At 37.2% G+C, this 96,247-nt stretch carries 86 protein-coding genes and 1 pseudogene; 42 read left to right on the top strand and 45 right to left on the bottom strand.

Annotation, left to right across the window (positions count from 1 at the left end):
* Window positions 1-265 precede the first annotated feature (265 nt).
* Entirely contained in the window at window positions 266-1,504 is a 1,239-nt protein-coding gene (locus tag H6G44_RS09120) for an FG-GAP repeat domain-containing protein (RefSeq protein ID WP_190385176.1), read from the bottom strand.
* A 435-nt stretch (window positions 1,505-1,939) separates the two neighbouring features.
* Here H6G44_RS09120 and H6G44_RS09115 point away from each other — a divergent pair, with 435 nt between their 5' ends.
* Window positions 1,940-3,247 (top strand): aminopeptidase P N-terminal domain-containing protein, encoded by a 1,308-nt coding sequence (locus H6G44_RS09115; RefSeq protein ID WP_190385177.1) that lies wholly within the window; start codon window positions 1,940-1,942, stop codon window positions 3,245-3,247.
* Between the two features lie 393 nt (window positions 3,248-3,640).
* Here H6G44_RS09115 and H6G44_RS09110 read toward each other — a convergent pair whose 3' ends face one another.
* Window positions 3,641-4,387: a rubrerythrin family protein gene (locus H6G44_RS09110; protein ID WP_190385178.1), complete on the bottom strand. Its 747-nt coding sequence runs from the start codon at window positions 4,385-4,387 to the stop codon at window positions 3,641-3,643.
* A gap of 67 nt (window positions 4,388-4,454) precedes the next feature.
* Here H6G44_RS09110 and H6G44_RS09105 point away from each other — a divergent pair, with 67 nt between their 5' ends.
* The gene (locus H6G44_RS09105; protein ID WP_190385179.1) at window positions 4,455-5,840 is read left to right on the top strand and encodes an aldehyde dehydrogenase; all 1,386 of its coding nucleotides are present in this window, start codon (window positions 4,455-4,457) and stop codon (window positions 5,838-5,840) included.
* A gap of 116 nt (window positions 5,841-5,956) precedes the next feature.
* Here H6G44_RS09105 and H6G44_RS09100 read toward each other — a convergent pair whose 3' ends face one another.
* Together H6G44_RS09100 and H6G44_RS09095 are read right to left on the bottom strand one after the other, a co-directional pair.
* Window positions 5,957-7,684, bottom strand: coding sequence for a bifunctional serine/threonine-protein kinase/formylglycine-generating enzyme family protein (locus tag H6G44_RS09100; RefSeq protein ID WP_190385180.1), 1,728 nt, complete (start codon window positions 7,682-7,684; stop codon window positions 5,957-5,959).
* 62 nt (window positions 7,685-7,746) lie between these two features.
* Window positions 7,747-8,523: an ABC transporter permease gene (locus H6G44_RS09095; protein ID WP_190385181.1), complete on the bottom strand. Its 777-nt coding sequence runs from the start codon at window positions 8,521-8,523 to the stop codon at window positions 7,747-7,749.
* A 117-nt stretch (window positions 8,524-8,640) separates the two neighbouring features.
* Between H6G44_RS09095 and H6G44_RS09090 the strand changes: the two genes are divergently transcribed.
* On the top strand, window positions 8,641-9,789 hold the full coding sequence (locus H6G44_RS09090; RefSeq protein ID WP_190385182.1) for a DegT/DnrJ/EryC1/StrS family aminotransferase: 1,149 nt from the start codon (window positions 8,641-8,643) through the stop codon (window positions 9,787-9,789).
* Between the two features lie 87 nt (window positions 9,790-9,876).
* On the opposite strand, the gene H6G44_RS09085 is transcribed toward H6G44_RS09090, so the two are convergent.
* Window positions 9,877-10,620, bottom strand: coding sequence for a DUF561 domain-containing protein (locus H6G44_RS09085; RefSeq protein WP_190385183.1), 744 nt, complete (start codon window positions 10,618-10,620; stop codon window positions 9,877-9,879).
* A 301-nt stretch (window positions 10,621-10,921) separates the two neighbouring features.
* Between H6G44_RS09085 and H6G44_RS09080 the strand changes: the two genes are divergently transcribed.
* Both H6G44_RS09080 and H6G44_RS09075 read left to right on the top strand, forming a co-directional pair.
* Window positions 10,922-11,764 carry a CemA family protein gene (locus tag H6G44_RS09080; RefSeq protein ID WP_190385184.1) on the top strand — a complete coding sequence of 281 codons (843 nt, stop codon included), beginning with the start codon at window positions 10,922-10,924 and terminating at the stop codon, window positions 11,762-11,764.
* An 88-nt stretch (window positions 11,765-11,852) separates the two neighbouring features.
* Window positions 11,853-13,094, top strand: coding sequence for a hypothetical protein (locus H6G44_RS09075; RefSeq protein WP_190385185.1), 1,242 nt, complete (start codon window positions 11,853-11,855; stop codon window positions 13,092-13,094).
* Between the two features lie 97 nt (window positions 13,095-13,191).
* Here the strand turns inward: H6G44_RS09075 and H6G44_RS09070 are convergent.
* The 6 genes and pseudogenes from H6G44_RS09070 to H6G44_RS09045 form a co-directional block, all read right to left on the bottom strand.
* Window positions 13,192-13,398: pseudogene (locus tag H6G44_RS09070) on the bottom strand (molybdopterin-dependent oxidoreductase); the annotation flags it as partial.
* A 270-nt stretch (window positions 13,399-13,668) separates the two neighbouring features.
* Entirely contained in the window at window positions 13,669-14,232 is a 564-nt protein-coding gene (locus tag H6G44_RS09065) for a 5-formyltetrahydrofolate cyclo-ligase (RefSeq protein ID WP_190385254.1), read from the bottom strand.
* Window positions 14,233-14,458: 226 nt separating this feature from the next.
* Window positions 14,459-15,403 carry a GDP-L-fucose synthase family protein gene (locus H6G44_RS09060; protein ID WP_190385186.1) on the bottom strand — a complete coding sequence of 315 codons (945 nt, stop codon included), beginning with the start codon at window positions 15,401-15,403 and terminating at the stop codon, window positions 14,459-14,461.
* Between the two features lie 19 nt (window positions 15,404-15,422).
* Window positions 15,423-16,502 carry a GDP-mannose 4,6-dehydratase gene (gmd, locus tag H6G44_RS09055; RefSeq protein WP_190385187.1) on the bottom strand — a complete coding sequence of 360 codons (1,080 nt, stop codon included), beginning with the start codon at window positions 16,500-16,502 and terminating at the stop codon, window positions 15,423-15,425.
* Window positions 16,503-16,837: 335 nt separating this feature from the next.
* Complete coding sequence (locus H6G44_RS09050) at window positions 16,838-17,596, bottom strand: sugar transferase (RefSeq protein ID WP_190385255.1); 759 nt, start codon at window positions 17,594-17,596, stop codon at window positions 16,838-16,840.
* A 113-nt stretch (window positions 17,597-17,709) separates the two neighbouring features.
* The gene (locus tag H6G44_RS09045; protein WP_190385188.1) at window positions 17,710-18,852 is read right to left on the bottom strand and encodes a glycosyltransferase; all 1,143 of its coding nucleotides are present in this window, start codon (window positions 18,850-18,852) and stop codon (window positions 17,710-17,712) included.
* Between the two features lie 210 nt (window positions 18,853-19,062).
* On the opposite strand from H6G44_RS09045, the gene H6G44_RS09040 reads away from it, so the two are divergent.
* Window positions 19,063-19,995 carry an NAD-dependent epimerase/dehydratase family protein gene (locus H6G44_RS09040; protein WP_190385189.1) on the top strand — a complete coding sequence of 311 codons (933 nt, stop codon included), beginning with the start codon at window positions 19,063-19,065 and terminating at the stop codon, window positions 19,993-19,995.
* A gap of 628 nt (window positions 19,996-20,623) precedes the next feature.
* On the opposite strand, the gene H6G44_RS09035 is transcribed toward H6G44_RS09040, so the two are convergent.
* The gene (locus H6G44_RS09035; protein ID WP_190385190.1) at window positions 20,624-21,979 is read right to left on the bottom strand and encodes a DUF3370 domain-containing protein; all 1,356 of its coding nucleotides are present in this window, start codon (window positions 21,977-21,979) and stop codon (window positions 20,624-20,626) included.
* Window positions 21,980-22,017: 38 nt separating this feature from the next.
* Window positions 22,018-22,413: a pyroglutamyl-peptidase I family protein gene (locus H6G44_RS09030; RefSeq protein ID WP_313885301.1), complete on the bottom strand. Its 396-nt coding sequence runs from the start codon at window positions 22,411-22,413 to the stop codon at window positions 22,018-22,020.
* 210 nt (window positions 22,414-22,623) lie between these two features.
* On the opposite strand from H6G44_RS09030, the gene hisH reads away from it, so the two are divergent.
* A complete protein-coding gene (hisH, locus tag H6G44_RS09025; protein WP_190385191.1) occupies window positions 22,624-23,259 on the top strand; it encodes an imidazole glycerol phosphate synthase subunit HisH in 636 nt (211 codons plus the stop codon).
* Between the two features lie 74 nt (window positions 23,260-23,333).
* Window positions 23,334-23,918 carry a 16S rRNA (guanine(966)-N(2))-methyltransferase RsmD gene (rsmD, locus tag H6G44_RS09020; RefSeq protein ID WP_190385192.1) on the top strand — a complete coding sequence of 195 codons (585 nt, stop codon included), beginning with the start codon at window positions 23,334-23,336 and terminating at the stop codon, window positions 23,916-23,918.
* A gap of 6 nt (window positions 23,919-23,924) precedes the next feature.
* Here rsmD and petG read toward each other — a convergent pair whose 3' ends face one another.
* Window positions 23,925-24,038 carry a cytochrome b6-f complex subunit V gene (petG, locus tag H6G44_RS20250; protein ID WP_015078754.1) on the bottom strand — a complete coding sequence of 38 codons (114 nt, stop codon included), beginning with the start codon at window positions 24,036-24,038 and terminating at the stop codon, window positions 23,925-23,927.
* A gap of 199 nt (window positions 24,039-24,237) precedes the next feature.
* On the opposite strand from petG, the gene H6G44_RS09010 reads away from it, so the two are divergent.
* The gene (locus H6G44_RS09010; protein WP_190385256.1) at window positions 24,238-24,612 is read left to right on the top strand and encodes a c-type cytochrome; all 375 of its coding nucleotides are present in this window, start codon (window positions 24,238-24,240) and stop codon (window positions 24,610-24,612) included.
* Window positions 24,613-24,754: 142 nt separating this feature from the next.
* Window positions 24,755-25,399, top strand: a complete 645-nt coding sequence (locus H6G44_RS09005) for a hypothetical protein (protein ID WP_190385193.1) — start codon at window positions 24,755-24,757, stop codon at window positions 25,397-25,399.
* 179 nt (window positions 25,400-25,578) lie between these two features.
* On the opposite strand, the gene H6G44_RS09000 is transcribed toward H6G44_RS09005, so the two are convergent.
* Entirely contained in the window at window positions 25,579-25,959 is a 381-nt protein-coding gene (locus H6G44_RS09000; RefSeq protein ID WP_190385194.1) for a hypothetical protein, read from the bottom strand.
* Window positions 25,960-26,033: 74 nt separating this feature from the next.
* Between H6G44_RS09000 and H6G44_RS08995 the strand changes: the two genes are divergently transcribed.
* From H6G44_RS08995 to H6G44_RS08980, 4 genes are all read left to right on the top strand, one after another.
* On the top strand, window positions 26,034-26,183 hold the full coding sequence (locus tag H6G44_RS08995) for a hypothetical protein (protein ID WP_190385195.1): 150 nt from the start codon (window positions 26,034-26,036) through the stop codon (window positions 26,181-26,183).
* Window positions 26,184-26,428: 245 nt separating this feature from the next.
* Complete coding sequence (gene secA, locus H6G44_RS08990) at window positions 26,429-29,212, top strand: preprotein translocase subunit SecA (protein ID WP_190385196.1); 2,784 nt, start codon at window positions 26,429-26,431, stop codon at window positions 29,210-29,212.
* A gap of 33 nt (window positions 29,213-29,245) precedes the next feature.
* Window positions 29,246-29,410, top strand: a complete 165-nt coding sequence (locus H6G44_RS08985; protein WP_190385197.1) for a hypothetical protein — start codon at window positions 29,246-29,248, stop codon at window positions 29,408-29,410.
* Between the two features lie 190 nt (window positions 29,411-29,600).
* Window positions 29,601-29,897: a ferredoxin gene (locus H6G44_RS08980; RefSeq protein WP_190385198.1), complete on the top strand. Its 297-nt coding sequence runs from the start codon at window positions 29,601-29,603 to the stop codon at window positions 29,895-29,897.
* 66 nt (window positions 29,898-29,963) lie between these two features.
* Here H6G44_RS08980 and H6G44_RS08975 read toward each other — a convergent pair whose 3' ends face one another.
* A complete protein-coding gene (locus H6G44_RS08975; protein WP_190385199.1) occupies window positions 29,964-31,541 on the bottom strand; it encodes a SpoIID/LytB domain-containing protein in 1,578 nt (525 codons plus the stop codon).
* Window positions 31,542-31,811: 270 nt separating this feature from the next.
* Here H6G44_RS08975 and grpE point away from each other — a divergent pair, with 270 nt between their 5' ends.
* Together grpE and H6G44_RS08965 are read left to right on the top strand one after the other, a co-directional pair.
* On the top strand, window positions 31,812-32,477 hold the full coding sequence (gene grpE, locus H6G44_RS08970; protein ID WP_190385200.1) for a nucleotide exchange factor GrpE: 666 nt from the start codon (window positions 31,812-31,814) through the stop codon (window positions 32,475-32,477).
* Between the two features lie 208 nt (window positions 32,478-32,685).
* Entirely contained in the window at window positions 32,686-33,012 is a 327-nt protein-coding gene (locus H6G44_RS08965; RefSeq protein ID WP_190385257.1) for an STAS domain-containing protein, read from the top strand.
* Here H6G44_RS08965 and H6G44_RS08960 read toward each other — a convergent pair whose 3' ends face one another.
* From H6G44_RS08960 to hisF, 5 genes are all read right to left on the bottom strand, one after another.
* The gene (locus H6G44_RS08960) at window positions 33,013-34,149 is read right to left on the bottom strand and encodes a PP2C family protein-serine/threonine phosphatase (protein ID WP_190385201.1); all 1,137 of its coding nucleotides are present in this window, start codon (window positions 34,147-34,149) and stop codon (window positions 33,013-33,015) included.
* 4 nt (window positions 34,150-34,153) lie between these two features.
* Window positions 34,154-34,918 carry a DUF1350 family protein gene (locus H6G44_RS08955; protein WP_190385202.1) on the bottom strand — a complete coding sequence of 255 codons (765 nt, stop codon included), beginning with the start codon at window positions 34,916-34,918 and terminating at the stop codon, window positions 34,154-34,156.
* A gap of 118 nt (window positions 34,919-35,036) precedes the next feature.
* Window positions 35,037-35,729 (bottom strand): hypothetical protein, encoded by a 693-nt coding sequence (locus H6G44_RS08950; protein ID WP_190385203.1) that lies wholly within the window; start codon window positions 35,727-35,729, stop codon window positions 35,037-35,039.
* A gap of 109 nt (window positions 35,730-35,838) precedes the next feature.
* Window positions 35,839-36,030 carry a hypothetical protein gene (locus tag H6G44_RS08945; protein WP_190385204.1) on the bottom strand — a complete coding sequence of 64 codons (192 nt, stop codon included), beginning with the start codon at window positions 36,028-36,030 and terminating at the stop codon, window positions 35,839-35,841.
* Window positions 36,031-36,128: 98 nt separating this feature from the next.
* Window positions 36,129-36,902, bottom strand: coding sequence for an imidazole glycerol phosphate synthase subunit HisF (gene hisF, locus H6G44_RS08940; RefSeq protein WP_190385258.1), 774 nt, complete (start codon window positions 36,900-36,902; stop codon window positions 36,129-36,131).
* A gap of 253 nt (window positions 36,903-37,155) precedes the next feature.
* Between hisF and H6G44_RS08935 the strand changes: the two genes are divergently transcribed.
* From H6G44_RS08935 to H6G44_RS08920, 4 genes are all read left to right on the top strand, one after another.
* Entirely contained in the window at window positions 37,156-37,338 is a 183-nt protein-coding gene (locus H6G44_RS08935) for a DUF4276 family protein (protein ID WP_242031632.1), read from the top strand.
* 537 nt (window positions 37,339-37,875) lie between these two features.
* Window positions 37,876-38,634 carry a TIGR00297 family protein gene (locus H6G44_RS08930; RefSeq protein ID WP_190385205.1) on the top strand — a complete coding sequence of 253 codons (759 nt, stop codon included), beginning with the start codon at window positions 37,876-37,878 and terminating at the stop codon, window positions 38,632-38,634.
* 274 nt (window positions 38,635-38,908) lie between these two features.
* A complete protein-coding gene (locus H6G44_RS08925; protein WP_190385206.1) occupies window positions 38,909-39,667 on the top strand; it encodes a peptidylprolyl isomerase in 759 nt (252 codons plus the stop codon).
* 32 nt (window positions 39,668-39,699) lie between these two features.
* Window positions 39,700-42,282, top strand: a complete 2,583-nt coding sequence (locus H6G44_RS08920) for a type I secretion system permease/ATPase (RefSeq protein ID WP_190385207.1) — start codon at window positions 39,700-39,702, stop codon at window positions 42,280-42,282.
* Between the two features lie 44 nt (window positions 42,283-42,326).
* Here H6G44_RS08920 and H6G44_RS08915 read toward each other — a convergent pair whose 3' ends face one another.
* Complete coding sequence (locus tag H6G44_RS08915) at window positions 42,327-43,295, bottom strand: ROK family protein (protein ID WP_190385208.1); 969 nt, start codon at window positions 43,293-43,295, stop codon at window positions 42,327-42,329.
* A gap of 666 nt (window positions 43,296-43,961) precedes the next feature.
* Here H6G44_RS08915 and H6G44_RS08910 point away from each other — a divergent pair.
* From H6G44_RS08910 to H6G44_RS08890, 5 genes are all read left to right on the top strand, one after another.
* Window positions 43,962-44,936, top strand: a complete 975-nt coding sequence (locus H6G44_RS08910) for a sucrase ferredoxin (RefSeq protein WP_190385209.1) — start codon at window positions 43,962-43,964, stop codon at window positions 44,934-44,936.
* A 129-nt stretch (window positions 44,937-45,065) separates the two neighbouring features.
* On the top strand, window positions 45,066-45,434 hold the full coding sequence (locus H6G44_RS08905) for a YtxH domain-containing protein (protein ID WP_190385210.1): 369 nt from the start codon (window positions 45,066-45,068) through the stop codon (window positions 45,432-45,434).
* A gap of 11 nt (window positions 45,435-45,445) precedes the next feature.
* Window positions 45,446-45,883: a hypothetical protein gene (locus tag H6G44_RS08900; RefSeq protein WP_190385211.1), complete on the top strand. Its 438-nt coding sequence runs from the start codon at window positions 45,446-45,448 to the stop codon at window positions 45,881-45,883.
* 177 nt (window positions 45,884-46,060) lie between these two features.
* Window positions 46,061-46,870, top strand: coding sequence for a TPM domain-containing protein (locus H6G44_RS08895; RefSeq protein ID WP_190385212.1), 810 nt, complete (start codon window positions 46,061-46,063; stop codon window positions 46,868-46,870).
* Between the two features lie 158 nt (window positions 46,871-47,028).
* On the top strand, window positions 47,029-47,658 hold the full coding sequence (locus H6G44_RS08890) for a precorrin-8X methylmutase (RefSeq protein WP_190385213.1): 630 nt from the start codon (window positions 47,029-47,031) through the stop codon (window positions 47,656-47,658).
* Window positions 47,659-48,153: 495 nt separating this feature from the next.
* Here the strand turns inward: H6G44_RS08890 and H6G44_RS20005 are convergent, their stop codons facing one another.
* The 11 genes from H6G44_RS20005 to H6G44_RS08835 all read right to left on the bottom strand — a co-directional run bounded on the left by H6G44_RS20005 (window position 48,154) and on the right by H6G44_RS08835 (window position 60,464).
* Window positions 48,154-50,475 (bottom strand): lamin tail domain-containing protein, encoded by a 2,322-nt coding sequence (locus H6G44_RS20005; RefSeq protein WP_199291702.1) that lies wholly within the window; start codon window positions 50,473-50,475, stop codon window positions 48,154-48,156.
* Between the two features lie 135 nt (window positions 50,476-50,610).
* Window positions 50,611-51,288 (bottom strand): phosphate ABC transporter permease, encoded by a 678-nt coding sequence (locus H6G44_RS08880; RefSeq protein ID WP_190385214.1) that lies wholly within the window; start codon window positions 51,286-51,288, stop codon window positions 50,611-50,613.
* 32 nt (window positions 51,289-51,320) lie between these two features.
* Window positions 51,321-52,157 carry a 4-hydroxy-tetrahydrodipicolinate reductase gene (gene dapB / locus H6G44_RS08875; protein ID WP_190385215.1) on the bottom strand — a complete coding sequence of 279 codons (837 nt, stop codon included), beginning with the start codon at window positions 52,155-52,157 and terminating at the stop codon, window positions 51,321-51,323.
* A 207-nt stretch (window positions 52,158-52,364) separates the two neighbouring features.
* On the bottom strand, window positions 52,365-53,951 hold the full coding sequence (locus H6G44_RS08870; RefSeq protein ID WP_190385216.1) for an Hsp70 family protein: 1,587 nt from the start codon (window positions 53,949-53,951) through the stop codon (window positions 52,365-52,367).
* Window positions 53,952-54,110: 159 nt separating this feature from the next.
* Window positions 54,111-54,662, bottom strand: a complete 552-nt coding sequence (locus tag H6G44_RS08865; protein WP_190385217.1) for a nucleotide exchange factor GrpE — start codon at window positions 54,660-54,662, stop codon at window positions 54,111-54,113.
* 14 nt (window positions 54,663-54,676) lie between these two features.
* A complete protein-coding gene (locus H6G44_RS08860) occupies window positions 54,677-55,180 on the bottom strand; it encodes a hypothetical protein (RefSeq protein WP_190385218.1) in 504 nt (167 codons plus the stop codon).
* Complete coding sequence (locus tag H6G44_RS08855; RefSeq protein ID WP_190385219.1) at window positions 55,177-56,292, bottom strand: AAA family ATPase; 1,116 nt, start codon at window positions 56,290-56,292, stop codon at window positions 55,177-55,179. The genes H6G44_RS08860 and H6G44_RS08855 overlap by 4 nt, the downstream gene beginning before the upstream one ends.
* 327 nt (window positions 56,293-56,619) lie before the next feature.
* Window positions 56,620-56,832, bottom strand: a complete 213-nt coding sequence (locus H6G44_RS08850) for a DUF2997 domain-containing protein (protein ID WP_190385220.1) — start codon at window positions 56,830-56,832, stop codon at window positions 56,620-56,622.
* Window positions 56,833-56,871: 39 nt separating this feature from the next.
* Window positions 56,872-57,246, bottom strand: coding sequence for a DUF1257 domain-containing protein (locus H6G44_RS08845; protein ID WP_190385221.1), 375 nt, complete (start codon window positions 57,244-57,246; stop codon window positions 56,872-56,874).
* Window positions 57,247-57,404: 158 nt separating this feature from the next.
* On the bottom strand, window positions 57,405-58,994 hold the full coding sequence (locus H6G44_RS08840) for an AAA family ATPase (protein WP_190385222.1): 1,590 nt from the start codon (window positions 58,992-58,994) through the stop codon (window positions 57,405-57,407).
* 342 nt (window positions 58,995-59,336) lie between these two features.
* A complete protein-coding gene (locus H6G44_RS08835) occupies window positions 59,337-60,464 on the bottom strand; it encodes an SUMF1/EgtB/PvdO family nonheme iron enzyme (protein WP_190385223.1) in 1,128 nt (375 codons plus the stop codon).
* 893 nt (window positions 60,465-61,357) lie between these two features.
* Here H6G44_RS08835 and H6G44_RS08830 point away from each other — a divergent pair.
* Window positions 61,358-61,747, top strand: coding sequence for a DUF1815 family protein (locus H6G44_RS08830; protein ID WP_190385224.1), 390 nt, complete (start codon window positions 61,358-61,360; stop codon window positions 61,745-61,747).
* A gap of 123 nt (window positions 61,748-61,870) precedes the next feature.
* Here H6G44_RS08830 and H6G44_RS08825 read toward each other — a convergent pair whose 3' ends face one another.
* Window positions 61,871-62,836, bottom strand: a complete 966-nt coding sequence (locus H6G44_RS08825; protein ID WP_190385225.1) for a glycosyltransferase family 2 protein — start codon at window positions 62,834-62,836, stop codon at window positions 61,871-61,873.
* Window positions 62,837-62,946: 110 nt separating this feature from the next.
* On the opposite strand from H6G44_RS08825, the gene H6G44_RS08820 reads away from it, so the two are divergent.
* The 3 genes from H6G44_RS08820 (at window position 62,947) to H6G44_RS08810 (ending at window position 65,403) form a co-directional block, all read left to right on the top strand.
* Window positions 62,947-64,146, top strand: coding sequence for an argininosuccinate synthase (locus H6G44_RS08820; RefSeq protein ID WP_190385226.1), 1,200 nt, complete (start codon window positions 62,947-62,949; stop codon window positions 64,144-64,146).
* A gap of 123 nt (window positions 64,147-64,269) precedes the next feature.
* Complete coding sequence (locus H6G44_RS08815) at window positions 64,270-64,767, top strand: DUF7149 domain-containing protein (RefSeq protein ID WP_242031634.1); 498 nt, start codon at window positions 64,270-64,272, stop codon at window positions 64,765-64,767.
* A gap of 204 nt (window positions 64,768-64,971) precedes the next feature.
* A complete protein-coding gene (locus H6G44_RS08810) occupies window positions 64,972-65,403 on the top strand; it encodes a VOC family protein (RefSeq protein ID WP_190385227.1) in 432 nt (143 codons plus the stop codon).
* A 132-nt stretch (window positions 65,404-65,535) separates the two neighbouring features.
* On the opposite strand, the gene H6G44_RS08805 is transcribed toward H6G44_RS08810, so the two are convergent.
* Entirely contained in the window at window positions 65,536-66,135 is a 600-nt protein-coding gene (locus H6G44_RS08805) for an esterase/lipase family protein (RefSeq protein WP_190385228.1), read from the bottom strand.
* Window positions 66,136-66,571: 436 nt separating this feature from the next.
* Between H6G44_RS08805 and H6G44_RS08800 the strand changes: the two genes are divergently transcribed.
* Window positions 66,572-66,919: a hypothetical protein gene (locus tag H6G44_RS08800; protein ID WP_190385229.1), complete on the top strand. Its 348-nt coding sequence runs from the start codon at window positions 66,572-66,574 to the stop codon at window positions 66,917-66,919.
* A 2-nt stretch (window positions 66,920-66,921) separates the two neighbouring features.
* On the opposite strand, the gene H6G44_RS08795 is transcribed toward H6G44_RS08800, so the two are convergent.
* The 6 genes from H6G44_RS08795 to hpsA all read right to left on the bottom strand — a co-directional run bounded on the left by H6G44_RS08795 (window position 66,922) and on the right by hpsA (window position 75,086).
* Window positions 66,922-68,025, bottom strand: coding sequence for a tetratricopeptide repeat protein (locus H6G44_RS08795; protein WP_190385230.1), 1,104 nt, complete (start codon window positions 68,023-68,025; stop codon window positions 66,922-66,924).
* Window positions 68,026-68,256: 231 nt separating this feature from the next.
* A complete protein-coding gene (locus tag H6G44_RS08790) occupies window positions 68,257-68,784 on the bottom strand; it encodes a type II secretion system protein (RefSeq protein ID WP_190385231.1) in 528 nt (175 codons plus the stop codon).
* Window positions 68,785-68,978: 194 nt separating this feature from the next.
* Window positions 68,979-69,656, bottom strand: a complete 678-nt coding sequence (locus H6G44_RS08785; protein WP_190385232.1) for a pilus assembly FimT family protein — start codon at window positions 69,654-69,656, stop codon at window positions 68,979-68,981.
* A 29-nt stretch (window positions 69,657-69,685) separates the two neighbouring features.
* Window positions 69,686-70,693: a hormogonium polysaccharide secretion pseudopilin HpsC gene (hpsC, locus tag H6G44_RS08780; protein WP_190385233.1), complete on the bottom strand. Its 1,008-nt coding sequence runs from the start codon at window positions 70,691-70,693 to the stop codon at window positions 69,686-69,688.
* 143 nt (window positions 70,694-70,836) lie between these two features.
* Window positions 70,837-71,532, bottom strand: a complete 696-nt coding sequence (gene hpsB, locus H6G44_RS08775; protein WP_190385234.1) for a hormogonium polysaccharide secretion pseudopilin HpsB — start codon at window positions 71,530-71,532, stop codon at window positions 70,837-70,839.
* A 98-nt stretch (window positions 71,533-71,630) separates the two neighbouring features.
* Window positions 71,631-75,086 (bottom strand): hormogonium polysaccharide biosynthesis protein HpsA, encoded by a 3,456-nt coding sequence (gene hpsA, locus H6G44_RS08770; RefSeq protein WP_190385235.1) that lies wholly within the window; start codon window positions 75,084-75,086, stop codon window positions 71,631-71,633.
* A gap of 734 nt (window positions 75,087-75,820) precedes the next feature.
* Between hpsA and H6G44_RS08765 the strand changes: the two genes are divergently transcribed.
* The 4 genes from H6G44_RS08765 (at window position 75,821) to H6G44_RS08750 (ending at window position 79,252) form a co-directional block, all read left to right on the top strand.
* Window positions 75,821-77,161 carry a DUF7305 domain-containing protein gene (locus H6G44_RS08765; protein ID WP_190385236.1) on the top strand — a complete coding sequence of 447 codons (1,341 nt, stop codon included), beginning with the start codon at window positions 75,821-75,823 and terminating at the stop codon, window positions 77,159-77,161.
* Between the two features lie 91 nt (window positions 77,162-77,252).
* Window positions 77,253-78,008, top strand: coding sequence for a type IV pilus modification PilV family protein (locus tag H6G44_RS08760; protein WP_190385237.1), 756 nt, complete (start codon window positions 77,253-77,255; stop codon window positions 78,006-78,008).
* Window positions 77,980-78,543: a type II secretion system protein gene (locus H6G44_RS08755; protein WP_190385238.1), complete on the top strand. Its 564-nt coding sequence runs from the start codon at window positions 77,980-77,982 to the stop codon at window positions 78,541-78,543. The genes H6G44_RS08760 and H6G44_RS08755 overlap by 29 nt, the downstream gene beginning before the upstream one ends.
* 4 nt (window positions 78,544-78,547) lie before the next feature.
* A complete protein-coding gene (locus H6G44_RS08750) occupies window positions 78,548-79,252 on the top strand; it encodes a type II secretion system protein (RefSeq protein ID WP_190385239.1) in 705 nt (234 codons plus the stop codon).
* Window positions 79,253-79,481: 229 nt separating this feature from the next.
* Here the strand turns inward: H6G44_RS08750 and crtR are convergent, their stop codons facing one another.
* A complete protein-coding gene (gene crtR / locus H6G44_RS08745; protein ID WP_190385240.1) occupies window positions 79,482-80,363 on the bottom strand; it encodes a beta-carotene hydroxylase in 882 nt (293 codons plus the stop codon).
* Window positions 80,364-80,775: 412 nt separating this feature from the next.
* On the opposite strand from crtR, the gene pyk reads away from it, so the two are divergent.
* Both pyk and H6G44_RS08735 read left to right on the top strand, forming a co-directional pair.
* On the top strand, window positions 80,776-82,545 hold the full coding sequence (gene pyk, locus H6G44_RS08740) for a pyruvate kinase (RefSeq protein ID WP_190385241.1): 1,770 nt from the start codon (window positions 80,776-80,778) through the stop codon (window positions 82,543-82,545).
* Window positions 82,546-82,877: 332 nt separating this feature from the next.
* Window positions 82,878-83,393 carry a GNAT family N-acetyltransferase gene (locus tag H6G44_RS08735; RefSeq protein WP_190385242.1) on the top strand — a complete coding sequence of 172 codons (516 nt, stop codon included), beginning with the start codon at window positions 82,878-82,880 and terminating at the stop codon, window positions 83,391-83,393.
* Between the two features lie 44 nt (window positions 83,394-83,437).
* Here the strand turns inward: H6G44_RS08735 and H6G44_RS08730 are convergent, their stop codons facing one another.
* The 3 genes from H6G44_RS08730 to H6G44_RS08720 form a co-directional block, all read right to left on the bottom strand.
* Entirely contained in the window at window positions 83,438-84,967 is a 1,530-nt protein-coding gene (locus H6G44_RS08730; protein ID WP_242031635.1) for a protein kinase domain-containing protein, read from the bottom strand.
* Between the two features lie 19 nt (window positions 84,968-84,986).
* Window positions 84,987-85,811: a TlyA family RNA methyltransferase gene (locus tag H6G44_RS08725; protein WP_190385243.1), complete on the bottom strand. Its 825-nt coding sequence runs from the start codon at window positions 85,809-85,811 to the stop codon at window positions 84,987-84,989.
* Between the two features lie 231 nt (window positions 85,812-86,042).
* Window positions 86,043-86,699 (bottom strand): DUF1361 domain-containing protein, encoded by a 657-nt coding sequence (locus H6G44_RS08720; RefSeq protein ID WP_190385244.1) that lies wholly within the window; start codon window positions 86,697-86,699, stop codon window positions 86,043-86,045.
* A gap of 345 nt (window positions 86,700-87,044) precedes the next feature.
* Between H6G44_RS08720 and H6G44_RS08715 the strand changes: the two genes are divergently transcribed.
* The 6 genes from H6G44_RS08715 (at window position 87,045) to H6G44_RS08690 (ending at window position 96,139) form a co-directional block, all read left to right on the top strand.
* The gene (locus H6G44_RS08715; protein ID WP_190385245.1) at window positions 87,045-88,673 is read left to right on the top strand and encodes a peptide chain release factor 3; all 1,629 of its coding nucleotides are present in this window, start codon (window positions 87,045-87,047) and stop codon (window positions 88,671-88,673) included.
* 163 nt (window positions 88,674-88,836) lie between these two features.
* Entirely contained in the window at window positions 88,837-90,963 is a 2,127-nt protein-coding gene (locus tag H6G44_RS08710) for a zinc metalloprotease HtpX (protein WP_190385261.1), read from the top strand.
* A 484-nt stretch (window positions 90,964-91,447) separates the two neighbouring features.
* Window positions 91,448-91,960, top strand: coding sequence for an RNA recognition motif domain-containing protein (locus H6G44_RS08705; RefSeq protein WP_190385246.1), 513 nt, complete (start codon window positions 91,448-91,450; stop codon window positions 91,958-91,960).
* 531 nt (window positions 91,961-92,491) lie between these two features.
* On the top strand, window positions 92,492-93,760 hold the full coding sequence (locus H6G44_RS08700) for a glycosyltransferase family 4 protein (protein WP_190385247.1): 1,269 nt from the start codon (window positions 92,492-92,494) through the stop codon (window positions 93,758-93,760).
* A gap of 133 nt (window positions 93,761-93,893) precedes the next feature.
* Window positions 93,894-94,166 carry a hypothetical protein gene (locus H6G44_RS08695; RefSeq protein ID WP_190385262.1) on the top strand — a complete coding sequence of 91 codons (273 nt, stop codon included), beginning with the start codon at window positions 93,894-93,896 and terminating at the stop codon, window positions 94,164-94,166.
* 239 nt (window positions 94,167-94,405) lie between these two features.
* Window positions 94,406-96,139, top strand: coding sequence for an Rqc2 family fibronectin-binding protein (locus H6G44_RS08690; protein ID WP_190385248.1), 1,734 nt, complete (start codon window positions 94,406-94,408; stop codon window positions 96,137-96,139).
* Window positions 96,140-96,247: the final 108 nt, after the last annotated feature.

Here is a 96,247-nt window from a genome sequence, read left to right as displayed (position 1 = left end):
CGCTGCTAACTCTCTTTGCGTGCCTTCTTTATTTTGCCAAGCACTTAATATTTTTTGTCTTATATCAGTCGAATATGCTGCTGCCATATATATCTCAATTATTTTCTTTTTTTCCATCTTTAAAGTTTACCATCTTTGGACCGCGTTTGAGATCAAACTGCTGTATATTATTGGTAATCAAAAAAATATAACTAGCAATAAAAAAGCGATCACTTTCCGTAAAATCATAGAAAGCAATCGCTTATAATTGTTAGGAATTACCAAATCAACCTGTATACCATTCTGGAGTCAGCTTCTCCGTATCAGCAATAGGAGTTTCAGTAGCTAGAGTTCCATTCATAGTCCAGATTTTATCTGCGGATGTTTGTTGATCTCTCCAGTAAATATCAGTCTTACCATCACCATTGAAATCACCTAAAGATGCTGTCAAACCAGGAGTATTACTAGGTAAGAAAGCTTCGGAACTAACTGCTGTACCATCCATCAACCAAGCAGTATTTGCACCAGTAGTAGCATTGTGCCAGAAGATATCAGTTTTACCATCACCATTGAAATCACCAATTTTTGCAGTCCAATCTGTACCTAATGTACTGACAGTACCCTCAGTCACAAAAACACCATTCATTGTCCAAATCTTATTTTCCCCTGTTTGGGTGTTGCGCCACAAAATATCAGTTTTGAAGTCGCCGTTAAAATCCCCCAGGGTAGAGGTCCAAGAAGCATCCTGTGCTTGCAGATTATACTTGGTGGCTTGACTACCATCCATAAACCAAGCGGTATTTTCCCCTGTGGTGGTATTGCGCCAGAATATGTCACTCTTGCCATTACCATCAAAATCAACGATAGTTGCAGTTAATCCAGGACTGGTAGTTTCTAAGATATTGGCACTAATTACTGTTGTCCCATCCATTTGCCAAATGGCATTTTCACCAGTAGTCCCATTATGCCAGAAAATATCAGTTTTGCGATCGCCATTGAAATCACCAATATTTGCAGTCCAACCTGGATCAACCCGATCTAAAGTCAAATAATTAGAAACTTTTGCACCATCCATTAGCACAATTATATTATCGCCAGTTGTCTTATTGCGTAATAAGAAATCAGTCTTATTATCACCATTAAAATCAGCAAGTTTATAGTCATAAGCTGTTAGGTCATATTTACCTAAAGAACCCTGTTCCAAAACCTGTGTACCGTTCATCAACCGCACTAGAATTTCACCAGTTTGAGCATTTACCCACAGTTTATCTGTTTTACCATCACCATTAAAATCAGGAACAACTGCTGCACTAGTTAAATAAGGATTAGGATTGGGATTAGCACTACCAACTGGTAATGTAGCTAGTGGATTTGTTGGTAATAATGGGTCTGCTAATGGAGAAACAGAAGAACTTCTACTACTAAAAGATGAAGTTTTTAAATCCTCAAGAGGTGATCCTTGCTCAATTTTATCTTGAGCTTGTAAACCGTAATTTCTTGTATCTAAAGATAATTGATCAGACATGATGCGTTTTTATGAGTAATTAATATCTATTTTTAATTTGCTTTTCATGAAGATTCTGTAAACAGTAAACATCTGGTTAATTATTTTTATTTAATGTCAGTATTTATAGACATTTTAATTATGTTTATAAATACGAACTTTTAAAAATTAAAAGTAATATCTAAACAATCAAAAAATATTTTATATTCTATTAATTAAAGTCATCATTTAAAGATAAAGTTCTGGTTTCTTGACATCGAAATTTTCAATAATAAATAATATATGTAAGCATAAAACTCCACCTCCGTGTCCTCTGTGGTTCGTCCAAAAAAAGATTGGTGAACACAAATAAAGAGAAAATTAGCTAAAATAAGTAAAACTAGCAATTTTCTCGACAACATTCTTAGTAGTCTATAATTGTTAAATCTCAAAAACAATACCATCAATAAATCAACTATGCAAACAGAATATCGGCAACGTCGTGAGCAGTTAATGGCGAAAATAGGCAGCGGTACAGCGATTTTCAGGAGTGCGCCCACAGCAGTAATGCACAATGATGTCGAGTATGTTTATCGTCAGGATAGTGATTTCTTTTACTTAACTGGCTTTAATGAAGCCCAAGCCGTCGCAGTTTTAGCACCCGATCATCCAGAACATCAGTTTATATTATTTGTGCAACCGAAAGACCCAGAAAAGGAAGTTTGGAATGGTTATCGTTGTGGAGTAGAGGGAGCAAAAGAACTTTATGGTGCAGACGCAGCTTACTCCATTGCAGAGTTAGACGAGAAACTACCCCAATATTTAGAAAAAGCCGCTTGTATTTATTATCATTTAGGGCGTGACCACCATTTTAACAACAAAATTCTCCAACATTATCAAAATCTACTTCTAAGCTATCCTAAACGTGGTACTGGTCCAACGTCTATCGTTGATGCTGGTACTGTTATCAACAATTTAAGGTTATATAAAAGCAAAACAGAATTAGACCTTATCCGTCAAGCTGTAGAAATTGCAGCAGAAGCTCATGATCATGCTTTGAAAAACGCTACGCCGGGACGTTATGAGTATGAAATTCAAGCAGAAATAGAACATATCTTCCGGTTAAGAGGCGGAATGGGTCCCGCTTATCCTTCTATTGTTGCTTCCGGTGCGAATGCTTGCGTACTGCATTATATTGAAAATAACTGTAAAATGCAAGAACATGATTTACTGTTGATTGATGCTGGTTGCGCTTATGGTTATTATAATTCAGACATTACCCGGACATTTCCTGTTGGTGGTAAGTTCACACCAGAACAAAAAGCATTATATGAAATTGTATTAGCAGCACAAAAACAAGCAATAGCAGAAGTTAAACCGGGTAATTCTTTTCATGCACCTCATAATGCAGCGGTACGGATATTAACAGAGGGATTAGTGGAACTGGGTTTACTCAAAGGGGAAATTGATAAATTAATCGCCGAGGAAAAATATAAACCCTTTTATATGCACCGCACCAGTCATTGGTTAGGTTTAGATGTTCATGATGTCGGCGTTTATCAATATGGAGAAAACCCCCAAATCTTACAAGCGGGTCAGGTGTTAACCATAGAACCAGGACTTTATATAGTCCCGAACACGAAACCCGCAGAAGACCAACCAGAAATTGACCCCCGTTGGGTGGGAATTGGGATTCGTATTGAAGATGATGTATTAGTTACTCAAGATGGAAATGAGGTTTTAACAGCCAAAGTTCCCAAGGAAATCAAGGATTTAGAAAGATAGTATTTTGCAGGGTGGGTAATGCCCACCATATCATGATTGAGAAGGTATAAAATATGAATCAATCTACATCCGATGGAAGATATTATGAAATGTTTACATTTTTACCCTTAATAATACTACTATACTTAAATATGTAAAGTTTTGTAACGACATTCAACATTTCTGCCAAAATGGTAAGAGGGTGTTTGAAAAGTAAGTGAGTGAGTAAAAAAGCTCTCCCAGTGTAAGCTGTGAATAGAAAAAACACAGTGCTGAGAGAGTAATATAAGTAAGGGATACCCCAGTAATTTGACTAACGCGCAATATGAATTGATTCCAGAAGCCAAAAAAGGTGGTCGCAAGCGTGAAGTCGCTATGCGGAAAGTCAGAGATTATGAGTTATTACCGGAAACATCAGAGACTTTTATTTACCTTGCCATGATCTGGCTCATCGTGAGAAAATTTTTCAAATATCTTAAAGGTTTTCTTCGTTGCACCACAAATAGGACAATACCAATCATCAGGAATATCTGCAAAAGCAGTACCCGGAGCAATTCCCGAATCAGGATCACCAGTCACAGGATCATAAATCATACTACATTGTCTACAAATCCATTTTTGGGTTTCGGGATTTTCATCTACTACTGTGGTGGCTGCTTCCCCACCATTTAATACTTTCAACGCTTCAGTGTAGCGATCTGCGTGATAATTTTCAATGAATTTGAGCAATCCAAATCGATGGGCTGCGGTACGAAATGTGTTAGCATGATCGTTAGATTCTTGAGCTTGTTTGAGAAATTCAGCCGCTGCAGGATCATCCCGATCCGTTTGGGCAGCAGCAGCAAATTCAGGGTACATTGTCGTGTATTCATAGGTTTCTCCTGCTATTGCCAAGGATAAACAACGAGAGATGATTTCCTGTTTTTGTTCAACAGTTAAAACCGCTGCATCTTTGACAACAAGTTCTGGATGTAATAACTCAAAATGTGCAAAAGCGTGCTCAGTTTCTTGATCTGCTGTTTCTTTAAAAAGTTTCGCTAAATCGGAAAATCCTAGTTTACGTGCTACCGCTGCAAAAAATAGGTATTTACGATTTGCCATTGATTCCCCACCAAAGGCTGATTCTAGGTTTTGTAGTGTGGTAAAATTGGACAAATCCATAATTTGTGAATCTCTACGAGAGGTTATTGCATTATACTAAAACATATACTCGAATATTTTGTTAAAAATGATTACTAACGAATTACCAAGGTGCATCGAGATTATTGCTAAACAACGGCAGTTTTTCCAAACTGGTAAAACTAAAGATCTGGCTTTTCGGATTGCTCAACTCCAAATTCTCAAACAATTAGTAATGGAGAATAAATCGGCAATTATCCAGGCATTAAAATCAGATTTACATAAGCCTGAATTTGAAACTTACGCTACAGAAATCGGTGTTAATAAAGAAATTGATTATGCCCTTAAACATATCAATAATTGGACAAAACCCAAAAAAGCAGCCGTTCCTTGGGACTTGTTTTCATACTCGGCTAAAATATATCCCGAACCCTTGGGAGTAATATTAATTATTGGTCCTTGGAATTATCCTTTTCAATTAATTATCTCACCTTTAGTTGGGGCGATCGCTTCGGGAAATTGTACAATCATTAAGCCTTCAGAATTTGCACCTCATACTTCTAATTTAATCTCAGAACTAATTCATAAATACTTTTCTCCAGAGTATATTACTGTCATCCCTGGATCAGTAGAAACTAGTCAACAGCTACTAGCAGAAAAATTTGATCACATCTTTTTTACTGGTGGTACAGCTATTGGTAAAATCGTCATGGAAGCTGCTGCAAAACATCTCACTCCAGTTACTTTAGAATTAGGAGGAAAAAGTCCTTGTATCATTGATACAGACATTAATTTGGAACATACCGCCAAACGCATTACTTGGGGTAAATTTATTAATGCTGGACAAACTTGTATCGCTCCTGATTATCTTTTAGTAGATCAAAAAATTAAACCGGATTTAATCAATGCTTTGAAAAAATATCTTCAAGAATTTTATGGGGAAAATCCAGCTACCAGTCCTGATTATGCCAGAATTATTCATCAAAAGCATTTTCACCGATTAACTAATTTACTCAAATGTGGCAAGGTGATCATCGGTGGAGAAACTAAACCTGAAGAACTTTATATTGCTCCCACTTTATTAGATAATGTTTCTTTAGAAGATGCAGTCATGCAAGATGAGATTTTTGGTCCGATTTTGCCAATCATTGAATATACAGATATCAATGAAGCTATTACTTTAATTAACTCTCGACCAAAACCTCTGGCTTTATATTTATTTTCCCAAAACAAAAACCTGCAAAAACGCATTTTACAGGAAACATCATCTGGAGGAGTATGTATTAATGATACGGTAATGCAAGTTGCTGTCTCGTCTCTACCATTTGGAGGTGTGGGTGATAGTGGAATGGGTAGCTATCACGGAAAAGCGAGTTTTAACACATTTTCTCATTACAAGAGCGTGCTACAAAACTCGTTACCTTGGGATATAGATTGGCGATATGCACCCTATCAGGGTAAATTATCGCTATTGAAAAAAATTATAGGGGTTTAATATATTTATTTTTACCTACAACGCTCCAAAAAAGACCAGGCTTGTGAACCATGTTCCTGGTCATAAAGATGATTCAACTTCTGACCATAGAATTTTTCCATCAACCGTAGGGGGGATTAAGAACGACTGGGGGACAACACCACCCGAAAACCATAGAAGTAATTGCGACTGCAACAGGGAGATTTGAGACGACACGCAGAACGACAGTATCTAGCGTAGTCGTGCCAGCAACCACCACGAAGAACCTTTTCACCTACACTGATTCTGCTCTGCCAAGAACTACCATCTGTAGGTGCATTTATATAGTTTTCATGGCGTTCATCTTCGCACCATTCCCACACATTTCCGTGCATATCATACAAACCGAAAGCATTAGGAGGAAAAATTCCTACATCTGTAGTTTGTTCTCGATATTTGCCTTTTGGTGCAGACGGGTACGGATAATTACCATTGTAATTGACTAAATCCGTGGTGACGTTGTCACCAAAATGAAATGGCGTTTTTGTTCCAGCCCTACAAGCGTACTCCCATTCAGCTTCACTTGGTAATCTGTAGTTTCCTAGTGTCGAGTGATTTAACTTTTGACAAAATTTAACTGCATCTTCCCAACAGACTCCTTCAACTGGGCGATTGTCGCCTTTAAAGTAAGAAGGATTAGTCCCCATGATAGTCTGATATTGTAGTTGTGTCAACTGATATTTTCCTATAAAAAAGCCGGGAACTGTAACTTCATGTTGGGGACTTTCATCACTAAATCTTTCCACTTCATTTTCTGGTGAACCCATGAGAAAAGTTCCTCCAGGTATGGCTATCATCTCTAATTTGACACCTTTTCCTAAGTCTTCTGTAAATGATAGTGCGGAATTTATATCTAAGGGAGTATTTCCTGGGATTTTGGTTATGTTTGTTGGTGAATAAATTGACTGTTTTGAGGAATGGGGAGAAACTTGTTGTCGGACTCTTGCTTTGGTATTGGATAATGCTGCTAAAACTTCTGTAGCTGATTGATAACGGTTAGCGGGAATATCCTGCAACATTGTTTCTAATACATCTTTTAATTCCTGACTTACAGAAACATATTTTTGCCATTGCCACTGCATTGTATTAGTATCAAACAATTTATCTACACCATTAATTTCTTGCAAATGTCCCGTTAATAATCTCACACAGGTAACTGCTAAACTATAGAGGTCACTACTATGGTAAACTATACCCCGAAACTGTTCTGGTGGAGCAAATCCAGGAGTACCAGTAATAGTCCCAAATCTAGTTAAAATACTGCCAGTTGTTTCTTTGGAAACCCCAAAATCAATTAAGAATAATGTCCCATTTTTACTTTTAATAATATTTTCTAGTTTTATGTCTCGATGAATAACTTGATTGTCATGGATAAATTGTAAAACTGGTAATAATTTTTCCAGAAGAGTTTTGATTTCTGGTTCTTTTAATGTTCCTTTATTTTGTAATTCTTGTAGTAAGTTTTGACCATCAATAAATTCTTGAATCAAATAAAGTCTACCATCTTCGGGAAAAAATGCCAGTAAATCTGGTATTTGCGGATGTTTTCCTAGTTCTTGCAGTCTTTTAGATTCTTGTTTAAATAATTCAGTGGCTTTTTGTAATGCGATGCTTCCCGCTTGTTGGGGTAAGAATTGTTTGATCACACAGGGTGTATTTAATCTTTTCTCATCTAATGCTTGAAATGTTCTCCCGAAACCACCTTCTCCGAGAATTTTTATGGGACGATAACGACCATCTAGCAGGATTTTACCACCACATTTTTCACAAAAACTAGCATCCTGGAGATTTTGGTGAAGACAGGTGGGGTTTAGACATTGACTCATGATGAATACTGGATATTATTAAGAATGATGATACTATATCAGTTTAGCCAATGAACTATGTATTACCTAACTAACTGCATGACAGAATTGAAAAATTGTCGACATAAGCCCTTAGTAATTAAAATGGTTGTTAACAAATTTGTCACAGCTACCATAAAAATAATTAAAATCTCATAGGATACAGCCTCTAGGGGTGTGATACCAGCTAATAATTGTCCATTGGTGAAGGTTGGTATTGTCACCATACCAATTAACATCATTTGATTCAAGGTGGGCATAATTGCAGCGCGAATGGCTTCTTTCTGGTAGGGTTTAATCGCCTGTACGGGAGTTGCACCTAAACTTAAATGGGTTTCTATTTCTGTGGGAAATTGCTTGATACTACCAACAAAACGTTCTCCAGCTATTACTGCTGCATTCATGGCATTACCCAGCAATATGCTTGCTATTGGAATGATATAACGTGGTTCATACCATCTTTCTGGTTGAATAATTAAAAAATTGGTATAAAGTAATGTTAAGGACGTGCTGACAAAAATCGCACTTCCAGCTAAAAGTAAGACTTGCGGAATTTTTTGACTGATGCGGTTGCGAGTAATAATTGCAGTAATTGTCAGAATTATTGCTAAAATTCCCACTACCGCCCAAACATTGTTAACGGCAAAAATGAAGTCAAAAGTGTATCCTAATACAAGTAGCTGGAGAATAGTTCTACCAGTAGCTACACTTAAATTTAATTCTAGTCCTAATTGCTCCCACGCCGATATACCAATGGCAATGGCCATTAAACCCATTGCTAAAGCCAAATCTACCATATCTAATTTGATTAGCTCTGGCATAGTTTCTCTACCTCTTAACAATTAAAAACTTTACGTATTACAGGGAATAGGGAACAGAGAAATCTTTTTAACCTGACAACTGACAACTAACAACTGACAACTGACAAATAAAACCTCATGATTAAAAGTGTAAATCCGATTCCCGCCTTTGATATTAAACAACAATATGCCACCATTGAAACTGAAGTAAGTGCTGCTGTCTTAGCAGTTCTGGCTTCTGGGCGTTATATTGGAGGTCCTGCAATTACAGATTTTGAACAACAGTTTGCAGCTTATCATGGTGTTAGTGAATGTGTAGCCTGTAACTCTGGTACTGATGCTCTATTTTTAGCATTACGTGCTTTAGGAATTGGAGCAGGTGATGAGGTTATTACCACCCCATTTACCTTTTTTGCAACGACAGAAGTTATTAGTGCTGTCGGGGCAACACCAGTATTTGTGGATATTGACGCGACTACGTTTAATTTAGATGTGTATAAACTAGAAGCAGCAATTACACCAAAGACCAAAGCGATTATCCCGGTCCATTTATTTGGAATCCCTGTGGATATGACAGGATTAATGGAGATTGCTAAAGCTCATAATTTAGCAGTAATTGAAGATTGCGCTCAAGCTACTGGTGCAAGTTGGGAAAATCAAAAAGTTGGTAGTATTGGCCATGTTGGTTGCTTTAGTTTCTACCCTACCAAAAATCTGGGCGGTTGTGGCGATGGTGGGGCCGTTACCACAAATGATCCAGCGATCGCTACTCAATTGCGAATTTTGCGAGAACATGGTAGTAAAGTAAGATATATTCATGAAGAAATTGGTGTTAATAGTCGTTTAGATGCTATTCAAGCCGTAATTCTACAAATTAAACTTCGTTATCTGGATCTTTGGAACAACAGACGTAAGCAAATCGCTGATTATTATTACCAACATCTGAGCCAAATTTCTGATATCATTGTCCCCCAAGAATTGCCTGGAGGAGTTGGTGTTTGGAATCAATACACTATTCGGATTTCTGGGGAAAGACGCAATGGTGTCAGCGGTAAATATCGAGATTTTGTCAAAAATCAAATGCAGGAACAGGGGGTTAATTCCATGATTTACTATCCTTTACCTTTGCATTGGCAGCCAGTGTATAAAAATTTAGGTTATCAACCAGGACAATTACCGATAGCAGAGCAAGCCTGTCATGAGGTTTTATCTTTACCCATGTTCCCAGAATTAGAGGAAGAACAACAAGATCAGGTCATTGATACCCTGAAAAGTTGTTTATCTTGAATTTGTCGAAGTGGGAAGAAACAGGAGAACAGGGGAACAGGGGGAGAATAAATTCTCCTTTCTTCTGAACTCCTGAACTCCTTCCTTTTAAGCAAATGTGCGGATATTGACTGCTGCCAAAGCTTCTGCCAAACTACGTACAGCAGCAATCATGGCGATTTCGCTGTTGAGTTGGCTGATAGCTGAACCGACACCAACACCAGCCGCACCGGCGGCAATGGCCATTGGTGCAGTAACATTAGAAATACCGGAAGCACACAATACAGGGACAGAAACCGCACGGGCAATTTCATAAGCTGCGGCTAAAGTAGGAGTAGCCTTTTCAATTAAACCCAAAGTACCGGGGTGGATAGGATTGCTACTAGTACCACCTTCAGTTTGAATGATATCAGCGCCAGCTTTCACCAAATCCTCAGCCAATTGTACTTGTTGGTCTAAGGTAAGAATATGGGGAACAGTCACAGATAGGGTAATTTCTGGCAGCAAGGCACGAGTTTGGCGAGTTAGTGTCAAAACCTCAGCAGCTTCAAATCTACGCCCTTGAGCGTAGAAAGAATCGAAATTCCCGATTTCAATTAAATCAGCACCAGCAGCGACAGCGGTTACAAATTTTTCCGGTTCAACCGCAGATACACAAATAGGTAATTTAGTCAAGCTTTTTGCCAATCTTACCAAATCTATATCAGCAGCAATATCTACAAAGGTAGCACCACCTAAATCAGCGGCTTTGACCGTTGCGGAAACATTAGCAGTATTGAAGTTATTCAAACCGCTAATGACTTTTAGTACAGGACGAGAGAATGCACGTTTGAGGTTAGGATACATAGTCATAATTTTTCTTTTGCAGCTTATTTCAGTAGAAATATTTTTACACTAAATATAACCATCCTACTACAATGAGGGGAATATATGAAGATTTGTTGACAAATCAGGGTTTGAGCCTATACTGAGAGATATTTTTACCATTGTTCTAAATTTTCCACCAACCTCTCAGTTAAATTAGATGAAACTGGCAATAGATCATAAGAAAATGGTATGTATTTTACAGTTGAATATCAACCTTTTTAATTGTTATAGTTGTAGACGTTGATCATGGCTACATCTAACCTCTAATTTATAGATTTATCTTACCATGAAAAAATCATCACAATCTCCTGAGGATGTTTCCTCACAACCATTTACAAAAACAGGGATATTTCCCAGATCAATTGGTAGAACATTTAAAAAAATTCTTAGTGATATATCACCGAATGCAGATCAAGAATTTATTAAAAAGTATCGAATATCCAGACAGCGGACAACTATAGCTGTGAAATTCTTATTACTATTGATAATAATTCCTCTGCTGACTCATCAATTATCTAAACGGATATTTATCCTTCCTATAATAGAAAGAATGAGTAATGACAACTCCAGCAAAATTTTTATAAATCAGGAAATGGAGGAAAAAGCTTTTCATGAATTAAAAACATTTACAGCAGAATTAAAGTTTAAAAGTTTGCTGAATTCAGAAACGAAGATTTCTCAAGAAAATATACAATCCAAGATTAAAGAAAAAGCGATAGAATTAGCCGCAGAATTTCGAGGTAAAAGTGCTAATGCTATTAGTAATATATTTGCTGATATTTTAGCATTTATCGCCTTTGCATTAGTAATTGTTTTTAGTACAAAAGATATTATTTCTCTCCAATACTTCATCGACCAAACCGTTTATAGCTTGAGTGATAGTGCTAAGGCTTTTTTAATTATTTTAGGTACAGATGTATTTGTAGGATTTCACTCACCTCATGGGTGGGAAATAATGCTGGAAGGATTTGCAGAACACTTGGGTTTACCAGCAAATAGAAATTATATGTTTATGTTTATTGCTACATTTCCTGTGATTTTAGACACTATAGTTAAATATTGGATATTTCGCTATCTTAGTCGTTTATCACCTTCAGCATTAGCAACTCTCAAAGAAATGGATGATTAATTACCTTGGTTAATTGGTGATATTTTCCATTGTCAATACTTCTGAAGATGCTAAAATAGATAATAATCATTGTTGCCATTCAAAAATTATGCGTATCCTATCTAACCAAAAAATTAAAATTACAGCATTTATTGCTACTTTATTGATAGTTGGTATGACTAATAAACAGCCAATTAAAAAACAACAGATTGTTAAAAATCCAACATTATCCCAAATAGTAAATTCTCCATTTGCAGGATTATCTGATAATTTATCTACGCCAAAACCAGCTAATTTAAATGTTAAAGATAATGAAAAATCTATATTTTATTCAGTTATTAATGAATGGAAAAAGTATCAATATAGTATCAATCCTCATCAGTTATTAAAATCAGGAAAATTACCAAATAGACAAATAAATTTTAATCAAGCTGATTTGTTAATCGTACTCAAAAATACAAGACAATATTTTCAAAAATATTCTCAAGAAGACCCCGATATTCAACGTGCAGGAATTTTATTAACTCAAGGAGTTACAGTTAAAGATATTCTGAAAACTTTGGATTTCATGATTGTTGTTTTAGAAGAAGATATTACTAATAATCGCACAACTCGGTTACAAGATGCAAATTTTATTAACGCCAATTTCCGCGTGATTAAATGGTCTGCTCATAATCCAGAAAATCCCCGACAGAAACAATTAAGAATTACTAAATACGCGGTTTTTGTTCATACTGGTTCTCGACAAAAAACTTCTAAATATAATACACCAATCTACGCCATTAACGAAGAATTAAGTCAAAATAAATTTTACACTCAATATACTAAACAAGATGTTTTATCAGGTATTTATGAACCTGGAGGTAAGGAATTTGGTAAAGTTAAACCTATTGCTTATTTAACTCGTAATGGGTTAGAAGCAGCACTCATGCAGGGAACTATTTTAGTTAATTTTACTGATGGAACTAAAGAGTTTTTAAATGTAGATAGAAATAATGAAATGTCCTATATTAGGGGTTTGAAAGCTACTGCACAAAAACGTTATTGGTATTTTAAAGAAGTTGATGCCATTAAAGGTTATGGATATAAAATAGATGCTAAAATATCCATTAAACCGGGAGTAACATTTGCGGGAGATGTTTTGAATATTGGTTTAGGAAAAATAATTATTATTGAAGATAATCAAAAACAGTTAAAAATGGGCGTAATTGCGGATACAGGTGGCGCATTTTTGCCTAACCTTTATCAACTTGATTTTTTAGCCGGAACTTTTGCTAGTGAAAAAGATTTTGAACAATATATTCAAAAATTACCTGAATATACAAATGCTTATATTTTAGTGAAAAAATAAGGTCAGTTGTTAGTTGTCGGGGTAATTATAATTTTCTTTCTCCTAATTCCTGATAGCGAAGCGTGGCGTTAGCCATACTCTTGAACTCCTATTTTATTTACAATCCTACAAACGATTCATAACCCCTATCTTCCCAATAACCTTGAGCATTTGATAACTCACTGGTGAGGGTGATTCCTGTCACCCATTTACTTTGTTTATAGCCAAGTTTAACTGGTGAGACTAACCGCAAAGGTGCACCATGTTTTTGATAAGCTAATAAAGTTTGAGGGTGTAAAGCTGAAGCTATATCCCAACTTTCATAACTGTAATTAATTACCTGAACCATTGACTCCAATAAACACAGCCAAATCAGGAGGAAGCGTTAATTTGAGTTCTCGAAAACCTCGAAAGTTTTGTAAATGTAGTTCTTCAATGTGCATATTTATAATTTAATTGTAAATTAAAACCGCCAACAAGATGATATTTTTATCTTATCAAAAATTTCCGATTTAATAAAATCAGGACTTATGCAAAATATCTCTCAAACCCTCATTTCTCTGTTATCTCTGTGCCTGGAGTGGTTCATTCATCTTTAATCTCCATTTTCTGTAATCACAGTTTCTAAAGGCTTATCCCAACTATCAACCGGTAATTGAGATAAATAAGCAAAATCAAAAACCACCCCCATAGTTAGTTTCCTATCCCAACCGGGAGAATTTAACAAACGGTCATAATACCCTCCACCATAACCCAAGCGGTATCCTTGGACATCACAACCCACACAGGGAACAAGAATTAAATCCACTTCCTCAATCTCAATTATTGGTGCTTCATAATGAGGTTCCTTGATTCCATAAGCACCAATATTAATCGTGTCATTAGGTTGCCAAAAATGCCAAACTAGAGACTTATCAACACAACGGGGAAACCCCCAACGTTTATTAGTATTAGTATATAGCGAGCTAATATCAGGTTCTTGACGAAAACTGAAAAAAGACAGAATAGTATTTGCTTGATTAAATATAACTGAGTTTTCGATGTTAGTGGTCAGGCGATCGCTTTTTTCCCGCCATTCTAATAATGGCATAGACTGGCGTTTTTGGAGTAAAACCCGGCGCAATTCCTTTTTACTGAATTGTGAATTAATTATTTCCAAAGCCTCATAAAATTCCTCTTTAACCTCTTTCCTCCGTGTCCTCCGTGCCTCTGTGGTTAGATAAATCTCTCTTTCCCACCCTCTGTATATATCGTTATCTCTCGTTCCCATACTCTGTATAGGAATGAATTAAGAAGGATCTGCCTTCTATTGTATACTAGAGTCAGAGACTCTAGAAGGCATTCCCAGTCCGAGACTGGGAACGAGAGAAACGAGAGAATAACCTTTATGCAGCGTTTTTCCGCCACCAATCAATGGTACTCTTTAAACCTGTTCTAAATTCTACCTCAGCGGTAAAACCAAAAGCCTGTTTTGCCCTTTCCGTATCTAAACAACGTCGGGGTTGACCATTGGGTTTATCGGTTTCCCAAACAATTTCCCCGTCATACCCCATTAATTCGCAAATTAAGGTAATTAGGTCTTTAATGGATATCTCGTAACCAGTTCCTAAATTAACAGGTTCAGCATCATTATAGAACTGAGTTCCCATCACTATACCTCGTGCAGCATCCGTAGAATACAAAAATTCACGAGTAGGAGAACCGTCACCCCAAACAGGAAGTTGTTTTTCTCCCCTAGTTTGGGCTTCTTGTACCTTGCGAATTAAAGCCGGAATCACATGAGAACTATTGGGGTTAAAATTGTCTTCAGGTCCATACAAATTCACTGGTAAAAGGTAAACACCATTAAAGCCGTACTGCTGACGGTAAGATTGTAATTGTACCAACAGGGCTTTTTTGGCAATTCCATAAGGAGCGTTAGTTTCCTCTGGATAACCATTCCAGATATCATCTTCTTTAAATGGTACAGGAGTAAACTTAGGATAAGCGCAAATAGTTCCTACACAGACAAATTTTTCCGTACCTTGTTGATAAGCCGCATGGATTAACTGCGTCCCCATGATCAAGTTATCATAAAATAACTCACCGGGTTTTTCTCGATTTAGACCAATACCCCCCACATGGGCAGCTAGATGAATGATAATATCCTGTTGGTCAACTGCCCGTTGGCAATTTTCCCAAACCCGCAGATCACAATCGTGCGATCGCGTCACTGTAATTTTATCACGTTCAGCGCCATTTTGACAAAGTTGATCTATCACTTGACGACCGAGAAAACCCGCCCCACCGGTCACAAGAATCCGTTTATTTTCTAATTTTAAGGCAGTCATATGTTATCCTTGATCTGAATTAAAAGTGCAGAGATCCCAATTCTTGACGGGTAGTAGCAATATCTTGAGGTTGTTTTGAACCACTACCATTGGGGGAAGTACAACCCACAGCTTGTAAATCAGCTTCGACCATGAGCGCGACCAGTTCTTTAAATGTTACCGATGGTTTCCAGCCTAATTTTTGCTGGACTTTAGTTGGATCACCTATTAATAAATCTACTTCGGCTGGACGCAAATAACGCTGATCAAACTCTACGTAATTCTGCCAATCGAGATTAACATAACTAAATGCTAACTCCAAAAACTCTTTGACTGAATGGGTTTCTCCCGTAGCCACCACATAATCATCTGGTTGTTGTTGCTGCAACATTAACCACATGGCTTTTACGTAATCTTTCGCATAACCCCAATCTCTCTTAGAGTCCAAATTACCCATAAAGATATTTTTTTGTTTACCAGCGACAATGCGGGCTACGGCTCTAGTTATTTTACGGGTAACAAAGGTTTCACCCCTTCTAGGCGATTCATGATTAAAAAGAATACCATTACAAGCAAATAAATCGTAAGATTCGCGGTAATTTACGGTTTGCCAATGGGCGTATACCTTAGCACAAGCGTAAGGACTACGGGGATAAAATGGTGTAGTTTCATTTTGTGGGACTGCTTGTACCAAACCATACATTTCCGAAGAACCAGCTTGGTAGAAGCGGACTTGAATACCAGTACGATGTTGATAATCACGGATTGCTTCTAATAAACGCAACGTACCCATACCTACAACATCTGCTGTATATTCAGGTGAATCAAAGCTTACCCGGACGTGGGATTGAGCCCCCAAATTATAAATTTCCGTAGGTTTGACTTCTTCTAAAATCCGTCGTAGTGTTGTTCCATCCGTCAAATCACCATAGTGTAGAAAGAGGCGTGCACTTTCATTATGGGGATCTTCATACATATGGTCAATCCGGTCTGTGTTAAAAGTAGAAGTGCGGCGAATAATCCCGTGGACTTCATAACCTTGTTCCAGTAAAAGCTCAGTTAAATAAGAACCATCTTGACCAGTAATACCAGTAATTAAAGCCCGTTTTGATTGTGTCATGCTTGGTGATATCTTGTTGTTTTTAGTTAAAAATTACAAACATTATGATCTTAACTAGTAGTTGAGTGCAACTATTATCTAATAGTCAAGCTATAAGTATTAATTGCGATCAACAGTTAACGACCAAAGAGTATTTTCAATCAAAAACACTCTAACAAATAATTATGGATTTAGTTCCGTTAACATTCTTGATCTTGCATATAATAATTATTATTGGTGTTCAAAATTTATTTAGTCTTGTGTATAAGTAAAGTATAAAAATATTCATACCTTTGTGATTAAATTAGGTTTTTGGGGCATTAGATTGCCCCACAATAGGGAATTTGCGTACTTAGTTAGTAAGCTCCTTTGTTTTTGGGCAGAATGACCACATTAACTGTTTTGAGAATAATCCACAAATCGAGCCAAAAATTCCTAAAATTGACATAGTTTAGGTCTATTTGCACCCGCCGGGGATAAGGAATATCATTACGTCCAGATACTTGCCACAAACCAGTAATTCCGGGACGAATAGTCAAAACATGATTGATATAATCACCATATTTGATTAATTCTTCCGCTACTAAAGGTCGTGGACCAACTACACTCATGTCTCCCTTAAGAACATTCCAAAATTGGGGAAACTCATCCAAACTAGTAATTCGCAAAAAGTGACCAACTTTAGTGATTCTAGGGTCTGTTTTCAGCTTGAAATTGGTTTCAAATTCCTCTCGCAGATTAGGTGACGCGGCCATCATTTCCGCGAGAATTGTGTCAGCATTGTTGACCATAGTGCGGAACTTAATGCAATTAAAGCTCCGGTAGTTTCTGCCTACCCGTTCTTGAACATAAAAAACAGGACCTTTAGAGCTGATAACTATCAATAAGGCCAATATTATGTAAATGGGAGAAAACAAAATCAAGACCGACAATGAAAAAACTATATCAAACAGTCGTTTAAAAAACTCTCCGTATAAACCCTGAAAAGATAAACTTTTGGATTTTACCTTTGGCTGTTTAACTTTTTGACCACGTTTTGATAAAACAGCCATAGATGTACTGTTATCCTTTCGCGGGTTTCGCTTGCCGGAGAGGAGTGAACTCTGGGCAGTCATCATACTCCTTTATAATCCACACCACACATAGTCCCAATCTTAAAGCTAAAAGGCAGTAATTTTGAGGAAAAATTTGCCCCCTTTCTAGAAAATAAATACAAAAAGGCTGATGTTTACTGGTGGTAAACTCTTTTTTCACGACATTCATTGACAAAACTTAGATACCGTTCTGCAAAAACCTGACGAGAAAATTGATTAGCGTGTGTTTGTATATATTGATAATTGTATAAATGTTGATTATCGGCAAATTTTTCTACGGCATCTATTAAAGCTCCTACTGTTTGCATTTTAAATAATATACCAGTTCCTGTGTCAGGATGTGTCTGAATATCTCTAACTGTTTCCAATGCACCACCAGAACCGTAGGCAATTACGGGAGTTCCACAGGCTTGAGCTTCAACTAGGGCAATACCAAAGTCTTCACAAGCTGCATAAACAAAGGCTTTGGCACGGGACATATAATTTTTGACGATATGATCAGGTTGCCATCCTAAGATGCTAATATGTGGTTGAGCTATTTCCCGCAATTTGTTCATTTCTGGTCCTGTACCAATAATGATCAATGGTTTTTTTAGGTGATTAAAAGCCTCAGTAATTAAACTAACTTGTTTATAACTGACCAATCGGGAAACTATCAGGTAAAAATCCTCTTTTTCGGAAGAAAACGGACATTCATCCAGATTAACTGGTGGATAGATAACAGTTGCTTCTCGACGATAGCACCGCCAAATTCGTCTAGCTGTATGTTGGGAGTTGGCAATGAAGTAATCTACTCTATTAGCACTAATTACGTCCCATTGGCGCAAATTATGCAGGATATAGCGTGTAATCCAGCCAATTCCTCCTCGGCCTAGTTTACTTTGCCTGAGATAGTCAAAGGTTAAATCCCAAGCATATCGCATCGGACTATGGCAATAACAGATATGCAATTGATTCGGCGTGGTTAAGACCCCTTTGGCTACGGCATGAGATGAAGATAAAATTACTTCATAGGCTCGCAAATCCAATTGCTCAATGGCCAAGGGTAATAAGGGTAAATATTTTTGTACTCCTTGACGCGCTTGGGGAAGTTTTTGTAAAAACGTTGTGCCAATTTGACGTTTGTACAAGTAACTTTCGGGATTACTGGATTCAAAATCTATCAGGGCATACAAATCAGCATTAATGTGATTTAATATTTCCCGGACTACGAGTTCTGAACCACCTGTGGCTTGAGGGGTTAACCACTCATGAACTAAGGCATATTCTAAGGACACAGTTAAGTTGAATGGGTGGAAGGTAATTAAGCTAATTTAATGAGGTGGTTTTCAATTCTCCTCAGTTTCTTTGATCGAGAAATAGTAACATTCCTAGATTTAATACAAGATACAATCCTACCAAAAGATGTTCCTCCAGTGATACTACAACCTGATAACCTCAGAAATAAGGCTGATTTGCCACTCCGGTTATTGAGGAATTAGAACGTTATGCGGATTTTGGTTATTGGTGGAACTCGCTTTATTGGTGTGTACTTAACTCAACTACTGATAAAAGCTGGACATGAGGTAGTTTTGTTTAATCGTGGTAATCATCCCACACCTTCAGGAGTAGGACAAATTATAGGCGACCGCACTGACTCAAATCAACTTCAAGAAAAATTAGCACAGGAAAACTTTGATGTTGTTTTTGATAATAATGGCAGAGAGCTTGCGGATACGCAACCCCTGGCAGAAATTTTTCAAGGCCGGATAAAACACTTTGTTTATATGAGTTCCGCTGGGGTGTATCTGAAATCTGACCAAATGCCTCATTTGGAAGGGGATACAGTAGATCCTAAAAGTCGTCATAAGGGTAAACATGAAACGGAATCTTACCTCAAACAATTAGGTATTCCCTTTACTTCTATTCGTCCTACTTATATCTATGGTCCCCAAAATTATAACCCTTTGGAAAGTTGGTTTTTTGAAAGAATTATCCGTCATCGTCCCATTCCTATCCCTGGTAATGGTATGCACTTGACTCAGCTAGGTCATGTATTAGATTTAGCCCAAGCAATGATACAAGTAATTGGCAATGAAAAAGCAATTGGACAAATTTATAATATCTCAGGCGATCGCTATGTCACTTTTGACGGTTTAGCTCGTGCTTGTGCTGTGGCCGCTGGTCAATCTGCCGATGATCTCAAAATAGTCCATTATGACCCTAAAAAGTTTGATTTTGGTAAACGCAAATCTTTCCCTATGCGAGTGCAGCATTTCTTTGCATCAATAAATAAAGCACAAATAGAATTAAATTGGCAACCTCAATATGATTTAATTTCTGGTTTAAAAGATTCTTGGGACAATGACTATTTAATCAGTGGACAAGATAAATTAGAAGTCGATTTTTCTGTAGATGATGAAATCTTGAGCAGTTTATAATCGGTAATGGGTAAAGAATGTTTTAAAAGTGGTATCCCGTAATTTTTATCACATTTTTACCCCTCTTAGTCTTTATGAAGGGGAGAAACAAGAAAATCCAGTTCCCTCCCCAAAGCATAAGGGAGGTTTAGGGAGGGGTCGAAAATATTTGATACATCAATCATAACTTTTCCAACACCCTCTTAAATATCTCCAAAAAAATGGTAGAGATGTTACATATAACTTCTCTACAGGGGTTTCAGATTACGCGGATTTAATTCCTGGTCATGATACAATAGCAGCCCGACAGCTTATTTACTACTTGCCCTGTTTGGAGCAAGAATAGTCTTAAAAATGTCTAGAAACCCAAGAGAATCAATTTCAATGCCAGAAGGTTCAGGATTTTGGCTGTTTATACCCGCACACAAGAGTTTCATGATTCAACTTTTTTTCACTGAGCTTAAAACTGGTGTATAAGAGTGTTTCTTGTCTGTTCCCTTTTTTTTGTAAATTTTCTATGTTAATTTATACCCTGATAGCTTTTTTTACTTATTTTTTAACTTTTTTAATGTGAATAATCAAGATATCAAAAAGATCCCCAAACCCGGATTTTTTGAAGAAGTTGGGGGTCTGACTCGGTTATGTTGAACTACTTAGCCTGAGTTGATACCGTTAAAACCTGTGGTGGTGAAGCATCTGGTGGATAAAGAAAATCTACTTGGACTAAAGAAACTTTATCTGGTTTTATATCCAATGATACCAAAGATTCTCCTACTTCACCACGTTTTTGAACTAAATGGAAAAATTTATTTTGCCATTCTCCCTGTTTCTGATAACGTAAGCGCACCGTTCCTCTAAAAAAGATCTGACGCGGCGGAGAGTTGAGAAAGCGCAATCCAGGTTTGCTTAACTGATTTTCTTTAATAGGAGTTTGGATAGCAATACTTACAGTTTGTTCACTTTTAGTATTATTGTATAGAGGTAGATCAAGAGTATATTGAATACCATAATTACCATGAGCGTAATAGGCAGTATCAGGATAGCGGACTAACATGGGTGCGGTTTGAATCTGATTTGTTCCCCAAGTGCCCCCATGTAAGGTACTTAAACCGTAGGAGAACGCTGCACCACGTTGAGGAATAGTTAAATACCTGCCTTGAGGTTTATCTACTATATTTGCTAACCATCGAGAACCCCTAGATACTCCCGCTACACGTCCATAAATTGCAGGTTTATTATTTCCTGTAATGGGGGTGGGAACCTTATCTCTAGGAGTAGATAATTCACCATTATCTAATAAATTTTGCCATTCAGCTAGATTGGGTGCACGTTCGCTACCATCAGTATTTATCCGGGCAAACATCGCCAAACTGGCAGCATAAACATTACCATTACTCCGCAGTCGCAGATATGTAGACCGACCATTGATAGGCGGTCTGAGTCCTTGTACGGGAATTGGTAAATTTAATAACATCTGGCTTTCCCCTGGGGGAATAATAATTTGTGGGGGGAAAATATCTTGTCTTTGTCCTCTCAAAATATCAGACATGACGCGACTACCAGGACCTGCAAAAACTGTTCCTAAGTCATTGGGAATTAAAGATGCTAATTCCTTAAATGGTGCATCTGGTTGACTTAAATAACTCGCACCCTGCAATATATTAATTGTTAACGGTTGAGTACCAGGATTATGTAAGATTATGCCCAAGTAAAGAGAACGTAAATTTTCTGGTGGGTCAGCTTTAGCAATATGATGGGCAAAAATATCGAATTGTCCGCGCAGACGAAAATTTAAATGGGCTGATGTGACTTTTTTTCCCGCTGCTGGAAATGTAGAAAGTAAAATTCCCTCTTTTAATACTAGTTCTGGACTGTTACTGTTAAATACTGGCACTACATCTAGTCTTCCCGGCAAAGCACGTACTGATTGTATTTGCAATATCTCTTCTAGTGGTTTAGCTGGAACAGATTGAGCAAGGGTAAAAGCAAACAATAATGGCAACATAATAATGAATAGATTTGTTTAAACAGAAGTTAATATTTCTAGAGAAATGCCGAATTGTTAATGATCAAAACAAAATCAGCAATTTTGTCTATCAAGTTTTCTTGATTTAAAATTGGTACATGAACAAAAATACACTTAATTGGCAGTTGAGATCGGTGTAAATATTCCAAAACTGAATAATAAACTCCCTCACAAACAAACTTACCACAATCGTAGCTAATCTTCACCGCTGCTGTTGCCACTAATAATTTTTCAAGATCAACGGTGGTTTGTAAAATCTGTTCAGGAGAATTTATAGACTCTTGAGGCAAGATGTTTGTACTACTGGCAATGACTTCTACGCTTAATTGTGAACGAATTGCCGCCATAGCACAATAGATAATATAGTCAGGTCGGAGTTCATTAATTTTGGCAATGACGGCATCACTGGCCAATTACACATCTACAGGTAAACGAGACAAAAAAATCAAATCATGGGTGGGTAAAACCATTTTCCCTAGTGCGAGGAACAAGCCGGCGGATAAATTTGATTTTTGTTCACCTAACCAAATGTCAAAAGAAATAGTATTTTTTTTAATTATGAATGATAATTAGAATTAGAATAATTAAATGCCCTCCCTCAGAAATTTATAAGGAGCAGCTAAATGCCAGTGATTGCAGTTGTTGATTATGATATGGGAAATTTGCACTCTGTCTGCAAAGGATTAGAAAAAGCTGGTGCAACTCCTCAAGTTACTTATTGTTCTCAAGAGTTGGCGAAAGCAGATGCTATAGTTTTACCAGGAGTGGGAGCATTTGATCCAGCGGTGCAACATTTGCGATCGCGTGGTTTGGAAAAACCGATTAAAGAGGCAATCGCTTCTAGTAAACCGTTCTTAGGTATTTGTTTAGGATTACAAATCTTGTTTGAATCCAGCACCGAAGGAACATTACCAGGACTAGGAATTGTTCCCGGAAAAGTTCGTCGATTTCGTTCTCAACCCGGACTGACAATTCCCCATATGGGTTGGAATCAACTCCAACTCAACCAACCAAAAAATCTTTTATGGGAACATTTGCCTATCGATCCTTGGGTTTATTTTGTTCATTCTTACTATGTTGAACCCACAAATCCCCGCGTCCAGGCAGCAACTGTTACCCATGGTGATCAAACTTTTACGGCCGCTATCGCTCATGAAAATCTCATGGCTGTGCAATTCCATCCTGAAAAATCATCAAATGTGGGTTTGCAAATCCTATCTAATTTTGTGGCTCAAGTCCGGGAAAAAGTCTTTGCTTAACAAAAGTTTGCAATATTTTCAATGTTTTCAGGTGTTTATTTTTTCAAGTTTTCAGTTTTAATGATCAATAAGTAATGAGTTTGAGAATTTACGGGAATCGTCTGCTTAAAACCTTGCCAGGTGAACATACCAGACCTACCAGTGCGCGGGTCAGGGAAGCATTGTTTAATATTTGGCAGGGAACAATCCGTGGTTGTCGCTGGTTAGATTTATGTGCCGGTAGTGGTTCTATGGGTGCAGAGGCTTTATGTAGAGAAGCCAGCGTTGTGATTGGTATTGAACAATCAAGTCTTGCCTGTGTTATTATCCAAGAAAATTGGCAACAGGTAGCCAAATCAGAACAGAAATTTCAGCTATTGCGGGGAAATATTACTCAACAATTAAAAAGATTATCAGGTCAAAAATTTGACAGAATATACTTTGATCCACCTTATGCTAGTGGATTATATGAACCAGTATTAAAAGCGATCGCTCAGTATCAGCTTTTAGATTCCCTGGGGGAAATAGCGGTGGAACATCGTCTTCAAGACTGGACACCACCAAATATTCCTAACTGGGAAATTTGCCGTCATAAAGCTTATGGTAACACAGCTTTAACATTTTATCAAGAGCAGGGAATCGGAAATCAGGAAAACTCGATTCCTTCCCTGCTTCCTTAATTAATATCAGCCGCCCAATTCAGTAGGACGCTTATATTGTCTATAAGCTGCGTAAAATAGTCCGCTTAAAGTTACAAAAACTAAGCCAAGCACAATACCGGATAATAGGGGTTCAACCACTGTAAATCTCCTTGTTACAATTATAGAAAGATTCGTGTCCTGTTTTTGATTTTACCAAATTTGACATTGATCCCGCATCTTATAATAGTTTTAAATCTAAATACTATATAAAAATCATCTAATGTACTTGCAAACACAATCAATAAATTTTAAGCTATGTGTAGGAAATGAAAACTTGAAGACTGTAGAAGCAACTCTTTTGGATAACCATCTGACAAAACCTGAAACCCTGATTCAACAGATCGTTATCTTTGTCGTAGCGATACTGATAGCTCTCCCATTAATCCTGTTTGGGATTGAAATCATCAAAGCCTCTGATCCTTATGTTAAAAGTGTTCTATCCCTTCAGGGTAACCTAGTTCAAGGAAAAGCTATTTTCCAAATTAACTGTGCTGGTTGTCATGGGTTAGAAGCAAATGGCCTAGTTGGACCGAGTTTACGTGAAATCTCCAAATATAAATCCCGCTATGGACTAATTCATCAAGTAACTAGCGGAGAAACTCCCCCTATGCCCAAATTCCAGCCTAGTTTGCAAGAAATGTCAGATTTGTTGACCTATTTAGAAAGTCTGTGAGTTTTTGTGCATGATTACTATAAAGATTCTAAACTTAATGGTAAATTATTATGCACGTTTAAACAGCTTCTATGTTCGCAAAATCTGGTAATTGGTAACAAGGAAACATAACAAAAAATCAATAACACAAGTGGTTACAAATATGATAAAATCAAAAAGCCTGATTCTTTTATTCCCCATGATGACAACATTAGTTAGTCTCTTAGTTGGGTTAGAAGTTTTTAACTCAAAAATTGTATTAGCAAAACCCATAAAAAGTCCAATTATTAAGGGACAATGTGGGAGGAAACAAAAATGTGAAACATTGTTTAAACAATTAACTAAACTCTATCCAGAATATATCGAAGGATATAAAAAGCAATGTCGAGCTAATAAAATTATCGGTTTAGAAGTTTTTGATAAAAACACAAAAGTTTCTCTTACTTGTTGGGATGCTAAAAAATTTAAAGATGGTAGTCGTCGGGGATTTTCTTTAGGTGGATTACCAACCCCAGGAAACGAAGATACATTTTTAGCACCCTTACCCACCGATCCACCCTATGCTAAATATCTACAAGAAAAATACAGTAATCAAGTCAAAAAAGCTCAATTTAAATGTGCTACAAACTGGGGAGCTTTCAACTTTTTAATATCAGAAGATAAAAAATTCATAGAACTCCAATGTTATTTTCAAGATGGAGTAGTTTTCATAGATGATAATAATGATTGGGTAAGAAATGGTGAAAGCAGAGGTGCTGGAGTTGATGAAATTTTAGGAACTTTCCCCTTACCTACTGCAAATAAATAGTCAAATTGAGAACTCTATGGCAAATTTAGCAAAAAACAAATCCTACCACCGGCTAGAACACTACTGATGCTTATGTTGGCTATTTTTGGCTCAATTAAAGTCCATGAATATTTGTATATACTCGTTGGGTAATTACGTAAATTACTTATATTTGATCATGACCGTGTATTAGTAATTGGTTAATAACGCCCTTGATCTCGTTGCAAATCAAATATGGCTTTTTCGATGTACCATTGGTCACTCCGTCCAGGATGTTTTTGTTTTAGATGATTAATAAGTCTTTCAGCCGTTGCAGTATCAGAATTAACCTTTTTTAGTAATTGATTCCACTGCCTAGAGAGGTGACGATTATTGCTATATTTGTACCTAATTGGTGTGAACCTCTGATTATGTCCGTGTTTAGATTGCCTGGCTTTTGTGATCTTTCCCCATTTAGGTAGGTAGTTTGATACTTTGAATTTCCTGGAAACCTCAAGTATCTTATCTATCAAGAAAAATATTATTCCTAGTGATACGGACAGAAAAACTACTTGAAACAGGATTAAAATTAAATCAAGCATAATCTTCAAGAATTCTAGAAACTTAGGCGATGCTCACTTTCAATAACTAAATAAACAGTCCTACTGAGAATTTTATGGCAAATTTTGTAAAAAGTAAATCCCATCGGCGATTAAAACGCCAACTACTGATTCTTATGTTGGCTATTTTTGGCTCAAGTGTGGCTATGGGCTGGATATTGGGATTAGCTACCAGTGCTCACGGTGCAAATCCTATAAACTCTTAACTTTGTGCCTTTGCGGGAAACATAATTTCTAACGGCAAAATGGTACGATCGGACAGGTTCAATATTAAAATAATAATTAAAACCACTCATTGTATACAAGTGATCATTTTTTTGAATTTGGTTTTTGAGCAAATGCTCATTTTTCACCCATCCATAAGCCAAACGGCTGGGTTACATTAAATGTCTATAATCATATAGCCAAGTCTTAGATATCCATTTTCCTTGATTTAGTCCTATAAACTGCCATGCTAAAACTTTTGTTGGGCGATCCCAACGCTCGTAAACTTAAAAAATACCAACCTGACATTACAGAAATTAACCTTTTAGAGGAAGATATTAAACCGCTGTCTGATGAACAGTTAAAAGCTAAAACCGTCGAGTTTAAACAACGGTTAGCGAATGGCGAAACTCTAGATGATATTTTACCAGAAGCCTTTGCCGTTGTCAGGGAATCAGGTCGGCGTGTTCTGGGATTGCGACACTTTGATGTACAATTACAGGGCGGTATAATTCTCCACAATGGACAAATTGCGGAAATGAAAACTGGTGAGGGAAAAACCTTAGTAGCGACCTTACCAGGTTATCTCAATGCCTTGACTGGTCAGGGTGTCCACGTAATCACTGTTAATGATTATCTAGCCCGTCGGGACGCGGAATGGATGGGTCAGGTACACCGGTTCTTGGGGTTAAGTGTGGGGCTAATTCAGTCCACTATGACCCCCAGTGAACGTAAAAAAAACTATGGCTGTGATATTACTTATGTCACCAACAGCGAAATTGGTTTTGATTACCTACGGGATAATATGGCTACCTCTATGGCTGAGGTGGTGCAACGTCCGTTTAATTTCTGTGTTATTGACGAAGTAGACTCGATTTTAGTTGATGAAGCCCGGACTCCATTAATTATTTCTGGTCAGGTGGAAAGACCGACGGAAAAATACTTACAAGCGGCGGAAATTGCCTTTGCTCTCCAAAAAGATGAGCATTATGAAGTGAATGAAAAGGATCGTAACGTTCTTTTGACTGATGAGGGTTTTGCAGAATCAGAAAATCAGTTGGGTGTGACAGATTTGTTTGATCCAGAAGACCCTTGGGCGCATTTTATGTTTAATGCGATTAAGGCCAAGGAGTTGTTCCTCAAGGATGTGAATTATATTGTCCGCAATGATGAAGTTGTGATTGTGGATGAATTTACAGGTCGGGTATTACCGGGACGACGCTGGAGTGATGGTTTGCACCAAGCTATTGAGGCGAAGGAACACGTAGAAATTCAGCCAGAAACCCAAACTTTGGCGACAATTACCTATCAAAATCTGTTTTTACTCTATCCCAAGTTGGGGGGAATGACGGGAACGGCAAAAACGGAAGAGGTAGAATTTGAGAAGATTTATAAACGGGAAGTGACGATTATTCCCACAAATCAGCCCAGAAGACGGGAAGATTTGTCGGATATGGTGTTTAAGACTGAACCAGGAAAGTGGGGAGCGATCGCTAAAGAATGTGCCGAAATGCACGAAAATGGTAGACCTGTGTTAGTGGGGACAACTAGCGTCGAAAAATCTGAACTTCTGAGCCGACTCCTCAAAGAAATGGCAATTCCCCATGAGTTACTGAATGCTAGACCAGAAAATGTGGAACGAGAAGCGGAAATTATCGCCCAAGCCGGACGCAGTGGGGCTGTAACTATTGCCACCAATATGGCAGGGCGGGGTACGGATATTATTCTCGGTGGTAACTCCGAGTATATGGCCCGGTTGAAGCTGCGGGAATACTTTATGCCCCGGATTGTTAGCCCAGATGATGATGATAGTTTTAGTATCCAAAGGGTTTCGGGATTACCTACGGGTGGTAGCGGTGGTGGACAAGGTTTTGTCCCTGGAAAAAAGGTGAAAACTTGGCGGGCTTCTCCAGAAATTTTTCCCACTCAATTAACAAAGGAAACAGAACAGCTTTTAAAAGCGGCTGTAGAGGTGGCTGTTAAGGCTTACGGTGAGCGCAGTTTACCAGAGTTGGAAGCAGAAGATAAAGTGGCTGTAGCGGCGGAAAAAGCCCCCACAGATGATGTGGTAATTCAGAAGTTGCGGGAGGCTTACCAACAGGTTAAGCATGAGTATGAAGAGTTTACCAGCCGCGAACATGATCAAGTTGTAAGTAGAGGCGGTTTGCACGTTATTGGTACGGAACGTCACGAATCACGACGAATTGATAATCAGTTACGCGGACGGGCGGGAAGACAAGGCGACCCAGGGACGACCAGATTTTTCCTTAGTTTAGAGGATAACCTATTACGAATCTTTGGGGGCGATCGCGTTGCTGGCTTGATGAATGCTTTCCAAGTGGAGGAAGATATGCCTATTGAGTCGGGAATGTTAACCCGGAGCTTAGAGGGCGCGCAGAAAAAGGTGGAAACCTATTACTACGATATCCGTAAACAGGTGTTTGAGTATGATGAGGTGATGAATAATCAACGTCGGGCTATTTATGCGGAACGTCGCCGGGTTTTGGAAGGTCAAGATTTAAAGGAACAGGTGATTAAATACGCAGAAAAAACGATGGACGACATCGTTGATTATTACATCAATCCAGATTTACCTTCGGAAGAATGGGAATTGGATAAGTTGGTGGATAAGGTAAAGGAGTTTGTTTACCTGTTGGCTGATATGCAGCCTAGCCAGTTGGAGGATATGGTGGTTACGGAAATTAAAGCTTTTCTTCATGAACAAGCCCGAATTGCCTATGATTTGAAGGAGGCGCAAATTGACCAAATTCAATTAGGTTTAATGCGTCAAGCAGAACGGTTTTTTATTCTTCAACGCATAGACACTTTATGGCGGGAACATTTGCAACAAATGGATGCTTTGCGTGAGTCCGTTGGCTTGCGTGGTTATGGGCAAAAGGACCCGCTCATTGAGTATAAGAGTGAAGGTTATGAGTTGTTCTTGGATATGATGGTGAATATTCGCCGTGATGTGGTTTATTCTCTGTTTATGTTCCAGCCACAAGCGCAGCAAACTGCTGAGATGGTTTAAGGCTTTTTCCTTGCAACAGACGCAGAGGCACGAATGATGTTATCTGCGTCTTTATTTTCTAAAGAGCAGGGAAGAATTGAACCCCTAATGGACGAAGAGCGAGAAGGAAGAGCCGGAATCCATGGTAATTATCAAACCAGCATAAAAAATGTCACCAGAATCCTCTTTGACATCTATCCCAGTGAGTATGTCATATAACAAAAACTTATGGGTGATTAGTAACTAAATTTCATTACTAATCGGGATTAATTTTCTGTTATAAGTTTTAACTTTTCCCTTAGTATCAGAATTGAAGCAAATTTCAAGCCGCGGCTAATCATCTTAGAATAGCTGTGAAATTTACTTAAAGATTACTTATACTGCCGATTTCACAACAGAGGATAATTAAATGGCTGTTTACAAAGTTACTCTAATAGACGCAGAAGGCACCCCGACTACTATTGACTGTCCCGACGACACCTATATTCTAGATGCAGCAGAAGACGCTGGACTTGACTTACCCTACTCCTGTCGGGCTGGTGCTTGCTCAACTTGCGCTGGTAAACTTGTTACTGGTGCTATTGACCAATCCGATCAGTCCTTCTTAGATGATGATCAAATCGAAGGTGGATATGTATTGACTTGTGTGGCTTATCCTACTTCTGATGTCACCATCGAAACTCACAAAGAAGAAGATCTTTACTAAGCTTTAGTCACAAGACTTCAGTACAAAAAGGGTTGGGGATTGGCTAGGAGTTTTACCAATTCCCAATTACCGATGCTCTCTAATTTTAGTGCCAGGATAATAAAACTCTAAAATCTTGGCACTAGACCAACCCAATTTGGCTAAATTTTGCGCTCCTGTTTGACTTAAGCCTACTCCGTGTCCTAGGCCACCTCCAATAAAAGCATATCCCCAAAGATTTTTTTGACCTTTATTTAAAGGTTGAATATAAAAAAGCGTGCTAATAGGTGCTGCAAAGGCACTACGAACTTCATCTTTTTCTAAGGTGAAAATACCAATATCTGTTTTAATGGCCAGCTTTAATATCCGTCCGCTGGAACTACGCTGAACCACAGACATGGCCTGGAGTTTTTGGAAATTGCTATAGGGGCTTTTTTTAGACTGTAAGAATTTTTGCAAGTCTTTGGTAATTTTATCAATATCCGTTTCTCTGTGCCAACGGAATATATCCCATTTACTCTCATTAAATCCGGCTTTGAGATTTATAAATTGTTGGAAGTTCTGATCATCTGCTAGACTTTGAGTCGATAAGTTCCAGATATTTTGATTAACTGCATCTAGCACTGGTTTTAAATAGGGACGGTCTTCACCATTCCAGATATCACTAAAGTTAGCGGTGACACCACCCGTAGTAGAAGAATACAAAGCATCAACTATTTCATGATTATAAGTGAGTACCTGAGATCTAGTTAAGGCGATGGCCTGATCTGTATTTTTGGCAGTTCCGCTGAGTCCTTGATAAACTTGACAGTGTGTATCAGCACATAATTGATAATTATCTACAGTAAATCTGCGGACATTGCGTAAGGCATAGGTGCGAGCAATGATGGCTTGTGCTTCTAGGGCTGCCATGGGCGCGTCTGTACCAATTTCATGGGGTAAAACTCCCCGCACATAGGTTTCTAGTGGTACTGTATTTACTAAGGTATAATGCCCGTGGGCGTTAGGCTGCAAGGTGATTTTTCCTGCGTAAACACGTTTTTGCTCTGGCTGCTCATTTGTATTGACTTTAACTAAGTCCTTACCCGCTGTTACTTCTAGATAATTTGGACTATAATTTTTACCGTTAACTACCCAGGTAATTTTTGGGACTTTCTGCTGAATGTTGGTTGACAAGTAAGCATTTTTATCGCCGGATGTTTTTATACTTTGTAATAGTAAGCGACGAATTAAGGGGCTGTTGTAAACGTCCCGTTTTGCCCATACTTGCCACCGTTCTGGTTGGGCTATTTCTGCTTCTATACCTTGATCACTCCAGCGTTTGGCCTGATCTTCCGCTGTTTCAAAGGTCCGAAAATCTCCCAGCACTAATACCTCCTGAACCACTGGTGAGGTTAAGGGTTGCATAACTGTTGCTAACTGGATGGGTTTATCTGTGACTAAGGTTTGTTTCTGAATACCCACTGCAAATTTTAATGTGAGGCGATCGCCTTTTGTTGGTGCTAATTCTAATTTATCCGTGGGTTTAGCCCCAAATCGTTGGACAATGCCAATTTGCAATACTACATCCTGATTTTTGCCCATGGGTTCTGATGCAGCTGTCAATCCCAATAGACACAGGGTTGTTACTAATCTGTAGGAAAAACGCCAAATAAATATTTTCATGAAAACTAATTCTGTTTGCCCTTATGCTGTCGGAGAAGTTTTAAATTAATTAACCCAAATTACTAATGAGAAGAAAATGCAGGGGGGCAGAAAGAACCACCAATAACTAACCTAAATCTAGATAATTACCAATGGGGAATATCATATATTTTTACTTTATTTTTGCTTACGCGCTTCTATAATACCATTACGTCTTTTTTTCGGCATACTTGCAAATCAAAGTCATTATGAGTATGATTTATCCAATTCTTGCTTTATAGCCCATATTTTATGCCGGAAATTGATTTTACCGATAATTTGCGAAATTCCATGCAAAAAGCCGGTTTTGCTAGTTTTAAAGCTTTAAGCCTTGCTGCTGGGGTTTCACAGTGGCAAATTTTGCAGTTGCGGAGGGGAAAAATCGCCCAGATGCGGGTGGAGGTATTGGTAAAACTTTCCCAGGTTTTACAGGTGTCCTGGACTGAGTTGGTAGAAACTTTCGGTATTGGTGGTTTATATTCTTTAAACAAAACTCAGTCTGATTATAAAAATATAGACTTATTAAAGCAAATTACAGATTTACAAGTTGAATATGAGCGAATCAAGTTGTCAATGGGACAACAACGAGAAGTATTAAAACAGGAGTTTCAGCGGTCGAGTTTACAAATATTGGAATCTTTGTTACTACAATGGCCAACAGCAGCATCTAGAGCTAGAGAAGATCATCAATTAGCAGCAGTAAAAATATTACCTTTGGTGGATAAACCCCTGGAGACATTATTGCAAGCTTGGGATGTGAAAACGATCGCTTCCGTAGGTGATCAAATTCCCTATAATCCCCAATTTCATCAATTACTAGAGGGAACAGCACAACCAGGAGAAATTGTGAAGGTGCGTTATCCTGGTTATATGCATTATGAGCAACTTCTATACCGAGCCAGAGTAAGTCCTATATAAAGTTTATATTCTTTTGAATCTAATGATTGTTTGCTAATAAATTTCTAAAAAAAATCTGTAAATTTCCTATTTTGTTTTTCAGGAACTTTCGTGAATTTTTAATTAAAGCTTTGTGAATATTTTTGTGTACAAAATGCCTGTTTATAATCTCATGTTACTATATACTAATAAAATCAAAAATTCTTAAATAAATTAAGATGAGAATATGATCAATCCGCAAGTGAAAGTGATTGCACTTAGTCAAAACTTTAATGCTACTACCTCTCACGGTTTTCAGGAAACTATTAAAGAAGTGATTACCAGTGGCATCAAAATTGTATTAATTGATTGCCAAAGTGTCATCTTTATGGATAGTTCTGGACTAGGTGCGTTGGTTTTAACATTTAAAACCTTACAAGAATCTGGTATCAAGATGGTTATATGTTCAATTAATGAGCAAGTTAGGATATTATTTGAATTAACTGGCATAGATAGTATATTTACGATTGTTCCTAATAAAGACGCATTTAATAATCTTTTAGTTTCTGCCAGTTAATTAATCAAATTTCACTTGGAGAATAGATAAATCATCCTCAAATGTATCTTTGGAGTTTAAATTAATTAGATAATCCAGTATATAATCAAGTTGGTTATCAACAGAATACTGTAAGCTAATTAAAATCTGAATGAAACCTTCTAAACTCCAAAGAGTACCATTTGATTGAGTAATTTCGTAAGCACCGTCACTAAAAATATAAAGGGTACTAGATTTTTCAATATGACAACAAGCATTAACATATTTAGCTTCAGGAAACATCCCCACAGGTACTCCTGGAGTTTTTAATCTTTTTACCTCTGTATTAATAGGAGAATTTCCAGAAAGAATAATTGCAGGTGGATGTCCAGCACTAGAATATGTTAATTGACGGCTAACTCGATTATAAACTCCATACCAAATCGTAAAATATTTATCATTTTGATAATTCATTTGAAAGGTAGTGTTTAAAGCTGCTAATACCTCACTGGGCTGATAGTAATTTAAATCTTTGAGAGCGCGGGAACGTAAGAGATTTAAGACAGAAATGGCCGGTAGGGTGGCTTTAAGTCCATGTCCAGCAGCGTCTAGTAGGTAAATAGCTAAAGAATCAGTATCAAGCCAATTATAATCAAAACAATCGCCACCTAATTGCCGTGATGGTAAAAACGTAAACTTGATACTCAAGGGTTGATTTATGGGTAGGGGTAAAAGGGATTTTACATATTCTGTAGCTTCGGCTAATTCTGTTTCTAAAAGTAGCTTTTGGGTATGTAAATCCTGACTTAATTGATGTAGACGTAAACCGGCTCTTACCCTGGCTTGTAGTTCATTTTGTTCAATGGGTTTAGTGATAAAATCATCCGCACCAGCATCTAATCCTTTAACTCGATTAGCAACTGAATCTAAAGATGTTAATAGGATAAAAAATGTGGTGGATAATTTGGGATCTTTTTTAATGATATCGCATACTTCTATACCACTTAATCCGGGCATAATCCAATCACATATAATTAGGGCTGGAGGTGAATCCATGGTTCTGAAAATTCCTTCCTCTCCCGTACTTGCAGTAATAACTTTATAACCTTGTTTTTCTAATATTCTTTTGAGGAATATTTGGATAGATTGGTCATCATCAATGATTAAGATTTCAAACATGGGATCAATAGGAAAGGGGATTTAGCCAAAACAATATAACTTGTTTTAATTGGTTTAAATCTCGATAGACTTCTTGTTTTAACCATTGTCCTAAAGCATCAAAAGGACTGAAAGAACTTCCTGGTTGCCATTTAATATCTTGTCCTAAGGGTGTGGTATGAGTTCCTGATAAAGTTTGTGTTGTCACCATATCAGAAAAAAGTTGTTGTAAAATTGTGGTTAAGGTTGCTGATTGATCCAAGGTATCTTTATTGAATTTTATTAATAAATTTCGCCGAATCTGATAGCTTTCTTGAATTATTCGGTGAGTTTGTGTAGGTGTAGGTGTAAATTCAATATCTAATTGAGAATTTAATTGTTCTACTAAAGGTATAGCTTCATTAGCAGCAAAGTTATTAAAAGATATTAAAATATTGCCGGCACGTTGAACTGAAAACATACTACCAATGAGTAAATGGAGTTTACAACCCATACTATGTCCTATTCCATAAATTGGCAGGTAAAGTTTGCGGATTTCTCCAGAGTCTTGTAACCTTTCTAGAGTATATTCAAATTTGAGAAGTACAGATTTAGCGATCGCTATATGATCTAATGTATTCACAAAAGGTGTAGCAATAATTAGATATCCTTTATCTGCTAGATGTTCGAGTAACCAACGATAGGTTAAATGTGGTAATGTAGCTACGAATGCACCACCTAAAAAATGAATAATCCCGATAGGATTAGACGGAACAAGTACCCAGGTGCCTCTAATTTCTTGCCAGTTCATTTTCAAAATTTGTAAAATAGGATTTAGCAGAATTTACGTTCAGGGAGGAGTTAGAAGAAGAGAGAAAAGTGAAAGTATTTTCTCTAGCTATATTTTATATCTAAACACATATTATGTATTAATGCTCATTTTTGCTTTGCAGTCTTTTCATTTCTTCCTGCACATCTAAGGAAATTTGTAACGCTTCATTTAATATTCTACCATGTTCGGTGGCTTCTTCACTCACTTGCATTGATGCCAAAGTGGCTAAATTATTGGTAAATAAATTAGAATTGGTGATAATAAAATGTTTATTCTCTCGCAAAATTCTCTCTGTTTTTAAAGCCCGTATTAAATCATTTCTAGTTAATTCGAGTGCTTCTAATACTTTTTCTCTTTCTTGTATACCTACTCCTAAGTTACCAACATCTTCGATTTGGTCATTAATATCTATAGCTTTAATAACGGAATTATATCTTTCTACATCATTTAGTAGAATCCGCAAAGAATTTGTCATATTCCTGTTGAGAAACTTATTTTTTCCTTTCCATAGTAAATATAATAGAGTTTGTGTTGTTCCACATACCCATAAAACAAATATGATTGATATCCAAAATGGTATTTTTACTAAAAATAGGTAGGTACAAACGAAAATAGTCAGTCCCGCAAAAATTACAGTCGGTTTTTCTGTTTGTTGAGCTTTTTTTAGCGATTTTCTAATAAACTGCTGAATAATATTAGTAATAATTATTAATTTATTATTAACAGGTAAGTTAGTCGCATTTTTAAGTTGATCATGACTAATATCCAAACCCTGTAAATCATCTCGCACAGTTGCTAAATCCTTAACATAAGTAGGTCAACACAATAAAATAAAACTGTGTAAAGAAACTTAAAATTACTGAAAACTTCTTTACTCTTACCTCTTACTTGAATATTCTCTAGGCAACTTGTAACAAATAAGTCATACAGTTTCCCATTAGAAAATAAACTACCAGCATGGCTGCTGCTGCTAAGGCTACTAGTATACCAGCCAACACGAGAGAAAATTCTTTATGCTCATAGGCCTTTTCCATCAGGTGTAGCGACCATGCTACAAGTGCCACATCAAAGATTAAAATAGGAATCAACATATTTCTTAATATTTCTTCATAGAAGTACCCTTATCGTAACACTGTTTTGGAAAACTGTGTTCTACATTCCATAGATGAGTTGGTCGCTGTATTTGATATCAATGAGAGAGACGGACAGGAACATTGCGTTCTTGCAAATAATTTTTAATTTGTGCTACACTGAGTTGCCCAAAATGTAACAAAGAGGCTAAAAGTGCGGCTTCGGCTTTACCTTGAGTTAAAGCAGTGTGAATGTGTTCACAATTTCCCGCACCACCAGAAGCAATTACGGGAATTTCCACAGCATTAGCGATCGCTTTTGTCAAGTCCAAATCATAACCAGCTTGAGTTCCATCAGCGTCCATACTTGTGACTAATAATTCTCCAGCTCCGCGTTTTGTGACTTGTTCAGCCCACCAGAGGGCATCAATGCCAGTATTTTCCCTACCACCGCGAACATATACATCCCAACCGGGATTCTCAGGATCAAGTCTACGTCTAGCATCAATAGCTACAACAATACACTGATTACCAAAGCGATCGCTTGCTTGGGTGATTAAATCTGGATTTTTGACGGCCGCAGAATTAATACTAACCTTATCAGCCCCAGCTCGTAATAAATCTTTAACATTTTCTAAGGTTTGAATCCCACCACCGACAGTGAGGGGAATGAATACCTGTTCAGCAGTCCGGTAAACGACATCAATAATCGTGGCCCTATCTTCATGAGTAGCAGTAATATCTAGAAACACTAACTCATCTGCACCGGCTTCATTATAAACCTTGGCCAGTTCTACAGGATCACCAGCATCCTTAAGATTAACAAAGTTAATTCCCTTGACAACTCTGCCCGCCTTGACATCTAGACAAGGTAAGATTCTTTTAGACAACATAATGACTTTTATATTTTCGGTAACTGCTAGGAATTTAAATTGTAAAGGTAATTGGGGAATATTTGACAAGAGAATTTCCTCAATTTCTGTAACCGGAATTAAATCGTGAAAGATCACCTCCGTTGCATCATCTTTAACAGATGTTATCCCAATTAATCGAGAATCTCTGGCTTTGGGTGATTGAGGATCAGAAACCACATTTTTATATACATTAATTCTCAAGACTATTGCTGATAGCTATGAAACCCCTGAGTTGATTAATGATAGCAGGGAAACAGCCCCTAGTAAACGTATTATTGCCCAATTTCCTGATTATGAAAGAGCAAAATCTACTGTGGGCTCACTATTAGCTGAATCCATTGGATTAGAAGTAATTCGGAATAAATGCCCTCACTTTAATTCATGGTTATTAAGACTCGAATCATTGGGTAAATAAGGAATTGATACCCCCATTAATATTGAGTGTACATTTTTGTTTTCATGAAATGCTATCCCATGATAAATTCTAATAAAATTCATTGAAATGTATAAAGGATAAAAGCAATGACTCAGGGGTATTATTTGGTGAATTTTGGATTTTTTATGACATTTTTAGTTGTGATGGTAGTAGATATGAAGCAGTTGGAGAAAAAAAGATTCAATATATGATATTCTAGATATGCACATTACAGACTTAGGTATATTAAGATGTCAAGCTGAAATATGCAAAATAGTCTTATTAGAAAATAAAATCTTTAACATTGCCTGGAAGAAAAATAAAGAGAATAAAAAGAATAAGGAGTCCCTTGTAAATATTTTTTATCAATTAATTAATCCTAATACAAGCGAATTTAAATATACTAAAAGAGAATTGAAGTAGTACGACAAGCAATAGAAAAGCAAGGTAGAAAAGAATCTTAATATTAATGTAATAAAAGAGGATAAAATAATTTTATCACATTAAAAATCTGAAAATACCCATAATTTATCACAGATGTTATCTTTAATAGACTCTATCAATCCCTGGTTAATGGGATTAGCCTTAAATACGATTTTACTAGGAATAGTAGCCATTATTCCCAAAAAATTGCTTACCCCGGCAGGTATACTTAATGCTGGGTTATTAGGAATTATCATTTGGGGAACACTAGGTTGGCAAGGATATCTAGTAGTAGTATTTTATTTTATTGTCGGTTCTGGGGTAACGCGCATTGGTATAGCGGAAAAAGAAGCCGCAGGAATTGCAGAAAAACGTGGTGGTGCAAGAGGTCCAGAAAACGTTTGGGGTTCAGCATTAATAGCGGCTTTATGTGCGTTGGGAGTATTGTTTTTACCTGGTTTTAAATATTTGTTATGTTTGGGTTATGTTGCCAGTTTTAGTACCAAACTATCAGATACAACTGCGAGTGAAGTGGGGAAAGCTTATGGTAAAAACACCTTTTTAATTACCACATTGCAGCCAGTTCCGAGAGGGACAGAAGGGGCAGTCAGTTTAGAAGGAACTTTAGCTGGTATAGTAGCATCAATAGCGATCGCTCTGATTAGTTGGGGAGTAAATTTAATTAATCCTCTGGGTATTCTTTGGTGTGTAATAGCCGCATTTATCGCCACTAATTTAGAAAGTGTCATTGGTGCAACTTTGCAATCCAAATATATTTGGCTTACCAATGAAGTTGTCAATATTTTTAATACCCTAATTGGTGCAATTGCGGCGATAACATTAGCATTAATTTACCAAAGTATCTTTCTTTAAATATTGACTAAAATCAAAATCTCCGTAGGTTGGGTTGACACCAGGAAACCCAACATCATCATTTTTGTCATATTGCTTACAGATTGAAAAATAGTTATCGTCTAAAATCATTTAGTTTACTTTTAATAAAAAATTATGATATTTTATTACCAGATTTAATTACATATTTAATTTATCGAATCTTTATAATTACTAAATATAATTTTCTACTGTTTTCCCCATTATTTAATGGAAAGTCTTATAGATGTTTTAGTATTATTCTGAGAATTACTTCATGGAATCTTCATCTTTTTTAACTGTAAACGGTCAAGAAATTGCCCTAACTGAAGTAGTCAAATATCTACAAATATCTGGGAGACTGGGAAATTTTATTAGTGACGTACTGCGTCAGCACATCATTGAACAAGAAATTAGTGCTAGAACAGATATAGAGATTAGTTCTGCATTAATTGAACAGACAATTATTGATTTTCGCCTAAAAAATCAACTAACTGACGCCCAAAAATTTCAAGAATGGCTAACAAGTAATGGTACAGATTATACAACTTTTCATACATCTATTACCTTTAGCTTTCAGTTAGAGAAACTCAAAGCATTAATCACAGAATCAAAATTACCAGAATACTTTATTGAAAGAAAGATTTACTTAGATAGAGTTGTACTTTCACGGATTCTAGTTGACAGTCGAGAATTAGCAGAAGAACTACAAACTCAAATTGAAGAAGGAAGTAGTTTTGAACAACTAGCAAAAGAGTATTCATTAGCCGACGAAAGAGTATTTAATGGTATGATGGGACCAATTAGTCGGGGAACTATACCAGATATATTACGTGCGGCCGTAGACTCAACCACCCCTGGAAAATTGATCAAACCCATAGAAATAGAAGGACGTTTTGCTTTATTTAGATTAGAACAAATTCTTCCGGCCTCTTTAGAAGATCCTCAATTACAACAATCTCTAAAAAATGAATTATTTGAGAAATGGCTAGGAGATAAGATTCAAAATCTCACAGTCAAAATTCAATTGAATTAAAACTTTTAAACAGTCAATTTTAACGAATAAATGTGTTAAACAATTTACCATGGAATGAACCGCCACTATCCTGGCTAAATGCTGAAGAACAAAGCGAATTAAAACAGCAAGCCGAAATACATTACTACAAGCTTGGCGAAAAAATTTGGTCACAAAAATTAGCTGGTAATCAATTTTTTATTGTCGCTGGTAAAGTCCGATTAAGAGAGGAAAAAGAAAACAAAACCGTAGCTACCTTGCAAACAGGAGATTGGTTTGGTAATTGTCAACAATTATTTACTGATTGTAAAGCCGTAGCTACTAGCAAGGAAGTCATAGTTGTGTGTTGGAATTCGTCCCTATGGAAAAAGTTTTTAAATCCTCAAGTTGATGGATTTTGGAACAGTTCAATAGAAGTAAAAGAGCTAGAAGCCGTGTTATCAGTTCCTAATTCTCCTTTGGTTTCACCTCCTGCTAAATCCGAACAACCAACAATTTCTAATTATCCCTTTGTGGGAAGTGAAAATAGAGGTGCTGCTTGTTTAACAATGGTAGCACAATACTTACAAAATCCTGTACAGTTAGCATGGGTACAACGTCAATTACGCGGACAAAAACCTAAAAATCTGATAGAAACTGGGGAGAAATTAGGGTTATTATTGCGGAAATTACAAATTAATTGGAGTGAATTACGCCAATTATCTTTTCCCGCTTTATTGTTGTGGAATCAAAGCAATCAGGAAGGGGAAAATTCTCAATTAAATTGGGTTGTAGCTTATGGAATCAAAGGTAATTATTTAATTATTGCTAATCCCCAAAATCCTGATTATATTTGTGAACAATTACCTCAATCTGTGGTAGAAAATTGTTGGGATGGTACATTATGGCAAGTTGAGCTAACTTCCCAACAAGAAAAATTTAATTTAGCTTGGTTTACCCCCGCAGTTTGGAAATATCGAGGCTTATTAGGTGAGGTTTTATTAGCTTCTTTTACCTTACAACTATTGGGTTTAGCTTCACCATTAATTACTCAAGTTATCATTGATAAAGTCATGGTACAGGAGAGTTTAGCCACATTAGATGTAATGGCGATCGCTCTCTTATTAGTTGCTATATTTGAATCTATCCTGGGTATACTGCGGCTATTCATATTTACCCACACAGCCCGACGTTTAGATTTGAGTTTATCAGCCCAACTTTTTCGCCATTTAATGCGTTTACCCTTGGCTTATTTTGAGTCGCGGAGAGTGGGAGATACAGTTGCTAGAGTCCAGGAATTAGAACAAATTCGCCAATTTCTTACAGGTACAGCTTTAACGGTAATTCTTGATAGTATTTTTGCTGTAGTATACCTGGGATTAATGTTTTATTATAACATTCCCCTGACCTTTGTAGCCTTAGCTGTATTACCATTATTTGCGACTTTAACGATTATTGCCACACCGATTTTGCGAAATTGGCTAAACGAAACCTTTAACCGCAGTGCTGACAGTCAATCATTTTTAGTTGAGACAATTACCGGCATTCATTCAGTCAAAGCTCATGCAGCAGAACCAATAGCCAGAGAACGGTGGGAAGGTTTATTTGCTCGGTTTATTCGTACCAGTTTTAAAGCTTCCACCACATCTAATATTAGTAGTAATATTGGTAATTTTCTCACTAACTTTTCCACCTTAATCATCCTTTGGTTTGGGGCAAAATTAGTAATTGATCATCAACTTACTATTGGTCAATTAATCGCCTTTCAAATGTTATCAGGAAGAGTTACCAGCCCTCTATTAAGACTAGTACAGTTATGGCAAAATCTCCAACAAGTGCTATTATCAGTAGATAGAATTGGTGATATTCTCAATGCAGCACCAGAAACAGAAGCAGGAACAGGTTTAGTATTACCACCCCTCAAAGGTGAAGTTAATTTTGATCAAGTTTTCTTTCGCTATAATGTCAACACAGAACCAGTATTAAAAGGAATTTCTTTTAATATTGAACCAGGGCAATTTGTAGGTATTGTCGGACGTAGTGGTTCAGGAAAAAGTACCCTTTCCAAACTTTTACAACGACTTTATCAAATTGAATCAGGACAAATTCTAATTGATGGATTTGACATCAAAAGTACAGACTTATCATCCTTAAGACAACAAATTAGTGTAGTTCTCCAAGAAGACTTTTTATTTAATGGTTCAATCTTGGAAAACATCACATTAGGAAATCCAGATATCACCTCCGAACAAGTTGTAGAAGCCGCCAGATTAGCAGTAGCCCATGACTTCATTAGTCAACTACCTTATGGTTATGAAAACAACGTAGGAGAAAGAGGAACAGCATTATCTGGAGGACAAAGACAACGAATAGCATTAGCCAGATTATTTCTAGCATCTGCACCAATTCTCATATTAGATGAAGCCACCAGCGCCTTAGATAGTGAAACCGAACAACAAGTATTACAAAACCTCAAAAATGTTTCCTCTAACCGCACAGTATTCTTAATTGCCCACCGTTTTGCCCCCCTCAAACGAGCCGATTTAATATTAGTCATGGAAAAAGGAGTAATAGCCGAAAGAGGAACACATTTAGAACTCTTAAAACAAAAAGGTTTGTACTGGTCACTTTATCAAAGACAACAAACAAATATTTAAATTAAACTCTCCGTGCCTCCGCGTCTCTGCGTGAGAAAAAGAATTTAATCCAAGATATCCAAACCTAAAGCAACCGCCCCCCATAGAGGTGCATCATCACCCAACAATGCCCGCACAATCTCAAAATTTACCTCCGGTAGTGCGGTTTCCCTAGCTACTTTCCGCACCACAGTCCAGAAATTATCCCCAGATTTGGTAACACCACCACCTAAAACAAACCGTTGGGGATTCATGAGGTTAGCTACATTCCCAATACCTACCCCCAAAGCCCAAGCACTTCTGAATAATACCTCTTGTGCTATTTCATCTCCGTTAGCTGCGGCAGCGCTGACCACTTTACCTGTTAGTAAGTTAAGATTATTACCTGTCAAATACCTGAGTATCTCCCCCCTGTTTTTACCTTTAGCATTGGGTGGTTCTTTCTCCAACATTTCCCGCGCATTTTGTGCCATGTATGGACCAGAAGCTAACCTTTCTACACATCCTCTTTTTCCGCATAAGCATAAGGGACCTCTAGGGTCTACGACCATATGACCAATTTCTCCCGCCATACCTAATGCACCTCGCCAAAGTTTACCATCTAGTATCCAGCCTCCACCGACACCTGTACTAATGGTAATATAAAATAAGCTATCATATCCTTGTCCAGCCCCAAAACGATGTTCACCAACAGCCGCAACGTTAGCATCATTATCTATAATGGTAGGTGCATGATAATCTTCTTCCAGTATTTGTTTAAGGGGAACATTTTCCCAGCCAGAAACGTGATGAGATAAACGGACTAAGCCAGTTGTTGCATCTACAGGACCTCCAAAACTGACACCAATAGCATCCGGTTTCTTTCCTTTTAGCACAGAATCAATGAGCGATCGCATAATTTCTAAATCAGTCAAAGCATCTCCATTGGTTGGAGAAAACCGTGATTCATGGTCTAACCACTCTTTAGCACCAGCCTTAACCGTTGCTGCTGCCAATTTTGTCCCGCCAAAGTCTAAAGCTAAAATTAATGTCATATAATTAAAAATAGGGAATTTACGAAACAACTATCAATTCACCATTATTACTTAATCATGATTTTCTTATAGTTCATGATGAAACCGTCTTTACCATTGGCATATAAAATATTTCTATATTCTATTTCTATCTTTATATCCTTTCCCAATTTCATGAAGTACACACCAATTTATTCACAGTTACAGGATTCCCTCTTCTCTGTTCCCTAAAACTAAAAAACTTTGTACCTCACGAGTATGGGAACTGCTATATTCTACATTTATCATGCTTGTATCATACATAACCTGAATCTATGCCATTTTATATTTTTGCAGGTAATTGAGAATATTTTGCAATATTGATAAATTTAAGATATAATCTACTAACTAGTGAACAGAAAATATAGTCTTCTATTTAGATTATTTAAATCTGGGAATTTAGTAATTAAAAGTGAGGATTAATAATAGTGATCAAACCAATCAGAAAATAGCCACATATTCTAGAAATGGTTTCTATAAAATGATACTGTATTTTACATTATTGTATCTTCTCGAATAGTTTTTTGAATAGGTTTCTGAATAGTATTTATTGAAGCAGCAGCCTTTTTTAAAATTAGAACTTTAGGAAATGCTTACCAGGCTTGTTCCTAACCATTGTCCATCAAATCTCTAGTTGAGTAAGTGTAAATGAACAAATTTTTCTGTGCGGATAATTCACGGGTAATACAAGAAGATATCATTGGTAGTGCCACCAATTACCAAACCTATATTTTAGTAGAATGTCCTACCCCTTGGGTTTATGAAGCCTTTAATTCTAAATGGGTTCCAGATAACTTACGCAACTTAGTAGAAGATGTAAACCGCGCTCAACTACCAATTCGGTTTCTCTTAATTGCCAATGATCAATCACACAAAATAGAACAAACAACCTTATTAATTTATCAACAGCAAGAAGGATTAAGTAACGGATACCGGAAACAAGAATTTAAACTACCAAATATTGAAAAAGTTGCAGGGGTTGTTAATAAATGGTTAGCTGGTGTTAGCAATGATTATGAAATAGAATCCACCATGAGCCGAGATATATTAGTATGTACCCATGGTAGTCATGATCAATGTTGTGCTAGATATGGTAATCCTTTTTACTTTCATGCTCAAAATACCATCTCAAACCTACAATTAAATCATCTCAGAATTTGGAGATCAAGTCACTTTGGAGGACATAGATTTGCTCCCACAATTATAGATTTTCCCGAAGGTAGATATTATGGACTTCTTGATCAGGATACTTTTAAATCAATTTTAACGTATACTGGCAATATACAATACTTACATAAAATTTATCGTGGCTGGGGAATCTTACCCAATCCCCTGCAAATTTTGGAAAAAGAACTGATGTTGCGTTTAGGTTGGGATTGGTTTAAATATAAAGCAACAGGTAAAATATTAGAAAAAAGCCTGGATAATCATACAATTCTTGGTGAGTTAAATTTTGAACAACCTTCAGGGGCACTTTATACATACCAAGCAAAACTTATAAAAGACGAGGTAAAAACACAACCAGTTAAAGTTTCCTGTCATGCTTTACAAGAGACAATATGCTTGAAATATACTGTATCGAATCTTTGGCTTGTAGCTAAGAAAGTGGCAACTTATAGTTAAAATATGGCAAGAGTCGGGACAACAGTAAGCTCAGTAACCATTCAGGAGTCAAGGAGTCTTAAGTGCATACTTCAGATCAAACCAGATTCCCATATAAAATTAAGTTTTATGGAGTAGAAAAATCAAAAAATGTCTAAAAACCGTTCTGGAATCTTTATAGGTGGTTTGATATTAGGAGCAGCTATCGGCACTTTAGCCGGATTATTAGTTGCTCCCCGCACAGGACGAGAAACCCGTAAACTAGTGAAAAAATCGGCCAATGCTATCCCCGAATTGGCAGAAGATATCTCTAGCAGCGTGCAAATTCAGGCTAACCGTCTTTCCACCAGTACCCTGCAAAACTGGGATGAAACCGTAGACAGACTGCGGGAAGCGATCGCTATTGGTATAGATGCTACCCAGCGCGAAAGCCAAAGTTTAAACAAGAAAAATACTGTTGATGTTAGTAGCACCACAGACAGCATCAATCCTCTCACCGAAAAAATAGAACGTTTATAAATGGCATAACCGTGATTGACCCTTTATTTTGGCTGGGACTATCTATCCTCCTAGTTGCTGCCAGCCTAACAGCCGTTTTAGTGGCAGCCATACCCGCTTTACAGGAATTAGCCCATGCTGCTCGCAGTGCCGAAAAATTCTTTGACACCCTTTCACGGGAGTTGCCACCTACTCTCAAGGCTATCCGCAACACCAGCTTAGAAATCACAGACTTAACCGATGATATTAGTGAAGGTGTTAAAAGTGCCGGTCAAGTTGTCAAACAATTTGATCAAAGCCTAGATAGTGCCAAAAAACAAGCAGAACATATTCAAATTAACACCCGTAGCGTCTTAATTGGTTTTAGAGCAGCTTGGACAAGTTTTACCCGCAAAGAAAAATCCGGGGAAATACAAAAACGCTTACCAGTCCATGAGAACCCATCAATGCAATTAAGAAAACGGGATTAGAGACTGCCAAAATTGATAAACAACAAATATTTACCAATCCCCAATTTTCCCATCAGGTTTTGCTGAGATATCTCAATATTAGAGTAAAGTAAAGAAGTGTAAAGAAATATCACTTTTACATTAATCTTTGAAAAGCACTTGTTACATCCCCTTGTTGATAATAGTATAAAAACGTTCATGCACCTGTGTTTTTGGCGACGAATTTTAGTATCAATTGCCGTATTTTGCGTTATTAGCTCCGTATGGGCAATTGATTCCCCATCAGCCCTAGCTTATGAAAATCCTGATTTACTGCCTAGTTTTGTAACACCAGTAGTAGATTTAGCAAAAACTCTCCCTGACCCCCAACAAGAAAAACTAGTTAAAGAATTAGAACAGTTTGAAACTGATACTGGTTGGAAATTGCGCGTTTTAACCCAATATGACCGCACCCCAGGGAGAGCAGTAATTAAATATTGGGGTTTAGATGATAAAAGCATCCTCTTAGTAGCAGATGCTCGTGGTGGTAACATCCTCAGCTTTAGCGTCGGTGATGCAGTTTATGAATTTTTACCCCGCACCTTCTGGATTGAACTACAAACCCGCTTTGGTAACTTATACTTTGTCCGAGAACAAGGAGAAGATCAAGCCATTCTCCAGGCTCTAGATTCAGTCAAAGGTTGCTTAATCAAAGGTGGTTGTAACGTAGTTCCTGGACTTCCTAAAGAACAATGGATACTCACCCTTGTTACCTCCGCAGTCGGTGGGATTATTTGTGGTTTTGCGGCTCAACCTCGAAGCGACAAAAAAATAGTTGCTTGGCAATGGGCGTTAATTTTTTCACCCTTATGGGGAATGTTGTTTATTGCCTTCGGTATTGCTCCAGTTATTACCCGTACAAGCGATTGGTTGCCCCTCGTCCGCAATATTTCTGCCTTTGCTATTGGTGCTCTAGTAGCTTATTTATCCCCCATGTTTAGTCGGTCTTCCTCTGGTTTTGAATCTTAGGTGCTAATTTAAAAAAAAGGGTTTAGCTGAAACAGCAAAAACCCTCACGCTCGGTCTGCTAGGGGAGGTTGAGATAAATCTTTAAATATACTGATATTATTAACACTGGTTGAAACTGATGATAAGCTGAAAACTACTATACAAGAAGTTAAATAACAATGGAATGGCACATAACTGATGCTCAAAGTTTGGCAATTATTGATAGTGAAATTGGTGATCATATTTTTTCACCAGCAGAGTATGAAATCGTTAGGCGCGTAATTTATGCTACATCTGACTTTGAGTATCAATCCTTAATCCGGTTTTCTGAACAGGCCTTGCAAGTGGGAGCAGCGTCCCTAGCTGCACGGACTACCATTGTCGTAGATGTACCAATGGTGCAAGTAAGTATAGCCTATGATATTCAAAATACATTTGCTAATCCAGTATATTGCAGCATGGAAGCACTAACACGACCCCAAAAGGAAAAAACTCGTTCGGCTTGGGGCATTGAAACCCTAGCTAGGCGTTATCCAGAGGGAATATTTGTAATTGGTCAAGCACAAACAGCATTAACCTCGCTGGTTGAATTAATTGCAGCCGAAGAAATCAGACCGGCTTTAATAGTTGCCACCCCAGCAGGTTTTATTAATTCACAAACTGCAAAAGAACGATTACAAGAGTCCTTAGTCCCTTGTATCACTATTGAAGGTCGCAAGGGTAACGCCGTTGTCGCCGCTGCCATTGTTCACGGCTTGGTAGATTTGGCTTGGCAAGCCTATGGACAGGATAGAACTGGAGGGAGATAACGGAGAAACAGTCTTCTTTTGACATACTCACCGACCTGAAGGTGCGGTGATTCTTGACACTTCAATGAAACACGCCACAAGTGGTCTTATCGTCCCTCCATGTCCGTTTAAAGTCTCCCAATGCCCTATGGCGACTATGACCAAATTTTAACATAAAGCCGTCCTAGAAGGACGGGGCTTGTGTCCCGTCTTTTCGGTCAGACCTAGGGATCACAGTCAATAGTGTTTGATTGTGTTCTATCCAACTTACTGCGATTCCTAGGTCGCGCTTCGCTATCCCCTACACTGGAACGATACAGCCTAACAGGTCAGCCAATTTTGGATTTGCGATTTTGGATTTTGGATTGACTCCACCCTCAAGTGTGGAGTTTAAGAATTTTAGATTGGCGTTAGCGAAGCGTAAGCAGCGCAGCGAGTATTTTGGATTAATTCCGCCCTGAAGAGGCGGGGAACCTGTACCGAAAATTCTAGGGTCCAAAATCTAAAATCCAAAATCTAAAATTTTTCGGTAACAACTGCACAGAAGGTTTTCCCTGCAAATGCTGCCAGTGATAGCTCAAAAATCCAATTTTTATCCACTTCTGTGCTACTTTTAGCATTAGGAAGTAAACTCAATGTTCCGCCCTCGTTCAGATAAGAACGCAACTTTTCAGTAGCCATTGCTTTAGTAGCACCAGCAGCTAAACCAAAAGCTGTGGGATCTTTAAGAATTAATGCCAAAGGATTTTTAGCATTACTATCATCTTCAAGAAAACTCTGAATTGCTGAAGATAAAGCTTCGGTAAATGTGACTTTTCCGCCTAAAGCCATTTGTTTGTTAATTAAAGTATGAGTAGCCACAAACTTTAATTGAGGAACTTTTAACTTTTGTTTGATGCCAGCAACGGTATTTTTCCCATAAGCTAAAGTGGAAACATTGCTTCCTGCGGTATCAAAAAGTTTAGCTTCATCCCCTGCATCATTCCAAATAGCAGTTTTACTACCAAAGGAGAAACCACCTGTTTCAGGATGTACTTCATTCGTGTAAATGCGGAAACTCTTACCACCTTCTAAGATAGTTCCTGGTGGGAAGGTTAAAAATTGCTTAGAACTAGCCGCAGAAGTTATTTTCCACCCAGAGATATTAGCAGGACTATTACCTAAGTTGCTAATCTCTATATATTCATCGGCTTGAGTGCGTTTAACTGCACCTTTATAAACTAATTTGGAAATAGTTACATTTGTCGTGGCAGTGATGGTAAATTCTTCCGAGTCAGTTACTAAAGTTTCGGGAGTTGGTACAGGCGCGGGAGTTGGTACAGGTGCAGGAGTTGGTACAGGAGTTACATCAACTGGTGACACAGGCGCGGGAGTTGGTACAGGTGCAGGAGTTGGTACAGGAGTTACATCAACTGGTGATACAGGCGCGGGAGTCGGTACAGGTGCAGGAGTTGGTACAGGAGTTACATCAACTGGTGACACAGGCGCGGGAGTTGGTTGAGGTGCAGGAGTTGGTACAGGAGTTACATCAACTGGTGACACAGGCGCGGGAGTTGGTACAGGTGCAGGGGTTTTAATAAATTTAGCCGTAGCGATTAGCCCTTGTCCACTACTATGAGTAAGGATAACTTGATTAAGTGGCGAATCCGGTTGTAAATCAACAATAGAGTTACCATTATCTTGATAAATGGTTTTTACTCCTGCAAATAGAGGGTGATTTTGATTAACGGGACAATTTCCGCTAATTCCATTATATGAACCCCCATATTTTAGACCAAATGCAGCGAGAAAAGTATTCCAATTGTTGGCTTCAGTTTGTGAGCCTCCTTGACCTGTACCAGCGCAGAGATAAACTTTGCCACCATTCTTCACATAATCAATTAAGACTTGATTATTAACAGGATCGCCACCGACAAAAACAGCATCATATTGAGAAAGGGTTGCTAAATCAATGGGGATATTCATTCCTTTAGTCCAAGTATGACCTGCTTTGGTCATTGTTTGCTCTAAAGAAGATTGAGTTAAACCGAAATTATTGGAAAGTACATGAAATTTACTTTTTTCGTCACCAACAAAGTATTGGGCAATATTAGTCACAAATGTGGCTGTATCAGGGGCTTTTTGGAAACCTTGATTGCTTAGTGTCCATTCATCTGCATTAACAACAATTTGCCCATTTAAAGGTTTTAGCACTGGTTGGCGCACGGCTGGGTAATATGCAATACCCAAAACTGCCCCACTATTGGGTATATGTTGCCAATTGCTGGTTAAGGTTTTTCTTGTCCATAATTGATGATCCATGCCAATACCTACCAGAGTACCGTCAGGCATAAAGGTAATCGCCAAAACTGCCCCACTATTGGGTATATGTTGCCAATTACTGGTTAAGGTTTTTCTTGTCCATAATTGATGATCCATGCCAATACCTACCAGAGTACCGTCAGGCATAGCAGTAATCGCCAAAACTGCCCCACTATTGGGTATATGTTCCCAATTACTGGTTAAGTAATTTTTTCTTGTCCATAGTTGATGATCCATGCCAATACCCACCAGAGTACCGTCAGGCATAGCAGTAATCGCCAAAACTGCCCCACTATTAGGTATATGTTCCCAATTACTGGTTAAGTAATTTTTTCTTGTCCATAATTGATGATCCATGCCAGTACCCACCAGAGTACCATCAGGCATAAAGGTAATCGCCAAAACCAAGCCACTATTGGGTATATGTTCCCAATTACTGGTTAAGTAATTTTTTCTTGTCCATAGTTGATTATCCATGCCAATACCGACGAGATTAGCGTTAGCATTCAGTGGATTTTGACTTTGTAAATCACTCATAATTTAAGTATATTTTGGAGAATTAGTTAATTATATAGCATAAAAAAAGCCAGAAAAGTCAGAAGTTCCCCGGTGAACTTATCTGACTTTTCCAACTTGTGCTTATCCCCTGAGATTAAACTCTATTCCCTATCCCTATGTCTTCGGTGAACGGCGGCGGGGTTTTCTTTCCTGGTTTGCACGCAAGCGGACACTAACTTCATTAAAAAAGTCCTTACGTACATAAGGATAATCACTTACCCATAGATCACGACTAGGAATATATATGTCGCTAAATTCTTCAATGGTGCTTAAATCAGGGCTATTTGACATGACCACCATTTCAGCTATTTGACCACGAGAAATGACTTTGTGGGCGTTGCGTAATGGGGCTTCAAACTCAACACTAAATCCCGTTTCGTCACCTATTTCTAAGTTAATCCGCTTTTCGCGGTTTTCGATGATGACTAACTCACCTTTGCCGTTAACGGTTTCCTGTTTGCCCATTAACCGATCTGTGATCCACCAGTCTAGCACTCGTCCCCGGAAAAAGCCACTGTATTTATAACGGCGGCATTTTCCATTGCGGATACTTGCTTGAAATACGGGATACCAAAGCCAAAAGAAAGCACCAAATACTCCAAAAAAGAAGATTAACCCAAATTCCAATCTAAACAAGAATTGCATGAGCAATAGCACAGCTAGGGTAACTACAGAAATTAGTATCCGCTGCACAAAATTGCTTAACTTTCCCCAATAGTATTTATATTGTGGTCCAGAGGCAACCAGGGGAATGATTTGTTCAAATTTTTGGCGAGTTAGGGGAACGATCATATTTTTGGCTTTGAGATGGAAAAATCGCAATTTTAAAGTATTTTTTCTAATCCATATACTAATGACTTTAGCTGATTAACTTTGCGGATGGCTAATAATACTCCTGGCATATAACAGGCGCGATCGCTGGTATCATGACGTAAGGTGTAAATTTGCCCTGCTGCGCCGAAAATCACTTCTTGGTGGGCAATGAGCCCTGGTAAGCGGATACTATGAATTCTAATCCCTTCGTCTGCTAAACTGCCTCTAGCTCCGGCTATTTTCTCCGTTTCTTCCACAATAGCAGTGTTAAAGGTTTTACCCAATTCGCCTAATAATTGGGCTGTTTGAATGGCTGTACCGCTGGGAGCATCTGCTTTTTGGTTATGATGGAGTTCGATAATTTCTACATGATCAAAATACTGGGAAGCTCTCACAGCGGCTTCTTGGAGTAGTACCATACCAATGGAAAAGTTAGGAATAACTAAACAACCGGTACTGGCTTTTTCCGCAAAATCGGCTAATTCTTCCAGTTGTGCGGGACTTAAACCTGTAGTTCCCACCACTGGACGAATTCCATAGGCGATCGCACTGCGAATATTATTATAAACTGCATCAGGATGGGTAAAATCAACTAATACCCCCGGTTGCATCTGTCTTTCTCCGGCCACATACCCTAACATTGGCTCTAATTGATTGGTAATTGGTACTTCCAGGGGTTCACTTAAACCCGCTAGTTCCCCAGCGTCTTTACCTTGATGTTCGGGAGTTGTGTCAATTGCACCCATTAAAATCAAATCAGATGCTTGGGCTACTGCTTTAATTACCTCGCGTCCCATTTTACCAGCAGCACCGTTAATGATAACGGGAATAGAACCTTGATTGCTCATAGATTTAACAATTATTTTTAATTCAACAGAGAAATTGTCTCACAAATGCAAGTTTTATAAAATTGATTTGTTTTGGACTACGCAACCATCAATAGTAATTGATCTTGTCAAAAAAGTTAAGTAACAATATAATTATATTATTATAGATATGATTAAAATTATAGAAGCATTGCATTTTTTATCATAGGAACACTTGTATTATTTTATTTATGTCAACTTATAAATTTCTCCCCTATTAATTAGAACTTTTCCCGTCAATAAATCCTTCACAGTTGCTAATAAAATCCGTCGAGAATCTACCTCAAATAACACCGATATTCTATCCATTCCTGCTTCACCTAGTGGGTTAAGTTTTGCCACACAAACCTGTTGATTTTGATTATCTAGGGAACGGTAACTTTCTTGATGTTGGAGAGTACTGGAAGTCATTCTTCCCGAAGCATCAAACGCAATTTCTGTTTGTGACATATCACCTAATTCACCAATATCTAAACGAATCTCTTTTTGTCCATTATTTGCAACTTGCAGATTTAACCATTCTTGACGTTGACAAGGATATTTTTCACCTTTGGTAAATAAGCGATGATAAATATAACTTTTGCTATAATTTTCCCATAAACGAATCGCGTAACTATGACGGAGAAAATCATCTATTTCGGTAATCTGCGTTATTGCTAATGCACCATGACACACAGCATCAAAAGGTTTATCTAATTTTACTTTATTTTTACCAAAATAGGAAATAATTAATTGTTGAACTGCGGGAATTAAACAACTTCCTCCTACTAACAAAACCTGTTCAATATCATTTTTACTAATACCCTTTCTTAAAGCAGAAGCTAAAACTTCATCTAAGGTATCTCGTAACTGTTGTAAAAATTGTCTATATTCTAAAATCTCCTCTAATTTTTCACGATTAATTTTTAATTCATAAGACATAAAAGATTCATCATCAAACCAACTTTCAGCTACAGATTGATTTTTTGATAATTGAATTTTTAATCTTTCCGCAATTTCTAATAAATTTTGATAACCAATTTTTCCAACTTGTTCCGGGGTTAAATTTTGAGAATGCAAATAATCATCAACTATCCAAACATCAATATCTTCCCCACCTACATAGGCTTCCGACTTAGCTAAAACCTCAGCGCGTAAACTGTTATTTTCATGAGAATTAGTCATAGTTTTAACCAAACTCAAATCGAGAGTTCCCCCACCAAAATCTACTACCAAAATTAACTTACCAGGGCGTTTTACAGCATATCCTAAAGCTGCTGCTGTAGATTCATCTATAACTGATACTTGAGGAACATTTAATTTTGTCCCTAAATCTCGAAACCAATCTAAATAACGTTCAAAAGCACCAACAGGAACAGTAAAAATTAAATGACTAGGTTGGATATTTTGCCTTTTTATTTCTGTCCAAATAGTTTGGATAAATAACTCAGAAACACAAATAGCATTATAATTTATACCATCAATTTGGATTGCTGGTGGTTGATAATCTCCAGCTAAATCGCGTTTAAACTTTTTAAATAATCTTTCAGGAGGATAACTTTGAGAAAGTCCTAAACGTTGATTTCTCACACCTTCACCTAATATAATATTATTACCTGATTTAATAAACATTAAACTAGGAATAACGGGATATTCTAATCTTTCACCTTGAGGAGTTACACCGACAAATACACGGGATAAATTAGGAAAACGTAAGCTTTTAGGTAATTGAGTATCAGCTTCTAAAATACTAATTACAGTATTACTTGTACCAAAATCAATTGCAATAGTTGTCATAATTCAAGTAGGTTGGGTTAAGCGAAGCGCAACCCAACAAAAATGATAGATAATTGATATCTTGATGTTGGGTTAAGACAGAATAAATGTATGATCTAAAAAATTGTAAGCAGTAAATGTTGGGTTTCGTTCCTCAACCCAACCTACAAATTTATGAGTTTAAGTATTATTGAATCCTGGTGGAAGAGTGCGACTAACTTTTGCAGGATAGAGGATTGTATCACCATTTTGATAACCAATAAAACGAATATATACTAATTCCCCTTCTTGAATATCATCACTATCAGCTTGATGTAATTGGGGATTATAATTAACTTGTTCCCAAGTTTCCCCAATGACAGTATAACCCCAATTGGTAATTAAATTATCTAAAGATGTAAATAGGGAAATTAGGTTTTTAGCGGGTAATTCGGGTTTAGCTAAAGCCATTCTTTTAACTGTGGGATAATTACTGAGTAAAGGTTGTAATTGGGGAAAAGTTTCCTGTTGAAAATCAGTTTGTAATTGTTGAGATTGTTGTTTTAATTCCTCCCTGAGTCGTTGACATTGAATTTCTAAATCTCTGATTTTTTGTTCTGTGTCGGGAGAAGTTACAGATTGATTATTAATAGGTATATCTTGATTATTTGCTGGGAATAAAAACCGCAGAATGATATAAACAATGATTACGAGAATTACAGCAAAAGCGACTTGATTAATTTGTTCTAGCATATTGTTTTTTTAGTCTAATTTGGAAACAGAAATCGTCTAACAGATAAAATCATTCGTTCTAATTCAGGTTTATTGTGTATTAAAAGATGATGTCCCCATAATTCATTGTTGTTTTCAGCGCATTCTTTAGCAAGTGCTTCTCCAATATCCTCAAAACTTTTAATATGATTAAAGTTTCTAAGAACATCTTTTTTCAAATCTCTTGGTTCAATTTTTACTCCAAGGATAAATACTCTATTTCTTAGATTCTCTGGAATATAACCTTCTGCATAACTAAATCTATCTTCTTGATCATCAAAATCAATCAGTAATAATATATTTCTTTTTGGAAATTGTCGTATATTAATAATATGATTATTTTCAAATTCTTCCATAACTTTTTTCCAACCACGAGCTACTGGAAGGACTTGAATAACATCTTTAAGGTTTAAATATCGACGGAAACCCTTAGCAATTTGGAGATTATGATCATCTTCAGGTAATATAATAAGGTGTGAATTATACTTGTTTACACTCATAATTCTATGTCCCCACAAATTAAGGCATTTATCAAATCACCAGTAGTATCTATATCGCTGAGTAATCTAATTAAAGTTGGTTCTAAGTGACTCTTTCGATCCAGGAAAAATGTATTTTCATAAGAAAATTCTCTAATTGCTTCAGGATTATGAGAAGTTACTACAATTTGTCCATTATCTTTAAATGAACGTCGTAAAGACATGATAAAATCACCTACTACTGATAAAGAAAGATAATTATCAGGTTCATCCCAAAAGCAGAAAATTGGTCCATAGAATTTATTAGCAGCTAAAACTAAAGCACAAAGAAAAAAGCATTTTTCACCATCGGATAAATCTTGAAAATCAACATTCAAAGTTGCCTTATTTTTCTCAAATCTAACCACAAGATTTTTTAAATCTTTACCAATAATTTCATTGACAAAATCTTGAAAGTCTTCCATTATATCTCGGAGATATTTGTCAATTTCTCTATAGGCCGCAGGATAACGACCAAGTATCCCAGAAAGCCATTCTCCAATATCTGAACCATCTCGCTTTGGTTCTAAAGTTTCACTGTAGGAATTTCCAGTCATCAAACTGGGAATTGGTGCTAAAATAATCATCTGAGAAAGCCAATTCTTAAAAATATCAACACTATCATTGCTAATTATTGGCATGGCTACTAAATGCCAATCCACTGAAAACTGAGCTTCTTTATTTTGGGCATTATTATGAATAGTAACCTGGGCGGCTTTTCGAGAGTAAATTGGATTTCCTGCAACTAAAAATTGTTCTTCAAAAACTCGTAATTCTTTAAAATTTTCTGGCAAATCCAATGCTAGAACATATTTATGTAATTTATTGTCAAGTAATACTTCTATTTCTAAACGAATAGGAACGTCAGACTTTCCATGAGCGAAATCTTTCGTCCCAATGAGACGAGGTTCTTTCGCAAGATCCCGCAATCTATTTGTACCTCTAGCAATAGATTGAAGTATCTCTAAGGCTTTAGCAATAGTTGATTTACCCACACCATTTTTACCAATCAAGAGAGCAGATGACATCTCTTTCATGGTTAGTTCAAAGTTTTCTAAACATCTGAAGTTGTTTACATATAGTCTTTGAAGCATAATCAAGCCATTCCTAAAAGTAAAAAATAAAGATTTTTTTTGGGATATACCCATTCTAAGTTTAAATACCCAATTTATCTAAAAAATTAACATAAATAAACAAATCCTCGTTCCCAATCTTCAGACTAGGAATGCAATGTTAGAGGTTCTACTTCTCCTCGTTCCCAATCTTCAGACTAGGAATGCAATGTTAGAGGTTCTACTTCTCCTCGTTCCCAGTCTCCAGACTGGGAATGCAATGTTAGAGGTTCTACCTCTATTTTATCAGAAGAGGCAGAGCCTCTATACTGCATTCCTTGTCAGAGACAAGGAACGAGTAATGATTAATTATTGTTGTTTTAAAGATTGATTTTCAGCGATATTAATATTCTCTTCTCCTTCGTAATATTCAGGTAACAATTCCTGAGATTCTATTTCACCTAAAGATTTTTCTAAACTTTTTGTTGTTTCCACACAACTAGAACCAGTGACATTTAAAACCCGTTCCACAATTTTACCATCCTTCCCAATGCGATATTCAACTTTTTGATATTCAGCCATGATGATTTTTCCTTTTTAATAATGTTAATAAATCAGAAATTAAACCCATTTACCAACAATAACCCGCACCGTACCATCTGCTAAAACCTCCTCTTCCTCCACATTAAAACCCTCAGTTTGAATTGTTTCCATCAAAGTTTTATGGGCGTATTTTTGACTGATATTATTAACAAACTCCTGCTGATTAATTTTCGCACCCCAAAAATCAGCCACTAATTCATAACCTTCTCCATTTTTACGAAAACCTAAATCATAACCATTAGATTGCTTAATCACATATTCAGCATTAGTTTTATCACCCATATAACCCCGAACCTGAGTATTTTGTTCAACCTGATAACCCAACTCCTTTAATACTTGAAGCAAAACTTCACCCTGTTTAATTTGCACCTTGATAGTTGTAAAATGAGACATAAAAAATCAACTCCTTATGTATTTTTAACCCCTCTCCAAACCTCTCCCCTAAGAGGAGAGAGGCTTATGAAATTCACGTTATCTTACTCAGCTAAACTCCAAAACCTCTTCCCTCTGTGTCCTCTGTGCCTCTGTGGTTCGTTAAAAAAATATTGAATTTAATCCACCTCCAACGGACCCAAACCTTGCTGCTGAGAATAAACCTTTAACTCCTCAATTAACAGTGTATCAATAGAAGCCGTTCTTGCGCCAGCTTCCGCCGCCCAACGTTTTAAACTGGTAATTTGTTCCTTAGCAATAGCCGCCAAAGGTACAGTTTCCGATATGGCATCTAAAATATCTTCCGTATTAAAATCACGCCTATTTCCATCTATTAAACTACCAAAAGCCCGGTGCATTCCATCAATAATTACTTGTTGAATTTCAGCACCGCTAAAATTTTCCGTATTTATGGCAAGTTTCTGTAAATCAAAATCTCGCAGTCGGGAAGGGCGAACTTTTTGAATGTGGACTTTAAAAATATCATGGCGTTCTTTTTCCGTAGGTAAATTTAAAAAGAATATTTCATCAAATCGCCCTTTTCTTAATAACTCGGCTGGTAATATTTGCACATTATTAGCAGTGGCTACCATAAACACGGGACTGGTTTTTTCTTGCATCCAGGTAATGAGTGTACCAAATACTCGGCGCGATGTTCCAGAGTCACCATCAACCCCACTATTAATATTACCAAATGCCTTATCTATTTCATCCATCCATAATACACAGGGTGATATTGCTTCTGCTAATTGTATCATTTGCCGAATGCGATTTTCACTTTCTCCCACTATACCCCCAAATAATCTGCCCACGTCCAAACGTAACAATGGTAAACGCCATTCATGGGCGATAGTTTTGGCTGATAATGATTTTCCTGTTCCTTGTATTCCTACTAATAAAACGCCTTTGGGGTTGGGTATACCATAACGTCGTGCTTCTTCGGTAAAAGCATCTTGACGCATTCTTACCCACTGTTTAAGATTTTCCAAGCCACCGACGTTTTTTAATGATTCATTGGCGGTGTAAAATTCTAAGATTCCGGTTTGGCGAACTGCTTGTTTTTTCTCTTCTAATACTCTATCAATATCTGTTTCGTTGACTTGTCCTTTTGCTGCTAAAGCGGCGGCTAAAACTCTTCTAATTCTGGCCCGACTTAATCCTTGACAGGCTTTAATTAATTGTTCTTTTCCTAGTCCATTTAAGTTAAGTTTTTCCGGGACTATTAATTGCTGAATTAAATAATCTATTTCTTCGATGTTGGGTAAGGGAAAATCAATTACTGTAACTTCTTCTTGTAGTTCTGGGGGAATGGTTAATGTATGACTGGTGAGGATGAGGGTTTGGCGTGTGCGTTTGAGTTGACGGGTGAGGTTTTTGATAGCACGAATTACGGGAGCATTTTTTTCTGTTTCGGGGTTTTTGAGGATAAAATGTATGTCTCGCAATACAAAAATTGTGGTTGTATTTTCTGGGGTTTTGGTAATTCTTGATAATGCACCCATGACTGAACCTTTATCAGTTCCGTTGTCATCCCAACCGGTGACGATATCCCATAATAATAGTTGTCGTGGTGTCTGGGATATTTGGGTGAGTTGTTGGAGGACTTGTTCTATTGGTTCTTCTTCGACTCCGACTATATATAGTAGGGGATAGCGGGCGCGAAGCATGAGGTCTATTTGTTGGAGTAGTTGTTGATGGGGGTTATTCATTATGTATAAATAGGGGGATTAGTTGTTAGTTTATTGGGTTTTTATTTCGCGCAAAGTCGCAAATAAGAAAATTTTTTGTCTGAATCAGGATGTCCAGGATTTTAGGATGTACAGGATGTGATTGTTTGATTATTGGTTGGTTGTTAATGATTAGTATGGAGAAAAGTGAATATTCATGAAGTGAGATAAAAGAATAAATATATGAATCTCATCTATCAACCATCAAATTACAATCTTGTAAATCCTTTAATCCTGGATATCCTGATTCAGACAAGAAGTTTATTGCTACGCAAAGGGGGGTAAGACAAGAAAAGAGCAATAGAGTAAAAGCGCATAGTGCTACTAAGTCCTCGCCGCACCACTACATACAACCCGAAAACCGATAAAGTCGAAGTTGCTAACGAGGTATTGGTCGTAGCGATAAGCAGAACGGCAAAACGCAGGATCGCCGATCCACGAACCACCGCGCATCGGCCTTTTGCCAGTGTTTTCTTCGATACCTAGCGATGCGCTTCCATCTGTTGGCGCACCTTCATAGTTACTATGCCAATTATCTTGACACAACTCCCATACATTGCCGTGCATATCGTATAATCCAAAATTATTAGCTACTCCAAAACTCCCTACTTCTGTTGTTTCTTTTCGGTAAATTCCTTTAATCCCATCACCATAAGTGAAGTTACCATCATAGTTAGCTAAATCTGTTGTAATCATCTCTCCAAAGTGAAATGGTGTGGTAGTTCCTGCTCTACAAGCATATTCCCATTCGGCTTCACTTGGCAGTCTGTAGGTTTTTCCGATTTTTTGGCTTAACTTTTCACAGAAAGCCACCGCATCATTCCAACTAACGCATTCAACAGGGCGATTACTACCTTTGAAATAAGAAGGGTTAGCTCCCATAATAGCTTGATATTGTGCCTGTGTTACCGGATATTTTCCCATAAAAAAACTAGGAACTGTGACTTGATGCTGGGGACTTGCATTATTATATCTTCCTCCTTCATCTTCTAATTGACCCATCATAAAACTACCACCAGGAATTGCCGCCATTTCCAATATCACACCATTACTTAAATCTTCTACAAAATATCTAGCTATACGTCGCTGACGTTGAATAATTTCCCCAAATTTATTGACTGTTACTACTTCAATTTGTTCTAGTTTTAAACCTTCGTGATTAGGCTTTTGTAATATTTGCTTAATTCTTGGTTCTGTCCTTTTATTTAATATTAAATAAGCCGCATTTTGAATATCCCAAGATTCATCATTTAAACCTTCAATCACCAAATCTAAACCCTGTTCTCCATAATTCACAGCTTGCTCAAGTGCAGCAATTCTTAACTGTGCATCTGGATTTTGTAACCGTAATTTTACCCCTTCAATACCACCTAAAACCGCAGCACCTTCTAGGGATGGACTATTACCACCAAGCACAGCATCGTATTCTCGCGGTTGTTGTGGATGATTCATGATTCGTTCATGGTTGGTTTCATGTATGCTGTATTTAAAATAGCATATTTAGGGCATTTCGTTATTTGTTTACATAATTTTAATATTGTCAGAATCAGAATGTCAAGGATTTAAGGATGTACAGGATGTGATTGTTTGATTATTCGTTAGTTGTTGATGATTAGTATAGAGAAAAGTAAATACTCCTCAAGTTAAGATAGAAGAATAAATACATAAACAACAGCCATTAACCATCAAATAACCATCCTGTAAATCCTATAATTCTGGTTATCCTGATTATTCAAGGATTGGGTAATTTTTTATTATTTAATAAGTTTTTGGCTCTCTTGCAGCATTCTACATCAATAAATCAGACAAAATATTATACTTTCTGAAAACCAGCTTCTCTCATATTAATACTAAAAATAATGCATTAGCTAAGTATATTTACGAATTGCGCTAATCTCAGTCTATGTTATACAATCCAAGGTTTATTTGAAATGGAGATAAAAACACAAACAACGAAAATAGGCGTTAGAGCGAATTAATCACCTTAATCTGGCTCTAAATCATCTGTGATAGGTCAATACATAGTTTCAACAAACTTGACTATTCATAGATCTAAGTTAGGATGAAAATATCTCAAGTTTATCAAGTAAAATTCCGACGGATGGGGGAAGTCAAAATTTAAGTTTCTGTTCCTGTGTCCGCTATAATTACTTGAGGAATCGTATGTGTTGATACTTTGTAAAGAATTGTCGTCCACTAACCTAAAAGAGTTAACCAGTTAGTAAACTCGTCAACCATTGGCAATTCTAATGGATACCATAGAGATATTCTATGATGCCAGTTCATGAGAAAATGTGAAGAAAATATAAAATAAACTTACATAATTTTGGTGTTTGGAGGGAAAAGTGTTTTTAAGACTAGCAAGCAAACATAGAGACTTTGTTAAAGATTTAGTAATGAATTTACAAGCTTTAGCGGTTGTACTAGAACAGCATGGTTATCCCGCTTCCTGCCATACTTGTGGAGATCAACTGAATAGCGCGTCTTTTATGGTTAGCCTAGGCGACAATCATTTAATTCGCTTTTTAGTATCTGATTATGGGATTACTTGGACAGAAATGCGTGATGATCGGGAACTAATGAAGCTGGAAGGCGCGGAAGCGATTAGCCAACTAGAAGAACTAGCTGGTCTTATCAAGAAAGCAATAGAAACCTCTGAAGATAGTGAGTATTTGTCTCCAAAAGGTAAACGGCCTTTACAGGGTACTGTTAGTAGTGTTAAAACCCGCAGATAGTAGAAACTTGAGCATTTAATCGAGAATAGAAATCGCAAAGAAAAGGAAGTCTCAACATCATTAATCATAGCACTTTCATTTCTTGGCGTCTTTTTTCTGACAATAGGGGATTAGGTAAGATAATTATTTATCCCGCACCTGAGCATAAGCCGCATAAACACCCTTGACATTATACCAATTTAAGAAAATCCGCGCTACTTCTAAAGCTAGTTGTGGTTTACCCAAATCAATCAACCATTGTAAAAATGGAGACATGGTTCTTTCATTCAAAAGGCCATTTAAAGAAAGAATCCCCCATAATAAACGATGAAACCAAGTCATTTGAATCATCATTTTTACTTCCCATGTGGGATGTTTTTGATAAAATAAAACTCCCATTCTTCCCCGTTGAATTTCCTGATCAATTAACTTAGGAATTTGTTGTAAACTAAAGGGTGGATGCCAATGATAACCGACAGCTTCAGGACATTTAATTAATTGTAAACCTAGTTTTTTTAATCTGACACCTAATTCTAAATCTTCCCAACCATAGAGTTGAAAACTATTATCAAATAACCCAGCTTTGACTAACCAATATTTGGGAATAGCAACATTACCCGTAGCAAAGAAAGCAGCGGAAAAATCTGTGATTTTGTAAGGTTCTGCGGTGGGATTGGTAAAATTACAAGTATTAATTACAGCACCATAGGTAAAAAAGCTGTCGTTTCCTAATTTCTCTTTTCCTTGTATCAAAGCATTTGTATGAGCTTGGAGGAAATTCGGTAAAACTACCAAATCACTATCAATAAAAATAATTGTGTCACCACGCGCTTTTTCTACTCCTAAATTTCGCGCCGCAGCGGGTCCTGCATGATTTTGTTCAAAGCAGCGAACATGAGGAAATTCATTTTGATGTAATGCTAACCAATTTAAAGTACCATCAGTAGAACCATCATCTACTAATACGATTTCATAATCTTGTATGTATTTTTCGTTGCTGAACTTCTGAACCTCCAAAGCGCGGAGACACTTCTCTAAAATTGGTAAGCGATTATAAGTGGGAATAACAATACTAAAAAACACAGTTTTACCCAAAATACTATTGCTCATATTCTAGAATAAGACAAATATCTCAAAGTTACCGTTGCACAAAAAAATATCTGCTAGGTAAGTCAGATATAATAATGACTCATTCTTTGTTTTCCTGAGTGGAGAAATTCATGGGTCGCGCCAAAAAGGTTGTTTTAGCATATTCTGGTGGAGTTGATACTTCCGTTTGTATTCCCTACTTAAAGCAAGAGTGGGGAGTAGAAGAGATAATTACCCTAGCAGCAGATTTAGGCCAGGGAGATGAATTAGAACCAGTTCGAGAAAAAGCCCTAAAATCAGGAGCAAGTGAGTCCTTGGTTGCTGATGTTAAGGATATATTTGTTAAAGAATACGCATTTCCCGCTATTCAAGCTAACGCGCTTTACGAAAACCGCTATCCTCTTGGTACAGCCCTGGCTCGGCCTTTGATTGCTAAGATATTAGTAGAAGCGGCTGCGAAATATGATGCGGATGCGATCGCTCACGGTTGTACAGGTAAAGGCAATGATCAGGTACGCTTTGATGTTTCCTGTGCAGCCCTCAACCCTAACTTAAAGATATTAGCGCCAGCTAGAGAATGGGGTATGAGTCGAGAGCAAACTATTGCTTATGGTGAGAAGTTTGGTATTCCCGCACCGGTAAAAAAATCTTCTCCCTTCAGTATAGATAAAAACCTACTTGGTCGCAGTATTGAAGCCGGTACATTAGAGGACCCAGCAAACGAACCACCGGAAGAAATCTATGAAATGACGAAAGCCATAGCTGATACTCCCAACGAGCCGGAATATCTAGAAATTGGCTTCCAGAAAGGACTTCCTACCACCATTAACGGGACAGCAAAAAACCCGGTTGAGTTAATTGAACAACTCAATAAAATTGTGGGAAATCATGGTATTGGTCGCATTGACATGATTGAGAACCGCTTAGTCGGGATTAAATCACGGGAAATCTACGAATCACCAGCAATGGTAGTTTTAATTAATGCTCACCGTGACTTAGAAAGTCTCACTTTAACAGCAGATGTCACTCAATACAAGCGAGGTATAGAAGAAACTTATACTAAACTTGTATATAATGGACTTTGGTATAGTCCTCTCAAAGCTGCTTTAGATGCTTTTATTCAACAAACACAAGAAAGGGTTTCTGGTGTGGTGCGTTTAAAGCTATTTAAAGGTAATGCTGTAATTGTCGGGCGTTGGAGCGATAATACTCTATATACTCCTGATTTAGCGACTTATGGCGCAGAAGATCAATTTGATCACAAAGCTGCGGAAGGTTTTATCTACGTTTGGGGGTTACCTACTCGCATTTGGGCGCAAGGTAATAAGTAGTAGTGTATAGGGTGTAGGGTGTAGGGAATAATTAACTATTGTACTCATCACCCGTCACCAATTATGAATTATTAATTTTGAGAATTTGGGGATATAAAAATTACATTTTTTGCTGGAAAACAAATGAACTCACAGAAACTACAACCCAGGAAATCATTAAATAAAGCATTTCTGAAAATTAATCCTTTTAGAAAGGATATTGAAACCTTTAAAAAACATCTAAAAAACCTAATTGAAAAAATCAATGAATCTGAATCAGAAGAATTTCATAAAAATTTGATTGCTGATTTTCTCAAGAATACATATTACAGTTCTAATCACTTTATTAATACTAAAGGACGAAATGATCTAGTTATTCATAATGGAAAAGACCCTAAAACCAGTGTTGGTGTAATTTTAGAATTTAAAAAGCCAACAAATAAAAGCCAAATGCTCAAAGTTAATAATTTAAATACTAAAGCATTTCAGGAATTAGTTTTATATTTTCTCAGAGAACGTTTAACCGAAAAAAATCTAGAAATTAAATATTTAATAGCGACTAATATCTATGAATGGTTCATTTTTAATGCTCAAGATTTTGATAAATTATTTCACGAAAATAAAACCCTAGTTCAGATGTAGTCTTAACTATCTCTTTTACCAGTCATAACTTTAAGTTTATCTAAAAATAATTGGGATTGTATTTATAGTTAATAATAAATACGTATTATATGTCAATACTTGCAATACTTTTAGTTATTTTTTGATACATTTTTTCATATTTTTTAATAAAAATAGCTCACAGTTTAGCTAGAATAACAAGTGATTCTCCAACCCACCTCCACCATGAACCAGCCCATATTTCACCTCGCTTTCCCTGTCTCCAATATCCCCGACACCAAAGCCTATTATATTGACGGTTTAGGCTGCATACCCGGACGTGAAACCCCCCACGCTTTGATTCTCAACCTCTATGGACATCAATTAGTAGCCCACGTTACCCAGGATATTTTAATACCTCAAAAGGCAATTTATCCCCGACATTTTGGACTAATTTTTTCTCAAGAAACAGATTGGCAACAATTACTAATAAGGGCAAAAAATAAAGATCTAAAATTTCGAGAAGAACCCAAAAACCGCTTGACTAATTCTCCTCTAGAACACCATACTTTTTTCCTTGAAGACCCTTTCTATAACTTAATTGAATTTAAATATTATCCCTACCCAGAGGCGATTTTTGGCAGCACTGAATATGACAAAATCGGAGATAGAGATTAAGTGACAGTTTAATACAGCAGTTCCCAGTGTTATGAAGTACAAATATTAATAATAAAACTCTTTTAGTGCGGGACTTTTGCCCGCTGATGATGTATTTTAGTCAAGGGGAATATGCTGTATTATAAAAGAAATTCATAATTTTACAGGTTCTATTAACGCATCTGCTACTATTGTTAAAGTTCTAGTATCTGTTAACATTAAAGGATGTAATATCACTGGTATAGTTACTTCTTTTCCTATACCAAGTCGTGAACTTGTGGCTGGTAAAATCATCAAATCATAAGGTGTCCAAATAGATGTAAAATTCAATTGCTTTAACATCTTAAAATCAGCATTTAAATCATTGATAAAATCACTATTAGGACGCATTTGCACAGCACCAGCTAACCAAGTACCATAAGCAATAATAGTTCCTTTATGGGGTGAAGAAATAGTAATAAATCGCTGGACTTTATTTATTCCTCCCAACCGCTGAATATAATAACGGCTGACAATTCCTCCCATACTAAAACCCACTATATCCAGTAGTTGCGCTGCTTCAAAGGTATCATTTACATAATTAGCTACCTGCTGGGCTAATTTCTCCAAAACCTCAGAACCATTATTAGGGATTAAATCCACCGTATACACGGATAAACCTTGTTGTCGCAGATAAAACGCCATTTTATTGAAAACCGCCCCAGTATCGTTAATACCATGCACTAATAAAACGGGATTTTGTTTTGTTACCATGATCTTAATTAGTTAATATTGTCAGTGATTTAACTCAATATTGTAGTCAAAAATATACAATATGTGACAGTTTTCAGACTGAATCTAAATTATTAAGATTTATTAAATAAGTTTTCACGATTTTATTGTTATCATAAAATTTAATCATTAATTAATTTGCGTTATTTACCGAATATCATTGTCGGCAGAAAAATATCAAAATACTTACCAGTATTGTCGAATTTTAATTAGCAAACAAGTCTATAGTAGGTAACGCAATCAAATGTATATTACACCGTGATTGTAGTACAGCATTTACCGATGTTATGAGGTACATATCTAGCGGGCAAGATGCCCGCACCACAAGAGTTTCATGATTCAACTTTGTACATCATAAGAGCAGAAACCGCTGTAAATTCAGTCACGTTCTAAACTATTCAAATCAGGAGCATTTTTTATGGACTTTATCAAAAATCTAATTGCGGGTATTGTGCGTTTTATTACCGGATTGTTTAGTAAAAACAACAATAACTACTACTTGGAACTCAAAGAAGAAGATAATGTTACTTCAGCACCAGCACCCACAACATCACAAACTGTACCAAAAACTGCACCGGAAACTTTACCAGTAGCTTCACCAGTAGCAGCAAAAGTTACTAAGACTGAAGCCGTAAAAATAGCAGTACCAACTGAAACCAATTTTGCAACCAAGTATTTGATTCCTACTAATACTCCTCGTCGTCGTCCTGGGGTAAATATGAGTGTATTTTTAGATATGGCAAATCAAGCTAAAACCCCCGGATAAATTTAATTGGGATTATCTGCTTGAGGTGTTTCCAAAGCAGCATTTTTAGTTAAGATAATCCCACTATATAAATGAAAAGCCGCATCCCAATCACTTTTTTCTTTGCGAAAGATATTAATATAAGACGGAATTTGATTTAGGGTTTCTGTTTGGTCAATAACAGTTTGTGCAAAGGGTTTAAAATCTGACCATACCTTAACTTCAGGTAATTTTTTATCAATCCAACTCATCAAATTATTCCAATTAATTCTAATTGTATTGTGGTTAGCTTGAGGACTATTTTCTAAACCTTGTTGAAATTCATAAGTTTGATCATAAATTCTCAAAATAATTCCCCCTTTTGATAAATGTAAATCACAAAATTGAGCATAATCTTGAGTTTTGGTTTTCCGTTCTAATTTACCCCTAACATCAATATCTACGACTTCTTCAAAAATTGGTAAAAGTCCCAAAACTCTAGTATTAATTTCTGATAAATCAAGGATCATAGCACTAGTTTGATTCTCTTCATTTTGATAAGTTACTTTGATTTGGGACTTATCTATTGATAAATATTTAACTTGAAATACCTGAATTTCTTGAATTTGCAGAATTTTGATCCAGAAACATGGAATACCCACCTGTTGTAATTGTGTTCCATAAAATGCTAATTCTCCCACTTTACCAATGCGGTAAACTCGCCAATTTTGACTTGGTAGTGTCACCCTCGCTGTATAAGCGTCTACTTGCATAATTTGGGCAAAATTTCTGGCTGCAATGGCTTTTAACTCATTATCAATGGGTTCTAAAATTAACATTCCCAGTTCATTGTTATCAGGTGTGGCTGTTGCTTTAGCTAGAGCTTTTTGTTTTAGTTCTTGTTTAACTTCTTCTAATCTTTGTAAACCTTTACGAGCTTGGGAAATAATTTTATTATGAGTTGCTAATTGTAATAATTGAAGATATATCTTTTCAGATTCTTCTAGTTGATTAGAAACTTCTTTTAACTTGCCATAATACAGTTGTAACCAATGATTTTCCGGCGATTCTATCAGTAGTGGTCGAAGTAATTTAGCTGCTGTTCGATAATCTTTTTGTTCAAAAGCTGCAATAACTTGATCTAGCATATAATTAATAGTTGATTTTAGATAAAATACAATTAAAAAAATCTCTGGCTAAATATGTTTTGCTAGTATAGCAATTCCCAAGCTTGAGAAACACACTCTACCCGCGCTATCACGCACCCTCCCCAAGACCTAGGGGAGGATTGATTTTGTATTTCACCAGAAAGGGAAAGGCTATAGTTCACTATACTAGATTTTGGCTACTAGCCCGGAACTTAACTTCCATCTGGGTAATCAATAACAATACTTACCATCATCGGGACGAGGATTTTCCTTAGCGGTTCGCATCGCGCCTAATATGGTAGAAACAAAAACACAACGCTTTGCTTTACCACCAGATTTACTAGACAGGGTGATTCGGCCCAATGGAGGTTTTACAGTTCCCAGATTATCAAATGGGACTCGTCTCACACCATTAGATAATTGTAATGTTGATTCTTTATCTAACTTCACACTAGTATGTAAATCATTCCATTGAGCATTAGATGGATTAATTGTAGCCGGATGAACTGCCCATTGGACAATATTATTTTGTTCCCGGAAACTAGCGTGGTAAGTCAATTTTTCCTTTTTGGCTTGACTTTGGGCTTCACGCATAGCTCGGTAAACTTGATTTTGAGCAACATTTAAATGGCGAGATTTCATCAAAGTTGCTCCAGCTGGTACTGCTATTGCTGATATTATACCGATAATTAATAGTGACGTAATCATTTCTATCAGCGTAAAACCACTCTCGTCTTGATTATTCCGTAAATAATTCATCGCTTATCATTTGCAAGCACAACAAACACAAATATTCTTCCATATAGGATGATTTTTGATATGCGGTTTTTTACGGATTTTTGATTTTTTATATATACAACAGTTATTAATCTTAAAGCCCTTGTGGTGCGGGCATTTTACCCGCTAATACCGTACTTCTGTTCAGCTATATCCTGTATCATTAAATTATTAATTTATTCATTAGTAGGAATAGTCCGACACCTTTCATCTTTTGCTATTCGTATCCCCCCAATTAAGGTTTGAATAATCACACATCGGTCTACACTACTAGCTTTATTATCTGTTGTTGATACAGGTGCAGCAACCATGATAGCTAAAGGTGTATCACTGACAGCACCACTACTTTTCTTTGCTAATACGCCTTGACTGTCAAAAGTAATTGTCCCTGTTCCTAGGGTGGTTTGAACTATCTGCTTATCAGTAGTTGTTGTATTATAGGCTGTCGGAGAGTTAAGATTAGTGTATAAAAAAACTTCTCTAGATCTTAGCGTCATGGTATCACCTAAAGCTATCCAAACCGGATCAGCAGGTAGATTAGTACCCGGATAAATTATGTATTCAGGGATATTATCTTCAACTCGAAACCTGATACTATAAGTACCTTTTGTGCTTTTAGCTTGTAACCGTGTTTCTTGGATAACAGATGCAACTGCACCATTGGCTTGATTTAAGCGTTGTCTGTTGATAAATGCTGACCAACCAGGAGCAGCGATTACTGATAGAATACCAATCATGAATAACACTACAATCATTTCTGCCATTGTAAAACCAGCATTCTGATCACCATATTCCTGACGCTGATGCTGTAATGAATTGACAATTAAACTCTTAATTCTATAATTATTGGCCATGATTTAATCCTATAATTGAGAGATTCTATTTATTGAGCATACGAAGAACCACGGGCTTGAATAATAGCACTAACCGTGGGAAAATAGGTTTGCTGGCTCTTATCTTTGTAATCTATATTACTAGTTTGGATGCGAGCTAAAGCATTACCCCGGATAAAAATCTGTGCTGTAGAAATTACTTGTCCTTGATTTGTAGGATCTGCATAATTACTTACACAGGCATAAAAACTAGTCATTGTCGTACTTGATATTGGTGTTATAGTCACACCTTGTTGATTATCATCTTGAGCGCATGATGGTGTTATATTTGGAACATTTGTTTGATCTCTGGGGGTTTGATCAATAAAGTCAACTAGCACCTGGGGATCATTCGTAAATGAACCAGAACGTTGCCACTGATTCATATCTAGGTCAAATGGCTTGAACCCAGGACTCGGACAGTTATCAGCATCAACAAATTTAATGCTTGTATTATAAGAAGAATTACAAGTTACACCACTAGTATCACTTGGGCTACGGACACCATCCTTAATTTGCCATCTAGCAATTCGAGCCGTATTAGACCAAATTGTACTAGGACTATTAATCAAATAGTAAGCAACCAAGGAATAAACAGAAGCATCATCCTTCTTTGACCCTGTCGTAGGAATAACATTTGATACTAATTCCTGCTTCCAGAAAACTAGTATAGGTACTCCACCTGTGACAGTGGGTAAAGAATCCTTAATCCCACTATTTGCGGCTATGGTGTTGTAATTATTAGTAACACCTTGGGAATCATAGATATAAACAGCTTTTTGTAAATCACGAGTAATGAAATCTATTGCTGTTTGTAATTCTTGCTCAGAAGTTGTTTTAGCTTGCTCCTTTTCATCTGTATTCATGATACTAATCATCAATCCAAATAACGGTGTCAAGACTAAAAATGCCATTACCAAACCTATTAACAATTCTACGAGGGTAAAACCATGATCTCGGTTTTTCCTAGTAGAAAATTTCATCCATCCTTGAAGTAAAAAATTAGTTGTTTTTAGCATATTCTAGTTCAAAATGATAGTAAATTTGATCATCCCAGTTTAATTAAAATAGTTAATTTAGGCGTTTCTTCTGCTCATGTCAGGTTTTTCCAGAGCATAAATCCTAAAAAATTAACTGCCATAAAACTTAACTTTGCCAATTTTTAACTACAAGGTATAGTTGCAGAACCCGCTCTAAACCCCAAGCGGTTACATAAGTCAGTAAAACTTGTGTTATTATTAGCTATATCCGCAATTATTTCTACCAGTGGAGCTTGTTTATTTCCTGAACCGACCACTGCTTGTGTATTCTTGGTGTTATTTGTATTGGCTAAAACAGTTTTATCAAAATCAATATCTTTTCGATACACTCTCACCGCTAAACGATAACCATCATTAGTACCAGAATTGTTTATGCTCGTTCGACCCGCTTGAATGTAAAACAAATTATTTTGATTACTAGAACAATCAGGTGGCAGAATAGTTCCATCACTTTGAACACAATATAGATATTTTTTTGTTTCTGATGTAGGAGCGGCCATGCTCGCACTACTGATCAAATACCCATCAGTGCTATTTGTAATATTTCTAGATGAAAGTGCATTTTGATTAATGTTAATATTTACTGTAGTTATATCTTCTGCTTTTATCCTTCCAGACCTGACCCCATCAATAAATGACCTTGCAATTTGAGCACTTAATTCTACTCTGCGAGACTGAACACGGGTTGATGCAGATAGGATCAAAACTGGTGATATAGCTAACATTAAGCTCGAAACTACGACCATGGCAATTAAAGATTCCATAATCGTAAAACCAGCATCTTTATTAATATTATGTTTCTGTGGAAGTTGCATCATTGTTAATCACCAAATCCTTGTTTATAGATTGCAATTTTTTTAAGTTAGTAAGAATTATGACTGTGGAGACATTATAAAAAACGTCTCTACTATTCCGATTAAGATTGACACATACTCGGACGTTGATTTTTGTCAATTATGTATGAGGTGTTAGTATTGTCCTTAGCACACAACAAATTCTGTATCCAAGGATCATCTCTATCTACCTCCCGGAAGTATTCATTAGGTGGATCACTTGTATCTGCGATTAATTTTTGCGCTAACAAGTCCGGTGACTGTCTAAGTATCCCGACATCATAACTCCAGTTTCTGATTGGAGGAGTTGAATTTGGAGGACAAGATGTATTATAGATGCTTTTTTTCTGTTGCATGAAAATACCACTGATCTTTGCTGTTTTCCCTGCCCAGTTCTCTGGAAAACGGACATAATCCTCCAAACTACAATTCTGTGTATTACCTGAGACAAGAATGGCATTGTAAGTAGTATTTTCGGCTGTAGTACCCGTATTAGTAGCATCATAATTATTAGATAGTAAGGTTATACTATCTGATATCACAGCCGCAGAGCGCCATTTATCACCAGTAGGACATGAATCAACACCATTAATCTTCAATTTTGGATCATTAGGACGACAAGCAAAATTAGGATTGCCATCGCTCCTTGTATAAAAATTACTCCATGTACTATTTAGTGGAGTGTTAAATTCCTCTTGGGTATGGAGATTAAAGTCACCTTTAATGTATAAAGGTAAATTGGTGGCGACAATCAAACCTTTTTCCGCATCTCGATAATTTAATTCCCGCGAGATATCTGACCCATTTGTTAGGATAATGGCATTAAGACGAGGAGTGAAGTAGGTGTTTATTGAAGTTTTATCTGCTAACGCATCATCGCGGGTAGCGTAAATAATACCACTATTGGGAATTAAGTATTCTTGTGATGGTGTTGCGCTACCAATCGTTTTTCCTTTCAATTTACCCAAGTCTAATACAGTGGAAGAAAATTCCAGAGGTGCCTTTTCTTTTGCTTCAAAAATTGCCCCATGAGGAATCACAGTATTGGTAGGTGAGATACTACCATCAAAAATTTGCAGAGCGCAAATAGCCGCATCAATGGTAGATTGCTGTGAAAGAGTCCGGTTAGCTGCTGTTGCGGCTAAAGCTCCAGCTAAAAGTCCATCGTCTATGGAGCGCCCATTGTTATATTTTAGTGTTGATTGATACTTTAAAACTGCCTGGTAATCACTAACAATTTTTGTCGGCGGTCCATAAACTATCCCATTATTGGATAAACCATTAGGATCAGTATCACCTCCATCAAAACCGACTGGAAGAGGAAGAGTCCAGGGAGGTAAACCAGATTGGTTTTTCTTGTTTTTTGTAGTGCTTTTGGAGTCATCATAATAAAAACTACTAACACAGGCGATAGGTTTAGGTGCTGTGCCAGCTTGTTTGTAGTGATAAACCGCACTTGCCCGCATTTTCAGATATGGAGTGTTTGCATCTGGTGGACTGGTGCTATTAGGTGGTTCAGGTAAAGCACCATCATATATAGTTGTAGATGCGGGAACGGTAAAGCCAGGAATTGGGGTAGTAAAATCTGTAGTTGCTGCGGTATCACTTGTACGCAAATAAATCCCCGCACCTGTGATAACTCGCAAACCACCTACAGGATCTTGAGGATTATCTGGTACTTTTGCAGCCGCTAGTTCCCAGTCTCTATCTCTATCCGTAGAACCCGCGTCTGCTAGATTCTGAATACGAGAGAAACGATAGCGATCTTGGGTACTAGGGTTATTACTATCCCCCCACTTGATATCAGTAATATTTTGAATATCCCCAGGATCAGGTCCCACAAATTGAGAAGTCTTCCACCATAATTGAGGTAAATTATTACCAACCCGAATCCTGTCTCCTAAAAGTTGCTCCTTACCGTTTTTCAAAAGCAATGATGGCTCAGTAGCAGCGGGTAAAAGGGTACTACCGGCAGTTTTTAATGTTAGTCCTGTATATCCTGTACCTGTCTTACCATCAGTGGGGTCTGTGGGATAAATCCAAGCATCTTTGGGACGGAGTGAATCACCAGTACCTTCTAATGGAAGGGTACTACCGGCAGTATCTTTGACAGGGACACGGCGAGTCCGTTTTTGAAAGTACAGTGTTAATTGTTCTGAACGTATTTTATCTATTTGATCACTTGTGTAACTAGATAAACCAATGGCCGCCTTTATTCGCTCAATACCTTTTTTAACTTCAGATGGATCACTATCAGCAGAATTTGCCTTTTGAGCCGCAACCAAGCTATTCACACGCTGGACATAAGCTAAATTATTGTAAGCTACATCAGTTGTTGCATCTGTAACTGATTCATTACCACTCAGAGAGATTGCTTGTGCTTGAGTAGGAGTAACTCCTTTACCTGGGAATAAATCGAATTTGGTAGACCCACTTGCCCCCACTGTAGCTATATTACCGCCTACTGTAATTTTGGCATTGTCAGCCTCGTAAAAACAGGAATCTTTACTACTAACCTGATATATCTTAATTGATTTGCCTGAAGTCGAACCTGCCAGTAAGTTACCATTAGTAAAAATCCCCCCATTTAACTTAAAGTCATCGTCTTCAGCAGTCAGGTATAGGTCATCTTGATAAATTACAGCATTATTAAGTAGAGATCTTTTAATTTTATCTTGTTCATACTCCAGGGCTGAAAAACCTTTACTGTTACTGGCTTTTTCATAAGTAGAGTTATTAGGAAGATTGCCTGTGGAAGTAATGGGAACTGTAACCGTATAGACGAAAAATCCCTTAACCAAATTTAATGATTTATTATCCTTAAACCAACCATTAACACCAGCCAAACTAGCACTGATAGCTGTGCTAGGACAATTTCCACCTGCACTAGTAATCGTCATAGGTATAGCCCTAGCTTGTACAGGATTTCTTTTGACAAAAGAAGTGCCACTCAAAGCTGGATTTTTATAATAAATACCATATAAAGTATAGCTATCAAACCTACCATTATTGTCAGTATCAATTGGAAATTCCCATGCTGTTTTTAATTCCTTATCACTACTACAAATTCCCTGATTTAGACCTGAGGAAGGATCATAGCAGTTAACTATCAGATTCTTTTCATCCCCAAAGGTATATTCATCTTTATATGTAACTAAAACATTATCTATTTCTGTCTCTGTAGGTGTTGCTCGTGATAGTCTTTGATCTTTAAATAGTTTATTTAATTTTGCTTTGGCTCGGTCAATAGCAGGAGCAGCAGAATTCATGACCATTTGATTAACGCGGACATTACTAGCATTTTTCGCTCTATCAAAGGAGCGGAACATGATAGCAGTGGTTAATAAAACGACTACTACAGATACCATTGTCACCGTTGGCAAAACGAAACCTGCGTTTCCGGCTTGCTGGTGTTTCCGAGTAACAAAAACAGTTCGTAATAACGAAATAATTTGCCTTTTTATGGTTGCTAAAAACTGCTGGATAAATCTTCTGACAATACTAATATTTTTATTTAATGCCTGACCTTTTTTAGACATGACTGCTCCCCCCGGATTGCCCACAAAAAAGAAAAAAGGTGTCAAAAATTGCGGAAATGTATATGCAGAAACCATCTCTGCAACTGCAAGTTTAGACTCCTTTTCCTTTATAAGTATATTATACACCAAAATAATTTAACTTGCAACCTTAAAAGAAAAGAATTTTGTTAGTTTAAGTGCCAATAAAGTAATTTTAAAAACTTTACTAAGGGTAATTGCTTGAGTAGACGAGAAACCACAAATTACATCAAAATTAGCTAAATGTCTCTAAAATTACCAGCTATCAAATAAAAAAATATATCTGTTTTAGAAGTCGGAAATGTATAATACTGATATTTAAATTGTCATAATAAACAATACCAAAAAATCCTGAATTTCAGTAATTTAACTGCACTCAGTAACCGTACATTCCTTTCCAGTCTTGAGAAAATCCATTTTTCTTAAATTCAGTAATTTCATCAGTATCACTACCAATAAATATGATTTATTATTGTAATTATAATTTTCTAAGGGTTTAGTTATTATTTAATCTCACCTTTAAGCCACCCTCAGTAATTAATCTAGCAAGATGCTGGTAAATAACTTAATGTATTAGTAATAATACTTAGTTTACTGTGGCTCTAGGTGAATGGCTAAAATATGCGGACTCTCTTTTTGAGATACTCAGTATTAATCCCAGATATGATCAAGTTCTACTTTTCCGATTGTATAGTGATTCAGTGGTGAGGTGAAGTATGTATTCCAGATTAAAACTCGCTTTAATTCAGCACAGAGGAGAAAAAGGTTTTGCTTCTGTTCTTGCGATAGGTATTGGCTTGGTAATGATGTTAATTGGATTAACTATGGCAATAAGGTCACGAAATGATGTTGCACTTAGTTCAACCCAAGGAACTACATCAAAAGCATTATCAGCCGCTGAAGTAGGAATTTCCCGTTATCAGTATTTACTTAATAGTGTAAGGGTACTAGCACAATATCCAAATACAGCGACAAGTCCTAATGCTAGTTGGTCTAATCCAACAGCAATTCCTAGCTATTCATCCTGCTCAAGTCGGGGTAATATTCCTAATAATACTATTATTGGTACTTATGCAACTACAGACTGGCAGAATATAGATAGCAAAACCCAATTTAAGCTTGTATCATATACTTATGCGGATGCGGGGGCAGGTATTAATCCACCTGCAGGAACACTATTAGGAACAGGTACATTAACTGTTCAAGGTCGAGTGAATATTGCTGGTAGTGGTAACAGTGCTACTAATACTAGTAGTACATCTACAGCCCAACTACAGGTAAAAATTCCGGTTAAACAAACTGATCCTAATACAATTCCAGTCCCAGGGGTATGGGTATCTAATGGTGGGACAGGGGGTAATGGCATTGCGGGGAATGTTTTCGTCAATGATTGTACTACTAATCTTGGGAGTATTAATATTGACAATTCTGGCGGTAATTCCTATGCCGCTAATTATATTACCTTATCACTTCCTAATATACCATCAGTGCCTAGTGGATCAATTAATTTGGGAGCTTTAAGTAACACTACAGTTACACTTCCTAGAACCGGAACACCTACGGATATAGCAACAACTTTCAATGGAAATTCGGGAGTATATGTCTATGAGGTCTCAAATATAAGTAAAGCAACGATTAATATCACCCTTGGACAAAAGGTAGTGATATTCCTGTCTGGTAATTTAGACAAACAAACGAGTATAAATCACAACTGTACTGGTTATACTGGCACTCCTGCTTGTATTCCCACAGATTTCCAGATTTTTGGAACAGGGGCTGCAGGTTCAACAATGGATGTTAACGGTGGTAATTTGGTTGATGGATTTATATTAGCACCTAATTATGAAATAGGTGTTAATGGTGGTGCAGGTGGTACAGGTGGTTTTAGGGGTGCTATTTGGGCAAAGGACTGGGGTAATGGTGGTGGTACTGGTTCTAATACCTCAAATACTGTGGTTCAACAAACAGCAACTTGGTCAAGTATCGGTTTAGTACCTCAAAATTTGCCTCCATATATTGATGCTTTTAGTGGCTGGAAAAAGCAAGCAGTTCAATAACCAAATTTGCGTATTTTAAACGATCTTAAAAATACACAAATTTACATTCTTTATACAAACTTTATCAAAATAAACCCGATTTTATGTAGACATGAAAAGCCTTAAATATAATCCTGATGAGGGATTTAGCCTAATAGAAGTAGTAGTTTCTCTACTGATGATATTTTTCTTTACTACCTGCGCTCTAGAAATGTTTGTACTTTCTAGCATTTTTAAAAAGAAAGCTGTTCAATATACAAATGCCACTAGTTTGCTTCAGCAAGATATGGAAAAAATCAAGAGTGCTGCTGAACAATATTCATTTCCTAAGACTGCTGCTGCGTTAGTTGGCGCAACTACTTTAACCCTAGACTCTACTAATGGGTTAACTGCCGGTAATATAGTTGTGTTCTCCAATGATTCTCATACTTACACAATATCTAGTATTAGTGGTAACAGTATTTATCTTAGCTCTGGATTAAAAATAGCAGTTCCTACTGCAACTTCTGCTGTTAACAGTACATCATGTAACCTTGCTTCTACTGATACTGCAAGTGCCAGCATAGCAACTGGTTTTATGAATTCTCTATCAACTACCGCCACAAATATAGGTAGTACATCTTACTTAATCGACGGAAATACTTATTATGCTGTTACAGGTACTCCCACGCAGGTAAATAGTAAAAGTATATATTATTGGTTGCTGAGGAATCAAACTGTTTCTAGTAATGCCCCTTACAATGTTTTACAGCTAAAATACGTAGTTCAACCAGGTACTAGCACTGCTCCGACTATTACAGCAAAGACCTTAGGAACGGCTTATACTGAGATAATACCTTATGCGTCATTACAATGCCCATCACAATGAAAATGGATTTACTTTACTAGAATTAATCGTGGTAATGCTTTTTGCTGGCATTTTAGCGGCTATTTCTGCTCCTAGCTTCATAGGCTTAAATCAAATTAATAAAGTTAATCATAATCTCTCCAGTGCTAAAAATGCCTTATTAGAAGCGCGAAGAGGGGCTATGCGTAGAGGTCAAGACTGTACGCTTTCTTTCTCTGCTCCTGGTGTAGTACCAGCAACAATTAGTATTGCTGATAGTCATAGTGGTAACTGTTTATCTGGTGATAGTGTAAATAGTTCTAATTTAACTCAGAGAATATTCAATAATGTTTCTATGACTGTATATCAAGATGGAACATCAGGAGCAATTTCTCACCCTACTTTAACATTTGATTATCTTGGTAATAATACAACTGCAATTACAACAATTGTATTGCAATCTCAAGGCAATTTTGCAGTTAAAAAGTGTTTAGTTATCTCTCAACCATTGGGATTAATTGCCACGAACAAATATACTGGTAGTAGTGCTACTTATTCATCTAATTGTACTCCTTAAAAATATGTTAAATAATACTTTTGATATTAAAAAAAATATCGAATTTTATCTTCAAAATTATAAAACTCGTCAATCTTTTTTTCATGACAATGAAGGATTTACATTGATAGAGTTATTAGTATCAGTAGCGATTATGACTATAGTTGTGAGTATAGTTGGTGTTGGTCTTGGGACTATGCTAAAAGAAAACAGGAAAGCGGAATCAGAAAGTGATAGACGTGCTAATTTAAATAGAGCTTTAGATTATATTACCAATGAAGTCAGAAGTGCGAACAGTATCAAGACTAGTGCTAGTAGTGGTGATAATTTAACATTACCTAGTGGTTTTAATATACCCTCAAATACCTATGGTCTTGTACTGACATTTCCTGATAATACAAAAAGCGTCTATTTTTTAGCTCCTAGTGACAAGGGAAGTACCTGTAATACAACAACTAGTTTATGGCAATGTCCATTTGCTGTTTTTCGTGCTCAGGGTAGTTATGCTAGTGGTTCTACCATACCAGCAGGTGATAGTATGATGGTTGTTGATGGTTTGAAAGCACCTACTAGTATTCCTTCTTGTTCTAATATATCTGTAGGTACAAGTGGTTTCTATGGTTGTATTTCCAATAACCGCCAAGTTTTTTTATCTTTATATGGTAAATTAACAGAAACAGATTCAACAACGCTGGAAGTTAGTTCTACTGCTGTGATTAGAGCTAAATAATTAAACGATTTCGAGGTACATATCTAGCGGGCAAGATGCCCGCACCACAAGAGTTTGATTATTTAAATTTGTACCTCATAGAAGCAGAAACCGCTGTAGTTCTAAAATGTGGGGAATCAATTTCCTGTCTGATAGTTAAAGTGGGTTTTAAGCGACTATTTGTTATTTATAAATATTGGGGAGGGGTGAGCATTTTACCCACCCAAATTATAATTTCAGATCTAGGAAACTAGTGATGAAAATGAATACCTATGAAAATATCATAGAGAAATTCCAAAAAGTCCTTTTTCTGCAATAACCCAGAAGTTTGGGGACTACCCTTTTCGTCTAATAACGGCTTCATCAAATCATAAGCTGGTTGGTAATTATACCAAGGAATCGAAGGCCATAGATGATGAATTAAATGATAATTCTGCCCTAAAATCAGGATATTGAGAACCTTACCGGGATAAACGCGGGCATTTTTCCAGCGATTTCGGTCTGTAAAAGGACGGTGGGGTAAGTAATCAAAAAATAACCCCAATGCTATCCCCACTAAAAAAGCGGGAATAAACCAAAAGTTCAGTATATAGCCCAAAAAATGATATTGGACAGAAATATAAACGATAGTAATGATAATTAGGCGACTAATAAACCATTCTAGTAGTTCATAATTACGCCATAACCGTCTTTGAAAGAAAAATACTTCATGGTACAAAAACCTCACCGCAATCAACCACAGTGGACCACCAGTGGAAACATAATGATCTGGGTCATCCTTGGGGTGATTAACATTACCATGATGCTGTAGATGTACTCGTGTAAATACTGGAAAAGCAAAAGCTAGAATCAAGGCGCTACAATGCCCTAACATAGCATTAATAATGCGATTACGATGGGCTGACTGGTGACAAGCATCATGAATCACTGTTCCTGAACAATGTAGTGCTAGAGTATTGACACTAAAACACAACCAATGGGGCCATTCCCAAAGCCAGTACCCAAAGTTAGATAATACTAACATCATCACCACCACTAAAAACATGAGTAAAGTGGGATTAAAATCACCAGGAGGTGATAAAAGTTCTTTGGGGGGAATTGTCAGTGGCTTTTGTGCCTCCGACGTGAGCATTCTTAACTCCTTTAATTATTAATCTTTACGGATCATACTATTAATGTTAGTTAGGAGTAAAGTTATGTGAAGCAATATTGATCTCAATTCATGGAGAAAAATCAATAATTGAGGTTATGATTCTTTGCGAAACCAGCACTTTCAACAAAAAACCTCTCCTAGAGGACTTTTACCCATTAGATTTGTATACGAGCCTAAATTTATACCAAAGTTCCTTTTCTAATGGCTGATAGCAGTGATTAAAACAGATAGTGTGTTTAATTTATACCAATTTGTCAAATGATGGCAATCAATGGAAAAATGATTTGCTGTATAGTCAGTCTTTTATTATCCAAGATCTTAGATCTCAAATGGTATAAGCAAAGATGATGATAAATTCCCCGGTAGACTCCAAACATCTTAAACCCAGCCCATGACGAAATTAAGAGATTCTCAACGCCGAACTAAAATTGTTGCTACTATTGGACCTGCTACCAGTAGTCCAGAAATGCTGAAAGCTATTATTGAAGCGGGTGCAACAACACTACGGCTCAATTTTTCCCACGGAACTCATGCTGACCATCAGCGTAGTATTCGGTTAATTCGGCAAACTGCTTTTGAACTAAATAGACCAGTCGCAATTCTGCAAGACTTACAGGGTCCAAAAATTCGCTTGGGGCGGTTTGAAAATGGTTCAATAATTTTAGCAAAAGGCGATCGCTTCATATTAACAAATCGCCCCGTAGAAGGAACACAGGAAATAAGTTGTGTCACCTACAATTACTTAGCAGAGGAAGTCCCTGTTGGTGCCAACATCCTCCTAGATGATGGTAAGGTGGAAATGGTGGTAGAGGAAATCAACCGCGAAAAAGGTGATTTACATTGTCGGGTTACAGTCCCAGGTAAACTTTCCAATAACAAGGGTGTTAACTTTCCGGGAGTTTATTTATCTATTAAGGCCATGACCGACAAAGACCGAGAGGATCTGATGTTTGGTCTAGACCAGGGTGTTGATTGGGTAGCGCTTTCCTTTGTCCGTAATCCCCAGGATATCATCGAAATTAAAGAACTAATTTCCAGCGCTGGTAAAAGTGTCCCTGTAGTCGCCAAAATCGAAAAACACGAAGCCATTGAACAAATGGAAGCCGTTTTATCTTTGTGTGATGGTGTTATGGTTGCCAGAGGTGACTTAGGGGTAGAATTACCAGCGGAGGATGTACCTGTACTGCAAAAACGGTTAATTGCTACGGCTAACCGCTTGGGGATTCCCATCATTACTGCTACCCAGATGTTAGATAGTATGGTCAGTAACCCCCGTCCTACCCGTGCAGAAGTATCTGATGTCGCTAACGCAATTTTAGATGGTACGGACGCGGTTATGCTTTCCAATGAAACCGCTGTTGGTAGTTTTCCGGTGGAAGCGGTAGCTACTATGGCCAGGATAGCCGAACGAATTGAACAGGAGGAAACCCTTAACACTAACTCCCGTCTGTCACGAGATAACCGGCGTTCTATTCCCAATGCCATTAGTCAAGCTGTTGGTCAAATTGCTGAGAATTTGGGTGCAGCGGCAATTATGACTTTGACACAATCCGGGGCTACAGCCCGCAATGTTTCTAAGTTCCGCCCCAAAACGCCAATTTTAGCCATTACACCCCATGTCAACGTAGCAAGACAGTTACAGATGGTCTGGGGGGTGAGACCGCTATTGGTGCTAGAACTACCTTCTACGGGTCAGACGTTCCAAGCAGCTATTAATGTTGCCCAGGAAAAAAACCTGTTAAGTGAAGGTGATTTGGTGGTAATGACTGCGGGTACACTTCAGGGAGTTTCTGGGTCAACGGACTTGATTAAGGTGGAAGTGGTGACTGCTGTACTTGGCCAGGGAATTGGACTGGGACAAGGTTCAATCACTGGACGTGCTAGGGTAGTTCATAATGCTATGGATGCCAGTAATTTTAATTCTGGTGATATTCTGGTAGCATCCCGGACTGGTGTGGATTTTGTAGAAGCAATTCGCAAAGCATCAGGGATTATTACTGAGGATGAAAGTCTCACAAGTCACGCCGCAGTTATTGGTTTACGTCTTGGAGTACCTGTAATTTTGGGTGTAAATTCAGCAACACAGATAATTAAGGATGGTGCTATTTTGACTTTGGATATGCAGAGGGGTTTGATTTACTCCGGCACTGTGGGAACTTAATCGCTTAAAATTCAAAAAAATAATTTTGGATTTTTAATTTTTAGGTTTTGAAAACAGGGTGCAGACTTCTGAGATTGTGTAAAGGGGTTTTTTCACGCAGAGACGCAAAAGGCGCGAAAGGCGTTTTCTGCGTCTTGGTTTTACGACATATCTAGCGGGCAAGAGGCCCGCAGCAAACATGGTCAAAATGTTGACTTTTGGGATAGATAAGGATTGATTTGCGGTTGCAAATACATTAACTACTTTTTTGTATTATTTTCTAGATAGTAGCATATTATGGATATTTCAAAAAGCGAACTGTGTTGTAATTTAATTAAAATATAATATTCACCATGAATGATTTATCAATTACCATTACTAAGTTATTAGATCCAGATTTGGAAGAATTGAGGAAAATTAGTCAAGAAATTTGGTATAGTCACTATTCTTCAATTCTCAGCTATGGACAAATTGAGTATATGTTATCTAAAATGTATGCCAGAGAAGTAATTGAAAATGAAATTTATAATCAAGGAATATTTTATGATCAGGTATTACATAATTCCAAATTAGTCGGTTATTTATCTTATGGTTCAGAAACCAGGGATAATATTAGTTATTTAAAACTACATAAATGTTATTTATTACCATCATTACATGGTTTCGGTTATGGTCAAAAAATGTTATTTCATGTATACCAAAAAGCGCGAATTATGAACTTAAAACAAATAATTCTCAATGTCAATAAAAAGAATGAAAAAGCCATTAAAGCTTATTCTCGATTTGGTTTTAGAATTATTGATAGTCACATCAAAGATTTTGGTAATGGCTTTATATTGGATGATTATATCATGAGTTACGAACTTTAAAAGCGACAGCGTAACGCACCAAAAGCCTCTGGAATGCTTTGTAATTATGGAGATGGTTTTTTAATAACCACAGTACCAGCTAAGATATCGTGTAAAGAACGATTTTTTTCATTAAATAGCATAAATATGATATCACCTAAACCAAAAGTCAAGAAAGTCAACAATATTTTAACTATAAATCTCCAAGTAGCACGCCACAAAGAAATTCTCTTACCATTCATATTAATCACAACTATTTTGCAGATACCTTGTCCATAAGTTGATTGTTTAACGGAACTTTCAGCTACTGCAAAATGAAGCCAAGTAAAGATTACAGATAAAACTAAGGATATACTATACCATAAATCACTGCAGATACCATTTGTTCCACAATTTTGATCTGGTATCATTACTATGATGATGATACTTCCTAAGAAAGCTATAGATAATGGCATAAAAATACAACATATTATTAAATCAATAAAGTACGCTAAAAAACGTATCCAAGGTGATGCGTATTTAGGAGAACTTACTACTTGATTAACTTTTCCAGATGTGGATACTACCGTTTTAGCATAAGGACCATAATTAGAAGATTGATTATAAGAATTAGAGGTTTTAAATTCTGGTGAGGAAGTTTCAAATTTAGCTAATCTATATAAAATCTCTTGAGTATCTTTCGGTCTATTCCCCGGGAATGGAGACATTAAATAATCAACCAAATCTAACAATTTTTGAGAAATACCAGCAGCATTATCTCGCCAAATTAACGCCCCTGTGCGAGAATCTTCCGCAAAATTTTGAGGATATTTACCAGTTAATAAATAAACAAAAGTTCGCCCTAAAGCAAAAAAATCTGATTGCGGAACAGCCTTACCATTCATTTGTTCAGGTGGCGTATAACCTGCGGAAATAATCCCTGTAACTTGCTGTCCTGCGACTTTTTGCATCAAAGTTTGTGTAACTTCCCGTGCTGTGCCAAAATCAATTAATACTAATTGCCCATTAGGTCTTATCATAATATTAGGTGGCTTAATATCTCGATGAAAATAATTTTTTTGATGGACTTGATGTAAAATTTCAGTTATCTGTTTTAACCACCGTATAGCCGCACGGTCACTAATAGCTTGATTGTTACGTTGAGTTATATATTCTTCTAAATTCATCCCCTCAATTTTTTCCATTACTAAACAATGCAGGGGTTCTTTAGCATCTCTAGGAAAATAAATAAAATAACCATCTGACTCAACTTTAGGAATACCAGGATGGTTAAGTCGTTTTAAAACTTCCGCTTCTTGCTGAAACAATTCAACAGCTTTAGGAACTGTATTAAAAAGAACCTTTAAAACTTTCTTTGTACCAGCGTCATCTACCTCATAAGTTTTACCGAAACCACCACCTCCTAAGGGACGAAGGACTCGATAACACCCCTCTAAAAGTAACTCAGAACCACAGGCTTGACAAAATAAAGGTTGTCCGCTGTTTTGCGGTTGTGGACAGTTAGGATTGATACAGTAACTCATTGACTGCTGTAGGATATATTTTTGATACTCATAAATTATAACTGTTCCATGTAAACTAGGATGTTTTTGCATATATTTATTAATCCACTGATCATTTTTTCCCAAACTCCTGCATAACTTGTTTAGTAATTTCTTGAATTGCTGCTAAAGTTGGAGGGATAATTTCCCTTTCCATTCCTAACCATAAAAGATATTCAATATTTCCCGCAGGTCCGGTTATGGGAGACCAAGTTAAACCCTGATATTTCCATCCTAACTCTAACGCCCCCTTCATAACATTAAAAATCGCATCACCTTGGTCATTAAAATCGCGGACAACACCCTTTTTCCCGACGCGAGACTTACCGACCTCAAATTGTGGTTTTACCAGCAATACAGCCTCTCTAGGGGCTTGTGTTAATCGCCATACCGCCGGCAAAATTTTAGTCAAAGAAATAAAGGAAACATCCACAACTACCAAATCAGCAAATATGGCATTTTCAGGATATAATTCCTCTGGTTGTAATTGACGTAAATTCGTGCGTTCTTTTAAAATTACCCGTTGATCATTTCTGATTTTCCAATCAACTTGTCCATAACCAACATCTACACCATAAACTTGTTTTGCGCCAGATTGTAATAAACAATCAGTAAACCCACCAGTAGAAATTCCCCCGTCTAAACAAATCCTATCAGCTACAGAAATCGCAAAAAATTCTAAAGCTTTAGCCAACTTTTCCCCACCGCGAGAAACAAAAGGAGGACGTTCTTTAATTTGAATTTGAGCAGTAATATCAACTTCAGTCCCAACTTTATCAATCTTCTCTTGATTTACAGTCACTTCTCCAGCTTGAATTAACCTTTGTGCCTGTTGACGAGAGGGACATAATCCCAAATCTACTAATAATGTATCTAATCGCTGCTTAATTAACTTCATTTTTTATATAGCAATCCTAAATGAAATGTGAACATCTCTTATTTTCCTCCCTCTGCGTCCTCTGCGTCTCTGTGGTTCGTTAAAAAAACTAGTTCATAACTCAAATAAGAGTCCTATAACTGCTTATACTTGTTTTTCTATTCTAAATCCTAAATAATTTCTTAACAACAAGAAACCCGATTTTTGAAACAAGTCGGAAATATTTGATTTGTTGATATTAACTTAATATCATTAGTTAATATTGTGAATATGATGATCATTTTCTTGTGAATTAACACCCTTATTCACAAAACCTAAAGTAACTCGTTTCATGAACCAATATAAACCCCAAAGAATTATAAAAGTAAGTGCAATAATTATCAAAGGTTCTTTACCAAGAATTTCCTCTATACCCTTCGTAATTATAGCATCTGGTTGAGTAATAAGATCCCAACTGTTAAACCGTAAAAATCTTCCCCAATAAATACCTACAGCACAAAGAGCATGAGTGATTAACTCAACAGTAAAAATCCATTTGCTTTTACCAATTCGATGTAAATAGTGACCTAAATTTATTAAAGATATCACATAAGCTTCAAATCCACCGAAAATGACAACAAAATAAACAGGAATTAAGACTAAAGTAATCATCCATACTGAATGAATTCGTCGGATATCATTTATGAAATGAATAATATCAGTTAATAAATAAGGTGCGTTTGGTAAAAAAGCATAAAAACTCAGAAATCCTAACCACCAAAACCATGAACCTCCCCGTTTACTGCGAAACAACCAAACACTTAAAACCAAAGGGATAAAAGCCAAAAATAAATTCCAAGTCATCCACCGCATATTAACTTCTAAGATCTGGAAGACCGTTGTTATTAATTTAATCACTTCTGCTTTCATAAAATTGTTGTAGAATAGATCTATACTCTATTTTAGATCAATGTTGCTTGAAATGGTTATTTTTCAACATTTGAGAAATGTAATCTTTGATATTAAAAAAGTGAGTGTTTTCGCTTATTTTCTTAGATTTAGACTGAATACTTTTGGAAAAACCCTATATATGGGCGCGCGGATTTCCATTATAGTGTTATAATAGCAGAAAGTCTGAAATTTGTCAACTACCCAACTGGAAATTTCTGATCTTGTGGTATAAGCCATTCAGAACAAGAATTAATAGAATTTACAAATTTGTTTCCCTGTCCTGAAAAAGATTACATTTAGTGAAGTTACAAAGAAATTACAAATATGTCCATTGAATTGCAAGCAGAACTAGGTCAAGCGGTAGAACAACGTCGCAATTTTGCGATTATTTCTCACCCTGATGCTGGTAAAACTACTCTAACAGAAAAACTATTATTATACGGGGGTGCTATTCACGAAGCTGGAGCGGTAAAAGCCCGCAGAGACCAGAGGAAAGTGACTTCTGACTGGATGGCCATGGAACAACAACGGGGAATTTCCGTGACTTCAACAGTGTTACAATTTGCCTATCGCAACTTTCAAATTAATTTACTTGATACCCCTGGACACCAAGATTTTAGTGAAGATACTTATAGGACTTTAGCAGCAGCAGATAATGCAGTAATGCTCATTGATGCGGCTAAAGGTTTAGAACCCCAAACCCGGAAACTGTTTGAAGTCTGTAAAATGCGGGGAATCCCGATTTTTACCTTTGTGAATAAACTCGACCGTCCAGGCCGAGAACCGATAGATTTATTGGATGAGATTGAAAAAGAGTTGAAATTACAGACCTATGCAGTGAATTGGCCTATTGGTATGGGCGATCGCTTTAAAGGCGTATTTGACCGACAACAACAGCAAATTCATTTATTTGAACGGAGTTCTCATGGTAGCAAGGAAGCAAAGGAGACTGTGCTCGATATAGGCGATGCTCGACTTGAGGAACTACTAGAAAAAGAACTTTATCATCAACTTAAAGACGAATTAGAACTATTAGAAGGAGTTTGTCCAGAACTAGATTTAGACTTGGTACACGCCGGCAAAATGACCCCAGTATTTTTTGGTAGTGCCATGACTAACTTTGGGGTGGAATTATTCCTCAAAAATTTCCTGGACTTTGCCCTCAAACCAGGTATACATAGTAGCAGTGTTGGCGATATTCCCCCTACCTATCCAGAATTTACCGGATTTATTTTCAAACTGCAAGCCAACATGGACCCGAAACACCGAGATAGAGTGGCTTTCGTCCGGGTCTGCACAGGTAAGTTTGAAAAAGATATGACAGTAAATCATGCTCGAACTGGCAAAGTTGTCCGTCTATCTCGTCCGCAAAAACTATTTGCCCAAGAAAGAGAATCTATTGATACCGCTTATCCAGGAGACGTAATTGGTTTAAATAATCCGGGTGTTTTTGCGATTGGTGATACAATTTATACAGGACAAAAACTAGAATATGAGGGAATACCTTATTTTTCACCAGAACTGTTTGCGACACTGAGAAATCCCAACCCCTCCAAATTTAAACAATTTCAAAAAGGCGTTTCTGAATTGCGAGAAGAAGGTGCTGTACAAATTATGTATTCAACTGATGAAGCCAAGCGCGAACCAATTTTAGCAGCGGTTGGTCAATTGCAGTTTGAGGTGGTTCAGTTCCGCTTAGAAAATGAGTATGGTGTAGAAACAATTCTTGATTTATTACCTTATAGTGTTGCCCGTTGGGTTGACGGCGGCTGGGAAGCTTTAAAGCGGGTAGGTCGTTTATTTAATACTACTACTGTTAAGGATAGTATGGGAAGACCAGTGTTGTTATTCCGCAACGACTGGAATTGTCAACAGTTAGAGGGTGATCATCCAGAGTTGAAGTTAAGTGCCATTGCGCCTGTATTTTCCCATCAACAATCAGTAGAAAGTTAAGCAGGAGGCAGGGGGGTAAGATTAATAATCTGTACCTATTCATAACAACCGACCACTGACCACTGACCACTAACAACCGACCACTGACCACTAACAAATTATCAGGGTATCTCAATAAGCGTGCTATTTGTCACTTATAACAGATTGGAGTACCAAAGTTTGTATGCTTTCTCACGCTCAATCATGTTTAGAGGCTGGTTTAGCTGCCCTCAAGCAGGGGAATTACTACACAGCGATCGCTAACCTTGAACCATTGGCCAAAAATCAAAATCAAGATAAAATTTGTTTACAGGCACAAGTTGGGTTAGTGATGTCTTATGCCCGCATTGGTGAAATCTCGAAAGCAATTACCTTGTGTCAAAATCTGATTGCTAATAGTAATCCCCAAGTTCAAGAGTGGGCAACCCTTGCTCTTGAACACCTGCATAAATACAAAAACCAGCAGAAAAAACCCCGTAAATCAAATACTCGGTTGCTTACCAGTTCAAATCCTGCCCAACAACAGCCACAAACTGCCTATGTTGGTGCTGATGGTAACACAATAATCAAACCCGTTAGTATTTATTGGCGAAATGCTAGACGCGCTAAAGTCTGGCAACCCCTAAGCAAACCTAATATTATCCCTTCCCGACTACTTGCCCTCTTCACATTCATAGCACTGTTTTTGACGTGCCGAGAAATGCTGAAATTGTCATTTGGTTTAATTAATCAAATTCTATATCAACTGCCATACTTAGAACCCATCCAAATTTTATATCGTGATCCTAGTTACTTGATTTTAGGATTATTTGTAATCTTAATGGTATTGTCCCCTTGGTTACTCGACTGGCTACTAACAAGATTTTCTGCTCAAGAAGAGTTGTCCAAAGAGAAATTAAACTCCTACAGCCGGGAAACACCCAGGGTATTACAACGCGCTTGTCAACAACGGCACTGGCCAACCCCCCAACTGAGAATCTTACCAATTTCTGCCCCGATAATCATCAGTTATGGCAACCTACCCCGCACAGCGAGAATAACCGTTAGTCAAGGTTTATTAGAACAACTGGCAGATGATGAAATATCCGCCATCTATGCTTTATCTTTAGGACAAGTTGGGCGTTGGGATTTTGGGGTAATGTCCCTAGTTCTGTTAGTAACCTTACCATTTTATAGACTATACCAGCAAGTATCAGTTTGGGGAAATCAGCATCAAGGTAAAATCTGGCGTTGGCCAGGGACAATTTTTGCTGCCGTTAACTATATAATTTGGTGTCTGTTTACAGGAACAGCCTTGCTAAATTCCCGGTTGCGGCTTTACCATAGCGACGCGACAGCAGCAGAAATTACTGGTAATCCCAATGGACTAATTCGTGCTTTGCTGAAAATATCCATTGGTGTAGCCCATGACATTAGCCTCAAAGAACAAACCTGTTGGCAGTTAGAAAGTCTGAATATTCTTTCACCTGTTGCATATCAACACAGCATAAGTTTAGGTAGTACCGCCGGTCATCTACCCTTTGAATCATTTTTCAAGTGGGAAAATTTTCAACCCTACCGCCAATGGTTTACAATTAATAGTTGTCATCCTGCCATGGGTGATCGTATCGAACGCCTTTGTCAAATAGCCCGCCATTGGCATTTAGACACCGAATTATATCAAACAAAGCCATCACAGCCCATTCTCATTCAGCCCCAAGCCTTTTGTTTACAAATTGCCCCTTGGTTGGGAATTCCCCTTGGTATTGTGTTCGCCGGTCTGACTTGGTTAATTTGGCAAACAGCATACACTATACATTTGTTAGACTTGAAATGGATTTATGATAACTGGTCTTTTGTCTCAGGTTTTATGTTGATTGGCTTTAGCATTGGCACGGTGATCCGAATAAATGCTTTATTTCCCGACATTACACCTGTCAATATTCAAAAAGATGAAAACTTCACCAGCTTATTAGCAAATCCCGCCATTTTACCAATTGATAGTATTAAAGTCCGATTTACTGGTAAACTGTTAGGCCGCCCTGGTATTGGCAATTGTTTGGCACAAGACCTAATCCTGCAATCTAGCCTTGGTTTAATCAAATTAAATCATATTCCCTGGTTAGGAAAGTCATTCAATCATCAAGACTTGATTGGCAAACAGATTACTGTTACAGGTTGGTTACGACGTGGAGCAACTGCTTGGATTGATATCCAAAGTCTAGAAACTCAAGGTGGCAAAAAAATTAATAGTCCTCATGTTATTTGGTCTACTGTCATCGCACTTGTTGCCCAAATTTGGGGCGCTTATATTATGCTCACAGGTTCTTAGATATATAGTCAGTTGTTCGTTGTCATTGGGAAGAAATATTCCCCTTGCTGCCTGCCTGTTTTGCCTATTGCTTTAAAAATGTCTTTTATGTTACGATGAGATAACACTATTGGCTATTGGCGGAAAAGTTTCTGCTGAACTGGCTACGCGGAAAATACCATGATAATGTTAAGGAATGGTATGTTATTCTGCAGGCAAGAATTAAGAAGAATGAATTTACTGTGGTGGATAGTTGGCTATTAAATTAACAATTCCTAAAATTAAGGTCATATTAGCGGACGATTGCATAAGAGCTTTTGTTCCGCATAAGCTTGATCCTAAAAAAACTGTATTCTATAAGTTGATAGCATGACTGAGGACACGCTATGCTATTGGATTACAGAAATTGGTTTGTGGCAGTTTTAGCTATAGTATCTATTCAAAAGCCAAAGCCAATTAGTCGTTTTTGTCTGCCCTATTTAATCCCAATTTGGAGGTATATTCCATGTCGATTCGCCTATATATAGGAAATTTGCCGAAAGAAGAAATAGATCGTCAAGATTTGCAAGCTGTGTTTGCAGAAGAAGGCGACGCTGTCACCACTAAACTAATAAAAGACCGAAAAACAGGTAAATGCCGTGGTTTTGGGTTTTTAACGGTGAATAATGACGAACAAGCAGATCAAATTATTGAAAAATATAATGGTCATATGTTCAAGGATACACCAATTAAGTTAGAAAAAGCTTTACCACGGACTAAAGCTGAGGAAAGCGAAGAACAGCCACAACAACAAATTCCCAAACCAGTTATTCAGGGTAGTAGTGCCCCTGTTCCTAGCGCTAACAAAGAAGGCGGTGGTCGTCGGGATAAAAATAAGAAATCTCGTCGTGGTGGTGGCGGCGGTGGTGCGCGTGAAACTGCTGCCAGTGTTGATAATGAAGCTTTTCGTCCAGATCCTCGTTGGGCAGCGGATCTAGAAAAGTTAAAACAAATGTTGGCTGCACAAACTACCAACTAGGTTTCTTTTGCAATCAATCTGCTTTGAGAGTAATTCTTAAAGCTGTTTTGATATTAGTTTTGGTGCGTAAAAACTTATTTCGTCAAGTAGTGCAGGTGGCAATGCCAGGTTATCTGTACTATTTGTGTTGGCTATTTTTTGTGCTAAATTAAATTATTGGTGGGGAACTGTGTTATGAGGTACATATCTAGCAGACAAAATGCCCGCACCACAAGAGTTTTATGATTCAATTTTGTATCTCAGTATGTACTCAAGAGCCGCAATTTTTCAGGTTTGACGGTGTGATTAGACAAAATTAGACAAAATTTGTGAACGTGATATTTTCGGAAATTTAATTTTCATGTATGTACTTTAATAGGAATTATTTTGATTGCTTAAACTTTGTAAATCATGAAATATAAATATCTAACTTATAGATGTGGCGGTGCTACTTTAGGTAGGTTTTATTATAAATTAATCAATCTATGATGATAGATGATATTCACTTTTTCATACAAAAAGATAGAGAAAGATTTCTATCAAAATAAATCTATGAAAGCTACCACTAAAAAATATATTGCTTTAATTTCAGTCCACGGTGATCCAGCAATTGAAATCGGCAGAGAAGAGGCAGGAGGACAAAATGTTTATGTTCGTCAAGTGGGTAAAACCCTAGCACAGCTAGGATGGAATGTGGATATGTTTAGCCGAAAAGTCAGTGCTGATCAACAAAAAATAGTACAACATCACCCTAATTGTCGGACGATTCGGTTAATAGCAGGTCCTGTGGAATTTGTGCCACGAGATCAGGGTTTTCAGTATTTGCCAGAATTTGTAGAGCAGTTACTAGAATTTGAAAAAGAAACGGGGATTAATTATGATTTAGTTCATACTAATTATTGGTTATCCGGTTGGGTAGGTATGGAATTAAAGAAAAGACAAGGAACTAAGCAGGTTCATACCTATCATTCTCTGGGAGTGATCAAATACAAGACTATAGAAAATATTCCTTTAGTGGCTAATCAACGTTTAATAGTAGAAAAACAAATCTTGGAAACAGCAGAAAGAATTGTTGCTACCAGTCCTCAAGAACGGGAACATATGCGATCGCTTGTTTCCCAAAAAGGTAAAATTGATATTATTCCCTGCGGTACAGATATTCAACAGTTTGGTTCAGTGGAAAAACCAGCAGCCAGAGAGACTTTAGGAATTGATCCAGAAGCTAAAGTTGTGTTATATGTAGGGAGATTCGACCTCCGTAAAGGCATAGAAACCTTAATTCGCGCAGTGGGGAAATCGAAGTTTTATAAATCAAAACAATTGCAGTTCATCATTGGTGGTGGTTATACACCTGGAAATAGTGATGAGAAAGAACGCGATCGCCTTGTGGACATTGTGAACGAGTTAGGGATGAGTGAATGCACGTTCTTTCCTGGTTGTCTAAGTCGGGAGATATTGCCGGCTTATTTTGCTGCTGCTGATGTTTGTGTTGTTCCCAGCCATTATGAACCTTTTGGGTTAGTAGCTATCGAATCCATGGCCTGTGGTACACCTGTAGTGGCTAGTGATGTGGGAGGACTGCAATTTACTGTTGTCAATGAAGAAACTGGTTTATTAGTACCACCGCAAAATGTCCCGGCTTTTAATCACGCTATTGATCTGATTCTTAGTAATCCTGTATGGCAGCAAGAATTGGGGAAGGCAGGAAAAAGCCGTGTTATTAATAAATTTAGCTGGTATGGTGTAGCTAGTCAGCTAGACGAGCTATATACCCAACTGTTGCAACCCTCTGTCAGAGAACCCGCATTAATTAGTAAATAGGAAGCAAGGAGAATTTTCAACAGACAGCAGACAACGGACAACGGACAACGAAGAACTGACTATTCGTGCATAGTTGTAAGATAGGAAAGCATCAAGTAAGCTCTAAAGATAGTTGCAGTTAGACGGTAAAATGATGGAAGTTCAAGAAATCAAAAAATTCCCTAAACCCAGGAAACCAGACAGCGAATCTCAAAGTTTTCAGCACGTTAAGATTCTTGACTGCAACGAACCAGTATGCAGGGTAATTTGTGAATGTTGGCACTGCAAGCAAGGAATATTATCCCAAGTAGATGTATCAACTTCACAATATTTAGAGTTAGAATGCCCTAATTGTGGGAAAACTGCCGTCAGACTGATGGCAGAAAAGGTGATTTCTATTATACCTATCCCTTCACCATGGCAATAAACGCTTTTATGGATACATAACTGCTGATACTAGGATAACTGATGTTTGTTAAAGGATGTTTTAAAAGAAAATGGCCATTTATGGCTAGTCTTGACAAACATCCCTAGAATATTTATAATTTGGGGGTTGTATAATTATGTTATGAATATTCATAGAGAACTAGATAAAAATGATTTATATAATTGGTGTGATTAGCTCTTAAAATTAACAAACCTGAATTATAAAAGAGATTAATTGTTTTGCAACCCCTTGATTTTACAGCTTTAACCGCTGCTTGTAGCGAAATTCGCACTAACTGGCTACCTGCACGCATAGAACAAGTATATCAGCGCGATCGCTTTACCATTGCGATCGCTTTACGAACCTTAAAACAACGGGGTTGGTTAGATATTTCTTGGCATCCTCAAGCCGCTCATATTTGTATAAGTGAACCACCACCACGATCCCCAGATACTTTTACATTTAGTCAACAGTTAAGACATCAATTAGGTGGGTTGGCCTTGGTAGGAATTGAGGCTATTTCTCCGTGGGAACGGGTAATTGATTTACAATTTGCCCCTCGTCCAGGAGAAAGTGCGCTTTATCACATATATGCTGAAATTATGGGTAAATATAGCAATGTAATTTTAACTGATGCTAGTAATGAAATTATCACTGCTGCCCATCAGGTTAGTCAACAACAATCTAGTGTGCGTCCCATTCAAACGGGACAAAATTATGAAAAACCGCCGAAATTGACGGGAAAAACCCCCAATTTAACCGAATCTTTAGAACGTTGGCAAGAACGAGTAAGTTTAGTACCAGGGGAAATTAAGCGCCAATTACTCAAAAGTTACAGTGGTTTAAGTTCGGCTTTGTTAGATACAATGTTACTAACTGCTAAGATTTTACCCGATACTCACACGGACGTATTAACCCCTAAAGATTGGCAAAATTTATTTGAATGTTGGCAAGAATGGTTACAAGCTTTAGATTTAAATAAATTTAAACCTGCTTGGACAAAAACCGGGTATACAGTTATGGGTTGGGGTTCTGTCAAATCCACAAACAGTATTCAAGAGTTACTTTACCATTATTATTCTGATCATCTAAATCAACAATTATTTGTACAATTACGTCATCAGTTAAATCAGAAATTAGCGAATATTTTGGCTAAATTACGTATTAAAGCAAAAACATTTAGCGATCGCTTGCAACAATCAGACCAAGCGGAAGAATATCGGCAAAAAGCCGATTTATTAATGGCAAATCTGCATCAATGGCAACCGGGAATGCAGAATATAATATTACCAGATTTTGAAACAGAAAAGCCTATATTAATTGCTCTCTTACCGGATAAAAACGCTGTTCAAAATGCCCAAAAGCTTTACAAACAGAATCAAAAGTTAAAACGTGCCCGTGGGGCTGTTGAACCGCTATTATTTGCAGTCCAAGCAGAACTTAATTATCTTGAACAAGTAGAAGCGGCAATTTGTCAAATAGATAACTACCAAAACCTAGAAGATTTACAGGCCTTAGAAGAAATCCGTGACGAACTAATCGGGCAAAAATACTTAGAAGACCTTGAATACCGCAGCCGTAGCAGCAACGAAACCCCCGGTACTAATTTTCATCGTTACCGCAGTCCTGGTGGCTTTGAAGTCCTTATTGGCCGGAATAATGTTCAAAATGACCAATTGACATTCCGTGTCGCTGGAGACTATGATTTATGGTTTCACGCCCAAGAAATTCCGGGGAGTCATGTGCTTTTGCGTCTAGAACCGGGTACAGTGGCGGAAGAAACTGATTTACAATTTACTGCTAACTTAGCCGCTTATTTCAGTCGCGCCCGTCAAAGTGATCAAGTACCAGTTGTTTATACCCAACTCAAGCACGTCTATAAACCTAAAGGCGCGAAACCAGGACTTGTAGTTTATAGGCAAGAAACAATTATTTGGGGAAAACCACAATTGTTGACATACTCACCTGCCTGAAGGCGAGGTGATTCTTGACGCTTCACCGACTGATGCTACCGAGCTAGTCTTACTCTGTCTCTGCGCCCGTTTAGAGTCGTGGCAATGCCCTATCCCGACTTTATTTAT

Origin of the sequence: Aphanizomenon flos-aquae FACHB-1287, assembly GCF_014698755.1 — a bacterium.
GTDB classification, from domain to species: domain Bacteria; phylum Cyanobacteriota; class Cyanobacteriia; order Cyanobacteriales; family Nostocaceae; genus Dolichospermum; species Dolichospermum flosaquae.
The sequence above is the reverse complement of the archived record's forward strand: the minus strand, read 5'-3'. Positions and strand labels throughout refer to the sequence as shown.

What these genes read in the sequence shown, in the direction of transcription:
- H6G44_RS09120 (WP_190385176.1), bottom strand. Translation starts at nt 1,504, where the DNA reads ATGTCTGATCAATTATCTTTAGATACAAGAAATTACGGTTTACAAGCT.
- H6G44_RS09115 (WP_190385177.1), top strand. Translation starts at nt 1,940, where the DNA reads ATGCAAACAGAATATCGGCAACGTCGTGAGCAGTTAATGGCGAAAATA.
- H6G44_RS09110 (WP_190385178.1), bottom strand. Translation starts at nt 4,387, where the DNA reads ATGGATTTGTCCAATTTTACCACACTACAAAACCTAGAATCAGCCTTT.
- H6G44_RS09105 (WP_190385179.1), top strand. Translation starts at nt 4,455, where the DNA reads ATGATTACTAACGAATTACCAAGGTGCATCGAGATTATTGCTAAACAA.
- H6G44_RS09100 (WP_190385180.1), bottom strand. Translation starts at nt 7,684, where the DNA reads ATGAGTCAATGTCTAAACCCCACCTGTCTTCACCAAAATCTCCAGGAT.
- H6G44_RS09095 (WP_190385181.1), bottom strand. Translation starts at nt 8,523, where the DNA reads ATGCCAGAGCTAATCAAATTAGATATGGTAGATTTGGCTTTAGCAATG.
- H6G44_RS09090 (WP_190385182.1), top strand. Translation starts at nt 8,641, where the DNA reads ATGATTAAAAGTGTAAATCCGATTCCCGCCTTTGATATTAAACAACAA.
- H6G44_RS09085 (WP_190385183.1), bottom strand. Translation starts at nt 10,620, where the DNA reads ATGACTATGTATCCTAACCTCAAACGTGCATTCTCTCGTCCTGTACTA.
- H6G44_RS09080 (WP_190385184.1), top strand. Translation starts at nt 10,922, where the DNA reads ATGAAAAAATCATCACAATCTCCTGAGGATGTTTCCTCACAACCATTT.
- H6G44_RS09075 (WP_190385185.1), top strand. Translation starts at nt 11,853, where the DNA reads ATGCGTATCCTATCTAACCAAAAAATTAAAATTACAGCATTTATTGCT.
- H6G44_RS09060 (WP_190385186.1), bottom strand. Translation starts at nt 15,403, where the DNA reads ATGACTGCCTTAAAATTAGAAAATAAACGGATTCTTGTGACCGGTGGG.
- gmd (WP_190385187.1), bottom strand. Translation starts at nt 16,502, where the DNA reads ATGACACAATCAAAACGGGCTTTAATTACTGGTATTACTGGTCAAGAT.
- H6G44_RS09050 (WP_190385255.1), bottom strand. Translation starts at nt 17,596, where the DNA reads ATGACTGCCCAGAGTTCACTCCTCTCCGGCAAGCGAAACCCGCGAAAG.
- H6G44_RS09040 (WP_190385189.1), top strand. Translation starts at nt 19,063, where the DNA reads ATGCGGATTTTGGTTATTGGTGGAACTCGCTTTATTGGTGTGTACTTA.
- H6G44_RS09035 (WP_190385190.1), bottom strand. Translation starts at nt 21,979, where the DNA reads ATGTTGCCATTATTGTTTGCTTTTACCCTTGCTCAATCTGTTCCAGCT.
- hisH (WP_190385191.1), top strand. Translation starts at nt 22,624, where the DNA reads ATGCCAGTGATTGCAGTTGTTGATTATGATATGGGAAATTTGCACTCT.
- rsmD (WP_190385192.1), top strand. Translation starts at nt 23,334, where the DNA reads ATGAGTTTGAGAATTTACGGGAATCGTCTGCTTAAAACCTTGCCAGGT.
- H6G44_RS09005 (WP_190385193.1), top strand. Translation starts at nt 24,755, where the DNA reads ATGATAAAATCAAAAAGCCTGATTCTTTTATTCCCCATGATGACAACA.
- H6G44_RS09000 (WP_190385194.1), bottom strand. Translation starts at nt 25,959, where the DNA reads ATGCTTGATTTAATTTTAATCCTGTTTCAAGTAGTTTTTCTGTCCGTA.
- H6G44_RS08995 (WP_190385195.1), top strand. Translation starts at nt 26,034, where the DNA reads ATGGCAAATTTTGTAAAAAGTAAATCCCATCGGCGATTAAAACGCCAA.
- secA (WP_190385196.1), top strand. Translation starts at nt 26,429, where the DNA reads ATGCTAAAACTTTTGTTGGGCGATCCCAACGCTCGTAAACTTAAAAAA.
- H6G44_RS08985 (WP_190385197.1), top strand. Translation starts at nt 29,246, where the DNA reads ATGATGTTATCTGCGTCTTTATTTTCTAAAGAGCAGGGAAGAATTGAA.
- H6G44_RS08980 (WP_190385198.1), top strand. Translation starts at nt 29,601, where the DNA reads ATGGCTGTTTACAAAGTTACTCTAATAGACGCAGAAGGCACCCCGACT.
- H6G44_RS08975 (WP_190385199.1), bottom strand. Translation starts at nt 31,541, where the DNA reads ATGAAAATATTTATTTGGCGTTTTTCCTACAGATTAGTAACAACCCTG.
- grpE (WP_190385200.1), top strand. Translation starts at nt 31,812, where the DNA reads ATGCCGGAAATTGATTTTACCGATAATTTGCGAAATTCCATGCAAAAA.
- H6G44_RS08960 (WP_190385201.1), bottom strand. Translation starts at nt 34,149, where the DNA reads ATGTTTGAAATCTTAATCATTGATGATGACCAATCTATCCAAATATTC.
- H6G44_RS08955 (WP_190385202.1), bottom strand. Translation starts at nt 34,918, where the DNA reads ATGAACTGGCAAGAAATTAGAGGCACCTGGGTACTTGTTCCGTCTAAT.
- H6G44_RS08945 (WP_190385204.1), bottom strand. Translation starts at nt 36,030, where the DNA reads ATGTTGATTCCTATTTTAATCTTTGATGTGGCACTTGTAGCATGGTCG.
- hisF (WP_190385258.1), bottom strand. Translation starts at nt 36,902, where the DNA reads ATGTTGTCTAAAAGAATCTTACCTTGTCTAGATGTCAAGGCGGGCAGA.
- H6G44_RS08930 (WP_190385205.1), top strand. Translation starts at nt 37,876, where the DNA reads ATGTTATCTTTAATAGACTCTATCAATCCCTGGTTAATGGGATTAGCC.
- H6G44_RS08925 (WP_190385206.1), top strand. Translation starts at nt 38,909, where the DNA reads ATGGAATCTTCATCTTTTTTAACTGTAAACGGTCAAGAAATTGCCCTA.
- H6G44_RS08915 (WP_190385208.1), bottom strand. Translation starts at nt 43,295, where the DNA reads ATGACATTAATTTTAGCTTTAGACTTTGGCGGGACAAAATTGGCAGCA.
- H6G44_RS08910 (WP_190385209.1), top strand. Translation starts at nt 43,962, where the DNA reads ATGAACAAATTTTTCTGTGCGGATAATTCACGGGTAATACAAGAAGAT.
- H6G44_RS08905 (WP_190385210.1), top strand. Translation starts at nt 45,066, where the DNA reads ATGTCTAAAAACCGTTCTGGAATCTTTATAGGTGGTTTGATATTAGGA.
- H6G44_RS08895 (WP_190385212.1), top strand. Translation starts at nt 46,061, where the DNA reads ATGCACCTGTGTTTTTGGCGACGAATTTTAGTATCAATTGCCGTATTT.
- H6G44_RS08890 (WP_190385213.1), top strand. Translation starts at nt 47,029, where the DNA reads ATGGAATGGCACATAACTGATGCTCAAAGTTTGGCAATTATTGATAGT.
- H6G44_RS20005 (WP_199291702.1), bottom strand. Translation starts at nt 50,475, where the DNA reads ATGAGTGATTTACAAAGTCAAAATCCACTGAATGCTAACGCTAATCTC.
- H6G44_RS08880 (WP_190385214.1), bottom strand. Translation starts at nt 51,288, where the DNA reads ATGATCGTTCCCCTAACTCGCCAAAAATTTGAACAAATCATTCCCCTG.
- dapB (WP_190385215.1), bottom strand. Translation starts at nt 52,157, where the DNA reads ATGAGCAATCAAGGTTCTATTCCCGTTATCATTAACGGTGCTGCTGGT.
- H6G44_RS08870 (WP_190385216.1), bottom strand. Translation starts at nt 53,951, where the DNA reads ATGACAACTATTGCAATTGATTTTGGTACAAGTAATACTGTAATTAGT.
- H6G44_RS08865 (WP_190385217.1), bottom strand. Translation starts at nt 54,662, where the DNA reads ATGCTAGAACAAATTAATCAAGTCGCTTTTGCTGTAATTCTCGTAATC.
- H6G44_RS08860 (WP_190385218.1), bottom strand. Translation starts at nt 55,180, where the DNA reads ATGAGTGTAAACAAGTATAATTCACACCTTATTATATTACCTGAAGAT.
- H6G44_RS08855 (WP_190385219.1), bottom strand. Translation starts at nt 56,292, where the DNA reads ATGCTTCAAAGACTATATGTAAACAACTTCAGATGTTTAGAAAACTTT.
- H6G44_RS08850 (WP_190385220.1), bottom strand. Translation starts at nt 56,832, where the DNA reads ATGGCTGAATATCAAAAAGTTGAATATCGCATTGGGAAGGATGGTAAA.
- H6G44_RS08845 (WP_190385221.1), bottom strand. Translation starts at nt 57,246, where the DNA reads ATGTCTCATTTTACAACTATCAAGGTGCAAATTAAACAGGGTGAAGTT.
- H6G44_RS08840 (WP_190385222.1), bottom strand. Translation starts at nt 58,994, where the DNA reads ATGAATAACCCCCATCAACAACTACTCCAACAAATAGACCTCATGCTT.
- H6G44_RS08835 (WP_190385223.1), bottom strand. Translation starts at nt 60,464, where the DNA reads ATGAATCATCCACAACAACCGCGAGAATACGATGCTGTGCTTGGTGGT.
- H6G44_RS08825 (WP_190385225.1), bottom strand. Translation starts at nt 62,836, where the DNA reads ATGAGCAATAGTATTTTGGGTAAAACTGTGTTTTTTAGTATTGTTATT.
- H6G44_RS08820 (WP_190385226.1), top strand. Translation starts at nt 62,947, where the DNA reads ATGGGTCGCGCCAAAAAGGTTGTTTTAGCATATTCTGGTGGAGTTGAT.
- H6G44_RS08815 (WP_242031634.1), top strand. Translation starts at nt 64,270, where the DNA reads ATGAACTCACAGAAACTACAACCCAGGAAATCATTAAATAAAGCATTT.
- H6G44_RS08810 (WP_190385227.1), top strand. Translation starts at nt 64,972, where the DNA reads ATGAACCAGCCCATATTTCACCTCGCTTTCCCTGTCTCCAATATCCCC.
- H6G44_RS08805 (WP_190385228.1), bottom strand. Translation starts at nt 66,135, where the DNA reads ATGGTAACAAAACAAAATCCCGTTTTATTAGTGCATGGTATTAACGAT.
- H6G44_RS08800 (WP_190385229.1), top strand. Translation starts at nt 66,572, where the DNA reads ATGGACTTTATCAAAAATCTAATTGCGGGTATTGTGCGTTTTATTACC.
- H6G44_RS08795 (WP_190385230.1), bottom strand. Translation starts at nt 68,025, where the DNA reads ATGCTAGATCAAGTTATTGCAGCTTTTGAACAAAAAGATTATCGAACA.
- H6G44_RS08790 (WP_190385231.1), bottom strand. Translation starts at nt 68,784, where the DNA reads ATGAATTATTTACGGAATAATCAAGACGAGAGTGGTTTTACGCTGATA.
- H6G44_RS08785 (WP_190385232.1), bottom strand. Translation starts at nt 69,656, where the DNA reads ATGGCCAATAATTATAGAATTAAGAGTTTAATTGTCAATTCATTACAG.
- hpsC (WP_190385233.1), bottom strand. Translation starts at nt 70,693, where the DNA reads ATGCTAAAAACAACTAATTTTTTACTTCAAGGATGGATGAAATTTTCT.
- hpsB (WP_190385234.1), bottom strand. Translation starts at nt 71,532, where the DNA reads ATGATGCAACTTCCACAGAAACATAATATTAATAAAGATGCTGGTTTT.
- hpsA (WP_190385235.1), bottom strand. Translation starts at nt 75,086, where the DNA reads ATGTCTAAAAAAGGTCAGGCATTAAATAAAAATATTAGTATTGTCAGA.
- H6G44_RS08765 (WP_190385236.1), top strand. Translation starts at nt 75,821, where the DNA reads ATGTATTCCAGATTAAAACTCGCTTTAATTCAGCACAGAGGAGAAAAA.
- H6G44_RS08760 (WP_190385237.1), top strand. Translation starts at nt 77,253, where the DNA reads ATGAAAAGCCTTAAATATAATCCTGATGAGGGATTTAGCCTAATAGAA.
- H6G44_RS08755 (WP_190385238.1), top strand. Translation starts at nt 77,980, where the DNA reads ATGCGTCATTACAATGCCCATCACAATGAAAATGGATTTACTTTACTA.
- H6G44_RS08750 (WP_190385239.1), top strand. Translation starts at nt 78,548, where the DNA reads ATGTTAAATAATACTTTTGATATTAAAAAAAATATCGAATTTTATCTT.
- crtR (WP_190385240.1), bottom strand. Translation starts at nt 80,363, where the DNA reads ATGCTCACGTCGGAGGCACAAAAGCCACTGACAATTCCCCCCAAAGAA.
- pyk (WP_190385241.1), top strand. Translation starts at nt 80,776, where the DNA reads ATGACGAAATTAAGAGATTCTCAACGCCGAACTAAAATTGTTGCTACT.
- H6G44_RS08735 (WP_190385242.1), top strand. Translation starts at nt 82,878, where the DNA reads ATGAATGATTTATCAATTACCATTACTAAGTTATTAGATCCAGATTTG.
- H6G44_RS08730 (WP_242031635.1), bottom strand. Translation starts at nt 84,967, where the DNA reads ATGCAAAAACATCCTAGTTTACATGGAACAGTTATAATTTATGAGTAT.
- H6G44_RS08725 (WP_190385243.1), bottom strand. Translation starts at nt 85,811, where the DNA reads ATGAAGTTAATTAAGCAGCGATTAGATACATTATTAGTAGATTTGGGA.
- H6G44_RS08720 (WP_190385244.1), bottom strand. Translation starts at nt 86,699, where the DNA reads ATGAAAGCAGAAGTGATTAAATTAATAACAACGGTCTTCCAGATCTTA.
- H6G44_RS08715 (WP_190385245.1), top strand. Translation starts at nt 87,045, where the DNA reads ATGTCCATTGAATTGCAAGCAGAACTAGGTCAAGCGGTAGAACAACGT.
- H6G44_RS08710 (WP_190385261.1), top strand. Translation starts at nt 88,837, where the DNA reads ATGCTTTCTCACGCTCAATCATGTTTAGAGGCTGGTTTAGCTGCCCTC.
- H6G44_RS08705 (WP_190385246.1), top strand. Translation starts at nt 91,448, where the DNA reads ATGTCGATTCGCCTATATATAGGAAATTTGCCGAAAGAAGAAATAGAT.
- H6G44_RS08700 (WP_190385247.1), top strand. Translation starts at nt 92,492, where the DNA reads ATGAAAGCTACCACTAAAAAATATATTGCTTTAATTTCAGTCCACGGT.
- H6G44_RS08695 (WP_190385262.1), top strand. Translation starts at nt 93,894, where the DNA reads ATGGAAGTTCAAGAAATCAAAAAATTCCCTAAACCCAGGAAACCAGAC.